General features: G+C 69.1%; 116 protein-coding genes and 1 pseudogene (2 of these 117 running past the window's edge). 65 read left to right on the plus strand and 52 right to left on the minus strand.

Translation table 11 applies throughout. From position 1 onward, the window contains the following. Window positions 1-614, plus strand: partial view of a M16 family metallopeptidase gene (locus tag BN977_RS27655; RefSeq protein WP_036403086.1) — the end only. It extends 730 nt beyond the left edge of the window; 614 of the gene's 1,344 nt are visible here — the last part of the coding sequence; its start codon lies off the left edge, out of view; its stop codon occupies window positions 612-614. A 17-nt stretch (window positions 615-631) separates the two neighbouring features. Beyond that, window positions 632-1,525, plus strand: coding sequence for a class A beta-lactamase (gene bla, locus BN977_RS27660; RefSeq protein ID WP_036403089.1), 894 nt, complete (start codon window positions 632-634; stop codon window positions 1,523-1,525). Window positions 1,526-1,580: 55 nt separating this feature from the next. Here bla and ald read toward each other — a convergent pair whose 3' ends face one another. Beyond that, window positions 1,581-2,696: an alanine dehydrogenase gene (gene ald / locus BN977_RS27665; protein ID WP_036403092.1), complete on the minus strand. Its 1,116-nt coding sequence runs from the start codon at window positions 2,694-2,696 to the stop codon at window positions 1,581-1,583. A gap of 97 nt (window positions 2,697-2,793) precedes the next feature. Here ald and BN977_RS27670 point away from each other — a divergent pair, with 97 nt between their 5' ends. Beyond that, entirely contained in the window at window positions 2,794-3,309 is a 516-nt protein-coding gene (locus tag BN977_RS27670; protein WP_024454051.1) for an HTH-type transcriptional regulator AldR, read from the plus strand. Here BN977_RS27670 and BN977_RS27675 read toward each other — a convergent pair. Both BN977_RS27675 and BN977_RS27680 read right to left on the minus strand, forming a co-directional pair. Next, window positions 3,306-4,208: an NAD-dependent epimerase/dehydratase family protein gene (locus BN977_RS27675; protein WP_036403095.1), complete on the minus strand. Its 903-nt coding sequence runs from the start codon at window positions 4,206-4,208 to the stop codon at window positions 3,306-3,308. The genes BN977_RS27670 and BN977_RS27675 overlap by 4 nt on opposite strands. A 9-nt stretch (window positions 4,209-4,217) precedes the next feature. Next, on the minus strand, window positions 4,218-4,988 hold the full coding sequence (locus tag BN977_RS27680) for an META domain-containing protein (RefSeq protein ID WP_036403098.1): 771 nt from the start codon (window positions 4,986-4,988) through the stop codon (window positions 4,218-4,220). A 36-nt stretch (window positions 4,989-5,024) separates the two neighbouring features. Between BN977_RS27680 and dapB the strand changes: the two genes are divergently transcribed. Genes dapB through BN977_RS27695 form a run of 3 tightly spaced genes read left to right on the plus strand, consistent with a single transcriptional unit; the run spans window position 5,025 to window position 6,696 of the window. Beyond that, the gene (dapB, locus tag BN977_RS27685) at window positions 5,025-5,759 is read left to right on the plus strand and encodes a 4-hydroxy-tetrahydrodipicolinate reductase (RefSeq protein WP_036403101.1); all 735 of its coding nucleotides are present in this window, start codon (window positions 5,025-5,027) and stop codon (window positions 5,757-5,759) included. Then, a complete protein-coding gene (locus BN977_RS27690; RefSeq protein ID WP_036403103.1) occupies window positions 5,759-6,247 on the plus strand; it encodes a membrane protein in 489 nt (162 codons plus the stop codon). Before dapB ends, BN977_RS27690 begins: the two co-directional genes overlap by 1 nt. Continuing rightward, entirely contained in the window at window positions 6,244-6,696 is a 453-nt protein-coding gene (locus tag BN977_RS27695; RefSeq protein ID WP_036403106.1) for a flavodoxin family protein, read from the plus strand. Before BN977_RS27690 ends, BN977_RS27695 begins: the two co-directional genes overlap by 4 nt. Here BN977_RS27695 and BN977_RS27700 read toward each other — a convergent pair. Genes BN977_RS27700 through BN977_RS27710 form a run of 3 tightly spaced genes read right to left on the minus strand, consistent with a single transcriptional unit; the run spans window position 6,678 to window position 10,181 of the window. Then, entirely contained in the window at window positions 6,678-7,583 is a 906-nt protein-coding gene (locus BN977_RS27700) for an NAD-dependent epimerase/dehydratase family protein (protein ID WP_036403109.1), read from the minus strand. The two genes, BN977_RS27695 and BN977_RS27700, sit on opposite strands and share 19 nt — an antisense overlap. After that, on the minus strand, window positions 7,583-8,767 hold the full coding sequence (locus BN977_RS27705; protein WP_036403111.1) for a cytochrome P450: 1,185 nt from the start codon (window positions 8,765-8,767) through the stop codon (window positions 7,583-7,585). Before BN977_RS27705 ends, BN977_RS27700 begins: the two co-directional genes overlap by 1 nt. Beyond that, the gene (locus BN977_RS27710) at window positions 8,754-10,181 is read right to left on the minus strand and encodes an ABC1 kinase family protein (protein ID WP_036403114.1); all 1,428 of its coding nucleotides are present in this window, start codon (window positions 10,179-10,181) and stop codon (window positions 8,754-8,756) included. Before BN977_RS27710 ends, BN977_RS27705 begins: the two co-directional genes overlap by 14 nt. A 103-nt stretch (window positions 10,182-10,284) precedes the next feature. Between BN977_RS27710 and BN977_RS27715 the strand changes: the two genes are divergently transcribed. Both BN977_RS27715 and BN977_RS27720 read left to right on the plus strand, forming a co-directional pair. After that, a complete protein-coding gene (locus tag BN977_RS27715; RefSeq protein ID WP_084172776.1) occupies window positions 10,285-10,845 on the plus strand; it encodes a TetR/AcrR family transcriptional regulator in 561 nt (186 codons plus the stop codon). Window positions 10,846-10,867: 22 nt separating this feature from the next. Continuing rightward, a complete protein-coding gene (locus BN977_RS27720; RefSeq protein WP_036403118.1) occupies window positions 10,868-11,326 on the plus strand; it encodes a hypothetical protein in 459 nt (152 codons plus the stop codon). Window positions 11,327-11,330: 4 nt separating this feature from the next. On the opposite strand, the gene BN977_RS27725 is transcribed toward BN977_RS27720, so the two are convergent. Then, window positions 11,331-12,248: an HpcH/HpaI aldolase/citrate lyase family protein gene (locus BN977_RS27725; RefSeq protein ID WP_036403120.1), complete on the minus strand. Its 918-nt coding sequence runs from the start codon at window positions 12,246-12,248 to the stop codon at window positions 11,331-11,333. A gap of 33 nt (window positions 12,249-12,281) precedes the next feature. Next, window positions 12,282-13,031, minus strand: a complete 750-nt coding sequence (locus BN977_RS27730; protein WP_036403123.1) for a dienelactone hydrolase family protein — start codon at window positions 13,029-13,031, stop codon at window positions 12,282-12,284. Between the two features lie 42 nt (window positions 13,032-13,073). Between BN977_RS27730 and BN977_RS27735 the strand changes: the two genes are divergently transcribed. Genes BN977_RS27735 through BN977_RS27745 form a run of 3 tightly spaced genes read left to right on the plus strand, consistent with a single transcriptional unit; the run spans window position 13,074 to window position 15,590 of the window. Next, the gene (locus BN977_RS27735; protein ID WP_036404600.1) at window positions 13,074-13,874 is read left to right on the plus strand and encodes a thymidylate synthase; all 801 of its coding nucleotides are present in this window, start codon (window positions 13,074-13,076) and stop codon (window positions 13,872-13,874) included. Window positions 13,875-13,896: 22 nt separating this feature from the next. Further along, window positions 13,897-14,358, plus strand: a complete 462-nt coding sequence (locus BN977_RS27740) for a dihydrofolate reductase (protein WP_109790295.1) — start codon at window positions 13,897-13,899, stop codon at window positions 14,356-14,358. A gap of 35 nt (window positions 14,359-14,393) precedes the next feature. After that, window positions 14,394-15,590 carry a winged helix-turn-helix domain-containing protein gene (locus tag BN977_RS27745; protein ID WP_036404606.1) on the plus strand — a complete coding sequence of 399 codons (1,197 nt, stop codon included), beginning with the start codon at window positions 14,394-14,396 and terminating at the stop codon, window positions 15,588-15,590. Between the two features lie 85 nt (window positions 15,591-15,675). On the opposite strand, the gene BN977_RS27750 is transcribed toward BN977_RS27745, so the two are convergent. After that, window positions 15,676-17,067, minus strand: a complete 1,392-nt coding sequence (locus tag BN977_RS27750) for an APC family permease (protein WP_036403126.1) — start codon at window positions 17,065-17,067, stop codon at window positions 15,676-15,678. A 26-nt stretch (window positions 17,068-17,093) separates the two neighbouring features. After that, complete coding sequence (locus tag BN977_RS27755) at window positions 17,094-18,011, minus strand: proline iminopeptidase-family hydrolase (protein WP_036403128.1); 918 nt, start codon at window positions 18,009-18,011, stop codon at window positions 17,094-17,096. Between the two features lie 101 nt (window positions 18,012-18,112). On the opposite strand from BN977_RS27755, the gene BN977_RS27760 reads away from it, so the two are divergent. Continuing rightward, window positions 18,113-18,880 carry a FadR/GntR family transcriptional regulator gene (locus tag BN977_RS27760; RefSeq protein ID WP_036403130.1) on the plus strand — a complete coding sequence of 256 codons (768 nt, stop codon included), beginning with the start codon at window positions 18,113-18,115 and terminating at the stop codon, window positions 18,878-18,880. 64 nt (window positions 18,881-18,944) lie between these two features. After that, window positions 18,945-20,420 carry an HNH endonuclease signature motif containing protein gene (locus BN977_RS27765; protein ID WP_036403133.1) on the plus strand — a complete coding sequence of 492 codons (1,476 nt, stop codon included), beginning with the start codon at window positions 18,945-18,947 and terminating at the stop codon, window positions 20,418-20,420. 14 nt (window positions 20,421-20,434) lie between these two features. Here BN977_RS27765 and BN977_RS27770 read toward each other — a convergent pair whose 3' ends face one another. Next, window positions 20,435-21,013: a tRNA-specific adenosine deaminase gene (locus tag BN977_RS27770; protein WP_109790296.1), complete on the minus strand. Its 579-nt coding sequence runs from the start codon at window positions 21,011-21,013 to the stop codon at window positions 20,435-20,437. Window positions 21,014-21,149: 136 nt separating this feature from the next. Between BN977_RS27770 and dapA the strand changes: the two genes are divergently transcribed. Together dapA and BN977_RS27780 are read left to right on the plus strand one after the other, a co-directional pair. Beyond that, the gene (dapA, locus tag BN977_RS27775) at window positions 21,150-21,995 is read left to right on the plus strand and encodes a 4-hydroxy-tetrahydrodipicolinate synthase (protein ID WP_234709721.1); all 846 of its coding nucleotides are present in this window, start codon (window positions 21,150-21,152) and stop codon (window positions 21,993-21,995) included. Continuing rightward, the gene (locus BN977_RS27780) at window positions 21,995-23,671 is read left to right on the plus strand and encodes a ribonuclease J (RefSeq protein WP_036403141.1); all 1,677 of its coding nucleotides are present in this window, start codon (window positions 21,995-21,997) and stop codon (window positions 23,669-23,671) included. The genes dapA and BN977_RS27780 overlap by 1 nt, the downstream gene beginning before the upstream one ends. Here the strand turns inward: BN977_RS27780 and BN977_RS27785 are convergent. The 3 genes from BN977_RS27785 to BN977_RS27795 are packed head-to-tail and all read right to left on the minus strand — an operon-like array spanning window position 23,668 to window position 25,701. Further along, entirely contained in the window at window positions 23,668-24,549 is an 882-nt protein-coding gene (locus BN977_RS27785) for an SAM-dependent methyltransferase (protein ID WP_036403143.1), read from the minus strand. The two genes, BN977_RS27780 and BN977_RS27785, sit on opposite strands and share 4 nt — an antisense overlap. Window positions 24,550-24,564: 15 nt before the next feature. Beyond that, the gene (locus tag BN977_RS27790; RefSeq protein WP_036403146.1) at window positions 24,565-25,383 is read right to left on the minus strand and encodes a mycofactocin-coupled SDR family oxidoreductase; all 819 of its coding nucleotides are present in this window, start codon (window positions 25,381-25,383) and stop codon (window positions 24,565-24,567) included. 6 nt (window positions 25,384-25,389) lie between these two features. Beyond that, window positions 25,390-25,701, minus strand: coding sequence for a putative quinol monooxygenase (locus tag BN977_RS27795; RefSeq protein WP_036403148.1), 312 nt, complete (start codon window positions 25,699-25,701; stop codon window positions 25,390-25,392). A gap of 148 nt (window positions 25,702-25,849) precedes the next feature. Between BN977_RS27795 and BN977_RS27800 the strand changes: the two genes are divergently transcribed. Further along, window positions 25,850-28,426, plus strand: coding sequence for an FtsK/SpoIIIE family DNA translocase (locus BN977_RS27800; protein ID WP_109790297.1), 2,577 nt, complete (start codon window positions 25,850-25,852; stop codon window positions 28,424-28,426). Between the two features lie 6 nt (window positions 28,427-28,432). On the opposite strand, the gene BN977_RS27805 is transcribed toward BN977_RS27800, so the two are convergent. Continuing rightward, a complete protein-coding gene (locus BN977_RS27805; RefSeq protein ID WP_024455540.1) occupies window positions 28,433-28,915 on the minus strand; it encodes an amino-acid N-acetyltransferase in 483 nt (160 codons plus the stop codon). A gap of 76 nt (window positions 28,916-28,991) precedes the next feature. Here BN977_RS27805 and pgsA point away from each other — a divergent pair, with 76 nt between their 5' ends. From pgsA to pspM, 4 genes are all read left to right on the plus strand, one after another. Beyond that, window positions 28,992-29,585 (plus strand): CDP-diacylglycerol--glycerol-3-phosphate 3-phosphatidyltransferase, encoded by a 594-nt coding sequence (gene pgsA, locus BN977_RS27810; RefSeq protein ID WP_081664603.1) that lies wholly within the window; start codon window positions 28,992-28,994, stop codon window positions 29,583-29,585. 40 nt (window positions 29,586-29,625) lie between these two features. Further along, window positions 29,626-29,961, plus strand: a complete 336-nt coding sequence (gene clgR / locus BN977_RS27815; RefSeq protein ID WP_024455542.1) for a transcriptional regulator ClgR — start codon at window positions 29,626-29,628, stop codon at window positions 29,959-29,961. A gap of 73 nt (window positions 29,962-30,034) precedes the next feature. Continuing rightward, window positions 30,035-30,847: a phage shock protein PspA gene (gene pspA, locus BN977_RS27820; RefSeq protein ID WP_024455543.1), complete on the plus strand. Its 813-nt coding sequence runs from the start codon at window positions 30,035-30,037 to the stop codon at window positions 30,845-30,847. An 8-nt stretch (window positions 30,848-30,855) separates the two neighbouring features. Further along, a complete protein-coding gene (gene pspM / locus BN977_RS27825; protein WP_051561948.1) occupies window positions 30,856-31,656 on the plus strand; it encodes a phage shock envelope stress response protein PspM in 801 nt (266 codons plus the stop codon). Between the two features lies 1 nt (window position 31,657). Here the strand turns inward: pspM and BN977_RS27830 are convergent, their stop codons facing one another. Both BN977_RS27830 and BN977_RS27835 read right to left on the minus strand, forming a co-directional pair. Then, window positions 31,658-32,071 carry a DUF5313 domain-containing protein gene (locus BN977_RS27830; RefSeq protein ID WP_024455545.1) on the minus strand — a complete coding sequence of 138 codons (414 nt, stop codon included), beginning with the start codon at window positions 32,069-32,071 and terminating at the stop codon, window positions 31,658-31,660. Further along, on the minus strand, window positions 32,068-32,511 hold the full coding sequence (locus tag BN977_RS27835) for a limonene-1,2-epoxide hydrolase family protein (RefSeq protein ID WP_024455546.1): 444 nt from the start codon (window positions 32,509-32,511) through the stop codon (window positions 32,068-32,070). Before BN977_RS27835 ends, BN977_RS27830 begins: the two co-directional genes overlap by 4 nt. A 42-nt stretch (window positions 32,512-32,553) precedes the next feature. Between BN977_RS27835 and BN977_RS27840 the strand changes: the two genes are divergently transcribed. From BN977_RS27840 to recX, 4 genes are all read left to right on the plus strand, one after another. After that, window positions 32,554-33,726, plus strand: a complete 1,173-nt coding sequence (locus tag BN977_RS27840) for a glycosyltransferase (RefSeq protein WP_036404612.1) — start codon at window positions 32,554-32,556, stop codon at window positions 33,724-33,726. 10 nt (window positions 33,727-33,736) lie between these two features. Next, window positions 33,737-33,928 carry a DUF3046 domain-containing protein gene (locus BN977_RS27845; RefSeq protein ID WP_024455548.1) on the plus strand — a complete coding sequence of 64 codons (192 nt, stop codon included), beginning with the start codon at window positions 33,737-33,739 and terminating at the stop codon, window positions 33,926-33,928. Window positions 33,929-34,088: 160 nt separating this feature from the next. Then, window positions 34,089-35,132 carry a recombinase RecA gene (recA, locus tag BN977_RS27850; RefSeq protein WP_024455549.1) on the plus strand — a complete coding sequence of 348 codons (1,044 nt, stop codon included), beginning with the start codon at window positions 34,089-34,091 and terminating at the stop codon, window positions 35,130-35,132. After that, entirely contained in the window at window positions 35,101-35,634 is a 534-nt protein-coding gene (gene recX / locus BN977_RS27855; protein ID WP_036403154.1) for a recombination regulator RecX, read from the plus strand. The genes recA and recX overlap by 32 nt, the downstream gene beginning before the upstream one ends. Window positions 35,635-35,648: 14 nt before the next feature. On the opposite strand, the gene BN977_RS27860 is transcribed toward recX, so the two are convergent. Both BN977_RS27860 and BN977_RS27865 read right to left on the minus strand, forming a co-directional pair. Further along, window positions 35,649-36,401: a 3-oxoacyl-ACP reductase family protein gene (locus tag BN977_RS27860; RefSeq protein WP_036403157.1), complete on the minus strand. Its 753-nt coding sequence runs from the start codon at window positions 36,399-36,401 to the stop codon at window positions 35,649-35,651. Between the two features lie 72 nt (window positions 36,402-36,473). Then, window positions 36,474-36,758: a DUF4242 domain-containing protein gene (locus BN977_RS27865; RefSeq protein ID WP_024455552.1), complete on the minus strand. Its 285-nt coding sequence runs from the start codon at window positions 36,756-36,758 to the stop codon at window positions 36,474-36,476. 543 nt (window positions 36,759-37,301) lie between these two features. Between BN977_RS27865 and BN977_RS33540 the strand changes: the two genes are divergently transcribed. Together BN977_RS33540 and BN977_RS27875 are read left to right on the plus strand one after the other, a co-directional pair. After that, the gene (locus BN977_RS33540) at window positions 37,302-38,291 is read left to right on the plus strand and encodes a PGRS repeat-containing protein (protein WP_051561950.1); all 990 of its coding nucleotides are present in this window, start codon (window positions 37,302-37,304) and stop codon (window positions 38,289-38,291) included. 74 nt (window positions 38,292-38,365) lie between these two features. Beyond that, complete coding sequence (locus BN977_RS27875) at window positions 38,366-41,287, plus strand: AfsR/SARP family transcriptional regulator (RefSeq protein ID WP_036403159.1); 2,922 nt, start codon at window positions 38,366-38,368, stop codon at window positions 41,285-41,287. On the opposite strand, the gene BN977_RS27880 is transcribed toward BN977_RS27875, so the two are convergent. Together BN977_RS27880 and BN977_RS27885 are read right to left on the minus strand one after the other, a co-directional pair. Then, the gene (locus tag BN977_RS27880) at window positions 41,284-41,868 is read right to left on the minus strand and encodes a hypothetical protein (RefSeq protein WP_036403161.1); all 585 of its coding nucleotides are present in this window, start codon (window positions 41,866-41,868) and stop codon (window positions 41,284-41,286) included. The two genes, BN977_RS27875 and BN977_RS27880, sit on opposite strands and share 4 nt — an antisense overlap. Window positions 41,869-41,901: 33 nt before the next feature. Further along, on the minus strand, window positions 41,902-42,483 hold the full coding sequence (locus tag BN977_RS27885) for a hypothetical protein (protein WP_036403163.1): 582 nt from the start codon (window positions 42,481-42,483) through the stop codon (window positions 41,902-41,904). Between the two features lie 238 nt (window positions 42,484-42,721). Between BN977_RS27885 and BN977_RS27890 the strand changes: the two genes are divergently transcribed. Next, window positions 42,722-43,597 (plus strand): class I SAM-dependent methyltransferase, encoded by an 876-nt coding sequence (locus BN977_RS27890; protein ID WP_191262570.1) that lies wholly within the window; start codon window positions 42,722-42,724, stop codon window positions 43,595-43,597. Next, the gene (locus tag BN977_RS32730; protein ID WP_131590229.1) at window positions 43,590-43,862 is read left to right on the plus strand and encodes a hypothetical protein; all 273 of its coding nucleotides are present in this window, start codon (window positions 43,590-43,592) and stop codon (window positions 43,860-43,862) included. Before BN977_RS27890 ends, BN977_RS32730 begins: the two co-directional genes overlap by 8 nt. Window positions 43,863-43,896: 34 nt before the next feature. Here the strand turns inward: BN977_RS32730 and BN977_RS27895 are convergent, their stop codons facing one another. The 4 genes from BN977_RS27895 to BN977_RS27910 are packed head-to-tail and all read right to left on the minus strand — an operon-like array spanning window position 43,897 to window position 47,013. Next, entirely contained in the window at window positions 43,897-44,766 is an 870-nt protein-coding gene (locus tag BN977_RS27895) for an amino acid ABC transporter permease (RefSeq protein WP_024455558.1), read from the minus strand. Next, window positions 44,763-45,443, minus strand: a complete 681-nt coding sequence (locus BN977_RS27900) for an amino acid ABC transporter permease (RefSeq protein ID WP_024455559.1) — start codon at window positions 45,441-45,443, stop codon at window positions 44,763-44,765. The genes BN977_RS27895 and BN977_RS27900 overlap by 4 nt, the downstream gene beginning before the upstream one ends. Before the next feature lie 14 nt (window positions 45,444-45,457). Beyond that, a complete protein-coding gene (locus BN977_RS27905) occupies window positions 45,458-46,264 on the minus strand; it encodes a glutamate ABC transporter substrate-binding protein (protein ID WP_024455560.1) in 807 nt (268 codons plus the stop codon). A 20-nt stretch (window positions 46,265-46,284) separates the two neighbouring features. After that, window positions 46,285-47,013 carry an amino acid ABC transporter ATP-binding protein gene (locus tag BN977_RS27910; RefSeq protein ID WP_036404620.1) on the minus strand — a complete coding sequence of 243 codons (729 nt, stop codon included), beginning with the start codon at window positions 47,011-47,013 and terminating at the stop codon, window positions 46,285-46,287. 99 nt (window positions 47,014-47,112) lie between these two features. Here BN977_RS27910 and miaB point away from each other — a divergent pair, with 99 nt between their 5' ends. Together miaB and BN977_RS27920 are read left to right on the plus strand one after the other, a co-directional pair. Then, complete coding sequence (gene miaB / locus BN977_RS27915; RefSeq protein WP_036403167.1) at window positions 47,113-48,633, plus strand: tRNA (N6-isopentenyl adenosine(37)-C2)-methylthiotransferase MiaB; 1,521 nt, start codon at window positions 47,113-47,115, stop codon at window positions 48,631-48,633. Then, window positions 48,630-49,202, plus strand: coding sequence for an Rv2732c family membrane protein (locus tag BN977_RS27920; RefSeq protein ID WP_407661214.1), 573 nt, complete (start codon window positions 48,630-48,632; stop codon window positions 49,200-49,202). Before miaB ends, BN977_RS27920 begins: the two co-directional genes overlap by 4 nt. A 9-nt stretch (window positions 49,203-49,211) precedes the next feature. Here BN977_RS27920 and BN977_RS27925 read toward each other — a convergent pair whose 3' ends face one another. Further along, window positions 49,212-50,552, minus strand: a complete 1,341-nt coding sequence (locus BN977_RS27925; RefSeq protein WP_024449736.1) for a DUF349 domain-containing protein — start codon at window positions 50,550-50,552, stop codon at window positions 49,212-49,214. A 189-nt stretch (window positions 50,553-50,741) separates the two neighbouring features. Between BN977_RS27925 and BN977_RS27930 the strand changes: the two genes are divergently transcribed. The 5 genes from BN977_RS27930 to hflX are packed head-to-tail and all read left to right on the plus strand — an operon-like array spanning window position 50,742 to window position 55,592. Beyond that, entirely contained in the window at window positions 50,742-51,614 is an 873-nt protein-coding gene (locus BN977_RS27930) for a DMT family transporter (protein ID WP_024449737.1), read from the plus strand. A gap of 16 nt (window positions 51,615-51,630) precedes the next feature. Further along, complete coding sequence (locus BN977_RS27935; RefSeq protein ID WP_024449738.1) at window positions 51,631-52,371, plus strand: class III extradiol ring-cleavage dioxygenase family protein; 741 nt, start codon at window positions 51,631-51,633, stop codon at window positions 52,369-52,371. Then, entirely contained in the window at window positions 52,368-53,270 is a 903-nt protein-coding gene (gene miaA, locus BN977_RS27940; protein ID WP_024449739.1) for a tRNA (adenosine(37)-N6)-dimethylallyltransferase MiaA, read from the plus strand. The genes BN977_RS27935 and miaA overlap by 4 nt, the downstream gene beginning before the upstream one ends. Further along, a complete protein-coding gene (gene dapF, locus BN977_RS27945; protein ID WP_024449740.1) occupies window positions 53,267-54,133 on the plus strand; it encodes a diaminopimelate epimerase in 867 nt (288 codons plus the stop codon). Before miaA ends, dapF begins: the two co-directional genes overlap by 4 nt. A 52-nt stretch (window positions 54,134-54,185) precedes the next feature. Next, window positions 54,186-55,592 carry a GTPase HflX gene (gene hflX, locus BN977_RS27950; protein ID WP_024449741.1) on the plus strand — a complete coding sequence of 469 codons (1,407 nt, stop codon included), beginning with the start codon at window positions 54,186-54,188 and terminating at the stop codon, window positions 55,590-55,592. Here hflX and BN977_RS27955 read toward each other — a convergent pair. Then, window positions 55,589-57,223 carry a PE-PPE domain-containing protein gene (locus BN977_RS27955; RefSeq protein ID WP_051561952.1) on the minus strand — a complete coding sequence of 545 codons (1,635 nt, stop codon included), beginning with the start codon at window positions 57,221-57,223 and terminating at the stop codon, window positions 55,589-55,591. The genes hflX and BN977_RS27955 overlap by 4 nt on opposite strands. Before the next feature lie 155 nt (window positions 57,224-57,378). Between BN977_RS27955 and BN977_RS27960 the strand changes: the two genes are divergently transcribed. The 4 genes from BN977_RS27960 to BN977_RS27975 are packed head-to-tail and all read left to right on the plus strand — an operon-like array spanning window position 57,379 to window position 61,844. Then, window positions 57,379-58,584, plus strand: a complete 1,206-nt coding sequence (locus tag BN977_RS27960) for a thiolase family protein (RefSeq protein WP_024449743.1) — start codon at window positions 57,379-57,381, stop codon at window positions 58,582-58,584. Next, window positions 58,585-58,995: a Zn-ribbon domain-containing OB-fold protein gene (locus tag BN977_RS27965; protein WP_024449744.1), complete on the plus strand. Its 411-nt coding sequence runs from the start codon at window positions 58,585-58,587 to the stop codon at window positions 58,993-58,995. A gap of 12 nt (window positions 58,996-59,007) precedes the next feature. Further along, complete coding sequence (locus tag BN977_RS27970) at window positions 59,008-61,233, plus strand: acyl-CoA dehydrogenase family protein (RefSeq protein ID WP_036403170.1); 2,226 nt, start codon at window positions 59,008-59,010, stop codon at window positions 61,231-61,233. Window positions 61,234-61,241: 8 nt separating this feature from the next. Next, window positions 61,242-61,844: a TetR/AcrR family transcriptional regulator gene (locus tag BN977_RS27975; protein WP_036403172.1), complete on the plus strand. Its 603-nt coding sequence runs from the start codon at window positions 61,242-61,244 to the stop codon at window positions 61,842-61,844. On the opposite strand, the gene BN977_RS27980 is transcribed toward BN977_RS27975, so the two are convergent. Beyond that, window positions 61,817-64,099 carry a molybdopterin-dependent oxidoreductase gene (locus BN977_RS27980; protein ID WP_036403174.1) on the minus strand — a complete coding sequence of 761 codons (2,283 nt, stop codon included), beginning with the start codon at window positions 64,097-64,099 and terminating at the stop codon, window positions 61,817-61,819. The two genes, BN977_RS27975 and BN977_RS27980, sit on opposite strands and share 28 nt — an antisense overlap. Window positions 64,100-64,196: 97 nt before the next feature. Between BN977_RS27980 and BN977_RS27985 the strand changes: the two genes are divergently transcribed. Both BN977_RS27985 and BN977_RS27990 read left to right on the plus strand, forming a co-directional pair. After that, window positions 64,197-65,354, plus strand: coding sequence for an acyl-CoA dehydrogenase family protein (locus BN977_RS27985; RefSeq protein WP_024449748.1), 1,158 nt, complete (start codon window positions 64,197-64,199; stop codon window positions 65,352-65,354). A 134-nt stretch (window positions 65,355-65,488) separates the two neighbouring features. Continuing rightward, on the plus strand, window positions 65,489-67,597 hold the full coding sequence (locus BN977_RS27990; RefSeq protein ID WP_036403176.1) for an LGFP repeat-containing protein: 2,109 nt from the start codon (window positions 65,489-65,491) through the stop codon (window positions 67,595-67,597). Window positions 67,598-67,604: 7 nt separating this feature from the next. Here BN977_RS27990 and lexA read toward each other — a convergent pair whose 3' ends face one another. After that, window positions 67,605-68,279 (minus strand): transcriptional repressor LexA, encoded by a 675-nt coding sequence (gene lexA, locus BN977_RS27995; RefSeq protein ID WP_024449750.1) that lies wholly within the window; start codon window positions 68,277-68,279, stop codon window positions 67,605-67,607. A 248-nt stretch (window positions 68,280-68,527) separates the two neighbouring features. Between lexA and BN977_RS28000 the strand changes: the two genes are divergently transcribed. Then, a complete protein-coding gene (locus BN977_RS28000; protein ID WP_234709679.1) occupies window positions 68,528-69,070 on the plus strand; it encodes a LysM peptidoglycan-binding domain-containing protein in 543 nt (180 codons plus the stop codon). Window positions 69,071-69,144: 74 nt separating this feature from the next. Next, window positions 69,145-69,609: a transcriptional regulator NrdR gene (gene nrdR, locus BN977_RS28005; RefSeq protein ID WP_024449752.1), complete on the plus strand. Its 465-nt coding sequence runs from the start codon at window positions 69,145-69,147 to the stop codon at window positions 69,607-69,609. Window positions 69,610-69,625: 16 nt separating this feature from the next. Here nrdR and BN977_RS28010 read toward each other — a convergent pair whose 3' ends face one another. Genes BN977_RS28010 through BN977_RS28020 form a run of 3 tightly spaced genes read right to left on the minus strand, consistent with a single transcriptional unit; the run spans window position 69,626 to window position 72,422 of the window. Next, window positions 69,626-70,327 (minus strand): PhzF family protein, encoded by a 702-nt coding sequence (locus BN977_RS28010; protein ID WP_036403178.1) that lies wholly within the window; start codon window positions 70,325-70,327, stop codon window positions 69,626-69,628. Between the two features lie 27 nt (window positions 70,328-70,354). Further along, window positions 70,355-71,377, minus strand: coding sequence for an alpha/beta fold hydrolase (locus BN977_RS28015; protein ID WP_024449754.1), 1,023 nt, complete (start codon window positions 71,375-71,377; stop codon window positions 70,355-70,357). A gap of 43 nt (window positions 71,378-71,420) precedes the next feature. Then, window positions 71,421-72,422 carry a proteasome assembly chaperone family protein gene (locus BN977_RS28020; protein WP_036404630.1) on the minus strand — a complete coding sequence of 334 codons (1,002 nt, stop codon included), beginning with the start codon at window positions 72,420-72,422 and terminating at the stop codon, window positions 71,421-71,423. A 165-nt stretch (window positions 72,423-72,587) separates the two neighbouring features. Here BN977_RS28020 and BN977_RS28025 point away from each other — a divergent pair, with 165 nt between their 5' ends. Continuing rightward, on the plus strand, window positions 72,588-73,355 hold the full coding sequence (locus BN977_RS28025; RefSeq protein ID WP_036403180.1) for a trypsin-like serine peptidase: 768 nt from the start codon (window positions 72,588-72,590) through the stop codon (window positions 73,353-73,355). On the opposite strand, the gene sthA is transcribed toward BN977_RS28025, so the two are convergent. Beyond that, window positions 73,352-74,767, minus strand: a complete 1,416-nt coding sequence (sthA, locus tag BN977_RS28030; RefSeq protein ID WP_036403183.1) for a Si-specific NAD(P)(+) transhydrogenase — start codon at window positions 74,765-74,767, stop codon at window positions 73,352-73,354. The genes BN977_RS28025 and sthA overlap by 4 nt on opposite strands. Before the next feature lie 162 nt (window positions 74,768-74,929). On the opposite strand from sthA, the gene BN977_RS28035 reads away from it, so the two are divergent. Continuing rightward, entirely contained in the window at window positions 74,930-75,958 is a 1,029-nt protein-coding gene (locus BN977_RS28035; protein WP_036403186.1) for a DUF4192 domain-containing protein, read from the plus strand. A 7-nt stretch (window positions 75,959-75,965) separates the two neighbouring features. Here the strand turns inward: BN977_RS28035 and BN977_RS28040 are convergent, their stop codons facing one another. The 3 genes from BN977_RS28040 to BN977_RS28050 all read right to left on the minus strand — a co-directional run bounded on the left by BN977_RS28040 (window position 75,966) and on the right by BN977_RS28050 (window position 78,330). Next, on the minus strand, window positions 75,966-76,664 hold the full coding sequence (locus tag BN977_RS28040; RefSeq protein WP_024449759.1) for an iron-dependent transcriptional repressor DtxR: 699 nt from the start codon (window positions 76,662-76,664) through the stop codon (window positions 75,966-75,968). A gap of 135 nt (window positions 76,665-76,799) precedes the next feature. Next, a complete protein-coding gene (locus tag BN977_RS28045; RefSeq protein WP_024449760.1) occupies window positions 76,800-77,759 on the minus strand; it encodes a sigma-70 family RNA polymerase sigma factor in 960 nt (319 codons plus the stop codon). A 181-nt stretch (window positions 77,760-77,940) separates the two neighbouring features. Then, a complete protein-coding gene (locus tag BN977_RS28050; RefSeq protein ID WP_024449761.1) occupies window positions 77,941-78,330 on the minus strand; it encodes a DUF3099 domain-containing protein in 390 nt (129 codons plus the stop codon). 55 nt (window positions 78,331-78,385) lie between these two features. On the opposite strand from BN977_RS28050, the gene BN977_RS28055 reads away from it, so the two are divergent. Continuing rightward, window positions 78,386-78,622: a DUF3039 domain-containing protein gene (locus tag BN977_RS28055; RefSeq protein WP_024449762.1), complete on the plus strand. Its 237-nt coding sequence runs from the start codon at window positions 78,386-78,388 to the stop codon at window positions 78,620-78,622. Window position 78,623: 1 nt separating this feature from the next. Here BN977_RS28055 and BN977_RS28060 read toward each other — a convergent pair whose 3' ends face one another. Next, window positions 78,624-79,568 carry a YihY/virulence factor BrkB family protein gene (locus BN977_RS28060; protein WP_024449763.1) on the minus strand — a complete coding sequence of 315 codons (945 nt, stop codon included), beginning with the start codon at window positions 79,566-79,568 and terminating at the stop codon, window positions 78,624-78,626. Between the two features lie 17 nt (window positions 79,569-79,585). Next, entirely contained in the window at window positions 79,586-79,777 is a 192-nt protein-coding gene (locus BN977_RS28065) for a DUF7455 domain-containing protein (protein WP_024449764.1), read from the minus strand. Between the two features lie 135 nt (window positions 79,778-79,912). Between BN977_RS28065 and BN977_RS28070 the strand changes: the two genes are divergently transcribed. Continuing rightward, on the plus strand, window positions 79,913-80,284 hold the full coding sequence (locus tag BN977_RS28070; RefSeq protein ID WP_036403189.1) for a DUF952 domain-containing protein: 372 nt from the start codon (window positions 79,913-79,915) through the stop codon (window positions 80,282-80,284). Here BN977_RS28070 and BN977_RS28075 read toward each other — a convergent pair. Then, window positions 80,269-80,640 carry a RidA family protein gene (locus tag BN977_RS28075; protein WP_024449766.1) on the minus strand — a complete coding sequence of 124 codons (372 nt, stop codon included), beginning with the start codon at window positions 80,638-80,640 and terminating at the stop codon, window positions 80,269-80,271. The two genes, BN977_RS28070 and BN977_RS28075, sit on opposite strands and share 16 nt — an antisense overlap. Window positions 80,641-80,658: 18 nt before the next feature. Between BN977_RS28075 and BN977_RS28080 the strand changes: the two genes are divergently transcribed. The 4 genes from BN977_RS28080 (at window position 80,659) to BN977_RS28095 (ending at window position 86,398) form a co-directional block, all read left to right on the plus strand. Then, window positions 80,659-81,453 carry an SDR family NAD(P)-dependent oxidoreductase gene (locus tag BN977_RS28080; protein ID WP_036403191.1) on the plus strand — a complete coding sequence of 265 codons (795 nt, stop codon included), beginning with the start codon at window positions 80,659-80,661 and terminating at the stop codon, window positions 81,451-81,453. 148 nt (window positions 81,454-81,601) lie between these two features. After that, window positions 81,602-85,054, plus strand: coding sequence for a PecA family PE domain-processing aspartic protease (locus BN977_RS32100; protein WP_084172694.1), 3,453 nt, complete (start codon window positions 81,602-81,604; stop codon window positions 85,052-85,054). A gap of 68 nt (window positions 85,055-85,122) precedes the next feature. Continuing rightward, the gene (locus BN977_RS28090) at window positions 85,123-85,851 is read left to right on the plus strand and encodes a hypothetical protein (RefSeq protein WP_306372274.1); all 729 of its coding nucleotides are present in this window, start codon (window positions 85,123-85,125) and stop codon (window positions 85,849-85,851) included. 154 nt (window positions 85,852-86,005) lie between these two features. Then, entirely contained in the window at window positions 86,006-86,398 is a 393-nt protein-coding gene (locus BN977_RS28095; protein ID WP_024449770.1) for a nuclear transport factor 2 family protein, read from the plus strand. 18 nt (window positions 86,399-86,416) lie between these two features. Here BN977_RS28095 and BN977_RS28100 read toward each other — a convergent pair whose 3' ends face one another. Beyond that, window positions 86,417-87,835 (minus strand): RNA polymerase sigma factor, encoded by a 1,419-nt coding sequence (locus BN977_RS28100; RefSeq protein WP_024449771.1) that lies wholly within the window; start codon window positions 87,833-87,835, stop codon window positions 86,417-86,419. Window positions 87,836-88,041: 206 nt separating this feature from the next. Next, window positions 88,042-88,830 carry a polyphosphate--glucose phosphotransferase gene (gene ppgK, locus BN977_RS28105; protein WP_036403196.1) on the minus strand — a complete coding sequence of 263 codons (789 nt, stop codon included), beginning with the start codon at window positions 88,828-88,830 and terminating at the stop codon, window positions 88,042-88,044. Window positions 88,831-88,911: 81 nt separating this feature from the next. On the opposite strand from ppgK, the gene BN977_RS28110 reads away from it, so the two are divergent. Next, window positions 88,912-89,736, plus strand: a complete 825-nt coding sequence (locus tag BN977_RS28110) for an inositol monophosphatase family protein (RefSeq protein ID WP_024449773.1) — start codon at window positions 88,912-88,914, stop codon at window positions 89,734-89,736. Window positions 89,737-89,746: 10 nt separating this feature from the next. Here the strand turns inward: BN977_RS28110 and cei are convergent, their stop codons facing one another. Further along, the gene (gene cei, locus BN977_RS28115; RefSeq protein ID WP_036403201.1) at window positions 89,747-90,397 is read right to left on the minus strand and encodes an envelope integrity protein Cei; all 651 of its coding nucleotides are present in this window, start codon (window positions 90,395-90,397) and stop codon (window positions 89,747-89,749) included. 160 nt (window positions 90,398-90,557) lie between these two features. Between cei and BN977_RS28120 the strand changes: the two genes are divergently transcribed. Further along, window positions 90,558-90,860, plus strand: coding sequence for a DUF4193 domain-containing protein (locus BN977_RS28120; protein ID WP_024449775.1), 303 nt, complete (start codon window positions 90,558-90,560; stop codon window positions 90,858-90,860). Window positions 90,861-90,867: 7 nt separating this feature from the next. Here BN977_RS28120 and BN977_RS28125 read toward each other — a convergent pair whose 3' ends face one another. Continuing rightward, window positions 90,868-91,344: a DUF3093 domain-containing protein gene (locus BN977_RS28125; protein ID WP_036403203.1), complete on the minus strand. Its 477-nt coding sequence runs from the start codon at window positions 91,342-91,344 to the stop codon at window positions 90,868-90,870. 25 nt (window positions 91,345-91,369) lie between these two features. Here BN977_RS28125 and dut point away from each other — a divergent pair, with 25 nt between their 5' ends. Beyond that, on the plus strand, window positions 91,370-91,834 hold the full coding sequence (dut, locus tag BN977_RS28130) for a dUTP diphosphatase (RefSeq protein ID WP_036403206.1): 465 nt from the start codon (window positions 91,370-91,372) through the stop codon (window positions 91,832-91,834). Further along, a complete protein-coding gene (locus BN977_RS28135; protein WP_051561954.1) occupies window positions 91,834-92,529 on the plus strand; it encodes a DUF3710 domain-containing protein in 696 nt (231 codons plus the stop codon). The genes dut and BN977_RS28135 overlap by 1 nt, the downstream gene beginning before the upstream one ends. Here BN977_RS28135 and BN977_RS28140 read toward each other — a convergent pair whose 3' ends face one another. Then, window positions 92,530-93,237 carry a hypothetical protein gene (locus BN977_RS28140; RefSeq protein ID WP_036403212.1) on the minus strand — a complete coding sequence of 236 codons (708 nt, stop codon included), beginning with the start codon at window positions 93,235-93,237 and terminating at the stop codon, window positions 92,530-92,532. A gap of 124 nt (window positions 93,238-93,361) precedes the next feature. Here BN977_RS28140 and BN977_RS28145 point away from each other — a divergent pair, with 124 nt between their 5' ends. Together BN977_RS28145 and BN977_RS28150 are read left to right on the plus strand one after the other, a co-directional pair. Beyond that, a complete protein-coding gene (locus BN977_RS28145; protein WP_024449780.1) occupies window positions 93,362-93,733 on the plus strand; it encodes an OB-fold nucleic acid binding domain-containing protein in 372 nt (123 codons plus the stop codon). After that, a complete protein-coding gene (locus BN977_RS28150) occupies window positions 93,730-94,446 on the plus strand; it encodes a DUF3159 domain-containing protein (protein WP_051561956.1) in 717 nt (238 codons plus the stop codon). The genes BN977_RS28145 and BN977_RS28150 overlap by 4 nt, the downstream gene beginning before the upstream one ends. On the opposite strand, the gene BN977_RS28155 is transcribed toward BN977_RS28150, so the two are convergent. Together BN977_RS28155 and BN977_RS28160 are read right to left on the minus strand one after the other, a co-directional pair. Beyond that, window positions 94,443-95,108 (minus strand): potassium channel family protein, encoded by a 666-nt coding sequence (locus tag BN977_RS28155; protein ID WP_024449782.1) that lies wholly within the window; start codon window positions 95,106-95,108, stop codon window positions 94,443-94,445. The two genes, BN977_RS28150 and BN977_RS28155, sit on opposite strands and share 4 nt — an antisense overlap. Then, window positions 95,108-95,776, minus strand: coding sequence for a potassium channel family protein (locus BN977_RS28160; protein WP_109790298.1), 669 nt, complete (start codon window positions 95,774-95,776; stop codon window positions 95,108-95,110). The genes BN977_RS28155 and BN977_RS28160 overlap by 1 nt, the downstream gene beginning before the upstream one ends. 111 nt (window positions 95,777-95,887) lie before the next feature. On the opposite strand from BN977_RS28160, the gene BN977_RS28165 reads away from it, so the two are divergent. From BN977_RS28165 to dxs, 4 genes are all read left to right on the plus strand, one after another. Next, the gene (locus BN977_RS28165; RefSeq protein ID WP_036404642.1) at window positions 95,888-97,879 is read left to right on the plus strand and encodes an APC family permease; all 1,992 of its coding nucleotides are present in this window, start codon (window positions 95,888-95,890) and stop codon (window positions 97,877-97,879) included. Continuing rightward, window positions 97,876-99,048, plus strand: coding sequence for a class I SAM-dependent RNA methyltransferase (locus BN977_RS28170; protein WP_036403214.1), 1,173 nt, complete (start codon window positions 97,876-97,878; stop codon window positions 99,046-99,048). The genes BN977_RS28165 and BN977_RS28170 overlap by 4 nt, the downstream gene beginning before the upstream one ends. A 62-nt stretch (window positions 99,049-99,110) precedes the next feature. Beyond that, complete coding sequence (gene nhaA, locus BN977_RS28175; RefSeq protein ID WP_036403216.1) at window positions 99,111-100,379, plus strand: Na+/H+ antiporter NhaA; 1,269 nt, start codon at window positions 99,111-99,113, stop codon at window positions 100,377-100,379. A 27-nt stretch (window positions 100,380-100,406) separates the two neighbouring features. Next, window positions 100,407-102,317: a 1-deoxy-D-xylulose-5-phosphate synthase gene (dxs, locus tag BN977_RS28180; RefSeq protein WP_024449787.1), complete on the plus strand. Its 1,911-nt coding sequence runs from the start codon at window positions 100,407-100,409 to the stop codon at window positions 102,315-102,317. Between the two features lie 135 nt (window positions 102,318-102,452). On the opposite strand, the pseudogene BN977_RS33400 reads toward dxs, so the two are convergent. Continuing rightward, window positions 102,453-102,761: pseudogene (locus BN977_RS33400) on the minus strand (winged helix-turn-helix transcriptional regulator); the annotation flags it as partial. 54 nt (window positions 102,762-102,815) lie between these two features. Here BN977_RS33400 and BN977_RS28190 point away from each other — a divergent pair. After that, a complete protein-coding gene (locus BN977_RS28190) occupies window positions 102,816-103,706 on the plus strand; it encodes an alpha/beta fold hydrolase (RefSeq protein ID WP_036403218.1) in 891 nt (296 codons plus the stop codon). On the opposite strand, the gene BN977_RS28195 is transcribed toward BN977_RS28190, so the two are convergent. Continuing rightward, window positions 103,686-104,942 (minus strand): HRDC domain-containing protein, encoded by a 1,257-nt coding sequence (locus tag BN977_RS28195; RefSeq protein WP_036403221.1) that lies wholly within the window; start codon window positions 104,940-104,942, stop codon window positions 103,686-103,688. The two genes, BN977_RS28190 and BN977_RS28195, sit on opposite strands and share 21 nt — an antisense overlap. Then, the gene (locus BN977_RS28200) at window positions 104,942-105,478 is read right to left on the minus strand and encodes a DUF3000 domain-containing protein (RefSeq protein ID WP_234709723.1); all 537 of its coding nucleotides are present in this window, start codon (window positions 105,476-105,478) and stop codon (window positions 104,942-104,944) included. The genes BN977_RS28195 and BN977_RS28200 overlap by 1 nt, the downstream gene beginning before the upstream one ends. 124 nt (window positions 105,479-105,602) lie before the next feature. Here BN977_RS28200 and hemE point away from each other — a divergent pair, with 124 nt between their 5' ends. The 3 genes from hemE to hemQ are packed head-to-tail and all read left to right on the plus strand — an operon-like array spanning window position 105,603 to window position 108,701. Then, on the plus strand, window positions 105,603-106,652 hold the full coding sequence (gene hemE, locus BN977_RS28205; protein WP_036403224.1) for a uroporphyrinogen decarboxylase: 1,050 nt from the start codon (window positions 105,603-105,605) through the stop codon (window positions 106,650-106,652). After that, window positions 106,649-108,004 (plus strand): protoporphyrinogen oxidase, encoded by a 1,356-nt coding sequence (locus BN977_RS28210; protein WP_036403226.1) that lies wholly within the window; start codon window positions 106,649-106,651, stop codon window positions 108,002-108,004. The genes hemE and BN977_RS28210 overlap by 4 nt, the downstream gene beginning before the upstream one ends. Before the next feature lie 4 nt (window positions 108,005-108,008). Further along, on the plus strand, window positions 108,009-108,701 hold the full coding sequence (gene hemQ, locus BN977_RS28215) for a hydrogen peroxide-dependent heme synthase (RefSeq protein WP_024449794.1): 693 nt from the start codon (window positions 108,009-108,011) through the stop codon (window positions 108,699-108,701). Window positions 108,702-108,718: 17 nt separating this feature from the next. Here the strand turns inward: hemQ and msrB are convergent, their stop codons facing one another. The 3 genes in view from msrB to BN977_RS28230 are tightly spaced (at most 20 nt apart) and all read right to left on the minus strand, a layout consistent with a single transcriptional unit that may run on beyond the window. Further along, a complete protein-coding gene (msrB, locus tag BN977_RS28220; protein WP_109790299.1) occupies window positions 108,719-109,144 on the minus strand; it encodes a peptide-methionine (R)-S-oxide reductase MsrB in 426 nt (141 codons plus the stop codon). After that, window positions 109,141-110,427 carry an arabinofuranan 3-O-arabinosyltransferase gene (gene aftC / locus BN977_RS28225; protein ID WP_036403228.1) on the minus strand — a complete coding sequence of 429 codons (1,287 nt, stop codon included), beginning with the start codon at window positions 110,425-110,427 and terminating at the stop codon, window positions 109,141-109,143. The genes msrB and aftC overlap by 4 nt, the downstream gene beginning before the upstream one ends. A gap of 20 nt (window positions 110,428-110,447) precedes the next feature. After that, window positions 110,448-110,522 carry the final stretch of an alpha/beta hydrolase gene (locus tag BN977_RS28230; protein WP_036403230.1) on the minus strand. The gene runs 1,482 nt beyond the window's last position, so the window shows 75 of its 1,557 coding nt (coding positions 1,483-1,557); the start codon falls outside the window, past its right edge; it ends in the stop codon at window positions 110,448-110,450.

The raw sequence follows: 110,522 nt of genomic DNA on the forward strand, positions 1-110,522 counted from the left end.
CCGGTCGCGTCCCCGGACGGCCGGGTCTGCTGCTGGTCAACCGGGACTCGGAGCAGAGCCACGTGCTGGCCGGTGTGCGTACCCCGGGGCGGTACTGGGAACACCGCTGGGCGTTGTCGGTGCTGAACAACGCGATCGGCGGGGGACTGAGTTCCCGCCTGTTCCAACAGATCCGGGAAACCCGGGGGCTGGCGTACTCGGTGTACTCGACCATCGACATGTTCTCCGACGCCGGTGCGCTGTCGGTGTACGCCGGGTGCCTGCCGGAGCGTTTCGACGAGGTGGTGCGGCTGGCCACCGATGTGCTCGCCGAGGTGGCCCGCGACGGTATCACCGAGGCCGAATGCCGGATCGCCAAGGGCTCGCTGCGCGGCGGATTGGTACTGGGCCTGGAGGATTCGGGCTCACGGATGCACCGGATGGGCCGCAGTGAACTCAACTACGGTGCGCATCGCACCATCGCCCAGACCCTGGCGCAGATCGACGCGGTGACCCTGGACGAGGTCAACGCGGTGGCGCGCAAGCTGCTGACCAAACCGCTGGGTGCCGCGGTGCTGGGTCCGCACAAGTCGAAACGCTCGCTGCCGCAACGTCTCCGGAATATCGCCGGCTGATCGGTAGAGTCGGGGGCATGCGACTGTCGCGACGTAGCGCTCTCATCGGTGGCCTGACCTTCGCCGCGGCCGTGTGCACCAGTGCGCCGGTGCACGCCGACCCCGGAACCCCGCTCGATCAGCGGATCGCGGCGTTGGAGCGTCGCCACGGTGCCAAAATCGGGTTGTCGGCGGTGGATCTGGACGGGCCGGGCGCGGTGTCGCACCGCGCCGACGAGTCCTTCGCCATGTGTTCGACGTTCAAGGCCTACGCGGCCGGCCGGATATTGCGGGGTGTCGAACGCGGTGAATTCCCGCTGGACGCAACCGAATACGTCGATCCGGCCGCGGTGGTCGCGAACTCACCGCGGACCGGGCCGCGAGCGGGCACCGAGATGACGCTTGCCGACCTGTGCCAGGCGGCGCTGCAGGTCAGCGACAACACGGCGGCGAATCTGTTGCTCAAGCGGCTCGGCGGTCCGCCGGCGATCACCGCGTTCGCCCGCAGCATCGGGGATGAGCGTAGCCGGTTGGACCGCTGGGAGACCGAACTCAACTCGGCCGTTCCCGGTGATCCCCGGGACACCAGCACCCCCGCCGCGCTGGCCGGTGGGTACCGCGCGCTGCTCACCGGTGATGCGTTGGCACCGCCGCAGCGGTCGCTGCTGGAACAGTGGATGCGGGCCAACGAGACGTCGAGCATGCGGGCCGGCCTGCCCCAGGGGTGGACCACGGCGGACAAGACCGGCAGCGGCGACTATGGCAGTACCAACGATGTCGGCGTCGCCTACGGGCCCGACGGCCGGCGGGTGCTACTGGCGATCATGACGCGCTCGGCCGCCGACGATCCGAAAGCCGCCGGGCTGCGTCCGCTGATCGGCGAGCTCGTCGGCCTGGTGTTGCCGTACCTGCTGGACCCGAACCACCCGTGAACGCACTCGTCGCCCGGCCGGAAGATCCAGCCGGGCGACGGTAGGGGTGAAAAGGTCAGGCCAGCACGGTCGCCGGATCGGTGAACGGCAGGTCGAGGTCGTGGGCGACGTGCTCGTTGAGCAGTGCGCCCTCGTGGGTGGACAGGCCCTTGGCCAGTGCGGTGTCGGCGGCACAGGCTGCCCGCCAGCCCTTGTCGGCCAGCTTGAGCACGTACGGCATGGTCGCGTTGGTCAGCGCGTAGGTCGACGTGCGCGGCACCGCGCCGGGCATGTTGGCGACACAGTAGAAGACGGTGTCGTGCACGGCGAAGGTGGGGTCGTCGTGCGTGGTGGGCCGCGAATCCTCGAAGCAGCCCCCCTGGTCGATCGCGATGTCGACCAGCACCGCGCCGGACTTCATCTGTGCCACAGTCGCATTGGTGACAAGCTTGGGTGCCTTGGCGCCGGGCACCAGCACCGCACCGATCACCAGGTCGGCCTGCTTGACGGCCTCTTCCAGGTCCAGGCTGGACGAGTAACGGGTCTCGATGGCGCCGCCGTACTCGGCGTCGATCTTGCGCAGGGTGTTGACGTTCAGGTCGAACACCGTGACATGGGCGCCCATGCCCCAGGCGACGGCGGCAGCGTTGTCGCCGGCCATGCCGCCGCCGATGACGACGACCTTGGCCGGGGCGACACCGGGCACGCCGCCCATCAGGACGCCGCGGCCGCCCTGGGTGCGCATCAGATGGTAGGCGCCGACCTGGGCGGACAGCCGGCCCGCGACCTCACTCATCGGGGCCAGCAGCGGCAGTGCTCCCTCGGCGGTCTGCACCGTCTCGTACGCGATCGAGGTGGTGCCCGAGGCGAGCAGTGCATCGGTGCACGGCTTGGACGCGGCCAGGTGCAGGTACGTGAACAGGGTCTGGCCCTTGCGCAGGCGGGCGTATTCGGCCTCGATGGGCTCCTTGACCTTGAGCAGCAGATCGGCCTCGGCCCACACCTGGTCGGCGGTCGCCACGATCTGGGCGCCGACGGCCTTGTAATCGCTGTCCGACAGCGCCGAGCCCTCGCCGGCGCCGGCCTGGATCAGCACGTCGTGACCGCGGCGGGTCAGTTCGGCCACACCCGCGGGGGTGATGGCGACGCGGAACTCGTTGTTCTTGATTTCGGTCGGGATGCCGACGCGCATTTCATGCTCCTGGGTGGACCGGTGATTTCTCGTATCAGTGTGAAGAACCTTCGGCCCTTGGGCAATGACTCTGATGTTAATTCGCTAAGATCGCGGCATGCGTGAACAATCACCGTCGGCGCGCGCGCGTCTGGCTCCCGGGCCGAAGGATGTTCGGCCCGCCGAGCTCGACGACATCGACCGGCGGATGCTGCTGGCCCTGCATGCCGATGCCCGCATCTCCAACAGCGCGCTGGCCGAGATCGTGGGCATCGCCCCCTCCACCTGTCACGGCCGGCTGCGCCGGCTCCAGGAGATCGGGGTGATCCGCGGTTTCTACACCGATATCGACCCGGCCGCGGTGGGGCTGACCATGCAGGCCATGATCTCGGTGAGCCTGCAATCGCACGCACGCGGGCGCATCCGCGACTTCATCGCCCAGATCCGCAAGCGGCCCCAGGTGATGGACGTGTACTTCCTGGCCGGCGGTGACGACTTCATCCTGCACGTCGCCGCTCGCGACACCGAGGACCTGCGGTCGTTCGTGGTGGAGAACCTCAACGCCGACGCCGACGTGGCCGGCACGCAGACCTCGCTGATCTTCGAGCACCTGCGCGGTGCCTCGCCGCTCTAGCGGGACACCAGCTCCGGGTGGAACGCGGCCACCATCCGGCGGATACCGTCGCGCCAGTCCACCGCGGTGGTGCCGACCAGTTCACGCATCAGTGTCGTGTCGGTGGGGCCACCGCGCAGGGCCTGCTCGCTCACGTCGAACACCGGCTCGCTGCCGACCAGTTCGCCGATGAAGGTGCACCACTGCTGCAAACTCACCGTCTGATCACCACACCAGTTGACCGTCGTCGCCGGCACCGACGCGGCGGCGAGCATGCGTGGCAGCATCGCCAGAATGTCGTCCTGGTGGATGGGGTTGTAATAGGCGGGCCCGCCGGGCGGAACCGGGATCGGGATGCCGGTGCGCATCATCTCCATGTGATAGAACGGCCAGCCCCCGTTGTCGCCGTACGGCACATTGAGCCGTGCGATCACCGTCGGCACCCCGAGCGCGCGCGACATGGTCCGCGCCACCACCTCGCCGGCGATCTTGGAGATGGAGTAGGTCGGCAGCATCGACTTGTGGTTGTCGCCGAGCGCGGCCGACTCGGTGCGGGGGTCGTCGTCGGGCGGATCGTAGACCGCGGCCGACGAACAGTGCAGGAACGCCTTCGCATCGGCGCAGTGCGCCATCAGCAGGCCCACCGATTCGGCGTTGGCCGCCAGATCTTTGTCCCAGCGTCCGCTCTTGGCGACCGCCAGATTGAGGACGTAGTCGAAATCCGCGGGCACACCGCTGAAGTCGCCCGCGGCCAGATTCACCGGCACGCAGCGAACCCCGGCCCGCTCCAGGTTCTCCCGGGCCGCGGCGTCGGTGAACCGGGCGATGCCCCACACCTCGTTCTCGGCGGCCAGCGATATCGCCAGCGGTGCGGCGACCTGTCCGGTCGGTCCGGTGATGAGGATCTTCGCGCCACGCATGGCGAGATGCTACTCGGCGCGCAGCACCAATCCGTTGCCTTCGGCGCCGGTCAGGGTCAGGCGGTCGGCGTCGATCGACGCCGTGACCGAACCGGTGAGCACCCGCAGGATCGACCGTTCGATGTCGCCGACCTCACCGGCACACGCCGGGCCGCTGCGGTTCAGTGGCCCGAAGGTCACGGTGTCACCGGTGACGTCGGCCCGGCCGTAGAAGGTGTTGCATCCGGTCCAGCCGGTGACGGTCCCGTCAGGGCGCAGGCTCAGCCCGGGCCTCGCCGCTTCCAGCGCCACCGATGTCATGGCCGCCTGCCCGGTGAGCAGGGTGTCCACCCGCCAACTGGTGTCGATCAGCGGACGGTCCGGGTTCACCACCGACTTGTCCCGCAGCGTCACCGTCGTCGCCGGGCCGTGCAGCGTGAGGGTGTCCCCGGACACCGTCCACGACGGCTGCGCCTGGAACAACCGGTCCACCCAGGCGTCGGCATCGCCGACCGGCGGCGGGCAGGCCATCATCGTGCTGGCCAGCTGGGTGACGATCCGGCCGTCGGCGAGATCGACGGGACCGGACCCGTGATTGCAGCCGGCGAACGTGCGGATCTGCCCGTCGATGAAGGCCACGGTCAACGGCCCGCCACCGGGAATCGGCTCGCCGGCCACGGCCACCGAGACGAAGGTCCGGCCGTCCAGGTCGTCGCCCTGCTCCGCCGCGGCGGTGCCCGAACAGCCGGCCACGGCCAGAGCGGCCACCGTGATGGGCAGGGCGGCGGGGTGCAGGCGCATGATCCCACGGTACGGCCACCGCAGTAGGCTGCCCCCATGCGAGTGGGAGTATTGGGTGCCAAGGGCAAGGTCGGCGCGACCATGGTGGCCGCGGTCCAGGACGCCGCCGACCTGGAACTGTCGGCCGAGGTCGACGCCGGTGACGCCCTGACCACGCTGACCGACACCAACACCGAGGTGGTCATCGACTTCACCCACCCCGATGTGGTGATGGACAATCTGAAGTTCTTGATCGACAACGGTATTCACGCCGTCGTCGGAACCACCGGCTTCACCGACGAGCGCATCGCCCAGGTGCGCGCCTGGCTGGACGCCACACCCGGCGTCTCGGTGCTCATCGCCCCGAACTTCGCCATCGGCGCCGTGCTGACGATGCACTTCGCCAAGCAGGCCGCGCGGCACTTCGAGTCCGTCGAGGTCATCGAACTGCATCACCCGCACAAGGCCGATGCGCCGTCGGGCACCGCCGCGCGCACCGCCAAGCTCATCGCCGAGGCCCGGAAAGGGTTGCCGCCCAACCCCGATGCCACCAGCACCGGACTCGCCGGTGCCCGCGGCGCCGACGTCGACGGCATCCCGGTGCATTCGATCCGGCTGGCCGGGCTGGTCGCCCACCAGGAGGTGCTGTTCGGCACCACCGGTGAGACGCTGACCATCCGGCACGACAGCCTGGATCGCACGTCGTTCGTACCGGGCGTGCTGCTCGGGGTCCGCAAGGTCGCCCAGTTCCCCGGCTTGACCGTCGGCATCGAACCGCTCCTCGATCTCTGATGGCCCACCCGGACAGCCAGGCCGGCCTTCGCAGCCTGCGCATCCAGCTGCTGATCGGCTTCATGTGTGTCGCGATGGTCGTCTACTTCGTGATGCTGGGCCGGATCGCGTTCGCCTTCCTGGCGTCGGGGGAGTGGGCGGCCATCGGGCTGGGTGTCGCGCTGCTGTTGTTGCCGATCGTCGGGGTGTGGGCGCTGGTGAGCACGCTGCGGGCCGGCTTCGCGCATCAGCGGCTGGCCCGGCTGGCCCGGGAGAGCGGCATGGAGCTCGACGTCAGCGCGCTGGCGCGGATGCCGTCCGGCCGGATCGACCGAAGCGCGGCCGACGAACTGTTCGCGACGGTGCGCGACGAACTCGAGGCCGATCGGGACAACTGGGTGCGCTGGTATCGGCTGGCCCGCGCCTACGACTACGCCGGGGACCGCAGCCGCGCGCGCGAGACCATGCGTACGGCCGTCGAGATGGAGCGAGCGGTGCACCGGGCATGAGGCTGCTCGTCGTGCACCACACACCCTCGCCGCACTGCCAGGAGATGTTCGAGGCGGTGCTGGCCGGGGCGACCGACCCGGACATCGAGGGGGTCGAAGTGGTGCGCCGGCCGGCGCTGACGGTGTCGCCGGTGGACATGCTGTCGGCCGACGGCTATCTGCTCGGCAGCCCGGTGAACCTGGGTTATCTCAGTGGCGCGCTCAAGCATGCCTTCGACGAGTCGTACTACCAGATCCTGGATTCCACCCGCGGCCGGCCATTCGGCTTGTGGTTGCACGGCAACGAAGGCACCGAAGGTGCCGAACGCGCCGTCACCGGCATCACCGCCGGGCTGGGCTGGGTGAAAGCGGCCGAGTACGTGGTGGTTTCGGGTAAACCGGGCAAGGCCGATCTGGAGGCGTGCTGGAATCTCGGCGCGACGGTGGCCGCTCAGCTGATGAGCGACTGAGCCATGGCCCGATAACCCTCGCGCACGCTGGGATACCGCGGCGACCACCCGGTGGCCGCCCGGAACCGGGCGTTGCGGACGCGCAGCGAGCGTGTCATCGAGGTGGACCGGTCGCCCAGGAGCAGGGCGGCGCGGCCGGGTCCGTGCAGCCATGGACCGGCGCCGACCGCCGAGGCCATCGCCCGCATGTTGTCGCCGGCGGTGACGGGCTCGTCGTCGACGATGTTGTAGGTGCCGCCGGCACAGTCCAGGGCGGCCACCACGGCGTCGGCCGCGTCGGCGAGCTGGATGGAAGACACGTAGCTCTGCGGCCGGCCAGCCGCGAACCCGATGTGGCGGCGCGCCAAGGACATCAGTTCCTCGCTGTGCGCGGCGCCGGGCCCGTAGAACATCCCGAACCGCAGGATCACCGCACCCGGCCCGAACCGGCGGGCACTGTCCTCGGCGGCATGGTTGCCCTCGGCGATGAAATACCGCTGTGTGGGCCAGCTTTCGTCGATCCACTGGTCACCGCCGTCGCGGTAGATCATCACCACCGACTCCTGGATCACCCGCCCGACGCCGGCGGCAGCCGCGGCGTCGACCACGGCGGCCGATCCGTCCCGCCGGATCCGGTGGCATTGTGTCCACGCCGATTTCAGCAGGAACCGCCGCGTCGACGGCAGCGCGGAGGCCAGGTTCGCCACGGCGTCGTGACCGGTGAAGGCCGCGGTCAGGCCGTCGCGGTCGAACAGTGAGACCCGCACCGGCGTGGCGCCGTGGGCGCGCAGCGCGGCGGCCGTCGCGTCGCTGCGGGCCAGCGCCGACACGGTGTGGCCGGCGGCGATCAGCGCCGGCACCGTGTACGTACCGATGGCGCCGGTCCCACCGGTGACGAAAACCCGCACTAGGTACCGCCGAACACCATCGGCACGGTCAGTGGGCCGCGGATGGCCGGCGTGTCCCGCCAGCTCACCGGGCCGGCCAACGCGGGGCGGCGGGACAGGAGCCTGGGCAGGGCGATGGACAGCTCGAGCTGGGCCAGCGCCGCGCCCAGGCAGTAGTGCGCGCCGTACCCGAACGACAGCGGCGCGGGCGCAACGCGATCCAGCCGGAACCGGCCGGGTTCGTCGAACACCGCGGGGTCGCGATTGGCGGCGGCGACCGCCACGAGCACACTCTGGCCGGCCTCGATGGTGACTCCGTCGAGGTGCTGCCTGCTGGTGGCGGTGCGCACGGTGGACTGCACCGGCGCGTCCAGCCGGATCAGCTCGGCCACCACCGCCGGGTCCGCCGGCTCGATGCGATCGGCGATCCGGGTGCCGTCGGCATCCGGGGTGAGCAGCGTGAGCATGGCCGCGCCGAGCAGATTTGCGGTGGTCTCGTGACCGGCAACGGCGATCAGGATGGCGGTCGTCACCACCTCGTCGAGCGACAGGGTCGGATCCCCGGCGATGAAGCTGAACAGGTCATCACCCGGATGTGCGCGCCGGTCGGCCGCGGTGGGTAGGAACTCCGCCATCAGCGTGGCCGAAGCGGCCGTCCCCGCGGCCATCTCGTCCGGCTCGGCCAGCGTGCCGAGCATCCGGATGATGACGGGGGACACCTCGCGCAGCAGGTGGGCGGCCTCGCTGTCCAGGTCCAGCCAGGCGCTGATGACGGCGATGGGCAGCGGCAGGGCGATCTCGGCCATGAAGTCGAATTCGGTTGCCGCCGGCTGATGTTCGATCAGGCTGTCGGCGATCGACTGCACCCCGGCGCCGAGGTCGGCGACGAAACCGCGGGTGAAGACGTCGCGGACCGATCCGCGCAACCGTCGGTGTACGTCACCGTCGGCGAAAAGCATGGAGGACCGCGCGAATTCGCGGCCGACGACGTCCGCGGACGCCTGCGCCAGAGCGTTGGCGAACGGGTCGCTGGTCCAGCCGGTTCCCCCGAGTACCTGGCGGGCCGCGTCATACCCCAGCACCAGCCAGGCCTGGGCGGTGTCGTCCCACACCACGTTGCCGTGCCGGCGCCGGCTCTCGTAGAACGGGTACGGATCGGCGGCGTCCCAGGGCAGCCGGGCGGAACGAATCTCAGCGCTGGTCATGGTGATCCAATCCGAACGGCAGGCCGCGTTCCCGGACCCAGGCGATGTGCCGGCGGCCCAGGTCGCTGGTGGGTTCGGCCAATCCGTCCATGTCGTCGACGGAGTCGCGGGCGTTGAACGTGGCGTGCAGCGTGGTGAAGATCGCGTTCATCGAGAGGTTGAGCCGGGAGAAGAAGACGAAATCCGGCGGCACCGACATCCGCCGCAGCGGATGGTCGGCGGCGCGGACGTCGACCAGGTATTCGATGGCCCGCGCCGACGCCTGCTCGGTGTAGGTGGCCGGTTGCGGACCGATCAGTTCGTGGATGATCCCGGCGTACCAGGCGTGGGCATCCTCGGCGGTCAGGGTGGAATCCTCGGTGAAGAAGCCACTTTCGACCATCGAGGCGCGTAACTCGTCCTTGCGGCCGGTGATCGCCGCTTGCAGCATCGTGACGATCCTCCGGCGGGTGCGTTCGGTGAGCACCTTCACACAGCCGAAGTCGAGGAAGCCGACGGTGCCGTCGGTGCCGAACCGGTAGTTGCCCGGGTGCGGGTCGGCGTGGAACAGGTTGGCGTGCCGGTAGGAACCGGTGATGAACCGGCTGATCACCTCGGCCCAGGTGTTCTTCAGGTCCTGCGTCGCGTCTTGTGCTGCGGCCCAGTCCAACCCGTCCAGGTAGGTCATGGTCAGCACGCGGTCGCCGGAGGCCTCGGCGATGACGTCGGGCACGCGGATGAACGGGTGTCCGCGGTACAGGTCGGCGAATGCCGTGATGTGGGCGGCCTCCTGCCGATAGTCGAGTTCCTCGGAGATGCGCGCCGAGATCTCGGCGGCGGCCTCGCCGATGTCGGGCAGGGCCGCGCCCAGCGTGCCGGCCGCGCCGGCGGCGAACCGGAACACGGTGGACAGCAGTTCGGTGTTGGACAGATCGTCGCGGATCGCCCGCGCCACCCCCGGGTACTGGATCTTCACCGCGACCCGACGGCCGTCGTGCAGCACCGCGCGGTGTACCTGCCCGATGGAGGCCGCCGCCATGGGTTCGCTGTCGAACTCGGCGAACAGTTCGCCGGCAGGGCGCCCGAGTTCGGTTTCCAGAACACGATGGGCCAGAGCGGAATCCATCGGCGGCGCATCGGCCTGCAGGCGGGTCAGTGCCTTCTGATACGGCGAGAGTTCGCCGGCGCCGATGGCCGCGGCGTCCACCATCGACATCAACTGGCCGGCCTTCATCAGGACGCCCTTGGAGTGGCCGAGCAACTCGACGTATCGCTCGGCGGTGCGTTCGTGGAAACGCTCGACGGCGCCGGCGTCACCCGCCTTCTCCCGTAATGCTGCCACCACGCGTCCGCCCGCGGCGCGGGCGGTGAACCCCGCCACCGGCATCGTGCGACGCACACGTCCGTGCGGGACCGCGCGCTCGCTGCCCGACATCGGGCCTCCTCGGGTTATAGTGATGTCCTACCGAATATATGTACTCACTTATGGACGGTCAAGGGTGCAGGTTTCGACGAAGGAACGACTGGTCAACGAGGCCATGCGGCTGTTCGGCGCGCAGGGCTACCGGGCCACCAGCATCAATCAGATCGAGAAGGCCGCGGGCCTGGTGCCCGGCTGCGGGGCGCTGTACAACCACTTCAAATCCAAGGAAGCCCTGCTCGCCGCGGGGATCGACCGCCAGCTGGACCGGCGCCGCGCCATGCGCGACATCAGCGCCCTGTTCGCCGGACAGGGGGAGTTGCGCACCGAGCTGACTCTGCTGTGCCGCTATCTGCTCAGCGTGCTGGACCGGGAGGCCGAGTTCCTCCGGGTCGCCGCACGTACCCCGGCCACCGAATCACCCCGCGTCCAGGACGCCTATGCCGCCCTGGTCGACGGCCTGTACACCGAACTCACCGACTGGGTCAGCGCATGTGCACCCGATCTGGGTAAGCCGGCCGCGCGTCGCATCGCCACGTTCGGGGTCAACGCCCTGCTGGGCAAGCGCATGACCCGCATCGTGTTCGACGTGCCCGCCGTGGACACCCCCGATGAGGACTATGTCGACGAGTGGACGACCATGCTGGCCGACCGGATCGAGTCCCTGCGTCAAAACTGACGCGGGCGGTAGGCTCCCCGCTATGCCAGGGATCGCTGAACTCGCACTGGGGGCCGCACCGATCGCCGGCGGCGCGCTGCTCGGTATCGCGGCGGGAACCTTCAAGGGCCCGGATGTCCGCGCCTCGATCAAAGCGGACATGGAACTGCTGCAAGGCATTCCGGAAGAGGATGTGGAACGCCGTGCCGCGCTGCAGCGCTCCATCGACACCCGCATCGACGATATCGTCGCCGCGGTGGAGAAGAACCGCGAGATCCGCGCGATCGCGGCCTCCTACACCGGCAACTGGCGCGACATCGTGGTGTTCGTCTGCGCGGTGCTGTTCACCATCGTGTGGTGGAACGTCAGCCACAGCCGCAGCAACTGGCTGGTGATGTTCGTCGTACTGATCCTGCTGTCCATCCTCGCGGCGGTCTACGCCGCGCGCGGGATCATCCGGGCGGTGGCCACGTACGCGCACTCCCGCCGGCGATCTCGGTAGTGGCTCAGTAGTGGAACGTGTCCGACGGCGCCGGCACGTGATCCGGATCGTCGCCGAAGTCGGACTCGTGGATGCCGTAAGCCTTCGCCAGGTCCAGGATCTTGTTGGCGCGCGCGATGCGCGGCAGGTCCGAGCCGTTGCGGATCTCCCCGCCGTCGCGCTGGAACTCCGCGAAAAACTCACGCGCCCAGCTGATCTCCTCCTGTGAGGGGGAGAGACCTTCGTTCACGGTGGGGCATTGCTCGGGGGTCAGGCAGATCTTGCCGGTCATCCCGAACTCCGCGGACACCGCGGTCGCCTCGCTGAGCTTGCGGGCGCTCGACCCGACGGTAGGTCCGTCGATGGCGCTGGGTAGCTGCGCGGCTTTGGCGGCGATGGTGAACCGGGACCGGGCGTAAGCCAGGGTGGCCGGGTTGTCACCGAAGCCGGTGTCGCGGCGGAAGTCGCCGATACCGAAGGCCAGCCGGAAGGTGCCCTTGGCCGACGCGATCTCGGTGATGCGTTCCAGCCCGCGGGCCGTCTCCACCAGCGCGACGATCGGCACGTCCGGCAGGCGGCGGGCCGTCTCGGTGACGTGGTCGACGCCTTCGACCATGGCGAGCATCACCCCACCCACGCCGGTGTTGCTCAGCATCTCCAGGTCATCGGCCCACCACGGGGTGCCGAACCCGTTGATCCGGACCCAATCGGTGTTGCCGTCGGCCAGCCAGCGCACCACGTTCTCGCGGGCGTCCACCTTGTCCTTTGGTGCGACGGCATCCTCGATATCGAGGATCACGATGTCCGCGCGGGACCGGGCGGCCGGTGCGAAACGGTCGTACTGGGCGCCGTTGACCAGCAGCCAGCTGCGCGCGAGTACCGGGTCGATGCGAAATCCGGGTTCGCTGGGATCGGGCTGGAAGGTGCTGGGCTGGTCGTACACGCAGTCAATCGTCGCTTACCGGCTCGGCCGGGGTCAGGCCGGGGCCAGCGCGGCGCCGAACACCCGCTCGGTGGCCTCCCAATGCCGCTGCGCGGCGGCCTCGTCGTACACCGCACGGTGGTCGGGCACCGCGAAACCGTGCGCGGCGGGGTAGAACTCGATGGTGTGCTCGACGGCGGCGCCGGACAGCGCGTCCGCCAGCCGCTTGCCGTCGTCCTCGGTGAAGGAGCCGTCGTTCTCGGCGGCGCCCACATAGACCACGGCCTGGATCTTGTCCGCGAGCAGATGCGGGCTGTCCGGATCGTCGGCGACCGCCAGCCGGCCGCCGTGGAAGGACAGCGCCGCGGCGACCCGGTCGGGCACCCGGGTGGCGACGATGAGCGACGCGCGTCCCCCCATGCAGTAGCCGGTGGTGCCGAACTTGGTGCCGGTCACGTCCGGCCGGGCCTCCAGATAGTCGAAGAACGCCTCGGCGTCGGCGGCGATGATCTCCGGGGTGAGCGTGCCCATCAGCTCGAAGAGTTGCTTGCGCAGTTCCTGGTCGCCGAACACGGTGTTGAGGTCGATCGGTCCCCAGCCCGGGTTGCGGTAGTAGACGTCGGGCACCAGCACGACATAGCCGAAATCGGCCAGCGTGGCCGCCATCTGTTCCATGGTGGGCCGCAGCCCGCCGGCGTCGGGGTACAGGACGACGCCGGGCCAGGGGCCGGTGCCCTCGGGCGTGGCGACGGTGACCGGTGCGGTGCCGTCGGCGGTGGTGATGGTGTCGTGGGTGATCGGCATGGGGTCCGTTTTACTCCTGCGTCCCGGACGTAAGCTATGGGCGTGCCCATCGCCACCCCGTACGAGGATCTGCTGCGTCTGGTGCTGGAGCGTGGCACGCCGAAATCCGACCGGACCGGCACCGGGACCCGCAGCCTGTTCGGGCACCAGATGCGCTATGACCTCACCGCCGGTTTTCCGTTGATCACCACCAAGAAGGTGCACACCAAGTCGATCGTCTACGAGCTGCTGTGGTTCTTGCGCGGCGATTCCAACGTGCGCTGGCTGCAGGAGCGCGGTGTCACGATCTGGGACGAATGGGCTTCCGAGACAGGCGATCTGGGCCCGGTGTACGGCGTGCAGTGGCGGTCCTGGCCGACCCCGTCGGGTGAGCACATCGACCAGATCAGCGCCGCGCTGGAGTTGCTCAAGCGCGACCCCGACAGCCGCCGCAACATCGTCTCGGCCTGGAACGTCGGCGAGATCCCGCAGATGGCGCTGCCGCCGTGCCATGCGTTCTTCCAGTTCTACGTGGCCGACGGCCGGCTGAGCTGCCAGCTGTACCAGCGCAGCGCCGACCTGTTCCTCGGGGTGCCGTTCAACATCGCCAGCTACGCGCTGCTGACCCACATGATGGCGGCCCAGGCCGGCCTGGGCGTGGGGGAGTTCGTCTGGACCGGCGGGGACTGCCACATCTACGACAACCATGTCGAACAGGTCACCCTGCAGCTTTCGCGCGACCCGCGACCGTATCCGGAACTTGTTCTGGCCCAGCGTGATTCGATCTTCGACTACACCTACGAGGATATCGAGATCAAGAACTACGATCCGCATCCCGGGATCAAGGCGCCCGTCGCCGTATGAGGACTGCTCGCAGGTCCGAATCATGAGTCTGAGGCTGATCTGGGCGCAGTCGGTGTCCGGGGTGATCGGGCTGGACAACGGCATCCCGTGGCGGCTGCCCGAGGACCAGGCCCGGTTCAAGGAGCTGACCCTGGGCCAGACCGTGATCATGGGCAGGCTCACCTGGGAGTCGCTGCCGGCGAAGGTGCGCCCCCTGCCCGGCCGTCGCAACGTGGTGGTGACCCGCGATCCGTCGTACCAGGCCGACGGTGCCGAGGTGGTGGGCGAGCTGCCCACCGACCTGCACGGTTGGGTGATCGGCGGCGCCCAGTTGTACGCGCTGACGCTGCCGCTGGCCGACCGCTGCGAGGTCACCGAGATCGACGTCGACGTCGACGGTGATGCCTTCGCGCCCACCCTCGACGATTCCTGGTCGGTGACCCGCGGGGACTGGCTGACCGGTGGTTCGGGGCTGCGCTACCGGTTCTGTTCGTACCACCGCTGAGCGTTGTTGTCGGTGCCATGCGCAACGATGGCCGGGTGCCTTCTCTGACCGTCGCTCAGGCCCGTCGCATCGCCGTCGCCGCGCAGGGTTTCCACGACAGCCGGCCGGCGGGCGCGGTGACGCGTGCACACCTCAAGCGGCTGATCTCCCGGATCCAGGTGCTGCAGCTGGATTCGGTGTCGGTCGCGGTGCGCGCGCACTATGCGCCGGTGTTCAGCCGGCTCGGCGCCTATGACCGGGACGTGCTGGACCGGGCCGCCTGGAGCCACAGCGCGCGGGCGCCGCGCCTGCTGGTCGAGTATTGGGCGCACGAGGCGGCGCTGATGGCCGTCGAGGACTGGCCGCTGCTGCGTTGGCGGATGCGGGAGTACACGCACGGCCGGTGGGGCACCGAGATCGTCCGCAAGAACCAGCGGCTGGCTGAGGACATCATCGCCGCCATCGACGTCTTGGGGCCGTCCACCGCCGGTCAGATCGAGGCGTATCTGGAATCCGAACCGCGGGGCCGCAAGGGCCCCTGGTGGGATCGCAGCGACACCAAGTGGGTGGCCGAGGCGCTGTTCGCGTCGGGCCGGCTCACCACCGCCACCCGGGTCGGCTTCGCGCGGCACTACGACCTGACCGAGAAGGTGCTGCCACCGCACGTGCTGGCCCGCGAGGTCGACGACGAGCAGGCGTTGCGTGAACTGATCCTGCGGGCGGCCGGGGCGCTCGGGGTGGCGACCGAGCCCGATCTGCGGGACTACTTCCGGCTGAGTCCCAAGCAGAGCAAGCCCACGGTGGCGGCGCTGGTCGAGGAGGGCTCGCTGGAAGCCGTCGACATCGACGGGACGCCCGCCTATCTGCGGGCCGGGGTGCGAATCCCGCGGGTGAACCGGGGTACGGCCCTGCTGTGCCCGTTCGACCCGCTGATCTTCTTCCGGCCGCGGGTGGAGCGCCTGTTCAACTTCCGGTACCGCATCGAGATCTACGTGCCCGCGCCCAAACGCCAATTCGGTTACTACGTATGGCCGTTCCTGCTCGACGGTGATTTGGTCGGCCGGGTCGACCTGAAACGCACCGAGGGGGCGCTGCACGTGGTGGGCGCGTTCGCCGAGGACGGCCAGGACCGATCCCGGGTGGCCGGTGCCCTGGCGTCCGAGTTGCAGTCGATGGCCTCGTGGTTGGGCGTCGGTGCGGTGACGGTCGGGGAGCGTGGGGATCTGGTGCGCGAGTTGCGGCGCAGGGTCTAGGCACTCGAGTGTGGAAAGCGATATCGCCGGTGATATCGCTTTCCACGGTCAAGCCCAGGCCGAGCGTCGTCGCCGCGTCAGCCTTCTAGCCCTCTACGGGCAACGGCGCCCGACGGCCTCGTATCACGTTGATGCCGAACACGATTGCGCCGATCGCCAACCACACCAGGCCGCCGATCTTGGCCAGCGGGTCGGCGTTGAACAACACGTAACCGATGATCAGCAGCCCCACCAGCGGCACCACCCCGTGCAACAGGTAGTTCTTCGACTTCTTGCGCACCAGGTAGTACCAGGCCACCGAGATGTGCAGCAGGCAGAACCCGAACAGGGCGCCGAAGTTCACCAGGGACGAGATCAACCCGATCTGACCGACGAAGAACAGCACCAGCACCAGGCTGAGCGCGCTCACCACCAGGACGGCCGCGAACGGGACCTTGCGGGAGCTGATGTTGGACAGGAATGCCGGCAGCTGACGGTCGCGGCTCATCGAGAACAGCAGCCGGCTGGTGGCGGCCTGGGCTGCCATCGCGTTGGCGAAACCGACAGCGAGCACGTTGACCACGAAGAAGGCGTTCATCCAGCCGGTGTTGGAGGCCGCCTGCACCAGCAGGAAGAAGGCGTTACCGACCTCGTCGTCGCTGAACGACGCGCGGCCGCCGGCGAGCAGGCTGGCCAGCCAGGTCTGGGTGATGAACAACCCCGCGACCACGAACAGGGCGATGATCATGGCCCGCCCGGCCGGGTTCTTCTTGCCGGTCGACTCCTCGGCCAGCGTGGAGATGCCGTCGAAACCGAGGAAGCTCAAGACCGCGATCGACAGGGCGGCCGCGATCAGGGGCGCGCTGATGGCCTCGGAATTCCAGATCGGGGTGGTGCTCCATCCGACGTTCGGCAGCGACTGCCCGTTGATGGCGCGCACCGCGATGACCACGAACACCACCAGGAACACCAGCTCGAGCGCCAGGAAGATGCGGTTCACGATCTTCAGTGAGCCCACGCCCAACAGATTGATCGCGGTGTTCACGATCACGAAGACAATCGCCCACAGCCAGCGTGGTGTTCCGGGGAACAGGCCGATCATCGACTCGGCGGCGAACACGTAGAGCAGGGTGGGAATCAGCAGGTAGTCCAGCAGAATGGCCCAACCGGCGAAGAAGCCCAGCCCGGGGTGGATGCCGCGGCCCACATAGGCGAACACCGAGCCCGCCAGCGGGAACGACTTGGCCATCTGTGCGTACGCCAGCGCGGTGAACACCATGGCGATCAGCCCGATGAGGTAAACCAGCGGCACCATGCCGGCGGCGCTGTTGTAGACGGTGCCGAAGATCGTCCACGGCGCGATGGGCACCATGAAGACCAGGCCGTATACGACCAAGTCCAGTGTCGAGATGGACCGGTTGAGTTCCTGTTTGTAGCCGAATGATTCGAGACTTCGCTGCCCCTCACCGGTGGTGAGGTGGGTGGAGGTGGTGGCCATGGGTGTCCTGTCAGGTGGTGGTGGGGTCAGACCCGGGCGGCGGCGGCCAGATCGTGGGAACCGAGAAAATCGGCGATGACCGCACGGAACTCGGCGGGCTTCTCCAGATGCGTGCAGTGACTGGTGTCGGGGAAGACGTGACTGCGGACGTCGGCGATGTTGTCGACATAGGGTTGCCATGTCGCGGGCGTGGCCTCGTCGAACTCGCCGGCGACGACGAGCACCGGTGCGATGATTGCCGGCAATCGCTCGATCACCGTCCAGTCGCGCAGGGTGCCGATGACGTGAAACTCGTTGGGCCCGTTCATGGTGTGGTAGACGGTCGGTTCGGCCTCCATCTGTGCCTCGCTGTCGGCGAAGTCCTTGGGCATCGGCTCGACGCGGCACACATGGCGGCGATAGAACTCGGCGGTTGCCGCGAGGTACTCCGGGTCGGTGACGGTGCCGTCAGCCTCGTGGCGTGCCAGGGCGGCCTGGGTGGCCGCGGGCAGCTGTGCGCGCAGTTCGGCCGCGCCCTCGACCCATAGTTGCATCGAGGCGGGGGAGTTGCAGATGGACAGCGACGCCAGCCCGTCGGGGCGGCGCACCGCGATCTCGGCGCCGAGCATGCCGCCCCAGGACTGCCCGAGCACGTGGTAGCGGTCGATGGCCAGCGCGGTGCGGATGGTGTGGAACTCCTCGACGAACAGGTCCGGGGTCCAGAACTCGGCGGGTGCGTCCGGCAGATGGGTGCTGTTGCCGCAGCCGATCTGGTCGTAGTGGATGACGGTGCGGCCGGTCTCGTCGGCGAGTTCGGCGATGTTGGCCACGTAGTTGTGCGCCATCCCGGGACCGCCGTGCAGGACGAACAGGGGCAGCGTGTCGGGGCGCTCGGATTCCGGCGTGGTGATCTGGACCCAGGTCTGGTAATCGCGGAACGGGATGGTGTGCGTCGTGCGGAGCATGAAGGCAGCATGGGCCCGTAATGGTCTCGCTGCAAGACCATTAATCGAGTTTTAACAATCGGCATCGATACTGTGGTCGGGTGCGGGAGAGGGGCAGGGGTATGACACAGCTGATCGGCGCGGGTGTGCCGGGCTTGCTCGACCGTGAGCTCGAACCCAACACCCGGGTCGACGAGATCACCGACCGGCTGGTCACCGCCATTGCCATCGGCGAATATCTGCCCGGGGCGCGGCTGCCCGCCGAGCGCGAACTCGCCGCGGCCCTGCGGGTCGGCCGGATGACGGTCCGCGCGGCGCTGGCCCGGCTGGTCGAACGCGGGCTGGTGGAAACGCGGCGCGGTCGCGGCGGCGGGTCGTACGTGCTGCAGCAGTGGCCGGACTCGTCCACCGAGACCGTCGGCCGGACGCTGACCATGCGAGTGGCCGAACTGCGCGACCGCTGCGATGCCATCTGCCGGATGCACGGTGCGGTGTGCCGGGCCGCGGCCGAATCCCGCACGCCCGCCGACATCACGCGGCTGCGGTCCGCTCTGGAGGATTACCGCCGAGCCGACAGCGGGCTCGCCGCTCAGCAGGCGGACAGCGCCCTACACCTGGCCATCATGGAGGCCGCGCACAACGCCGTGCTCACCCAGGTGCTGCTCGACCTGGAGGCCTCGGTGAGCATCGGTGCACCCGCCCACCTGTGGGGCGAGCCGGCGACGATGCGCGAGATGGAACTGCGTGCCCTCGACGAGCACGAGACCCTGGTCGACGCCATCGCCGACGGGCGCGCCGACGATGCCGACGCATTGGCCCGCGCGCACGTCGCCATCGACTTCGAGCACATCTCCGCCGCCATGCGACGGGCGGGTGTGCTCAGCGACTGAACAATGCCCCTCGGCGCAGATTTTCGTGCGCGGCGTGTCATACCCGGGTGGCATAATCGAACACGTGTTCGACGTGAATCCGGCGCAGCTCAGTGATGAGGCGTTGATTTCTGCGTTGACGGCGGCGACGCGGGCTGAGGCCAGGGCGGCGGCGTGGCGGTTGGTGTTGGTGGGTGAGGTGACCGCCCGCCAGTGTGAGGACGAGGATGACGAGTTCGCTCATCAGGTGATCGATGGGTGGGCGTGGGCCAAGGCTCAGGTGGGTGCGGCGTGCAATCTGAACCCGTATGCGGCGTCCAAGCAGATGGGGATCGCGGTGGCGTTGCGGGATCGGTTGCCGCGTACGGCGGCGTTGTTTGCGGCCGGGGCGGTGTCGGCGGCGGTGATCGATGCGATCACTTGGCGTACGCGGTTGGTCGAGGATGGCGATGCGTTGGCGTTGATCGATGCCGCGATCGCTGGGGAGGCTCCCGGGTATGGGTTGCGGTCGGAGTCGGGGCTGATCACGGCGGTCGATGTGTGGGTGGAGAAGTTCGATCCGGCGGCGGTGCTGCGGTCCAAGGCGGCGGCCTCGGATATCTATGTGGAGTTCGACGATAAGGACGACCCGAACGGGGTGGCGTCGTTTTGGGGTCGGTTGCGGGTGACCGATAAGCAGGCGTTGCAGCGGCGCCTGGATGCTTTGGCGGCCACGGTGTGCGCCAATGATCCGCGTACGGTGCGCCAGCGCCGCGCCGATGCGCTGGCCACGTTGGGGGTGGTGGGCCCGCAGTTGGAGCGGTTGACCTGTTTGTGCGGGGATCCGGGGTGTGTGGGCAGCGGTAAGGATCCGCGGGCCACAGCGGTGACCATTCATGTGGTGACCGATCACGTCCCGGTGACCGGCGAACAAGCAAACGAGGCCGAGACGGTCGCGGTGGCCCCGGCCGAGGTGCGCCCGCCGGCCGGGCCGGGGGTGCTGCTCGACGGCGCGGTGATCCCGGCGGCGATGCTGGCTGATCTGGTGGCCACCGGGGCGACGGTGAAACCGGTGGCCGATCCCGCCGATCTGGTGGGTGAGCCGCGTCATAATCCGTCGGAGAAGTTGACGGCGGTGGTGCGGGCGCGGCACCTGATGTGTGCGTTCCCGGGTTGCGGCCGGGCCGCTGACCGCTGCGATGTGGACCATGTGGTTGCGTGGCCGGCGGGGGCGACGCATCCGGGCAATCTGCAGCCGCTGTGCCGTGAACATCATCTGCTCAAGACGTTCTGCGGCTGGACCCCGCAGCTGGCACCGGACGGGACGGTCACCTGGACCGCGCCGACCGGGCACACCTACGTCAAGGTCGCCGGCGCGTCGCTGCTGTTCGGCGGCGCGATCACGCCTACCGAGGTCCCGCCGGCGCGGCCGATCACCCGGGCCGCCGGCAATGCCGATCGCGGGCGGATGATGCCGAGGCGGTCACGCACCCGCGCGCAAGAGTGCGCGCAACGCATCAAAGCCGAACGCGCCCGCAACGCAGCAGAACTCGCCGACAGCGGCAGCGACCCGCCCTTCTGACTGGTCCGGTCCGCTCAGCTCAGCGGAATATCGTTGCCGCCCTTGGACTCCTGGTACTGCACCGACAGCACCGCGTACCGGTCGGCGATGAGCTGGCGCCTGGCCAGCAGCTCGGTGCGCAGCGGCTCGTCCTCGTCGTCGATCAGATCCGGGATCGAGTACGCCGTCCAGAACGCATTGGAGCGCCGGTAACCGCCGGGCTCCAGGCCGAACACCTCTTTGAGGATCTTCAGGTCGTGCGGGATGGCGAATTCGTCGCGGGAATCCTCGTGACTGAAGAAGTAGTAGAAGTTGTCGAAGCCGGCCCAGGTGATCGCCGACATGCACATGGTGCACGGTTCGTGGGTCGACAGGAACAGCAGCTCGCTGGTCGGCGGATGCCCCGGCAGCTCGTAGAACTGCTTGAGCGTGTGCACCTCACCGTGCCACAGGGGATTGACCGTCTCGGCGTTGGTGCCGGCCACCACCAGCGACAGATCCGATTTGTGCACGATCGCCGCGCCGAACACCTTGTTCCCGGTGGCGACGCCCCGTTCGGTGAGCGGCAGGATGTCGGCGTCGATGACGGACAGCAGCCGCCCCACAAGTGTCATGGCCGACCCTAACGTCCGATGCGGCACCCCGCAGCTCGCCCGCGCTACTGAACCGCGAGATCGAACGGGTAATCTTGCCCGCGTGACCACCACCGGAATCGACGTCAGCGCACGCCTGGGCACCGTGCTGACTGCCATGGTGACGCCGTTCGGCCCGGACGGCTCGCTTGATCTGGGTGGTGCGAAGAAGGTAGCCAAGCATCTCGTCGACTCCGGGTGTGACGGCCTGGTGATCTCCGGAACCACCGGCGAGTCGCCGACCACCACCGACGACGAGAAGATCGCGTTGCTGGAGGCCGTGCTGGACGAGGTCGGGGACCGGGCGCGGATCATCGCCGGCGCCGGCACCTACGACACCGCCCACAGCGTGCACCTGGCCAAGGCCAGCGCCGCGGCCGGCGCGCACGGTCTGCTCGTCGTGACCCCGTACTACTCACGGCCCACCCAGCGCGGGCTGGTGGCCCACTTCACCGCCGTCGCCGACGCCACCGACCTGCCGGTCGTGCTCTACGACATCCCGCCGCGCTCGGTGGTCCCCATCGAATGGGACACCATCCGCACCCTGTCGGCGCACCCGAACATCGTCGCGGTCAAGGACGCCAAGGGTGACCTGCACGGTGGCGGGCAGATCATCGCGGACACCGGCATCGCCTACTACTCCGGCGACGACGCGCTGAACCTGCCCTGGCTGGCGATGGGCGCCGTCGGATTCATCAGCGTCTGGGGCCATGTCGCCGCCGCCCACCTGCGAGAAATGTTGTCGGCCTTCAACTCCGGCGATATCGCCACCGCGCGCAAGATCAACGCCGGGCTCGGCCCGCTGAGTGCGGCGCAGTCCCGGCTGGGCGGGGTGACCATGTCGAAGGAAGGGCTGCGGCTGCTGGGCATCGACGCCGGTGACCCGCGTCTGCCGCAGGTGCCCGCCGACGCCGCCGAGATCGAGCAGCTGGCCGCCGACCTGCGCGCCGCCGGCGTCTTGTGATGTCGGCTGACCTCGCTCCGCCCGGCCCGCTGGCCCCTGGCGCACTGCGGGTCACCGCGCTCGGCGGTATCAGCGAAATCGGCCGCAACATGACCGTTTTCGAGCACCTCGGCCGGCTGCTGATCATCGATTGCGGGGTGCTGTTCCCCGGTCACGACGAGCCGGGCGTCGACCTGATCCTGCCCGACCTGCGGCACATCGAACACCGCCTCGACGATATCGAGGCCCTGGTGCTCACCCACGCGCACGAGGACCACATCGGCGCGATCCCGCACCTGCTCAAACTGCGCGCCGACATCCCGGTGGTGGGATCGCGGTTCACCCTGGCGCTGGTGGCCGAGAAGTGCCGCGAACACCGCATCAAGCCGAAGTTCGTGCAGGTCGCCGAGGGGCAGCGCAGCACCCACGGCGTGTTCGAATGCCAGTACTTCGCGGTGAACCATTCCATCCCGGACGCCCTGGCGATCGCCGTGCACACCGGTGCGGGCACCGTGCTGCACACCGGCGACATCAAGCTGGACCAGCTCCCGCCGGACGGCAGGCCCACCGACCTGCCCGGCATGTCGCGGCTCGGCGACGCCGGGGTGGACCTGTTCCTCTGTGACTCGACCAATTCCGAGCACCCGGGGGTGAGTCCGTCCGAGAGCGAGGTCGGTCCGACCCTGCACCGGCTGATCCGCGGCGCCGAGGGCCGGGTGATCGTGGCGTGCTTCGCCTCCAACGTCGACCGCGTGCAGCAGATCATCGACGCCGCGGTGGCGCTGGGGCGCAAGGTGTCCTTCGTCGGCCGGTCCATGGTCCGCAACATGGGCATCGCCAAAGAGCTCGGCTTCCTGCGGGTCAACGACGACGACGTGCTCGACATCGCCGCGGCGGAGATGATGCCGGCCGACCGGGTGGTGCTGATCACCACGGGCACCCAGGGTGAGCCGATGGCGGCGCTGTCCCGGATGTCGCGCGGTGAGCACCGCAGCATCACGTTGACCGACGGGGATCTCATCATCCTGTCCTCCTCGCTGATCCCCGGCAACGAGGAGGCGGTGTTCGGCGTCATCGACGAGCTGTCCAAGATCGGTGCCCGCGTCGTCACCAATGCCCAAGCGCGCGTACATGTTTCGGGTCATGCCTACGCCGGTGAGCTGCTGTTCCTGTACAACGGGGTGCGGCCGCGCAATGTCATGCCGGTGCACGGCACCTGGCGGCACCTGCGTGCGAACGCCGCGCTGGCCGTGCGCACCGGGGTGCCGCCGGAGAACATCATGCTCGCCGAGAACGGGGTGAGCGTCGACCTGGTCAACGGGGTCGCGTCCATCGCGGGTGCGGTGCCCGTCGGCAAGATGTTCGTCGACGGGCTGATCACCGGTGATGTCGGCGAATCCACGCTCGGTGAAAGGCTCACGCTGTCTTCGGGATTCGTGGCCGTCACCGTCGTGGTGCGACGCGGCACGGGCAAGCCGGCCGGCCCCGCGCATCTGCATTCCCGGGGCTTCTCCGAGGATCCGAAGGCGCTGGAACCGGTCGCCATCAAGGTCGAGGCGGAGCTGGAACGCCTTGCCGCAGAACAGGTCACCGACACCGCCCGGATCGCTCAGGCGGTGCGGCGCACCGTGGGCAAGTGGGTGGGGGAGACCTACCGGCGGCAGCCGATGATCGTGCCGACGGTCATCGAGATCTAGTCACGCACGCGCTCGGCCACGGCGGACCATTCGATGGGCGACGCGGACAACGCGCGCCCGGTGGGCCGGATGTAGGTGTCGCGGTAGTAACTCGGGCCGGCCTGCTCCAGCAGCCGCCACCCGTAGCCGGTCAGCACCTCCTCGACCCGTTCCGGGACGAAACCCGACTTCCACACCTGCCGGCGCTGGCGGAAACGCCGGTACAGCGACCGCGAGCCGTACAGGTTGGTACCGTCGATGAAGTCCTGACGCACATAGGTGAAGATCAGCCGGCTGCCGGGCGCGACGGCACGCAATTGTTGGAAGGTGGCGTGCAGCGCCGCGGGCGTGAGGTACTGGGTGACCCCCTCCCAGATGAACAGGGTGCGGCCGGTGTCGCGGAACCCGTTGTCCGCCAAGGCGGTCATCACATCGTCGCGCTCGAAGTCGACGCTGACCAGGCGTACCGACGCCGGCACCGCACCGAGGACGCGTTGTACCGTCGCGGTTTTGCGGTCGATGTTGACCTGCTGGTCCACCTCGTAGACCGGCAGGTCGCTGTACCGCGCGATGCGGTAGGGCCGGGTGTCCAAGCCGGAACCGAGGATGACGATGGCGTCGAACTCGGTCACCGGATCGGAAACCCGTTCGTCGATATAGCGTTTCCGGCACACGATGCCCGTCCACATGCCCGGCGCCGACCGGTCGGAGGCGGCCAGCAGCGCGCGGCGCAGCGGCCCGACACTCGTCAGCCGCACGACCGTGCGCAACCCGCCGGGCAGGAACGCCGCGGCCAGGTCGTCGTCGACCAGGCGGCGCTGCGGCGGTTCGTGATGCTCGATGGCCGACAGCACCATCGGTCCGAAAGCCGTCTGTGCCTCCGGATTCGCTGCCCCCATCGGTCCCCCTCACGCCTAGCGTTTGTTCACGTACCCCGCATCCACCGGCAACGCCACCCCGGTGACGTACCGCGCCGCATCGGACACCAACCAGTACACCGCATTGGCGATGTCTTCGGGTTCCAGTGTCTGCACCGGCAGCGCGTTGGTCATATCGGGGCCACGGAAGTCCTGCTGTGCCATGCCGTCCAGCCAGGACCGGGTGAACTCGTTGTCGATCATCGGCGTGTTCACCCCGGCGGGGTGCACCGAGTTGACCCGGATGTTGAACTGCGCCAGGAAGTTGGCGTACACCCGCATCAGGCCCACGATGCCGTGCTTGGCGGCGGCGTAGCCCACCGACCCGCCGATCGGCGAGCCCAGGCCCACCAGCCCGGCCACCGAACTGGTCAGCACCATGGCGCCGCCGTTGCCGAACTTGATCATCGGCTTCATCGCGACGTCGACGGTGTGGTAGACGCCGGTGAGGTTCACGTCGAGCACGTCCTGCCAGGCGTGCTCGTCGGCCATCGGCGCGATGCCGGCGTTGGCGACCACGATGTCGAGCCGGTCACCGAGGGCCTCGGTACCCGCCCGCAGTGCCGTCTTGAGCGCGTCCCGGTCCCGGACATCGGCCGCTACGGCGACGATCCGCTGTCCGGTGTCCTCGACCAGCTTCACCGTGGCCGCCAGGTCGTCGGGGGTGGCCAGCGGGTAGGGCACCGATGCGATCTGGTCGCACAGGTCGACGGCGATGATGTCGGCACCTTCGGCCGCCAGTTTCAGCGCGTGCGCACGGCCCTGGCCGCGCGCCGCTCCGGTGATGAAGGCGACCTTGCCGGTCAGGGATCCCACGGACTGCTACCGCAGCTTGCCCTTGGCGGGGTCACCGGCGACCACCGGGGACAGCATCTTGATGTCGGGTGCGCCGTCGAGGTGCTCGCCGATGGTGCCGAACAGGGCCCCGATCGCCGGTGCGGTGCCGTGCGTCTTGAGCGCCTCCTCGTCGGCCCACTGCTCGACGAAGACGAAGGTGCCGTCGGCCTCGTGCAGCGAGTACAGCTCGCAGCCCGGCTCGGAATGCACGGCCTCGATGGCGGTCTTGCAGGCGTCCCGGACCAGGTCGACGGACTCGGGCTTGGCGGTCAGCGTGGCGACGACGACAACGGGCATGGGCGGGCGGCTCCTCGGTAAATGTGACCGGACAGGTGTCTAGCCTACCTACCTTTGGTGGCGCAGGTCACGGCCCACCGATTGCAACCTTTCTGTGACCTGTGTGGCTGATGGTAAGGATGGGGCTCTTGCGACTAGGCTTGGACCCATGGCCAACAAGACCGCAGCCAGGTCCACGACCCGTTCGACCAGGTCGAAGGCCGGTTCGGCGAGCTCCACCCGCGGTCGTGCCAAGCCGGCGCGGCCCGCCGCACCGCGCAAAAAGCCGGCCAAGCCCGCCCCGCGCCGGACGTCGTCGCCACTGGCCGGCGCCGGCGCGGCCGTCGGGCGTGGCACCCGCGCGGGCTGGATGATGCTGGCCAAGGGCGCCGGTTCCACCGCCCGCTCGGTGGGGCGCGCCCGCGAACTGGAGCCGGGACACCGCCGCGACGGCATCGCCCTGGCATTGCTCGGTGCCGCCGTGATCGTGGCGGCCAGCTCCTGGTTCGACGCGGCCCGGCCGGTCGGTGGCTGGGTGGACTTCGCCGTCCGCGCGGTGATCGGTGCAGCGGTGGTGTTGGTGCCGCTGATCCTCGGTGTCGTCGCCGTGGTGCTGATGCGCACCGAGCCCGACCTGGACGCCCGCCCCCGGCTGATCCTCGGCTCGGCGATGATCGCGCTGCCCGTGCTGGGCCTCTGGCACATCTGGTCGGGCGCCCCGCAGGACCCCGCCGCACGCAGGCAGGCCGCCGGCTTCGTCGGCTTCGCCATCGGCGGACCGCTGTCCGACGGTCTCACCGTGTGGATCGCCACCCCGCTGCTGGTGATTGGCGTGCTGTTCGGCCTGCTGCTGGTGACCGGCACGACCATCCGCGAACTGCCTGACACCTTGCGGGACATGTTCCGCACCAGGGCCTTCGACGATGATTACGACGACGACGAGTACTACGACGACGACGATGCGGCGCCGGCCGACGACCTCGCCGACGACTTCTCGGATGGCTACTACGACGACCCCGCCACCTACGGCGAAGGCGACGTGCAGACCTGGCCCACCGCCGAGCTGCCCCGCCCCGCCGGCACGCCGATGGACAACTACCCGCTCCCGGAACCCATTGAGGCCGAAACGCTGCCCGAGCCGCGCGCCATCGAAGCGCCGAAACCGGCCCGCAAGAAGCCCGAAGCGCCGAAGAAGAAGCCGGACGACACCCTGGTGCTCGACCGCGTCGTCGAGGGCCCCTACGTCCTGCCGTCGATGGACCTGCTGGTGGCCGGCGAGCCGCCCAAGAAACTCACCGTGGCCAACCAGCACATGACCGACGCGATCACCTCGGTGCTGCAGCAGTTCAAGGTCGACGCCGCCGTCACCGGCTGCACCCGCGGCCCGACCGTCACCCGCTACGAGGTCGAACTCGGCCCGGGTGTGAAGGTCGAGAAGATCACCGCGCTGCACCGCAATATCGCCTACGCGGTGGCCACCGAGAGCGTCCGCATGCTGGCCCCCATCCCGGGCAAGTCGGCCGTGGGCATCGAGGTGCCCAACACCGATCGCGAGATGGTGCGCCTGGCCGACGTCCTGACCGCGCCCAGCACCCGTCGGGACCACCACCCGCTGGTGATCGGCCTGGGCAAGGACATCGAGGGCGATTTCATCTCGTGCAACCTGGCCAAGATGCCGCACCTGCTGGTGGCCGGTTCGACCGGTTCCGGTAAGTCCAGCTTCGTCAACTCCATGCTGGTGTCGCTGCTCGCGCGCGCCACGCCGGAGGAGGTCAGGATGATCCTGATCGACCCGAAGATGGTGGAACTGACCCCGTACGAGGGCATCCCGCACCTGATCACCCCGATCATCACCGAGCCGAAGAAGGCCGCGGCCGCGCTGGCCTGGCTCGTCGAGGAGATGGAACAGCGCTACCAGGACATGCAGGCCTCGCGCGTGCGGCACATCGACGTCTTCAACGAGAAGGTGCGGTCCGGCGAGATCAGCGCGCCGCTGGGCAGCGAACGGGTCTACAAGCCCTACCCCTACATCCTGGCGATCGTGGACGAGCTCGCCGACCTGATGATGACCGCGCCGCGCGATGTCGAAGAGGCCATCGTGCGGATCACCCAGAAGGCCCGCGCCGCCGGGATCCACCTGGTGCTGGCCACCCAACGGCCGTCCGTCGACGTCGTCACCGGTCTGATCAAGACCAACGTGCCGTCGCGGCTGGCGTTCGCCACCTCGTCGCTGACCGACTCGCGCGTGATCCTGGACCAGCCGGGTGCCGAGAAGCTGATCGGCATGGGTGACGGCCTGTTCCTGCCGATGGGCGCGAACAAGCCCACCCGCATGCAGGGGGCGTTCATCACCGACGAGGAGATCCACGCCGTCGTCGAGGCCACCAAGTCCCAGGCCGAGCCCGAGTTCGTCGAGGGCGTCACCAAGGTCAAGCCCAGCGGCGGTGACCGTGGCGATGTCGACCCCGACATCGGCGACGACATGGACGTCTTCCTGCAGGCCGTCGAGCTGGTGGTGTCATCGCAATTCGGCTCCACCTCGATGCTGCAGCGCAAGCTGCGGGTGGGTTTCGCCAAGGCCGGGCGGTTGATGGACCTGATGGAGACCCGCAACATCGTCGGGCCGTCCGAGGGATCCAAGGCGCGCGAGGTGCTGGTCAAGCCCGACGAGCTGGCCGGCACGCTGGCGCTGATCCGCGGGGGCGCCGACGCCAACGGGGCCGACGCCGACGACGACGAGTTCTAGCGCGTTCTAGAGGGTGAGCAGCATCCGGGTGTTGCCCAGGATGTTGGGCTTCACGTAGGACAGGTCGAGGAATTCCGCCACGCCGGTGTCGTACGAGCGGCACATCTCCTCGTACACCTCGGCGGTCACCGGGGTGCCCTCGATCTCGGTGAACCCGTGCCGGCCGAAGAACTCGGTCTCGAAGGTCAGCACGAAGATGCGCTGCAGGTGGAGTTCACGCGCCACGTCCAGCAGTTGGGCCACCACCCGGTGTCCGACGCCCTTGCCGCGCACCTTGGGATGCACGGCCACCGTGCGCACCTCGCCCAGGTCGGCCCACAGCACGTGCAGGGCGCCGCAGCCCACGATCTCGCCGTCGAGCTCGCCCACCCAGAACTCCTGGACCGCCTCGTACAGGTTGACCAGGTTCTTCTCCAGCAGGATCTTGCCCGCGTAGATGTCGACGAGCGCCTTGATGGCGGGCACGTCCGAGGTGCGAGCCCTGCGCACAATCAGGGGATCGACCGGCTGAGCAGGCGCCTCATTCACAGCAGCGAGAGTATCGGCATCCGCAACCGATATCCTGATGCCCGTGCCGGGCCAACCAGATACAGATCCCACGGTGCCCCGCGCGTCCGTCGCCAACGTCGCCAACCTGCTCACCGGCATACGCCTGGTGCTGGTCCCGGTGTTCGTCTACGCGCTGTTCATCGGTGACGGACATGAAACAGTGTGGCGCACAGTCGCATTCGTGATCTTCGCGGTGGCGGTCATCACCGACCACTTCGACGGCGCGCTGGCCCGCAGCTACGGCATGGTCACCGAATTCGGCAAGCTGGCCGATCCGATCGCCGACAAACTGCTCATCGGCGCGGCCCTGATCGGGCTGTCGGCGCTCGGCGACCTGCCCTGGTGGATCACCGTTGTCATCCTGGTCCGGGAGATCGGCGTCACGGTGCTGCGGCTGGCGGTGCTGCGTCACGGGGTCATCCCGGCCAGCCGCGGCGGCAAGCTCAAGACCTTGGTGCAGGCGATCGCCATCGGCCTGCTGATCCTGCCGCTGTCGGGGGTGTGGCTGACCACCGCGATGGCCATCATGTGGCTGGCCGTGGTGCTCACCGTGGTGACCGGCGTCGACTACGTGGTGTCGGCGGTCAAGGATTCCCGGATGCGTTCCTGATCTCGGGAACCGACGGCGCACCGGTCGCGTTGACCCAGGTATGACCAACACATTGCTGCGCGAGGTTATCGGCGACGTGCTGCGGCACGCGCGGACCACCCAGGGCCGGACGCTGCGTGACGTGTCCGACTCCGCCCGGGTCAGCCTGGGCTACCTGTCCGAGGTGGAGCGCGGCCGCAAGGAGCCGTCCAGCGAGCTGCTCGCCTCGATCTGCGACGCCCTGGACGTCCCGCTGTCGCGGGTGCTGACCGACGCCGGCGAGCAGATGGCCCGTCAGGAGGCCGGCGCGGCCAACGCCATGGGCCGGATCGACGTGACCACCAAGGTCGTCATTCCACAGGTTGCGGCCCAGGTTCCGTCGATGGCGGTGGCCTGACGTGCGTGTGAACCGTTAGGTTGGCACCAAGCAAAACCGCAGACTCGACAGACACGAAGGCGGAAACGTTCCCATGGCCAATCCGTTCGTCAAGGCGTGGAAGTACCTCATGGCGCTGTTCAACTCGAAGGTCGACGAGTACGCCGACCCGAAGGTGCAGATTCAGCAGGCCATCGAGGAAGCGCAGCGTCAGCACCAGGCGCTCACCCAGCAGGCCGCCCAGGTCATCGGTAACCAGCGGCAGCTGGAGATGCGGCTGAACCGCCAGCTCGCCGATATCGAGAAGCTGCAGGCCAACGTGCGGCAGGCGCTGACGCTGGCCGACCAGGCCACCGCCGCCGGTGACGCCGCCAAGGCCACCGAGTACACCAATGCCGCCGAGGCGTTCGCCGCGCAACTGGTGACCGCCGAGCAGAGCGTCGAGGACCTCAAAGCGCTGCACGATCAGTCGTTGCAGGCCGCCGGCCAGGCCAAGAAGGCCGTCGAACAGAACGCCATGGTGCTGCAGCAGAAGATCGCCGAGCGCACCAAGCTGCTCTCGCAGCTGGAGCAGGCCAAGATGCAGGAGCAGGTCAGCGCCTCCCTGCGGTCGATGAGCGAGATCGCCGCACCCGGCACCACCCCGAACCTGGACGAGGTGCGGGAGAAGATCGAACGCCGCTACGCCAACGCCATGGGCGCCACCGAGCTGGCCCAGAATTCCGTGCAGGGCCGCATGCTGGAGGTGCAGCAGGCCAGCGTGCAGATGGCCGGCCATTCCCGGCTGGAGCAGATCCGGGCCTCGATGCGCGGTGATCAGCTGCCCGCCGGCGGCACCGCCGCCGCGCCGGCCACCCCGGCCGCCAACCCGCCGGCCGCGGCTCCCGAAGACCGGCTGTCCCAGTAGTTTTCGCCATGGTGGGGAACTCTGCACACGGCCGACGGGAAGTGCTCTCCGGGCTGATCCAGCGCGGTGTGGACACCGCGGCGGAGTTCTCCGACGTCCTCTCGCAGAGGCTGGCGACACTCGCCGACCCGCGGGCCAAACTGCTGCGCAAGCGGCGCTGGGCGCGCCGACTCTGCTGGTTCTTCGCGGGCGCCACCGCGTTCTGGGTGGCGGTCACCGGCCTGCTCGCGTCGTGGAGCACCCCCGTGTGGGCGCTCATCGTCACCGGCGCGATCGCGGCGGCCGCCGCGTTCCCGGCGACCCTGTTGTTCCTGCGTTACCGGTGGCTGCGCCGTGAGCCGTTGCCCGAGACCGGCGCGCCCCGGCGGTTACCACCCCGCGGGTCGGCAGCGCGGGCGCCGATGGCGGCGTTGGCATCCGCCGAACGCGGTCTGTTGTCGCTGCTGGGGGTGTTGCAGCGGTCCGGATTGTTGCCCGCCGACGAGTTGCGCGAGATTTCCGCGGTGGCGGCGCAGACGGCGTCGGCGATGGCCGCGACGGCCGGCGAGGTGACGGCCATGGAACGGGCCGCCGCGGCGTCCCCGCAGTCCCGGGCGCACCTGACCCCGACCATCCGCGCGTTCGCCGTCCAGTTGGACTCGGGTGCCCGCCAGTACAACGAAATGGTTACCGCGGCAGCGCAATTGGTGTCATCGGTGGATTCGCAGATGACGGCGCAGCGGCACCGCAACGAACTGACCGGGGCCACCGACCGGTTGCAGGGCTGGGCGCAGGCCTACGGCGAACTGGGCCGGCTGCGCGGCGCCTGAACTACAGGTCGTGGGTGCCAGTCTCGACACCATCGGGGCGCGGCCCGAAACGTTCGATGTACGAGCGGTGCTTGTCGGCGTCCTTCTCCCGCTGGATCTTGTCGATCAGGTGGGGGTCCAGGCCGTGCACCCGCAGCATGTGCTTGCGCCAGATCTTGTTCAGCGCGTGCGAGAAGTAGATGAACGGGATCAGGATCGGGATCGTCATGCTGGCCCGCGTGACGAAGTCGATGGGGACGAACCAGAACGGGATGAGGATCAACACGGCCGGGATGAGCACCCGCAGCATGACCCGTCGGGTGGCGCCCGGGCCGGTGAGGTCGTTGCGGACCCAGTCCAGCATCGAATCCGGCAGTCGCCGGTTGCAGCAGTAGCCGATCAGCTGGAACAGGTTGGGTTTGGTGCGTTCGGTCATGTCAGTCGGGGACGCAGCGCGGGGATCACGGCGCCGACCAGGCCGCGCACGACGGCCTTGGCGAAGTCGAACTGGTCGAAGTAGTCCCGCCACAGCGTGATGCGCCCGTCGTGCACCTCGAAGACGCCGCACACCCAGAACTGCAGCCGCACCGGCCCGAAGATCAGCACATCGGTGCGCTCGTTGAGCACCGACGCACCGTCGGCCGCCGAGCGGTGGATCAACACGTCGAAACCCAGGCTGGGCCGGTCCATGGCGCGGAACAGTTTGATGGTGCGGCGGCGGCCGTACACGGTGGGGAAGCCGACATTCTGGTAGACGAGGTTCTCGTCGAGGAGTTCGGCGGCGGCATCCAGGTCGGGTGCGCGCAGGGAGTTCAGGAACGCCGTGACGGTGGCGATATTGTCGGCCCCGACCGGGACCACCTGCTGCTCGGTCATGTCCCTCAGGGTAGAGGGTGTGGGGTGTGGCAGGGTGGGCGCGTGCGTGTCGCGGTGGTGGCCGGGCCGGATCCCGGGCATGCGTTCCCGGCGATCGCGCTGTGCCTGCGATTCCTGGCCGCCGGCGACGTCCCGACCCTGCTGACGGGTGAGCGGTGGCTGCCCACCGCGCGCGCCGCCGGGGTGGACGCGGTGCCGCTGGCCGGTCTGGATGTTCGCGAGGGCGACGACGACGGTGACGCCGGGGCCAAGATCCACCGGCGTGCGGCCCGCATGGCGCTCGACAATGTGCCCGTAATCCGTTCGCTGGCACCCGATTTGGTGGTCTCCGATGTCATCACCGTGTGTGGTGGGCTGGCCGCCGAACTGCTCGGACTGCCGTGGGTGGAGCTGGATCCGCATCCGTTGTACCGGCCGTCGAAGGGGCTGCCGCCGCTGGGCAGCGGGCTGGCACCCGGTACCGGATTGCGCGGCCGGGTCCGCGACACGGTGCTGCGGGCGCTGACCGCCCGATCGGTGCGCGACGGTGACCGGCAGCGGGCGCAGGCGCGGCTCGGGATCGGGCTGCCCGGGCCGGACCCGGGTCCGCTGCGCATGCTCATCGCCACGCTGCCCGCCCTGGAGGTACCCCGGCCGGATTGGCCCGCCGCGGCGGTGGTGGTGGGACCGCTGCATTTCGAGCCGACCGCCGACGTGCTGGAACCGCCGCCAGGGGCGGGGCCGCTGGTGGCGGTGGCGCCGTCGACGGCCACCACCGGGGCCGGTGGGCTGGCCGAACTGGCGCTCTCGGCACTGACCCCGGGGCGCAGTGTGCCCGCCGGCACCCGGGTGGTGATCTCCCGGCTGGGCGGCGCCGAACTGGACGTCCCGCCGTGGGCGGTGGTCGGCCTGGGCCGCCAGGACGACCTGCTGGCCAAGGCCGATGTGCTGGTGTGCGGTGGTGGGCACGGCATCGTGTCCAAGGCGCTGCTGCACGGCGTGCCGCTGGTGACGGTGCCCGGTGGCGGTGACCAGTGGGAGATCGCCAATCGTGTTGCGCGCCAAGGCAGCGGGCCGTTTGTCCGGCCGCTGACGGCGGAGTCGCTGGCGGCGGCGGTGTCCGAGGTGCTGTCCGGACCGTCCCACCGCGCGGCGGCCCGGCGGGCGGCGGCCGGCCTCGCGGAGGTGGCCGATCCGGTACGGGTGTGCCATGACGCGCTGTCGGCGGCTGGGTAGGTTGGGTGGCGTGCGGCTCACCGAATTCCACGAACGCGTCAGCGCTCAGTTCGGCTCGGCATACGGCGCCTCGGTGCTCGTCGACCACGTGTTGAGCGGGATGGGGCGCACCGCCGCACAGGCCATCGAGGCCGGTGTCGAGCCGCGGGACGTGTGGCGGGCGCTGTGCGCCGACTTCGAGGTGCCGCGCGAACAGTGGTGAGACGGGAGGTGCTTCCCCGGCGTGTCTCACTTGCCTTCGAACACCTGTTCGTTAGGGTGGTGAGCGTTCGACTGAGCTGACTTGTCGGTGGCTGGCCCTAATGTCGCAGTCAACCGACCGGAACACCGGTCAACCGAACGACTACCGGAGAGGTATCACCATGGCACCACAGGCTCCCGACCGCGAAAAAGCGCTCGAACTGGCGATGGCGCAGATCGAGAAGAATTACGGCAAAGGCTCGGTCATGCGCCTCGGCGAGGAGGTGCGCCAGCCCATCTCCGTCATCCCCACCGGATCCATCTCCCTGGACGTGGCGCTGGGTATCGGCGGCCTGCCGCGGGGCCGGGTCATCGAGATCTACGGACCGGAATCCTCCGGTAAGACCACCGTCGCGCTGCACGCGGTGGCCAACGCCCAGGCCGCGGGCGGTATCGCGGCGTTCATCGACGCCGAGCACGCGCTGGACCCGGAATACGCCAAGAAGCTCGGCGTGGACACCGATGCGCTGCTGGTGTCCCAGCCCGACACCGGTGAGCAGGCCCTGGAGATCGCCGACATGCTGGTGCGCTCCGGCGCCCTGGACATCCTGGTCATCGACTCGGTCGCCGCGCTGGTGCCGCGTGCGGAGATCGAGGGCGAGATGGGCGACAGCCACGTCGGTCTGCAGGCCCGCCTGATGAGCCAGGCGCTGCGGAAGATGACGGGTGCGCTGAACAACTCGGGCACCACCGCGATCTTCATCAACCAGCTGCGCGAGAAGATCGGCGTGATGTTCGGCTCGCCCGAGACCACCACCGGTGGTAAGGCGCTGAAGTTCTACGCCTCCGTGCGCCTGGACGTCCGGCGGATCGAGACGCTCAAGGACGGCACCGACGCGGTGGGTAACCGCACCCGGGTGAAGGTCGTCAAGAACAAGGTGTCCCCGCCGTTCAAGCAGGCCGAGTTCGACATCCTGTACGGCCAGGGCATCAGCCGGGAGGGCTCGCTCATCGACATGGGTGTCGAGCACGGCTTCATCCGCAAGTCCGGTTCGTGGTTCACCTACGACGGCGAGCAGCTGGGGCAGGGCAAGGAGAACGCCCGAAAGTTCCTGCTGGAGAACGTCGATGTGGCCAACGAGATCGAGAAGAAGATCAAGGAGAAGCTCGGCATCGGTGCCGTGGTGACCGACGATGACGTTCTGCCCGCCCCGGTCGACTTCTGAGACCGGGCCCGCTGAGGGACCCAAGCGCGAGGAGCAGGCGCGGGACGTGTGTCTGCGCCTGCTCACCGTGCGGGCCCGCACCAGGGCCGAGTTGGTAGCCGCGCTGACCAAGCGCGGCTACCCCGATGACGTCAGTGCCCGGGTGCTGGACCGGCTGGTCGAGGTCGGGTTGGTCGATGACGCCGCATTTGCCGCCGAGTGGGTCCGCAGCCGGCGAACCAATGCCGGAAAAGGCAAGCGCGCCTTGCTCGCCGAGTTGCGCACCAAAGGTGTCGATGCAGACGTCATCGCCGAAACCCTCGACGGCGTCGACGCGGGGGAGTGGCAGGTGCAGGCCGAGCGGCTGGTGGCCACCAAGCTGCGCCGGGAAAACCTCGACGACGAAGCCAAGGTCACCCGACGTCTGGTCGGCATGCTGGCCCGCAGGGGCTACAGCCAGACCATGGCCTTCGACGTGGTCAAAACGCAACTGGCCCAAGAGCAGGCGCGGCGGGCCGTCTAGACGCGAATCGCGTCCTAAATGACGAATCCTCCGTCGATGTTCCACGTGACGCCCGTGACATAGCTGGCCTCCGGTGAGGCGAGATAAGCCACGGCGCTGGCGATGTCGCTGGGCTGACCGTAGCGGCCGACCGCGATGAACGGTCGCACCTGGTCGGAGAACCCGCCTTCTTCGGGGTTCATATCGGTGGCCACCGGGCCGGGCTGAATCGTGTTCACCGTGATGCCGCGCGGCCCGAGTTCCCGGACCAGCCCGCGCGTCAGGCCCGCGACCGCCGCCTTGGTGAGCGCGTACACCGACAGTCCAGCCATGGGCGCTCGATCGGCATTCACGCTGCCGATCGTGATGATCCGGCCGCCCTCGTCCAGGTGTGGAATCGCTCGCTGGATCGCCGCGAATACAGCGCGTACGTTCACCGCGATGAGCCGGTCGAACTCCTCGAGCGGAAATTCCTCGATCGGGCCGGCGGTCGCAATGCCGGCATTGTTGACCAGAATGTCGATGCCACCCAGTCGCGAGACGGTCTGGTCGACGGCCGCATTGACCGCGTCGGCGTCGGCGCTGTCGGCCTGGATGGCCACCACCTTCGCGCCGGTCGCGTCGAGTTCGGCGGCCAGCGCCTCGGCCGGCTCCGGGGAGGAGTTGTACGTGAAAGCGACGGACGCGCCGTCGGCGGCCAACCGCCGGACGATCTCGGCGCCGATGCCGCGCGACCCGCCGGTGACGAGGGCGCGTTTGCCGGACAGTGGTGCAGTTGTGGTGGTCATGACGGAGTCAAGCGGCGCGAGGTCGGGAAGATTCCTTGCTGTGACCGGCGTCACTCGAGCGGCCTGTGGTGCCTATCGCGCCGCGGAATCGGCGGAGTGCGGTCCGAACTCGGTGGTCACCACCGCGACGGTGTCGGCGGGGAAGCCGCCACACCGAGCGTGCTCGCGGATCGCCTCCTCGCTGGGCGCCTCGTGAAGGCAGTAGATCTTGTCGCCGGCGACGTAGCTGGTGATCCACCGGTAGGGCACCCCGAGGGTTTCGACAACACCGTTGGATGTGGCGGCGATCTCTGCCAGTTGCGATTCGGTCAGCTCACTGGCGCCTGGGATCTCCCGCTCGATGATGTAGCGCTTCATTGGTCCTCCATGACTGGGTCGACGGTCCGCGACGGTCGTCGCGTGCCACAAACAATGTCGGCGGCCGTTCTCGGAATGCTGACCAAATCCTGAAATCCGCAGCTCAGAGTCGCATGTGGCGGCGCTTCGCGCCGGTTTCGCGCTGTTCCCGGGCCGTTTCACAACTGCTTCAACTTCAGGCAACGCCATCGGCGCACGGTTGTACCGTCCGGCGGTCGTCGGGCAACGGCCGGATGAGGAACGGAGACGACAATGCTGGTGGAGACGAGGGCGGTCGGGCGCGTGGGCGCGCTCGCGATCGCTTTGGGCGTGGGATGTGCGATCGCGCCGGCGTCGTTGGCGCCACCGGATTCCCAACCACGCACCGCAGGCCACGCTGAGGTTCTGTCCCTCGGCCCCGCGGTGGTGCGACTGGCGTCGGCAGAGACAATTCCGCCGGCCATGCAGCCTGCGTCACCCTGGGTGTTGTCGGCTGTGGAACCGGTTGCAGGACAACAGTTATCGGAAGTTCTCGACGGCCCCGTCGACGCCTCCGCAGCTGGGATGGCCAACGCGCGGGCCCGCGTGGTCGGGCACACCGCGATGGTGTTCGGGCCCGCGACAACCGCCGCGGTGACACCAGGGGCCGGCGCCAACCATGCCGGACGGGCGACGACTGCCTTGCAGCCGACCTTTGGTGGCAGTCACCTCGGCGACATCATCGGCATCTTCATCGGCAACGGTGACGAGCCCGGCGAGAACGGCGGCTTGTTGATCGGTAACGGTGCCGATGGCGGTCCGGGTCAGAACGGGGGACGCGGTGGACTGCTCTTCGGGAACGGCGGCAGGGGCGGTGATGCCACGGCGACCCAGGGGGCCGGAAATGGTGGCAACGCCGGGATGTTCGGGAACGGAGGCGACGGGGGTGCCGGCGCCAACGCGACATCGGCCGATGGCGGTATGGGTCACCCCGGCGGTGCCGGCGGTAATGGCGGCGTCATCGCGGGTAACGGAGGCGACGGCGGGCGCGGCGGCAACGCCACCAACTCCGGGACCGCTGTGGGCGGCTCCGGCGGGCGTGGCGGCAAGGCCGGGACGCTGTTCGGGGTGGGCGGTCGCGGTGGAGACGGTGGCAGCGGCGCGAGCAGCCAAGGGGAGGGCGTCGGCGGTAGCGGCGGGCCAGGCGGCGACGGCGGATTCTCGGGAACCGGGGGCGACGGCGGTAATGGCGGTAGGGGTGCCGGCGTCACCGGCAGCGGCGGCTATGGCGGTTCGGGCGCGAACTCGCGAGTCGGCCAGGGCGGTGCGGGAGGCAAAGGCGGCTCGGCGTCGTCGACCACAGGCGCGGCGAAGGCGGGCGGGGGCGGGCACGGTGGCAACGGAGGCACGTTCAGCACCGGTGGACGGGGCGGTGACGGCGGAAACGCGACAACCACGACCGGTACCGCGAAGGGCGGCGACGGTGGCGACGGCGGCAGGCCGAACGGTACCGGCGGCGCCGGAGGCCAGGGCAACAACGGCAACGGCAACAACGGCGCCGACGGCGACGCCTGATCTTCGGGGGCGCCCGGCAATGATTGCGGCGATTGCCGGGCGCCGAGCCGAAACTTGGGGGACGCTGTACGGCGATGACGGCGGAGTTTCGATTGCTCGGCGAGGTCGAGGTCGTGGTCGATGGCCGGGGCCTCGATGCAGGCCACGCGCGACAGCGGTGCGTGCTGGTGGCGTTGCTCGTCGATGTCAATCGTCCGGTATCGGCCGACACGCTCATCGATCGGGTGTGGTCCGACGAGCCGCCCCAAAAGGCGCGTAATGCGTTGGCTGCTTATATCTCTCGGCTGCGGCAGCTCGTCGCCGGCCACGACGGGGCGCGGATTGTCCGCGGCCCCGGCGGTTACATGCTCCAAGTCGATGCGCAGACCGTGGATCTCCATCGATTTCGGGACATGGTGTCGCAGGCCAGGGCGGCGCGGAACCGAGCCGACGCGGCCGCCATGTTCGACGCGGCGCTGCAGTTGTGGCGCGGTGCGCCGTTCGCCACGCTCGACACCCCGTGGACAAATGAGGTGCGGACTTCACTTGAGGCCGAGCGGCTTTCGGCGGTCCTCGACCGCAATGACGCGGCGCTCGACGCCGGCCGCCACGGTGAGTTGCTCAACGACCTCGCAGCGACGCTGCACGCGCATCCACTCGACGAACGGATCGCCGGTCAGCTCATGTTGGCGCAGTACCGGAGCGGTAGGCAAGCCGCCGCCCTGGACACCTATCGCGGGATGCGCGAACGGCTGGTCCAGGAGCTGGGTGTCGACCCGAGCCCGGCGTTGCAGGCTGTGCAGCAGCAGATCCTGGACGGCGATCCGATGCGTCCGGTCGAGCCGGCCGTACCGCCGGCCACCGCGGATCTCGGCGTCACGCAGTCTGCGGCGGCCGAACCGGTGGTACCTCGCCGGAGGACGCGACTCATCGGCCGAGACGGTGATGTGCTTCGGGTGATTGCCGGGTTGCGCGACGGACCCGTCGTCACCCTCACCGGCGTCGGAGGTGTCGGCAAGACCCGGCTCGCCTTCGAGACGGCAGCCCGCGCGCAGGACAACTTCGTTGACGGCGTCTGGGTCTGCGAGTTGGCGCCGCTGAGCGATGGCTCGGCGATCGGGCGTGCCGTGGCGGCCGCCGTGCGGGTGCGGGCCGGCTACGGCCAGGATGTCGACGATGCCGTGGTCGAACATCTCCGTCCGCTGGACTTACTTCTGGTCGCCGACAACTGCGAGCACGTGCTTGCGCCGGCGGCCGAACTGATCGACCGGATCATCCACGAATGCCCCGGGGTGCGGGTACTGGCCACCAGCAGAGAACCGCTCGGTGTCGAAGGTGAGCGCATCGTGCCGGTGCATCCCTTGTCCGAGGAGCATGCCGCGGAGCTGTTCGTCGATCGGGCCAGGGCCAGCCGGCCGGACTTCAACCCCGACCGAGAACCGGTGGGCGCGGTCGCCGAAATATGCCGACGGCTCGACGGGGTACCGCTGGCCATCGAGTTGGCTGCGGCGCGGGTGCGTGCGATGTCGAGCTTGGATATCGCCCGCCGCCTGGATCGACTCCGCTTGCTCAGCGGCGGCAGTCGGGGTACCCACCCACGTCAGCACAGCGTCGCGGCGACCATCGACTGGTCCTACCGCCTGCTGTCCGACGCCGAACAGAAGATGTTTGCGCGATTGTCGGTGTTCGCCGGCGGGTTCGACCTCGACGCGCTCCATGGCGTGTGCGCCGCTGACGGCATCACCGACGACGACGCCTTCGACATGCTCATGAGCTTGGTCGACAAGTCGATGGTCGTGGTACGCAGTGGCCCTGCCGGTACCCGGTACGACGTCCTCACGACGCTGGGTGCCTACGGACTGCAACGTCTGCGGGACAATGGAACCGTCGATGACGCTGCGTCGCGCCACGCACATTACTTCGTCGAGCTGGTCGAGCGCGCCTCGGTGGGTATGCGTGGGCCCGACGAGGCGGCCTGGGTGCAGCGGCTACTGCCGAGGGCCGGAACGACCTTTGTCGCACCGGATTTCGACAATCTTCGCACTGCATTCGAATTCGCCATGGCGCGTCACGACATCGACCTTGCGCTTCGATTGGTCACGTCACTGCCCGAGATTCACCTTCGTATCGGATATGTCCCGATGGACTGGGTGGAACGGGCAGTCCAGGCCGCCGACCGCGACCACCCCCTCTTCCCGGCAGCTGTCGGCACTGTCGCTCGCGGCTACCAGGTGCTCGGGGACTTCGGCCACGCACGGGCGATCATCTCGCTGGCGGAGGGCCGCGAGCCGGCACCCGGTGTCTCCTACCTCGCTCATCCGGCGGATGTGCTCGCCGATGTCGTGATGAACGAAGGCGACGCGATCACGAGCACCGCCTACTTCGAGGAGCTGTTCCACGAGTCGCAAGAGGACACCGATCCCCTGAGATTGGTCCTGGCGGGGGAGCGAATCACGCTCGGGCATCAGGAGATGGGGACGCTGAGTGCTGCCTTACCGACCGCTGAGGAGGCGATGCGGATCGCTGAGGCCACGGGAAATCCGACGGCGCGGTCACTGGCCGGATCCGCGCTGGGCCGTGCCCTGTCCGAGACGAACCCGGACCGGGCGCTGAAGATCCTGGCCGAAGCCAGAGGCCTGGCAGCCGCGGTCGAGAACAACTGGCTGATCGCCATGGCCATGATGGAGTCGGCCACCATCAACACCGTGCACGGCGACGTGACCGCGGCGGCACGAGACTTCCTCGGCACGCTGGATCTGTTCGTTGTCGGTGGACCGGGTCGGGTGATGCCTCTACAGTGGGAAAACCTGCGACGTGTGACGCGATTTCTTTGCCGAGTGGGTGCCGCCCGGGAAGCGGCGGCGCTACACCGCGCGGTCGTTGCGTCTGGCCGGGCGTCACCGCTGAGCGCCGCCCAGCTGGCCGCCATGAACGGTGCAGACAGCGTCGGGATGAGCGACGACGACATCGTCGACTACACGCGGACGGCGCTCCACCGCATCGTTGAGGCCGACTAGGAGCAACACCCGTCGCAGATGCCGGGCGCCCCGAAGTCCCTGACTATCTCCTGGCTGATCTGAGTTCTCGCCCCGCCGTCAGCATCGACGAATGTCGCGGCGGCATAGATTTCGTCGAAATCCTCGCCGGTGACCCTGTCGGGGTCGTACCACTTGGTTCCGTCGGCGTCGAGTTCATATGCATATACCGACAGCTCACGTTGGTACTCCAGTCCGCCAGGACCCGCCCTGAGAAAGCCACCGGGATCCGAATGCCGGTGCGGGACTTGAAGGTAGGCAATGCTGGTGTCGCCTTCGTGGCCGTTGCCGTCATCGTCTTGGAGGTAGTACTTCATGTGGCCCGGTTTTGCCGGATTGTCATCGATGTGGATGAGGTATCCCTCGGCGTCGGCCTGGGACATCGGGAAGACGCCCCTGATCGTCACGCGGTAGTAGCCGGGCTTCCCGAAATCCGGGCACAAGAAAAGGGTTGCGCCGCTCGGCTTGGGGGCGGCATCCGCCGGTGCCATAACCGGCAGGGCCAGTGCGACAAGGGCGGTGGCGGCTGCGCCGAGCGTCGTCAGTCGGTTGCTCGCGTTCATGGTGGTGTGCTCCTGGTCTGGTGCGGGTTCGAATCAGTTGCAGCAGCCGTCGCAGACGCCTGCGACCTCGAAGCTGCGGGTGATCACCTGTGTGACGGCGCGACGTTCGCCGCCGTCACCGTCGCGGAACGTAGCGACGGCGTAGACCTCGTCGACGTCGTCGTCGGATCCGGGCTGCTTGTGGTCCTCGTTGAAGTTCGGCCGCGGAACCACCATTTCGCGGCGGTACTCCAGGCCTCCCGGACCCGCCTGGAGGTAGCCCTCGCTCGTGGTCTGCGTCGTCGGGTAGAAGCCGTAGCCGATGTCGTGATCAGAATGGTCGCCGGTGTCGTCGGCCTTGAGTTGCACCCGGAGACCACCGGGGCCAGGGCCACCGGGATGATTTCCGTCGTTCATGTGGATGAGGTAACCGGCCGCGTCGGGCTGCTGCATCGGGTAGACACCCTTCACCGTGATCCGGTAGCTGCTGGGGTTCCCGAGATCCTGGCAGACGTACAACATCGCACCGTCGGTCTGCGCCGGCGCGGCGGTGGCGACACCGGCGGTCAAACCGACGGCCGTTGCCAACGCGGCCGCGCCGCCCACCACCGATACGAATTGTTTGATTCCACTCATCGCTGATCCCCTCAGACTGTGGGCATGCGCCCTCGTTGTTGACGGCATGACCCTGCCGGTACGTCGTTGCTCACCGCTGAAGCAGTCGTGAAAGCCGCAGATCATCGGCCCGGACTCACTTCTGGCCACCCGAAACGGTGCCGCCCTGGAATGTCCGGGTCGCGCCAAAATCACGCTGACCTCGATGTTTCACAGTGGTGCAACTTTTCGCTAAGGACATCGGCCCACTGTCGGGTGCATGAGTGCGACAGAACCGATCCCGACCGTTGCCGACGACGACCGGCGGCTCAAGGCCAAGCACCGCGCGTTGTGGGCGTCGGGTGACTACCCGGCGATCGCTGCTGAGCTCATAGCCGAACTGGGACCGCAACTGGTCCATGCCTGCGACATCCGCCCCGGCCATCGTGTGCTCGATGTCGCGGCGGGCACGGGTAACGCAGCCATTCCCGCCGCCGCGGCGGGAGGCATCGTCACCGCGAGCGATCTGACACCGGAGTTGTTCGAGGCCGGGCGCAGGATCGCGACGCTGCGGAATGTCGACCTCGAGTGGGTGGAGGCGGACGCCGAAGCGATGCCGTTCGCGGACAATAGCTTTGACGTGGTCATGTCCTGTGTCGGGGTGATGTTCGCACCGCGCCACCGAGCGGTGGCCGATGAGCTGATCCGGGTGTGCAGGCATGGCGGAACGATCGGGATGATCAACTGGACGCCGGACGGGTTCATCGGTGCGATGCTCTCGACGATCGGACCGTACGCGCCGACGGCGTCGCCGGCCGCGGCCGCGCCCCCGATGTGGGGCGACGAACAGCATGTGCGCAATCTGTTCGGAGACAGGCTCATCGACCTGAAGACACGGCGGCAGGTGGTTCTGATGGACCGGAGCGGTACCCCGCTGGATTTTCGCGAGTACTGGAAGCGCAATTACGGACCGATCATCGCGGCCTATCGGTTCAACCATGACAAACCAGAAAGCGTCGCCGAATTGGACACGCAACTCCTGGATCTGCTCGAGCGGTGGAATCGGAGTTCCGTGTCGGGGCGGGTCGTGTATCCGGCGGAATATCTACTGATCACCGCGGTCAAGCGAGAAGGGAAGGAAGGCAATCATGTCTGATCCGAACAAGGGCGACCGCGGCGAGCGCCGGCCCCGTCCCGGCCGCTGGCTGGGATTCACCCCGTATCAGCAGATGTTGGTGCTCCCGCCGATCCTGTTCCTGGCAGGTACGCTGACCATCCCAGGCGTTCGTCCAGAGCTCTCCGTTGCCGGGGGAGCCCTGTTGCTGGCACTGGTGCTCGTCGGTTTGCTCTGGCCAGGTCCGGCCGGGCGTCGCAAGCGACGGCCGGGCGGGGAAGAACCCGATGACTCCGATCAACGCTGACGCAACCGGATCGGGCCAGACCGTGCCCGGCCGACTAGACCGCCGAGCCGTCCTGTACGAACTCCTTCGGCGTCACCGGCTCCGGGCCCTTCTTGGACCGGCGCAGCCGCGCCTCCAACCAGGTCGCGAACCAGGACAGCCCGAAATTGAGGCTGATCATCAGGACGGCGATCACCATCAGCGCAGGAATCAGGTTGCCGTACGACGTGCCCACGCTGGTGCCCTGCCGCACCATCTCGATGAACGTGATCTGGTACCCGATCGCGGTGTCCTTGAGCACCACCACCATCTGGGACACCAGCACCGGCAGCATCGAGGTGATGGCCTGTGGCAACAGAATCGAACGCATGGTCTGCAACCAGGTCAGGCCCAGCGCCGAGGCGGCCTCGGCCTGACCGCGCGGCAGCGCGTGCACACCGGTGCGCACGATCTCGGCGATCACCGCGCCGTTGTACAACGTCAGGCCCGTCACCACGCCGGCCAACGCCAGTTGCTTGGACGGGAACACGTCGTACTCGGCGAACAACGCATACGCGAACAGCATCATGATGAGCACCGGCACCGCCCGGAAGAACTCGACCACCGTCGCGCACGTCCAGCTGATCCAGCGCACCGGTGACAACCGGCCCACGCCCAGCACGCACCCGAGCACCAACGCCAGCACGATCGACAGGGCCGCCGCCGTCAACGTGCCCTGCACGCCCTCCAGGATGTAGTTCTTCCAGAGGTTGGCCGTCAGGAACGGCTCCCACTTGGCGGCGGTGAACTGATCGGCCGCCGCGAACTTCCAGATCACCCAGCCCAGGATCGCCGCGAACACCAGCACCGTCAGTACGGCGGTGATCATGTTGCGCACCCGGGCCCGCGGCCCCGGTGCGTCGTAGAGGACCGATGCCCCGCTCATCGCAAAACCGCCCAGCGCTTGCCCAACCACCCGAACAGCAACCCCATCGGCAAGGTCAGGATGACGAACCCGGCGGCGAAGATGGAGCCGACCAGCAGCAGCGCCGCGGTGTTCTCGATCATCTCCTTCATCAGCAGCGCCGCCTCGGCCACGCCGATCGCCGAGGCGATCGTGGTGTTCTTGGTCAGCGCGATCAGCACCGAACCCAGCGGGATGATCACCGCGCGAAAAGCCTGCGGCAACAAGATGATCCGCAGGTTCTGCCCGAACGTCAGGCCCAGTGAGCGGGCCGCCTCGGCCTGTCCGATGGGCACCGTGTTCACCCCGGACCGGATGGACTCGCAGACGAAGGACGCCGTGTAGACGGTCAGGCCGAGCACCGCCAGCCGGAACCCGCTGTCGGCGATCGATGTCGGCGACAGCGGATCGGCCAGCGTGATGTGCAAGGTGTTACCCAGCCCCAGTGAGCAGAACACCAGGATCAACGTCAGCGGGGTGTTGCGCACCACGTTGACGTAACCGGTGCCCAGCGCCCGCATCACGGGAACGGGGGACAGCCGCATCGCTGCCAGCAGGGTGCCCAGCACCAGCGCGCCGATGGCCGAGTACACCGTCAGCTGGATCGTCATCCAGAACGCGGCGAAGATCCGGTCCTGGTATTCGGTGAAGATCGCCACGGGCCCTGCGCGGTCTACTTGTCGACGGTCGGCGGCGCGGGTGCGGTGATACCGGCCGGTCCGAGATTCTTGTCGAACGCCGCCTTCCAGGCGCCGTCGGTCTCCATCTTGGTGATGGCGTCGTTGATCTTGGTGCGCAGCTCGGTGTCACCCTTCTTCAGGCCGATGCCGTAGCGCTCCTCGGAGAACGGCTTGCCGACGATCTTGAAGGTGCCGGGGCTCTGGGCCGCGTAGCCGGCCAGGATCACCTCGTCGGTGGTGACCGCGTCGATCGCGCCGGTCTTGAGCGCCTCGACACACGCCGAATAGGTGTCGTACTGCTGCAGTTGCACGCCCGGGTACTTGTCCTTGATGCGCTGCGCCGGCGTGGACCCGCTGACCGAGCACAGCCGCTTGTTGTTCTGCAGCGACTCCGGACCGGTGATGTCGGTGTTGTCGGCCTTCACCAACAGGCTCTGCCCGGTGATCAGGTACGGCCCGGCGAAGTCCACCTTCTCCTTACGCGCATCCGTGATCGAGTAGGTGGCGACGATGTAGTCCACCTGCCCGTTCTGGATCAGGTTCTCGCGCTGGCCCGACGGCGCCTCCTTGAACTCGATGTCCTCCGGCTTGTACCCGAGCTGACCGGCCACATAGGTGGCGACATCGACGTCGAAACCGCTGAACGTGCCGTCCGGGTTCTTCAGCCCCAGCCCGGGCTGGTCGTACTTGATGCCGACGGTCACCTTCTTGCTGTCGTCACCGCCGCCGCAGGCGGCCAGGGCGAACGGCATTGCGGCGGCGACCAGCGCGGCGGTGACCATCCGGAATCGCAGGGACATGGAGCGCTCCTTTTGTTGCATCAGTGGTTCAGGATCTTGCCGAGGAAGTCTTTGGCCCGGTTGGACTGCGGATCGGTGAAGAACCGTTCGGGTTCGGCGTCCTCGACCACGGCGCCGTCGGCCATGAAGACCACGCGCTGGGAGGCCCGCCGGGCGAACCCCATCTCGTGGGTGACCACCAGCATCGTCATGCCCTCGGTGGCCAGGTCGGTCATCACCGCCAGCACCTCTTTGATCATCTCCGGGTCCAACGCGCTGGTCGGCTCGTCGAACAGCATCACCTTCGGGTGCATGGCCAGCGAGCGGGCGATCGCCACCCGCTGCTGCTGCCCGCCGGACAGCTGGGCCGGGTATTTGTCGGCCTGGTTGGCCACCCCGACCCGCTCCAGCAGCGCCAACGCCTCGGTGCGGGCCTTGTCCTTGTCCGTCTTGCGCACCTTGATCGGGGCCAGGGCCACGTTCTCCAGGATTGTCTTGTGCGCGAACAGGTTGAACGACTGGAACACCATGCCCACGTCCGAGCGCAGTTGCGCGAGCTTGCGGCCCTCCTCGGGCAGCACCTGGCCGTCGATGGAGATGGTGCCCGAGTCGATGGGTTCGAGCCGGTTGATGGTGCGGCACAGGGTCGACTTGCCCGATCCCGACGGCCCGAGGATCACCACCACCTGCCCGCGCGGCACGTCGAGGTTGATGTCCTTGAGGACATGCAGATCGCCGAAATGCTTGTCGACGTCCTGTATCGAGATCATCGGGACCGAGGTCGCGGTGGTCATGGGCTCTGACCCTACCCAGGGAACGCTCAGCTTGGGGCGTATCGGCGCGCCCGTAACATGATTGTCGTGACTTCGATGATGGCGCGCGAGGACGAGGCGTCCACCGGCGCCGACGCGCGCCCACGCACCTACCAGGTGCGCACCTACGGCTGCCAGATGAACGTGCACGATTCCGAGCGCCTGGCCGGACTGCTCGACGCCGCCGGGTATGTCCGCGCCGCGGACGGTACCGACGCCGACATCGTGGTGTTCAACACCTGCGCGGTGCGCGAGAACGCCGACAACAAGCTCTACGGCAACCTCAGCCATCTGGCGCCGCGGCGCAGCGCCGACCCGAACATGCAGATCGCCGTCGGCGGGTGCCTGGCGCAGAAGGACCGCGACGCAGTGCTGACCAAGGCGCCCTGGGTGGACGTGGTGTTCGGCACCCACAACATCGGCTCGCTGCCGGTGCTGCTGGAACGCGCCCGCCATCAGCGGGTGGCGCAGGTGGAGATCGCCGAGGCGCTGCAGGAGTTTCCGTCGGCGCTGCCGGCATCACGCGAATCCGCTTACGCGGCATGGGTTTCCATTTCGGTGGGCTGCAACAACACGTGCACGTTCTGCATCGTCCCGTCGCTGCGCGGCAAGGAGGTGGACCGCAGGCCCGGCGACATCCTGGCCGAGGTGCAGACCCTCGTCGACCAGGGTGTGCTCGAGATCACCCTGCTGGGGCAGAACGTCAACGCCTACGGCGTGTCGTTCGCCGACCAGGACATCCCGCGCAACCGCGGTGCCTTCGCCGACCTGCTGCGCGCCTGCGGGCGCATCGACGGGCTGGAACGCGTGCGGTTCACCTCACCGCATCCGGCCGAGTTCACCGACGACGTGATCGAGGCGATGGCGGCCACCCCGAATGTGTGCCCGACGCTGCACATGCCGCTGCAGTCGGGCTCCGACCGGATTCTCAAGGCGATGCGCCGGTCCTATCGGGCCGAGCGTTACCTGGGCATCATCGACCGGGTGCGGGCCGCGATCCCGCACGCCGCGATCACCACCGACATCATCGTCGGCTTCCCGGGGGAGACCGAGGAGGATTTCCAGGCCACCCTGGATGTGGTGCGCCAGGCCCGGTTCGCCGGCGCGTTCACCTTCCAGTACTCCAAACGGCCCGGCACGCCGGCCGCCGAGCTGCCCGATCAGCTGCCGAAAGCCGTTGTCACCGAACGGTATCAACGCCTGATCGCCCTGCAGGAGGAGATCTCCTGGCAGGAGAACAAGGCGCAGATCGGTAGCACCGTCGAGGTCCTGGTGGCCGCCGGCGAGGGCCGCAAGGACGCCGCCACCGCGCGGATGTCCGGGCGCGCCCGCGACGGCCGACTGGTGCACTTCGCCCCGGGGCAGGCCGACATCCGTCCCGGTGACGTCGTCACCACCGTGATCACCGGTGCCGCGCCGCATCACCTGACGGCAGACGGTGCCGTGCGCAGCCACCGCCGCACCCGGGCCGGTGATGCGCATGCCGCCGGGCAGCGCCCGGTGACCGGTGTCGGCCTGGGCATGCCGGGCGTCGGCGCGCCCCCCGCGGCTGCGGCCACGTCGGGATGTGCCCGATGAGCGACAAGGATTTCGAGGCTTACAAGGGCGATATCGAGGCCGCCGAGCGGCGCGTCGCCGCCGAGATCGACCCCGGCGCCCGCGCGGTGGTGGTCGCCGTGCTGGTGTTGGTGGTGGCGCTGTCCTTCGTGCTGCCGCATATGGGCTCCACCCGTGGGCTGGACGTGCTGGTCGGCGACCAGACCGCCATCAGCGACGGCGTCGCCCTGCCGTCGCGGGTGTTCGTCTGGCTCGCACTGGTTTTCGGCGTGGGCTTCTCCATCTTGGCGCTGTTGACCCGGCGCTGGACGCTGGCCTGGATCGCGCTGGCGGGCACCGCGGTGGCCTGCCCGGCCGGCATGTTGGCGGTCTGGTCGCGCCAGACCGCCACCCACGGCCACCCCGGTCCCGGGATCGGGCTGATCATCGGCTGGATCGCGGTGATCCTGCTGGCCTACAACTGGGCGCGGGTGGTGTGGTCACGCACCGCGGTGCAGTTGGCCGCCGAGGAACAGCGCCGTCGCGCCCTCGCCCAGCGCCAGAGCAAGGGCCTGCTCGACGATCTCGGCGACGAAGCGGGCGACGACTAGAGGGCCTGGTCAGCGCTTCTTGCTGACGGCCTCGGCCGCGGTCTCGGCCCACTCGCGCCACTGCGCGGCGCTGGCCCTGGCCTGCTCGGCATCCTTGGTGCGGCCGGCCGCCGCGGCCTTCTCGGCCTGCTTCTCGAACTGCTCGGCACGCTCGCGGAACTGTTCGGCGCGGGCCACCGCCTCGGCATCCACATGGCTCACCGAGCTGGCATCGCGCACCTTCTTCTCGACCGCGCGCAACCGGCGTTCCAGTTCGGCCGCACGTTCCCGCGGCACCTTGCCGATGGCGTCCCACTTGTCGCCGAGCGCCCGGAACGCGGCCCGCGCCGCGTCCGGGTCGCTCACGTCGATGGCCTCGGCCTCGACCAGCAGCGCCTCCTTGGCCGCGGCGTTGGCCCCGAATTCGGCGTCGCGCTCGGCGTTGACGGCGTTGCGCGCGGCGAAGAAGGTGTCCTGGGCGGCCTTGAAACGCGCCCACAGGGCGTCGTCGACGTCCTTGGCGGCTCGGCCCGCCGCCTTCCACTGCGCCAGCAGATCCCGGAAGGTCGCGGCGGTCGCGGCCCACTCGGTGGAATCGCTGAGCGCTTCGGCCTTCTCGCACAGCGCTTCCTTCGCCTGCCGCACGCCCACCCGTTCCCGGTCCAGCTCGGCGAAGTGCGAGCCACGCCGCCGGTTGAAGGCCTCCCGGGCGGCCGAATACCGCTTCCACAGCGCGTCATCGGTCTTGCGGTCCAACCCGGTGATGGTGCGCCACTCGTCGAGGATGTCGCGCAGCCGGTCGCCGGCGGCCTTCCACTGGGTGGAGTTCGCGGCGATCTCCTCGGCCTCGGCGGCCAGCGCTTCCTTGCGCGCGGTCTGGGTGGCCCGGTGTTCGTCACGCCGGGCGCGCTCGGCCGCGGCGGCGTCACCGGCATGCTCGACGATGGCGGTCAGCCGGGCGTGCACCGCGTCCACGTCGCCCAGCACGGCGGCGGTGGGCAACCCCTCCAGCAGGGCGGCGGCGGCGGCCTTGATCTTGCGGGCATCGCCGCTGCCCGACGCCAGGCGCGTCTCCAGCAGGGCGACCTCGGTGTGCAGGTCGTCGTAGCGGCGGCCGAAGTGGGCGTAGGCGGCCTCGGCGTCACCGGCCTGCCAGGACCCGATGACGCGTTCCCCCGCCGAGGTGATCAGCACGACGGTGCCGTCGGGTTCGACGCGGCCGAACCGGTGCGGATCGACGGCCGGGGTGGTGGGCGGTACGACAGCCGGGGCCGCGGCGGCAGCGGCAGCCGGTTTGGGGCCCGGCCGGGGGCCGGGCCGGGGACCTGGGCGCGGTGCGGGCTTGGGAGCGCCTGAATCGCTGGTCGTCATGGGTTTTCTCCACCTCCACGCGGGCTGACCCGCACCTGCCGCGCGACGCGGCGCCAATAGCTTCCGCCCGCTATTGAAGCAGGTCACCGCCCGACGTGCGTACGGCTTCGCCATGGACCGGGTCCCTCGGTTGCGAGATCACCATCCTTGACGGCACGCTCAGCCCAGCTGAGAGGTTTGGAGTCACCGATGCACAAAGCGGATATCGCCGCTCTGTTGGCGCTGGGCGCCGCGTTCTTCATCGCCGTCGGCGACGTCATCCATCAGCGCTCGGCGCAGCAGGTGAGCGACGAATCCGTCGGCCACCTGCGGCTGTTCGCGCGGCTGCTGCGCGATCGCCGGTGGTGGCTGGGCAGCGTGGTGGCCGGCGCCGGCTTCGGACTGCAGGCCGCCGCGCTGGGATTCGGGTCCGTCCTGTTGGTGCAGGCCCTGCTGGTGACCTCGCTGCTGTTCGCGCTGCCGATCAACGCGCGCCTGACGCACCGGCGGGTGACCCGGTTCGAATGGACCTGGGCCGCGCTGCTGGCCGCCTCGGTGGCGGTGATCGTGACCGTCGGCAACCCGACGGCGGGGCACTCCCGGGCGTCGGTGCAGGTGTGGTTGGCCGTCGGGGCCGTGCTCGGGCCGGTGCTGGTGCTGTGCATCATCGGGGCGCGCATCTGGTCGGGGACGGTGGGTGCGATCCTGCTGGCCTGCGTGTCCGGCGCCATGTGGGGACTGTTCGCGGTGCTGACCAAGGGGGTGGTCGACCGCCTGCAACACGGCCCGCTGGCGGTGCTGAGCACCCCGGAGCTGTACGCGTGGGCGCTGGTGGCCGTTGCCGGCACCGGGTGGCAGCAGGCGGCGTTCCGGGCCGGGACCCTCACCGCGTCGCTGCCGGCGATGACGGTCGCCGAACCGGTGGTGGGCTCGATCCTGGGCATCGTGGTGCTCGGCGAGACGCTGCGGCCCGGCGATGCGGGCTGGATCACGTTGATCGCCGCGGTGCTGGTCATGGTGGTCGCGACCGGCGCGCTGGCCCGCGGCGAGGCCGGTTGGGCGCAGGAGCCCGCCCGCCCGTAGCGATAACGTGGTCCGGGTGTTGGCCGCCATCGCCGTGATCCCGTCGGCTCCCGTGCTGGTGCCCGAGCTGTCCGGAGCGGCCCCGGACGTGACCGCCGAACTCGTCGACGCGCGTACCGCCGTCAGGACCGCGGCCGCCGCGTTGCCGTCGCGCTGGATCGTCGTGGGCTCCGGCCGCGCCGACGCGCTCATCGGGCCCGACGCGGTCGGCACGTTCGCCGGCTACGGCGTCGACCTGCGGGTGCAGCTCGCGCCGGGGGCGGCCTGTGCCCTGACCGAGTTGCCGCTGTGCGCGCTGATCGCCGGCTGGGTGCGCGGGTTGGCGGCACCCGGCGCGCGGGCCGAGGTCCGGGTGTACCGCGACGATCTGGACGCCGCGACCGCCGTGGCCACCGGCCGCGCCCTGCGCACCGAGATCGATGCCGCCGCCGACGCGGTCGGGGTGCTGGTGGTCGCCGACGGTGCGAACACCCTGACCCCGTCGGCGCCCGGTGGGCACGACCCGGATTCGGTTGCGCTGCAGGCGATGCTGGACGACGCACTGGCCGCGGGCGACACCGCGGCACTGGCCCGGGTGGGCGCCGGCGTGGTCGGCCGGGTGGCCTATCAGGTGCTGGCCGGGTTGGGCGCGCCCGCCGAGGCCATCGAGCTGTACCGGGGTGCGCCCTACGGCGTCGGCTACTTCGCCGGGGTGTGGCGTCCGGCGGGGTGGACCCCGGCGGTCGGGGAATCTGCGACCGGGGGATCTGCACCGTGACCCGACCGGTGGCCGTGATCGGGCCGACCGGGACCGGCAAGTCGGCGCTCGCGCTGGACATCGCCGAGCGGCTCGGCGGGGAGATCGTCAACGCCGACGCGATGCAGCTGTACCGGGGGATGGACATCGGGACCGCCAAGGTGGCGGTCGAGCAGCGCCGCGGCATCCCGCACCACCAGCTCGACGTCCTCGACGTCACGGTGAACGCGTCGGTCGCCCGCTACCAGGAACGCGCCGCCGCCGATATCGAGGCGATCATGGACCGCGGCGCGGTGCCGGTGATCGTCGGCGGCTCGATGCTCTACATCCAATCGCTGCTGGACCAGTGGTCGTTCCCGGCCACCGACCCCACGGTGCGGGCCCGCTGGGAGGCGCGGCTGGCCGAGGTGGGCGTGGCGGCGCTGCACGACGAGCTGCGCCGCGTCGACCCGCAGGCCGCCGCCTCGATCCTGGCCACCGACGGCCGCCGCATCGTCCGCGCGCTCGAGGTGGTGGAGTTGACGGGCCAGCCGTTCGCCGCGTCGGCGCCACGGATCGGCACGCCGCGCTGGGACACGGTGATCATCGGATTGGATTGGGACACCGAGCTTTTGGACGAGCGGCTGCGGCAGCGCACCGATGCGATGTTCGACGAGGGGCTGGTCGCCGAGGTCACCGGCCTGATCGAGGTGGGCCTGCGCACCGGGGTGACGGCGTCGCGGGCGCTGGGCTATGCGCAGGTGCTGGCCGACCTGGACGCCGGCGGGGACGGCTCGGCCGCTCGTGTTCCCACCTTCATGGGCACCCGCCGCTACGTGCGCAGGCAGCGCTCCTGGTTCCGCCGGGACCACCGGGTGAACTGGCTCGACGGTTCGGCATCGGACCTGGCCGATACCGCGGTCGCTATCCTGGACAGGTGAGGTTTGCGAAAGGGCACGGCACGCAGAACGACTTCGTCGTGCTTCCCGACCTCGACGCCGCCCTGGACCTGACCCCCGAGGCCGTCGCCGCCCTGTGCGACCGGCGCCGCGGGCTCGGTGCCGACGGTGTCCTGCGCGTCACCACCGCCGGCGCCGCCCTGGCCGCCGGGGTTTTCCCGGCGCTGCCCGAAGGGGTGGCCGCGGGTGACTGGTACATGGACTACCGCAACGCCGACGGGTCGATCGCCCAGATGTGCGGTAACGGGGTCCGGGTGTTCACGCACTACCTGCGGGCCGCCGGCCTGGAGCAGCGCGACGAGTTCGTGGTCGGATCGCTGGCCGGGCCGCGCCCGGTGGTGGTGCACCGGCACGACGATGTCGATGCCGAGGTGACCGTCGACATGGGCAAGGCCAACGTGCTGGGCAGCGGATCGGCGGTGGTCGCCGGCCGCGGCTTCGACGGGTTGGCCGTCGACGTCGGCAACCCGCACCTGGCCTGTGTCACGGATCTGAGCACGACGGCGCTGGCGGTGCTCGACGTCGCCGCGCCGGTGTCCTTCGACGCCGAACAGTTCCCCGAGGGCGTCAACGTCGAGGTGCTCACCAAGCCGGTGAACGGCGCCGTCTCGATGCGCGTGCACGAACGCGGTGTCGGCGAAACCCGTTCCTGCGGAACGGGAACCGTCGCCGCCGCGGTCGCCGCCCTGCAACATGCCGGGGAGAGCACGGGCACGCTGCGGGTCCGCATTCCCGGCGGCGAGGTCACCGTCACCGTCACCGAGGCCACCAGCTTTCTGCGCGGCCCGTCCGTACTCGTCGCGACCGGCGAGCTCGCCGACCAGTGGTGGCGCAACCCGGCGTGACGAAATTCGGATGCACCGTCGCGGGCCGGCATGACACCATCGGAAGCCGCCCATGACACGACCTGAGAACTCCGTCCCCAGCACCGGCGATCTCGCCCTGGAAGACCGCACGGCACTACGCCGCGTGGCCGGTCTGTCCACCGAACTCGCCGATATCACCGAGGTCGAATACCGCCAGCTGCGCCTGGAACGCGTCGTGCTGGTCGGGGTGTGGACCGAGGGCAGCGCCGCCGATGCCGAGGCCAGCCTGGCCGAGCTGGCGGCCCTGGCCGAAACCGCCGGATCGGAGGTCCTGGAGGGGCTGATCCAGCGCCGCGACAAACCCGACCCGTCGACCTATATCGGCTCCGGCAAGGCACAGGAACTGCGCGAGACCGTGCTGGCCACCGGCGCCGACACCGTGATCTGCGACGGCGAACTGTCCCCGGCGCAGCTGAACGCGCTGGAGAAGGCGGTCAAGGTCAAGGTGATCGACCGGACCGCGCTGATCCTGGACATCTTCGCCCAGCACGCGACCAGCCGGGAAGGCAAGGCGCAGGTGTCGCTGGCCCAGATGGAGTACATGCTGCCGCGGCTGCGTGGCTGGGGTGAGTCCATGTCGCGGCAGGCCGGCGGCCGGGCCGGCGGTGCGGGCGGCGGGGTGGGCACCCGCGGTCCCGGTGAGACCAAGATCGAGACCGACCGGCGTCGCATCCGTGAGCGAATGTCCAAGCTGCGTCGCGAGATTCGAGAGATGAAGAAGGTGCGCGACACCCAGCGGGGGAAGCGGCGCGCGGCCGACATGCCGTCGGTGGCCATCGTCGGCTACACCAACGCCGGCAAATCCAGCCTGCTCAATGCGCTGACCGGGGCGGGCGTGCTGGTGGAGAACGCCCTGTTCGCCACCCTGGAGCCCACCACGCGGCGCGGACAGCTCGACGACGGCCGCCCGTTCGTGCTCACCGACACCGTCGGATTCGTCCGGCACCTGCCGACCCAGCTGGTCGAGGCGTTCCGCTCCACCCTGGAGGAGGTGGTGGACGCGGACCTGCTGGTGCACGTCGTCGACGGGTCCGATGCCAATCCGATGGCGCAGATCAGCGCGGTGCGCGAGGTGATCCGCGACGTGTACGCCGACCATGGCGGGGCGCCGGCGACGGAACTGTTGGTGATCAACAAGATCGACGCGGCAGGCGATCTGGCGTTGGCGCAGCTGCGCAGGGCCCTGCCCGATGCGGTGTTCGTGTCCGCGCACACCGGCGAGGGGCTCGATCAGCTGCGCCGTCGGATGGCCGCACTGGTCGAGCCGACCGACACCGCGATCGACGTCACCATTCCGTACGACCGCGGCGACCTGGTGGCGCGGGTGCACGCCGACGGCCGCATCGAGAGCACCGAGCACACCGCCGACGGCACCAGGATCATCGGGCGGGTGCCGGTCTCGCTCGCCGCGACCCTGCGCGACTACCCGAGCGGCTAGGCCGCCGCCTTCGTCGTCGCGCCGTCGTCCTTCGCGGGCTGGGAGGCGTCGGATTCGGCGGTGGCCGCGGGCTTTTCGGTCTTGTCCGGTTCGGTCCCGTCGGGTGTGCTCTCCGGCTTGGTCGCGGGTTCGGTGCCGGGCTTGGTGGTGTCGGCGGCCTTGACGCCGTGCTTGCCGGTCAGTGCCTGGCCGAATTGCCGAACCAGCTGGGCCAGCGGGCCTGCCCCGATCGGGCCGCGCACCTTGGGCCGCACCGGCTCCGGTGTGGCCGCGGGTTCGGTCGTCTTGGTGTCGGTGGGTTCGGCTTCCGCACTGGTGTTGTCCGCCACCGTCTTCGGGTTGTCGACCTTCGTGGTATCCGCCTTCGTCGTGTCGATCGCGGTGTCTTCGGTCTTGGCGGTGTCGGCGGTCTTGGCGGCCGTCAGGTTGACGGTCGAGTCCTTGGCCGCCGCCAGGCTGGTGGTCGGGGTGGTGGTGACCGGTTGGGGGGCCTTGGGCACCTTGACACCGATATCGGCCAGGGCGGCCTGCACGCCCTCGCCGAGGGCCTTGATCACGTCGCCGGCTAGCTTGACCGGGTTGATGTTGAGCGGGATCAGCCGGAACGGTGCCGGTACGCCCGGGCTGAGGCTGCGGTCGTAGCCGGTGTCGATGAGCACCCGCAGCACCGGCTCGAGCAGGTCGACGATGGGCTTGATGATGAAGCTGGTGTGGGTGAAGCCACCGAACTCGAGGAACGGGCGCACGAGCGGCAGCGTCCTGGTCGGGATGGTGATGTAGCGGGTGTCGCCGTAGTCGGTCTGGTTGGCCGGGTCGGCGATCTGGGCGGCCAGTTCGGCAGGCGTATAGTCGTCGGGCAGCTCGTCGGGGGTGCTCTTGCCGTCCGGTGACAGATACGTGCCGTGCACGTACCAGAATCCGGCGATGGCGTTCAGCGCCGCGAGCGCGTTGAGCGGATACAGCGGGAAGTCCGAGACGCCGTCGTACTCGAACGCGATGTCGGTGGCGCAGATGTGATCGCAGGTGTCGGTCGGGGCCGGCAGCCCGAAGGTGGCGTCCAGGATCGGGACGTGGCCGAGGAAGGCGAGTCGTTCGAAGAGGCCGCCGTTGGGGCGGTTGGTGTTTCCGATCATCACGAAGGACAGGTAGTGCTGGTCCTTGGGCAGGTAGCCGAGATTGCGCTTCTCGCGGCTGACGATATTGCCGCCCTGTGAGTACCCGAAGATGACGATCGGGGCGTTGGCCGGATTCTGGGCCAGCGTGTTCACGAGCGTGGAATTGAGATTGGACAGTCCGGCCCCGGTCGACACGTCCCACTTGGCACCGTCGAGGCCGCCCCAGCCGGGAAGCGGAATGGGCCAGAACTGGGCCGGATAGTCGATGGGCTTCAGGTTGCAGTTGGCGGTCGTGGTGCATCCGGAGGGCGACCAGGTGTCCGACGGCGCGATGTAGTACTTGAGCGCATTGGTCATGTAGTCCGTCACGTCACCCGCTTTGGGGGTTCCGGTCCCGGGCACGATGAGGGCGGTCGCGGCCAGCGCCACGGCCATGCCCAGCACCGACGCGATGGTCAGGAACACCGCGGTCAGCAGCGCGAATACGGTCAATACGGATCGTCGTGCGATATGCATCTGCCCACCTCGTGATCGGACGGCACGTGCCCCCAGCGATCGTCGCACCGCGGCGGCGTAACGGAGACGTAAATAGCGAATTTGCGCTGCAGGCCGGAATTGAAAGTAGAATCTGATTCTAATATTGTCGATCCGGTCGACGAAGGGAGCGCCGGATGGGACTGCGGGGTGAGGCCGCGATCGTCGGCTTTCACGAACTGCCGGCCACCCGAAAGCCGTCCGGCAAGCCGGAGTTCATCATCGAACAGTGGGCCCGGCTGGCCGCCGCGGCGATCGCCGACGCGGGCCTGTCCGCCGATCAGGTCGACGGGCTGGTCACCTGCGGGGTGATGGAATCCCAGCTGTTCGTCCCGTCCACCGTCGCCGAGTATCTGGGGCTGGCGGTCAACTTCGCCGAGATCGTCGACCTCGGTGGGGCGTCCGGGGCGGCCATGGTGTGGCGCGCTGCGGCGGCCATCGAGTTGGGCATCTGCCGGGCGGTGCTGTGCGCCATTCCGGCCAACTACCTGACCCCGATGTCCGAGCAGCGGCCGTACGACCCGGGCGACGCCCTGTATTTCGGTGCGTCCAGCTTCCGGTACGGTTCGCCCCAGGCCGAATTCGAGATCCCGTACGGCTACCTCGGCCAGAACGGGCCGTACGCCCAGGTCGCCCAGATGTACGCCGCCGCATACGGTTACGACGAGGCGGCGATGGCCAAGATCGTCGTCGATCAGCGGGTCAACGCCAATCACACCCCCGGCGCGGTGTTCAGGGACAAACCGCTGACCATCGCCGACGTGCTGGACAGCCCCGTCATCGCCTCACCGCTGCACATGCTGGAGATCGTCATGCCGTGCATGGGCGGGTCGGCGGTGCTGATCACGAACGCCGAACTGGCTCGCACGAGCCGGAACCGGCCGGTGTGGGTCAAGGGTTTCGGCGAACGCGTGCCCTACAAGTCGCCGGTGTACGCGGCCGACCCGCTGCAGACGCCGATGATCACGGTCGCCGGCTCGGCATTCGGCATGGCCGGGCTGACGCCCGCCGATATGGACATGGTGTCGATCTACGACTGCTACACCATCACCGCGCTGCTCACCCTCGAGGACGCCGGGTTCTGCGAGAAGGGCAAGGGCATGCAGTTCGTCACCGACCACGACCTCACCTTCCGCGGTGACTTCCCGATGAACACCGCCGGCGGCCAACTGGGCTACGGCCAGCCCGGCAATGCCGGTGGGATGCACCACATCTGCGATGCCACCCGCCAGCTCATGGGCCGGGCGGGGGAGACCCAGGTGTCCGATTGTCACCGCGCTTTCGTCTCCGGCAACGGCGGTGTGCTCAGCGAACAGGAAGCACTCGTGCTGGAGGGCGACTAGATGACCACCCCGATGAGCAGACCGCTACCCCTGCCCACCCCGACCTCGGCGCCGTTCTGGGACGGGTTGCGCCGCCACGAGATCTGGATCCAATTCTCGCCGTCGGCCGGGGTGTACGTGTTCTACCCGCGGGTGCTCGCGCCGGGCACGCTGGCCGACGACCTGGAATGGCGCCGGATCTCCGGTGCCGCAACGTTGGTCAGCTTCGCCGTCGCCCAGCGGCCGGTGGCCCCGCAGTTCGCCGACGCGGTGCCGCACCTGCTCGCCGTCGTGCAGTGGCAGGAAGGTCCGCGGCTGGCCACCGAACTGGTCGGCGTCGATGCCGACGGGTTACGGGTGGGCATGCCGGTGGCGCCGGTGTTCACCGACCTGCCCGACGTCACGCTGTTGCACTACACCGCGGCCCGCTAGGAAGGACTTTTCGTGGCCTTGGCCCTGACCGATGAGCAGGTCCAGATCGCCGATACGATGGCGGGTTTCGCCGCCCGGCACGGTGGCCTGGACCTCACCCGGGCGCAATTCGACGATCTGGCCGCCGGCCGCCGGCCCGGCTTCTGGGGCGCACTGGTGGATCAGGGCCTGCACGCGGTGCACCTGCCGGAGCGGATCGGGGGACAGGGCGGTGGGCTGGCCGAGGCCGCCTGCGTCGTCGAGGCGGCCGGGTACGGTCTTCTGCCCGGACCCCTGCTGCCCACCGTCGTCGCCGGTGCGGTCGCCGCGGCCGACCCAGGTCCGGCGGCACGCGCCGTGCTCGACGACATCGTGGCCGGGCGCACCGCGGCGGTGATCCTGCCGCAGGCCGGGCAACTGCGCGCCACCGCGGCCGGCGACGGCTGGCGGGTGTCCGGCACGACCGGTCCGGAGATCGGGGTGTGCGGGGCCGAGCGCATCCTGGTCAGCGCCGCCACCGAAGCCGGTGAGGTGCTCTGGATTACCGTGCACCCCACCATGTCCGGGGTGCGGGTGCACCAACAGACGCCCACCGACCTGACCCGCGATGTCGGCGTGCTGCACGTCGACGACGTACCGGTGTCCGACGGTGACGTGCTGCGCGGTGTCGACGCGGTGCGGGCCCGTTGCCTGGCGGTGAGCATGCTGGCGGCCGAGGCGGCCGGTATCGCGCGCTGGTGCGTGGACAACGTGGTGGCCTACCTGAAGGTGCGCGAACAGTTCGGCAGGCCGATCGGGTCGTTCCAGGCGTTGCAGCACAAGGCCGCCCTGCTGTTCATCAACAGCGAGCTGGCCGCGGCCGCGGCATGGGACGCGGTGCGGGCCGCCGACCAGTCCGTCCCGCAGCACCAGATCGCGGTCGCCGGTGCGGCCATCGTGGCGGTGGGCCGGCTGCCCGAGCTGGTGGTCGACGCGCTCACCATGTTCGGCGCCATCGGCTACACCTGGGAACACGATCTGCACCTCTATTGGAAACGCGCGATCAGCCTGGCGGCGGCCGGGTCGGGCACCGAATGGGCGCACACCCTGGGCGATCCGGTGGCGCCGGGCCGCGACTTCACCATCGAGATCGCCGATGTCGAACCGGATTTCCGGGCCACCGTCGCCGCGGCGCTGGACCGGGCGGCGCTGCTGCGCAACGACACCCCCGGCCGGCAGAACCCCGACCACGCGGAGTTCTGGACGGGACCGCAGCGCACCGCTCTGGCCGGCGCCGGCCTGATCGCGCCGCACCTGCCCGGGCCGTGGGGGCTGGATGCCACCCCGGCCCGGCAACTGATCATCGACGAGGAATTCGAGAAGCGTCCGCATCTGGTGCGGCCGTCACTGGGCATCGCGGAGTGGATCCTGCCCACCGTGTTGGCCGCCGGAACCGAGGCGCAGCGCGCGCAATTCGCCGCACCGACGTTGCGCGGCGAGCTCGGCTGGTGCCAGTTGTTCTCCGAGCCGGGGGCCGGTTCGGACCTCGCGTCGCTGTCCACCAGGGCGACCAAGGTCGACGGTGGCTGGTTGGTGAACGGCCAGAAGGTGTGGACCTCGTCGGCGCAACGCGCCGACTGGGGTGCACTGTTGGCGCGCACCGATCCGGATGCCAAGAAACACAGGGGAATCGGCTACTTTCTCGTCGACATGAGCACCCCCGGTATCCGGGTGCGGCCGTTGCGCACCGCCAGCGGGGACGAGCACTTCAACGAGGTGTTCTTCGACGACGTGTTCGTCCCGGACGCCATGCTGGTGGGCGAGCCGACCGACGGCTGGTCGCACGCGCTGTCCACCATGGCGAACGAAAGAGTGGCCATCGGCGCCTATATCAAGCTGGACAAGGAGAGTGAGCTGCGCGCGCTGGCGAGTCGCGCCGGCGAGGCGGCAGAGGTGACCATGGTCCGCCGGGCGCTCGGTGAGGTCAGGGCGGCCTCGAATGCGATTGCCGCCCTTGCGGTCCGGGACACGCTCAACCGGCTGGCCGGCCACGGTCCGGGGCCGGCCTCCAGCGTCGGCAAGGTGGCCACCGCGCAGATCGTGCGCCGGGTCACCGCCGACGCGCTGGCCTTCAGCGGCCGCGCGGCGATGGTGGGGGGTGCCGAACAGTCGGCCGTCGCGCACAGCCTGATGATGCCCGCCGAGGTGATCGGGGGTGGCACCGTCGAGATCCAGCTGAATATCATCGCGACGATGATCCTGGGACTGCCGAGGAATTGAGTCTGGAGATGACCGTGAGCACGGACCTGCCGGGCTACAAACAGGCGCGCCGGTCGCAGATCGTGGCCGCGGCGACGGCGGCGCTCAAGGAGCACGAGTACGAGCAGATCCAGATGCGCGACGTGGCCGAGAAGGCCGACGTGGCGCTGGGCACGCTGTACCGCTATTTCAGCTCCAAGGAGCATGTCTACGCCGCCGTGCTGATGGAGTGGGCACAGCCGGTGTTCGCCGACGCGACCGAGGACACCCGCCCGGCCGAACGCCGGGTGCGTGAGAAGGTGCGCGGCATCATCACCAGTTTCGAGCGCTGGCCGGCCTTCTTCAAGGTGTGCATGCTGTTGCAGCACACCACCGATGCCAACGCCGCGCCCCTGATGCGGCAGTTCGCCGAGACCGCGCAGCGCACCCTGGCCGCCGACTTCGCCGCGCTGGGGCACCAGGAGTCCGTCGACACCGCGATCATGATGTGGGGCATCATCAGCACGATGCTGTCCGGCGCGATCCACAACGGGTACCCGATCGGGGACGCTTACCGGGTGGCCGACGCGTTCATCGACCTGGTGGCGTCGCGCCTGCCCGCGGATCAGCGCTCGGCGAACACCGGAGGCTGATGAGCCCGCACCGGCGGCAGCGGCCCGGTGAACTTCTCCACCTGCACCAGCACATGTGCCCCGGTGCAGCCCCGGGCCAGCGCCGAGGTGCCGACATCGTCGGTCAACACGTTCGGATTGCCGTGCACGCACAGGGAATCCGGGTCGGCGGGGTCCAGCGGATCGAACCAGGCGCCCGTCGACAGCTGCACCACCTTGGCGCGCAGGCCGGCATCGGTCACCACCCCGGCCAGGCAGGCGCCGCGGTCGTTGAACACCCGCACCACGTCCCCGTCGGCCAGCCCGCGTTCGGCGGCGTCGTCCGGGTGCATCCGGATCGGTTCGCGGCCGGCCACTTTCGACTGCTGGCTGAGCGCACCGGTGTCGAGCTGGCTGTGCAGCCGCGACGCCGGCTGGTTGGCCAGCAGATGCAGGGGGAAGGCGGCCGCCCGCGGGCCGCCGAGCCATTCGGCCGGCTCGAACCAGGCCGGGTGGCCGATGCAGTCGGCGTAGCCGAAACCGTCGATATCGGCCGAGAAGATCTCGATGCGTCCGCTCGGGGTGTTGAGCCGGTGTGTGTGCGGGTCGGCCCGGAAGTCCGACAGCAGGGTCAGGCCCGGCTCGGTGGGCAGGCGCAGCGAGCCGTCGGCCCAGAACTGGTCGAACGACGGTACCGCGAAATCCAGTCCGGCCGCCCACTTTTCGTACAGGTGCACCAGCCATTGGCGGGCCGTGCGGCCCTCGGTGAAGGCGTCGCCGATACCGAGCCGGCCGGCCACCGCGGCGAAGGTGGCGTAGTCGTCGCGGGACTGGGCGTGCGGGCGGGCCAGGGCGGGCATCGCCACCAGCAGCGGGTCGTTGCGCGAGCCCGAGAAGTCGTCGCGCTCGTAGGCCGTGGTCGAGGGCACCACGATGTCGGCGTGTTTGGCCATCGCGGTCCAGTACGGGTCGTGCACGACGATGGTGTCCGGCCGGGCCAGGGCTCGGCGCAGCCGCGGGATGTTCTGGTGGTGGTGGAACGGATTGCCGCCGGCCCAGTACACCAACCGGATGTCGGGGTAGGTCAGTCGCAGCCCGTTGTAGTCGTAGTCTTCGCCGGGGTGCAGCAGCATATCGCTGATCGCTGCGACCGGGATGAACGTCGACACCGGGTTGTGGCCCTGCGGCAGCGCGGGCAGCCGCACCCGCAGTGGGGCCAGGCCGGGTTCGTTCATCGACCCGTATCCGTGCCCGAATCCGCCTCCGGGCAGCCCGATTTGGCCCAGCATCGCGGCCAGGGTCAGCCCCATCCAGGGCGCCTGCTCGCCGTGCCGGATGCGCTGCAGCGACCAGCTGACGGTGACCAGGGTGCGACTGGCGGCCATCCGGCGGGCCAGCGCGGTGATGTCCTGCGCGGCGATACCGCTGATGGCCGACGCCCACGCCGGTGACTTCGGCACGCCGTCGTCGGTGCCCAACAGATAGCGCTCGAACCGGTCGTAGCCGACGCAGTGGGTGTCCAGGAAGCCGCGGTCGGCCAGGCCCTCGGTGGCCAGCACATGGGCCAGCGCCAGCATGATCGCCACATCGGTGCCGGGTACCGGTGCGTGCCAGACGCACTCGCCCTCGATGTCGTCGCGCAGCGGTGAGAACGACACGATGCGCCCGCCGCGGGCCCGGAACCGGTGTAGGGCGTCGCGCGCCGGGTGTGCCGTGGTGCCGCCGTGGTTGATGCCGGTGTTCTTCAGCGCGATCCCGCCGAAGCACACCAGCAGATCGGTGTGTTCGACGATGACGTCCCAGTGGGTGGAGCGCTTGAACAGGTCGTCATGGGTGCCGACCACCCGGGGCATGATGGCGCCGGTGGCGCCCAGGCTGTACGAGTGCCGCGACGAGGTGTAGCCGCCGAGCAGTTTGAGGAATCGGTGCACCTGGCTCTGGGCGTGGTGGAACCGCCCGGCGCTGGCCCAGCCGTAGGACCCGCCGTAGATCGCTTCGTTGCCGTGGCTGTCGATGACCCGGCGCAGTTCGGCGGCCAGCAGCTCGGTGAGCTCGGCCCAGGACACCGCGACGAACTCGTCGGCGCCGCGCGTGGTGCTGGGACCGGGTCCGTCGCGCAACCAGCCACGGCGCACGGCCGGTCCGGTGATGCGCGCCCGGTGCCGCAGCGAGCCCGGCAGGTTGGCCAGCAGCGGTGACGGGTCGGCGTCACCGGCGCGCGGTGTCACGGCGGTGATATCGCCGTCGCTCACCACTGCGGTGAAGGCACCCCAGTGGGCGAGGCTGGCGCGGGACACGCACCAATCCTAGGGGGATGCCCTGACCGGTCGACCAACCATCTGGTTGGTATATGTTGGGCGCCACACCGCACATCCCAGTACCGGAGGTCACACCATGGGCGTCATCAAGTTCGAGCGCACGCTGTTCGAACCGGAGCACGACCTGTTCCGCGAGTCCTACCGCGCGTTCCTCGAGCGGCATGCCACGCCGTTCCAGGAGGAGTGGGAGAAGGCCAAGATCGTCGACCGGGAGGTCTGGCGCGAGGCCGGTAAGCAGGGCTTTCTCGGGATGGCCGTGCCCGAGGAGTACGGCGGTGGCGGCAACCCCGACTTCCGCTACAACGTCGTCGTCACCGAGGAGACGACCGCGGGACGGCACAGCGGCCTTGGCTTCACCCTGCAGAACGACGTCATCGCGCCGTACCTGCTGGAGCTGGCGACCGACGAGCAGAAGAAGCGCTGGTTGCCCGGATTCTGCAGCGGGGAATTGATCGCGGCGATCGCAATGACCGAACCCGGCACCGGCAGCGACCTGCAGGGCATCAAGACCCGCGCGGTGAAGCAGGGCGACCACTACGTCCTCAACGGATCGAAGACGTTCATCACCAACGGGATCCACGCCGATCTGGTGATCGTGGTGGCATGCACCGACCCGGACAAGGGTGCCCAGGGGTTCAGCCTGCTGGTCGTCGAGCGCGGCATGGCCGGCTTCGAGCGGGGCCGGCATCTGGACAAGATCGGACTGGAGGCGCAGGACACCGCCGAGCTGTCGTTCACCGATGTGGTGGTGCCCGCCGAGAACCTACTCGGCCAGGAGGGGATGGGCTTCATCTACCTGATGCAGAACCTGCCCCAGGAGCGGATCAGTATCGCGGTGATGGCCGCCGCGGCGATGGAGTCGACGCTGGAAGCCACGCTGCAGTACACCAAGGAGCGCAAGGCGTTCGGCAAGCCGATCGGCAGCTTCCAGAACAGCCGCTTCGTGCTGGCCGAGCTGGCCACCGAGGCCACCGCGGTGCGGATCATGGTCGACGAGTTCATCCGGCTGCATCTGGACCGCAAGTTGACCGTGGACCAGGCGGCGATGGCCAAGTGGTACTCCACCGAGGCGCAGGTGCGCCTGGTCGACCGCTGCCTGCAGCTGCACGGGGGCTACGGGTACATGCGCGAGTACCCCATCGCCAAGGCCTTCCTGGACTCCCGCATCCAGACCATCTACGGCGGCACCACCGAAATCATGAAAGAGATCATCGGCCGGGGCCTGGGCGTTTGACGGCCCCCGGGCGGCGCGCGGCCGTCCGACACGCTTCCGGTACAGGTCGCGATATCCCACGAGATGGCGTCCCGCTGACGCAGAGTTGACGAAAGCGATACTTTCGTGGGGTTTGCACGAGATCGGGAGGACTGATGACCAGGCAGCGAACCCGGCTGCGCACCGCCGCCGGGCGTGCGTTGCTGGGGTTGGCGGGGCCGGTGCTGGTGGCAGCCATGGTGCTGTACGCGGCACCCGCTTTCGCCACACCCGAGAGTGACGCGGATGCGGCGATCAGCGCAGCGTGGGACGGCGCCGGTGGTGACACCGGTCCGCTGGGCGCCAAGGATGGCGGCGTCTACGCGGTCGGCGCGGGCTTCGGGCAGAACTTTGCCGGCGGCAAGATCTTCTTCACCCCGGAGACGGGTGCGCACATCATGACGGGCGCGATCCTGGACAAGTACCAGTCCCTCGGCGGGCCGGCCGACAGCGATCTGGGTTTCCCGACCATCGACGAGGGACCCGGCCGCGCACCCGACAGCCGCAACTCCACGTTCAGCGCGGCGGACAACCCGGTCATCTTCTGGACCCCGGACAACGGGGCGCGGGTGGTGCGCGGGCCGATCAACGCCGCATGGGACAAGCTCGGCGGTTCGGCCGCGGTGCTCGGGGTGCCGTCCGGGGACGAGACCTCGCGCGGCGACGTGATCTCCCAGCAGTTCACCGGTGGCGAGGTGTCGTGGAACCGGAAGACCAAGCAGTTCACCACCACCCCGCCCGAGCTGGCCGACCAGCTGGCCGGGCTGGAGGTGCCCTCGGACGCCACCTCGGAGATCGCCGCGGCGCGCCGCGCGGCCGGTGGTGCGCTCGGCCCGCTGGGTGCCCCGGACGGCGGGCAGTACGCGATCGGCTCCGACGGCGTCGGCCAGAACTTCGCCGGCGGCAAGATCTTCTACAGCCCGGCCACCGGTGCCAATGTGGTGACCGGGCAGGTGCTGGCCAAATACGAGAGCGTCGGTGGCCCGACCGGCGACCTGGGATTCCCGACGGCCAGCGAGGCCGACGGGGGACTGGCGCCGGCCAGCCGTTTCGTGCCCTTCGCCGCCGCGGACCAACCCGTCATCTTCTGGACGCCCGACTTCGGTGCGGTGATCGTGCGCGGGGCGATGAACGCCGCCTGGCAGAAACTCGGCGGGGCGACCGGCGAATTGGGCGCCCCCAAGAGCGACCAAACCGAGAACGGTGACGTCATCAGCCAGCAGTTCAGCGGCGGCAGCATCTCCTGGAATCGGGCGACGCACACCTTCACCACCGAACCCGCGAACCTGCAGTCGCAGCTGGCCGGACTCGAGGTGCCCGGCGCGGATGCGCCGAAGGCACCGGCCGCCGAGCCCACCGGTGACAACGGCAACAAGTGGTACACGTGGAGCTGGTGGTGGCTGCTGGGCCTGATCCCGCTGCTGGCGTTGATCGGCCTGATCGTGGTGGCGGTGCTGCGCAATCGGCGTTCCCGCGCCGACCAGTTCGCCGGCGAGCACTACGACGAGTACGAGTCCGGTTACCACGAGGGTTACGAGCACGCCGGTTATGACGGTGCCGGATATGACCAGGCCGATTTCGACAGGGCCGGTCGCGACCCGGCCGGATTCGATGAGGCCGGGTTCGATGAGGCTGGGTTCGATGAGGCCGGCTACGACTCGCACGAGCCCGACGACTACGAGAGCGGCCCGGCCGGCTTCGGCCAGGAACCCGGTGGATATTCGCCGCAGAGCCCGTGGGCGCTGTCGGTGCCCCGAGCCGGAGACGCCCCCGACGCCCCCGACACCGACGACGATGGCGATGACGCCGACTTCGTCGACACGGCGCCGACGCGTATCGAATCCGACGTCCCGGCCGAGGCCCCGGAGGAAGCCGCCGCAGAACCCACCGCAGAACCGGCGGCCGACACCGACAGCGAACCGCCGACGACGGGAGTGAGCCTGGTGGGGGGTCTGCCGCCCATTCCGCGCTCCACCTATGAACCCGATTTCCCCAGCGGGCGGCACGCGGCCATCCAGATCGAGGAGCCGGACCCGGCGCGCACCTCGGTGCGGCCGGCCGGCAGTGATCCGTTCCGCGCACCCGACGGCTACCTGGTCAAGGCCGATACCGGCACCGGCCTGTACTGGACTCCGGGAACGCCCGGTTACGACCAGACGCCGGCCGAGATCTGGTTCGCCAGTGAGGAATTCGCCGTGACGAACGGATTCGTCCGGGCCGACTGAGGGCCCGTCAGATCTTGCGGATGACGGTCACAACCTTGCCCAGCACGACCGCGTCGTTGCCGGGGATGGGGTCGAACGCCGGGTTGTGCGGCATCAGCCAGACCTGACCGCGCGTCCGCTTGAAGGTCTTGACGGTGGCCTCACCGTCGATCATGGCTGCGACGATATCGCCGTTGTCGGCGACGTTCTGTTGCCGGACCACCACCCAGTCGCCGTCGCAGATGGCGGCGTCCACCATCGACTCGCCGACCACCTTCAGCAGGAACAGCGAGCCCTCGCCGACCAGTTCGCGCGGCAGCGGGAAGACATCCTCGACGGCCTCCTCGGCCAGGATCGGCCCGCCGGCCGCGATCCGGCCCAACACCGGCACGAAGGTGGGCTCGGGCAGGGCATCGGAACCGGCGACATCGGTGGCAACGATCGGGGTCACCGCGTCGTCGGCGCCGCGGACGTCCACCGCGCGCGGGCGGTTGGGATCGCGGCGCAGGTAGCCCTTGCGTTCCAGGGTGCGCAGCTGGTGTGCCACCGATGACGTGGACGTCAGACCGACCGCGTCCCCGATCTCGCGGATGCTGGGCGGATACCCGCGACTGGTGACCGACGCGCGGATGACCTCGAGGATCGTGCGCTGCCGCTCGGTGAGGCCCGACCGCGGTTCAGGGGTGTCGGTGTGCTCGCTCATGGCGCCGAATCTAGTCGCACCGCCTACATTAATCAAACATGTGTTCGAGGCGTGTCGGCATCGGCGCCGGTCTGTGGCCCTTGTTGCTGAAGTGACCTGTGCGACCTGTGTGACATCTCAGACTTGTCGGTGGGTGCCTTTATCGTTTGCAACAGTTCGATCACATGTTCTACCGATCGAACACCTGATCGACTATCTTCGAACACAAGAGCGAACGACCGGCAGGAAACCCCAGGAAAGGCGAAACGATGACCGTCATGGACACCCGATTCGGCACCGAATTCGATGATGCGTTCGATCCCCGCTTCGATTCTGCGTTCGAGGACCGTGAGTTCGGCCGGGCCCGGGTGGCGGTCCGCCGGCCCGCCCCAGCCGAGGTGTGGCCGCTGCCGCGTGACGTCGTCGTGCGCCGCCGCCGGCCCCAGGTGCGTCGGCCGGCAGGGGCGGCGTTCGGTTACCGGGGCACCGGCGTGCTGATGTCGCGGGCGTCGCGCCGCCGACGCCCGATCACCCCGGTCACCACGGTGGTGCTGGCATTGATCGCCGCGGCGATCACGGTATGGCTGGGTCTGGTCGCCCAGGTGGGTGGCGGCGTCGGCGACACCGCGGTGCAGGTGCCCACCCGGCTCTCGGTCGTCCAGGTCGAGGCAGGGGAGACGCTGCAGCACGTCGCGCAGCGGGTGGCGCCCGACGCGCCGGTGAACTCCGTGGTGGACCGCATCAAGGAGCTCAACAAGCTGGACTCGAGCTCGGTGCTGGCCGGCCAGACCCTCATTGCGCCGATCGGCTGAGCTGCCCGAGCGTGGTGCAGGTAGGCTCGGAGGCGTTCGATCTGGTCGACATGCGGCACGGCGAAGGAGCGGTGATGCACTGTCCGTTCTGCCGCCACCCGGATTCCCGTGTCGTCGATTCCCGTGAGACCGACGAGGGCCAGGCCATCCGCCGCCGGCGTTCGTGCCCGGAATGCGGCCGCCGCTTCACCACCGTGGAGACCGCCGTGCTGGCCGTGGTGAAACGCAGCGGGGTCACCGAACCGTTCAGCCGCGAGAAGGTCATCAAGGGCGTGCGCCGCGCCTGCCAGGGCCGCCAGGTCGACGACGACGCACTCAATCTGCTGGCCCAACAGGTGGAGGACGCCGTCCGGGCCGCGGGCTCACCCGAAATTCCCAGCCACGAGGTCGGACTGGCCATCCTCGGACCGCTACGCGAGCTCGACGAGGTGGCCTACCTGAGGTTCGCCTCGGTATACCGGTCGTTCAGCTCGGCCGAAGACTTCGAGCGCGAGATCGCCGAACTGCGCGCTCACCGCCGGGTGAGCAGCCCCGGCTGACCATCCACCTGTTCCGTCAGTCCAGCAGCGTATTGCCGTCGTGCACGACGCGCCCGCCGACCTTCACCCAGCCCTGCGGATCCCACCAGGTGTCGATCAGTGACCCCTTGCCCTGGATGATGTGCAGATCCCGGCTGAGATAGTCGGTCATGCGGACCGCCGCCGCGCCGGTCGCCTCATCCTCGACGATGCCCAGATTCGGGGCGAACATCCGCGACCGCAGCTCGCCGGGCGCGGCGTCGGTCCACGCCCAGATGTAGTGCTCGGCATCGCCGGTGTAGTCGGCCGGGTCGGCCGCCAGCACGTCGTCGACCGACGCCAGGTCGTAGATCGCGAACTCGGGCGCCCATTCGGCCCGCGCGCTGATCACGGTGAGGTCCGCGCCGGCGTCGTCGGTGCGGTACTCGACCTGCACCAGCCCGGCCGGCACCTGCAGGGTCCGGACCGGGATGCCGCGTGCGCGCAGCCACCACGCCGCGCCGACGGTCGGATGCCCGGCGAACGGGAGTTCGACGGCGGGGGTGAAGATGTGCGCGCTCGCCGTCGTCGCGCCCGGGGCGGGCACGTCGATGAAAATTGTTTCGCTGTAGCCCAATTCGGTGGCCACCCGCTGCCGGTCGGCCGGGTCGACGGCCGCGGCGTCGACCACGCCGAGCGGATTGCCGAACTCGCCTTCGGGATTGGTGAACACTCGCAGCACGCTCACGTCGACCGCCATGCACCCGATCGTAGGCGTGATCGCGCGTCAGGTGGCGCTTCGCTCGTCCCCGCCGATCGCGTCGAGCACCGCCACCCGGGTGTCCAGCGGCCCGCTGATCGCCTTCTCGCTGATGCCCGAACGCAACAATTCGCGCAGCAAGTCCTGGTCATAGCGGGCCGGCTGGGTCGAGTCGATGAAGCGCTCGACGATCGCGACGAACCGGTCGGGATCGTCGTGGAACGGAAAATGCCCGGACCCGTCGAAGATGTCCAACTGTGATCCGGGCATGGCCGAATGGGCCAGGTGGGCATGGCTGACCGGGATCACCGAATCGTGCTTGCCCCAAACGAGCTGAACCGGAACCGATTCGGTCAAATAACATCGATCCAGCATGGTGACCACCTGGCCGCGCCAGTCCACCACCGCCCGCAAGGTCCGCGCGAACGCCGACGACGCGGTGGGCTCGGGCAGGTCGTTGAGCACCCGCAACACATCCGGTAGGTCGCGTCCCACCCCGGTCGAACCGAACAGCGTCCCGCCGATCCGCCCGGCCGCCTGCAGGGCGGGCAACACCAACGGCAACCGCAACAGGGCCAAGGCCTCGCTGCCCATCGGCAGCGACGCGATCCGAAGGGCGATGTTCACGTCCTTGGTGACCCCGCCGGAGCCCACCAGCACCAGCCGGTCGACCAACTGCGGGAACTGGTAGGCGAACTGCATCGCCACGCCGCCGCCCAGCGAGTGACCCACCACCGTGACGCGGTCGACATCGAGCACCGACAACAGATCGCGCATCCCGTTGGCGTACGCGGCAACCGAGTAATCCGCCCGCGGCTTGTCGGACTGACCGTGGCCCAGCAGATCCGGCGCGATCACGGTGAACCGCTGCGCGAGGGCGGCCTGCACGGTGTGCCAGGTCGTCGAGTTGTCACCGATGCCGTGGATCAGCAGGATCGCCGGTCCGGACCCGCAGATCCGGAACGCGCGGCGGTAACCGTGGATGGTGCGGAACTGCAGGGTGGGCGTGGTCTCCCGCACCGGCCGAAGCTTGGTTTTCCGTTCGGTCATCTCCGCCATGTCCTTCCCGACCTCGATGCCGAACCGGTATCGGCTAGCTGTCGTCCTGATTGTCAGGGAACCCGTCGGAGAAGCCTTCTCTGAACTTGTCGTTCGCCTGCTGTGCCAGGAACCGCTCGAACTCCGCACCCAACTCGTCGCCGCTGGGCAGATCCTCGTCGCGGGCTAACAACGACCGGTTTTCCTGAGCGGCGACGAATGCATCGTACTGGCGCTCCAATGCCGTCACCACCTGAGCGACCTCGGCGCTCGCGGCCACCTGCTCGTTGATCTTGGTGTGCACCTCAGCGGCGGCTTCGCCGAGCGCATCGAGGGGGATCTGCAGTCCGGCGCAGCGGGCGACCTCGGTCAGCAGGGTCTCCGCGGCCGGCGGATAGGGAGTTTGCGCCAGGTAGTGCGGCACATGCACGGTGAAGCCCAGCGCGTCGTGGCCGTGCTGGCCCATCCGGAACTCCAGCAGGTTCGACACGCTCGCCGGCACCTGGACCTCGCCGACCCACGGGGTGTACTCGCTGATGAGTTCCTTGTTGGTCGAATGCGCGGTGAGCGTCACCGGCCGGGTGTGCGGCACCGCCATCGGGATGGTGCCCAGCCCGATCACCTGACGGACGCCGAGCCGTTCGGCCAACAGCCGCACCGCCGTGATGAAGCGTTCCCAGCGCAGGTCCGGCTCCAACCCGGCCAACAGCAGAAACGGGGTGCCGGTGCTGTCGCGAAGCGCGTACAGGTTCAGTTCGGGCTGGTCGTAGCTGGTGAAGTGATCGGTCTTGAAGGTCATCAGCGGTCGCCGCGACCGGTAGTCGAGCAGTTCGTCGATCGCGAACGAAGCCACCAGTTCGGTGTCGAGCGTGTCCTTCAGGTGCTGGGCGGCCAGCCGGACGGCGTGCCCCGCGTCCGAGAACCCCTCCAGCGCATGGATCAGCACCGGACCGCGCCCGTCCGACGCGGACAGTTGCGGGGCCGGGAACTCCAGCTCGTACATGCCCGTCTGGTCGGGTTGATAGTGCGGTTCCGGGTGACCTGATTGATCGACCATGTGCTTCACCTCCTCTTCACCAGATTGTCTCGTATTTTGTCCTTCAAACAGCGTGCGGCCCCCGGCTATGCCCCCTCGACGCCCTCTCGATGCCCTCTCGATGCCCCCGCCGGATGTTCTCCCAGCGCTTTCACCAGGTTTGTCGGGCAGGATCATGACGTGCGAATGACGATGTGGGTAACGGCGGTGGCGCTGGCCGGTGCGCTGGTCGCCGGCTGCGCGGCCGCGCCGCAGGCCCGTCGCTTCGCCACCGTCGAGGCCAGCACGCCCGAGGCCGTCCCGGTCGTTCCCGACCGCCGGATCGGCGCCCTCTTCGTCGGGGGCGGTGATCTGCACGCCTGCACCGCGGCGGTGCTGGACTCGCCGGCCGGTGACCTGATCCTGACGGCGGCGCACTGCCTGGACGGGGGCCCGGACGCGACGTTCGCGGCCGGGTTCGCCGGCACCACCGACCCGGACCAGCTGTGGCACCTCGACACCATCTATCTGGACCCACGGTGGAGCGCGAACCAGAACCCCCGCGCCGACTTCGCCGTCGCGCGGGTCAGCCGGGACGGCGGCGGGTCGGTGGCGGCCGCGGTCGGAGGTGGCTTCCGGCTGGGGACGGCACCGGCCCCGGGCACCGATGTCGCGGTCACCGGTTATCCGATGGGCGTGGGCGGCGGGCCGATCGGCTGTCACGCCCCCACCAGCACCACCAAGGCGGGCTACCCGTTGTTGCGGTGCGGTGGTCTGGTGGACGGCACCAGCGGCTCGCCGTGGCTGGTCGGTTCCACCATCACCGGTTTGACGGGCGGGCTCGACGGGGGCGGGTGCGCCGAAAACCTGTCCTATTCACCGCCGTTCGATCACACCGCCGAAGAACTGTTGCTCCGCGCGGAGGGACAGGGCCCCGGCGACCAGGCCCCGGACTCCTCGGCGCTGGACTGCTAACGCTTGAACTGGCTCAGCGCGCGCAGCTTGTTCATCACGTCCAGCGCCGCCACCTTGTAGGCCTCGGAGAACGTCGGATAGTTGAACACGGCGTCGACCAGGTATTCGACGGTGCCGCCGCAGCCCATCACGGCCTGCCCGATGTGCACCATCTCGGTGGCGTTGGTGCCGAAGATGTGCACCCCGAGCAGGCGCAGATCCTCGGTGGACACCAACAGTTTCAACATGCCGTAGGAGTCGCCGGCGATCTGACCGCGGGCCAGCTCGCGGTACCGCGACACACCGACCTCGTAGGGGATGGCGTCCTTGGTCAGATCCACCTCGGTGGCACCGACATAGGACACCTCCGGGATCGAGTAGATGCCGATCGGCTGCAGGTCCATCATGCCCTTGGTGGGCTCACCGAAGGCGTGGTAGGCGGCCAGGCGGCCCTGCTCCATCGAGGTGGCGGCCAGCGCGGGGAACCCGATCACGTCGCCGACGGCGTAGATGTGCTCGACCTTGGTGGCGAAGTTGTCGTCGACGAAGATGCGGCCCCGGTTGTCGGCCTCCAGACCGGCGTTGGCCAGGTCCAGGTGATCGGTCTGCCCCTGCCGCCCGGCGGAGTACATCACCGTCTCGGCGGGGATCTGCTTACCGCTGGCCAGCGTGGTCACGGTGCCGGCCGACCCGACATCGACCGCGGTCACCTCCTCGCCGAACCGGAAGGTGACGGCCAGGTCGCGCAGGTGGAACCGCAGCGCCTCGACGATCTCCGGATCGCAGAATTCCAGCATCGACTCGCGCTTCTCCACCACCGTCACCTTGGTGCCCAGCGCGGCGAACATGGATGCGTACTCGATGCCGATCACCCCGGCGCCGACCACCACCATCGATGTCGGGATGGCCTTGAGGTCGAGGATGCCGTCGGAGTCGAGCACCCGGTTCTCGTCGAACTCGACACCGCTGGGCCGGGCCGGTTTGGTTCCGGTGGCGATGACGATGTTGGCGCCGCGGATGGTGATCCGCTCGGCTCGGCTGGGGTCGTCGACCAGCAGGGTGTGGTCGTCCACGAACCGGCCGTGCCCGACGTAGAGCTCGACCCGGTTGCGCATCAGCTGCGAGCGCACCACGTCGATCTCCTTGCCGATCACGTGCTGGGTGCGGGCCAACAGGTCGGCCGGGGTGATCTTCTCCTTCACCCGGTAGCTGGCGCCGTAGAGCTCACGCTGGCTCATCCCGGTGAGGTAGACGACGGCCTCACGCAGCGTCTTGGACGGGATCGTGCCGGTGTTGACGCAGACGCCGCCGAGCATCATGCCGCGCTCGATGACCGCCACCGATTTCCCCAGTTTGGCGGCGGCGATGGCCGCACGCTGACCGCCCGGACCGGAACCGATGACGACCAGGTCGTACTCCTGCATGGAACCCATGTGTGCAGTCCTACGCCGGTTGCACCGATCTCGCACGCCGACGACGCCGAATTGCGGGTTAACAACTCGCGATCGATGCACAGTTGCGGATTCATCCACAATCCACGGCGCCGGGCGGCCGCAGCGACGCCGGCTGACGGTGCCGGCTGTGACGGTGGGGTCATGACATCTCAACCCCGCCTTTTCGATCTCGACCGCCCGGCCGCGCTGATCGCGGCGCTGCCCGCGGTGCTCGGCTTCGTTCCCGAGCACTCGCTGGTCCTGGTCACCGTGGACCGCGGTGACATCGGCCCCGTCCTGCGTGTGGATCTCAGTGCCGCACTGGTGACCGGCACCGCGCACCTCGCCCAGGTGGTCGCGGCGTCCACTCCGGACGCCGTGATCGCCGTCATCGTCGACGAGGACGGGACCGACGGCGATGCCTGCGGTGTCGACCACCTCGATCTCGCCGACCGGCTGGCGGAGTCGCTGGACGAGTACGCCATCCTGCTGCTGGCCGTCCTGGTCGTCGATCGGGTGACACCGGGCGGGCGGTGGTCCTGCGCGGACGGCTGCGGCGCCGGCGGGCTGATCGACGATCCGGACGCCTCACCGCTGGCGGCGGCCGCGGTGCTCGAGGGGCGCAGGCTCTACCGGCGGCGCCAGGATCTGGAACAGGTCGTCGGGGTGGTCGACGAGGCCCGCCGAGACCGGTTGCGGGACAGGCTTGCCCGGTGCCAACAGCCGAGTGGGCCGGCCGCTGCGGCGGACGCGGTGCGGCGGGCGCTCACGATGGCCGCGCAGGCCGGCGACCCCCAGGACGCGGAGGTGGTCGCGCTGGCCTGCGCGCTGACCGACCCGATGGTGCGCGACACCCTGTATGCGCTGGCGGTCGGGGAGCGGGCCGCCGACGCGGAAGCGCTGTGGACGGTGTTGGCCCGCACCCTGCCCGATCCGTGGCGGGTCGAGGCGTTGGTGCTGTTGGCGTTTTCCGCCTACGCCCGCGGCGACGGTCCGCTGGCCGGGATCGCGCTGGAAGCGGCGCTCGACGAGCTGCCCGCGCACCGGATGGCCGGCATGCTCGACCAGGCGTTGCAGTCGGGGATGCACCCACGGCAGATCCGCGAGCTGGCACTCACCGGTTACCGGACGGCCGCCCAGCTGGGGGTGCGCCTGCCGCCGCGCCGCGCGTTCGGGCAGCGCGCCGGGTGATGCGGGGTCAGGCCTTCTCGACCTTGACGGCGTGCGCCATGTGATGCGGCAGTTCGACCTCCTGATGTCCCGGGATCAGGATCAGCACACCGCCGCCGGGTTCGTCGCTGACCTGGACGGTGACCCTGGCATTGGGCACCACGCCGGCATCCTTGAGCCGGCCGATCAGTTCGACATCGCCCTGGACGTGCTCGGTCAGTTGACGCACCACCACCGCGACCGGCGAGCCGGACGGTAATTCGGTGAGCCGCACCAGGTTCGCGTCCTCACTGGCGCCGGTTTCGCCGTAGCCCAGCTCGGACAGCCCGGGGATGGGGTTGCCGAACGGCGAGGTGGTCGGGTTGTTGAGCACCTGCAGCAGCCGGCGCTCCACGTCCTCGCTCATCACGTGCTCCCACCGGCAGGCCTCGGCGTGCACTTCCTCCCACGGCAGGCCGATCACGTCGACCAGCAACCGTTCGGCCAGGCGGTGTTTGCGCATGACGGAGATGGCCAGATAGCGGCCCTTCTCGGTGAGTTCCAGGTGGCGATCGCCCGCCACGTGCAGCAGGCCGTCGCGCTCCATCCGGGACACGGTCTGGCTGACGGTGGGCCCACTCTGCTCGAGACGTTCCGCGATCCGGGCACGCAGCGGCACCACGCCCTCTTCCTCGAGGTCGTAGATGGTCCGCAGGTACATCTCGGTGGTGTCGATCAGATCGTTCATGCGCTACCTTCCAGGCCCTCCGTCGATTGTCGAGTCTACCGGTCTGGGCGCTTGAACAGGGCTGCAACATCCTCCCGGCGCAATGTGATGCCCGCCGCGCGAAGGCGCGACGGGCATCACCGGGAAGGGGTTTCGCTAGCTGGCGTAGGACCGCAGCCGTTCGGCGCGTTCGCCGTTGCGCAGCTTGGCCATCACCTCGCGCTCGATCTGGCGGACCCGTTCGCGGGACAGCCCGAACAGCTTGCCGATCTGGTCCAGGGTGCGCGGCTGGCCGTCGTCCAGGCCGAACCGCAGCCGGATGACCTGCTGCTCGCGTTCGTCCAGCGTGGTCAGCACGTACCGGATATCGGTGTGCAGCAGCTCGGAGATCACCGCGTTCTCCGCCGACATCGCCTCGGCGTCCTCGATGAAGTCACCCAGCGGGGCCTCCTCGTCGGTGCCGACCGGCATGTCCAGGCTCACCGGGTCGCGGCTGTGCTCCAGCAGATCGTTGATCTTCTCCACCGGGATGCCCGACTCTTCGGCCAGTTCCTCGTCGGTGGCTTCCCGGCCGAGGTTCTGGTGCATCTCGCGCTTGATCCGGGCCAGCTTGTTGACCTGCTCGACCAGATGCACGGGCAGCCGGATGGTGCGGCTCTGGTCGGCCATGCCGCGGGTGATGGCCTGACGGATCCACCAGGTGGCGTAGGTCGAGAACTTGAAGCCCTTGGTGTAGTCGAACTTCTCCATGGCCCGGATGAGTCCCAGGTTGCCCTCCTGGATCAGGTCCAGCAGCGGCATGCCGCGGCCGGTGTAGCGCTTGGCCAGCGACACCACCAGGCGCAGGTTGGCTTCCAGCAGGTGCCGGCGGGCGGAGTCACCGTCGCGCACCACGGCCGCGAGGTCCTTCTTCCGGGCCTCGCCGAGACGCTTGCGGGTCTCCAGCAGATGCTGGGCGTACAGCCCGGCCTCGATGCGCTTGGCCAACTCGACCTCGTCCGCGGCGGTCAGCAGCGCGGTCTTACCGATGCCGTTGAGATACACACGGACAAGATCGGCGGCTGGGCTCTGAGCGTCCAGATCGCTGTCGACACGGCTTGCGTTGGCGATCGCCATTTACGGCCTCCTGATCGGCTGGAACTGTCACTGCGTTCAACGTCCGTACAGGGCTCAGAGTTCCCACTGGTTCCCGATGTCACACCTACTGACCTGCGGTTTTTTCGCGACGACCTGAGATTCTCCTGAGAAGTGCTAAAGAACCGCACTCAGGTGGGAACGCGGGTGGGAAACGCGGCGGTCAGGATGCGTCGGTCCCGGCGCCCGGGTCGACGGGGCGCGCGGGTTCGAGCGCCGGGCGCTCGGCGGTGGGGAACAGGGGTGTGCGGCGCGGGCCGGCCGAGTCGTACCGGCGCGGCTCGGTGGCCTTGCGCGGCGGGCGGTCGTTGGCGATCAGGACGGCCATCCACGGCAGCGGGATGGACAGCACGATGATGCCCAGCGAGATGAGTCCGTTCTGCCAGATGCCGTAGGCGACCGCCGCCAGCACCAGGGCCGGGATGCGGAACGCCATCAAGGTGAAGTACTTGCGCATCCGGGCGCGGTGTTGTTCTTCGTAGGGCAGGGCGGCGCGGGTGATCAGGATCGGTCGACCGTCGTCGTCGAAACTCAGCTCCGGGCCGTGTTTCATAATCTCCACTGTCCCACATCTTCGGACCGGCGCGCGGGCCGGGCACAATAGGGGGATGCAGACCCAGACGATCGAACGCCCGGACACCGACGAACGCGTCGACGACGGGACCGATGACGATGCCCCCAAGGTCTTCCACTACGTCAAGAAGGACAAGATCGCCGAAAGTGCCGTGATGGGTACGCATGTCGTGGCCCTGTGCGGTGAGGTGTTCCCGGTGACCAAGGCCGCCAAGCCCGGCTCGCCGGTGTGCCCGGACTGCAAGCGGATCTACGAACAGCTCAAGAAGTAGCTCAAGAAGTAGTGCCGTCGGCGCCGTTGCGGGTGTCGGTGCGTTCCTCGATCCACTCCCGCAGCCGGCGCGCGTGCGTGTCCGGCGCGGGCCACTCCTCCTGCACGGCCGCGTTCAACTCGGCGCCGATCATGATGGCGAAGCCGAGCAGGAAGGCGAACAACAGGAACGCGATCGGGGTGGCCAGCGCACCGTAGGTGTAGCCGGTTGCGGTGATCCAGGTGAGGTAGATGCGCAAGCCCACCGTCGCGATGAGGAAGACCGCGGTCGCCAGCACCGCGCCCACCAGCAACCGATGGGTGGGCAGCGGCGCCGGCAACGACACCCGATACAGCACGGTCACCGCCAGCACGAGCACGATCACCAGCACCGGGTAGTACCCGTACTGCAGCACGTTGTCCCAGCTCTCCGGGATGGATTCGGAGATCTTGCGCGGCCCCAACGCGATGAACGGCGCGGTCAGCACCGCGCACACGAGCATCACCACGTACAGACCCAGCGCGTAGAACCGCTGCCGCACCGGATGGCGCAGCGGCGTCTGGTCGTGCGCCTCGACCACCGAGTCGACGAACGCCGAGATCGCCGAGGAGCCGGCCCACAACGAGATGACGAAGCCGAGCGACACCACCTCGCCGCGGGCACCGCGGACGATGTCGTAGATCGTCGGCGCGATGATCTCGTTGACGACGTTCTGCGAGAAGAACCGGCCCGACGTCCCGATCAGCTGTTCCTCGATCGCCGGCAGGGTGTCCGGTCCGAACAGTGGGGCCAGGTACGCCAGGCTGCCCAGCATGCCCAGGAGCAACGGCGGTAGGGACAACGCGCACCAGAAGGCGGCTTGCGCGGCCTCGGAGAAAATCGAGTCGTCCCACGCCTTGGACAGCGTGCGCTTGGTGATGGGCCAGATGTGGTGGCGGGTGGGTCTTGCGGGGGGCTGGTCGCTCATGACCAGTCCAGCATTCCCTACGCGTCGACCGGCTTGACCTCCAGCACCGCGGCCAGTTCGATCAGCTTGGCTTCGTGCTCGTTGGCGTGGTGCTGGCAGAACAGGAGTTCGGCGCCCGACGGGAGGGTGGCCCGCACTTGCGCAGCCGCACCGCAGCGGTCGCAGCGATCGGCCCGGGTCAGTTCCGGACTGGTCAGGATTGCGTTCACGGCACGTCCTCCGTTCAGCTTGATGCGTGCTTCTACTGTGTCAGACGTATGAGGTTCCGGCCTTGTTCCCCCACGGTTCACCGGTGTGTCGTGTCTCACGGGGCGCTCCCGTTGCGGGGCGGGCACGCTGGGCGCATGATCCGCGACTCCGAGGTCCTCGTTCACCTGTGCTCGTCCCAGGAATGGCTCGCCGCCCAACGGGCGGGCGAACACCGCCCGGCCTCGCTCGCCGACGTCGGCTTCGTCCACCTTTCGGCCCCTGAACAGGTCCATCTGCCCGCCAACCGGCTGTACGCCGGGCGCACCGACCTGGTGTTGCTGGCCGTCGATCCGGGCAAGCTGACCGACCCGGTGCGCTGGGAGCCCGGGGTGCCGACCGATCCGGAATCGATGCTGTTCCCGCACCTTTACGGGCCGTTGCCCGCGGCGGCTGTGACAAGTGTCACGAGCTACCTGCCCGGCCCCGACGGGCGGTTTGCCCAGTGCGGCGCTCAGCCGCCCAGGTAGGCGTCGGCCTCGATCTCCACGAGCAGTTCGGGCGCGATGAGCGCGGCGACCTCGACCATGGTGGTCACCGGCCGGACGTCGCCGAAGAACTCGCGGTGCACGGCGCCGATCTCCCGCCATCGGGAGATGTCGGTGACGAACATCCGGGTCCGCACCACGTCCGACAGGGCGGCACCGGCCTCGCCGAGGGCCGCCTCGATGCGCCGCAGCGCCGCGCGGGTCTGCTCGGCGGGCGAATCCCCGGGTGCGGTGGTCCCGGACACCGCCACGTGATCGCCGATCCGCACGGCGCGCGAATAGCCAACCGTGGCTTCGAATTCCGATCCGGAGGCGATATTGATCCGCGAGTCTGGCACGGCGTCTAGGTTAGGGGAGTGCGGGTCGCGGTGGTCACGGGTGCCAGCAGGGGCGCCGGTCTCGGTATCGCCGGCGCGCTGAGCGCCCGCGGCTGGCGGGTTTACGCGACCGGTCGGACCATCGCCGAAGCGCCGCCCGGGGGTGTCGCGGTGCGGCTGGACCACGCCGACGACGACGCCGTGGCCGCGTTGTTCGCCCGCATCGACGCCGACGAGGGCGGGCTGGACCTGCTGGTGAACAACGCCGCCGTCGTGCACGACCAGCTCACCGGTTCGAAGCCGTTCTGGGAGAAGCCGATCGGGCTCGGTGACGTGCTCGACGTCGGGCTGCGTTCGGCGTATGTGGCGTCCTGGCATGCCGCGCCGCTGCTGCTGCGCCGGCCGCGCGGGCTGATCGCGTTCACCTCGTCGCCCGGCTCGGTGTGCTACATGCACGGTCCTGCATATGGGGCGCAGAAGGCCGGGATCGACAAGATGGCCGCCGATATGGCCGTCGACTTCCGCGGCACATCCGTGGCGTGTGTGTCGATCTGGATGGGCATCCTGCTCACCGAGCGGTTGCGTGCCGCGTTCGCCGGGCATCCCGACGCGCTGGCCGAGACCGCGCGGCATGCCGAGACACCGGAGTTCACCGGTCACCTGATCGATGCGCTGTTCGACGATCCGGAGCTGGCCGGGCGCAGTGGGCACACCGTGATCGGCGCCGAGTTGGCGGCGCGGTACGGCATCACCGACGAAGGGGGCCGTCAGCCGCCATCGCACCGCGAAATGTTGGGTGCCCCACGGGAACCGAGTTCGGTGGTGGTGCGTTGACCCGAGCCGAGCCCGCCCGAAGCTGTCAGTTTGCTGGCAGTCGGCGCCGCGATGCCGTTGTCGGCCGCGGTCTACGGTCATAATTCTGCGAGCCACCACCGCAGATTTGGGTTCTCCTCCCAAGTCGATTCAGCTTGAGGAGGAGTCGATGACGCGTCGAGCACGCCACCGCGAGCCGTTCGCCTGGCTCGGCGCCGGCGCCGTCACGCTGGGGATGGGCGCGGCGCTGGCCGGCGGTCCGGCCCTTGCCCATGCCGACGAGACGACCGCATCGTCGACGACCTCCAGTGCGGGCACGAAGTCGGGTTCGACCCCGGCGGCAACCACGCTCGCCCACATGTGGCATCTGCCCGTCCTGAGTCTCCCGAAAAACCTGAGCCTGCCGAGCCCGCCGAAGAAACCCCACCGGCCTGCCCACCCGGATGGAGACACGCACGACTCGTCCGTGCCCCGGAAACCGGCAACGGGGACCGCAGAGTCGGAGAAGCGGCCGGTACCGCCCGTGCATAGGACCGAGGCCGCCGACCCGGGCGCCGGCACATCGCCGCGACCCGTCCCGGCCGCAGCCCCCACGGAAGCTCCGGTGCGGCAGGTGGATTCGTTCGCGCCGCAAGTAGTCGCCAATGTCACCCGGGCCATCGGCGCCGTCGTGCGGGCGCTGGTGTCGCCGTGGTCGGCCAGCGGTACGGGAGGTGGCGGGCCGGTGGACACACCGGTGCAGTGGGTGCTCGCGGCGGTGGCGCGCCGTCAGCTCGGCACGGTCCACAGGCCAGCCGCCGCCACCACCGTCAGCGCGCCGGCCGTCGTCGACGCGGCCCCGGTGTTCACCGCGCCGACGGTGATCACGGCCAGCAGCGCCACCGGGGTGGTCACCGGCTCGGCGATCGCCACTGACGCCGACAACGACAAACTCACCTACAGTGCCACCGCGACCAAGGGCACCGTGACCGTCAATACCGGCACCGGCGCGTTCAGCTACACCCCGTCGGCGGCCGCCCGCCACGCCGCTGCGTCCGACACCGCCACCGATGCCGACCGGTCCGCCACCGTCACAGTCAGCGTCACCGATGGCCACGGCGGCACGGCGGCCACCGTCGTCGACGTGCCGGTGGCCCCGAAGAACAGTGCGCCGGCGGTGACGGTCAGCGTGGGCAGCCCGAACGCGACGACAGGTGTGGTCGCCGGCAGGATCACCGCCACCGACGCCGACCGCGACGCCCTGGCCTACAGCGTGACGACGACGGCCGCGAAGGGAACGCTCACCGTCGATGCGAGCACCGGCGCCTACAGCTACACCCCGACCGTGGACGCGCGTCTGGCCGCGGCGGCCAAGGGTGCCACCACCGCCGACAAGCACGACACGTTCACCGTGGCCGTCGACGACGGCCACGGTGGCGTCACCGCCGAGACCGTCACCGTGTCGGTGGCCCCGCTGGGGGACCGGCCGGTCGCGGCGACCCCGACCGTGAACGCCGCGGACGCCACCGGAACCGTCGACGGCGCAGTCGAATTCATCGAGCCGTATGCCCAACTGCCGCTGACCTACACGGTGACCAAGGCCACGGCCAAGGGTACGGTCACCGTCGACGCGGCCACCGGTGAGTTCGTCTACACCCCGTCCGCGGCGGCCCGCCTGGCGGCCGGTGTCTCGACCAAACCGGTGACCGACAAATTCACCGTCACCGCGGCCAACTCGATCACCTCGACCACCGAGACGGTCACCGTCACCGTGGCGCCCGCCGTGCTCGCGGTCACCGGTTCGGTCGACCCGGCCGGTGCGCCGCGTGCCCTCACCGGCGCGGTGAGCCCCGACGGCAAGACCGTCTACGTCTCCGACGCGACCGCCGGCACGGTGTCGGCGATCAGCGGGGCGCTCACCACCACGATTCCCGTCGGCGGCGCACCGGGCGCCGAGGCGATGAACCCCAGCGGCAGCAAGGTCTATGTCGCGGACAGGGCCTCCGACGTGGTGTCGGTCATCGATACCACGACCGATACCGTCACGGGAACCATCACTGTCGGACGTAATCCCTCGGCGCTGTTGGTCAGTTCCGACGGCGCCACCCTGTATGTCGCCAACGCCGGTTCCAATACCGTGTCCGTGGTCAACACCGCCACCGGGGCGGTGACCAAGACCATCCGAGTCGGCAGCACGCCGTCGGGGCTGGCGCTCAAACTCGACGGCAGCCGGCTCTATGTCGCCAACGCGGGTTCCGGCACGGTCACGAAGATCAACACCGCCACCCGGGCCGTCACCATGACGCTGAAGGTCGGCAGCGCGCCGGTCGGGCTGACCGTGAGTCCCGACGGCAGTGCCCTCTATGTCGCCGACACTGGCGCCGACGCCATCTCGATGATCTCGACCAGCAACAATTCGGTGATCACCACCAAACTCCAAGTCGTGGTCGACGCGCTGGCGACCGGACCTGATGGCGGCCTCTACGCTTCCGACGGCGCCGACGCGGTATCGGTGGTGTCGGTCCGCAGCGGGGTCGACACCCCGGTGCTGACGAATATGACGGTCGGTTCGCCCGATGCCAGGACGGGTGTGGTCACCGGGTCCGTCACCTTCCTCGACCCGTCGGGGAAAGCGTTGACCTACAAGGTGATCACCGCGCCGGCCGACGGCACGGTGACGGCCACCTCGGCGGGTGTGTTCACCTACACCCCGACCGCCACGGCACGGCTGGCCGCCGCAGCGACCGATACCACCGACACCTTCACCATCGTCGCCACCAACGGGTTGGCCACGACGTCGCAAACCGTGACGGTACCCGTCGCCGGCCAAGTCAACGCGTCTGTCGCGCTGAAGATGGTGTACGGGACCGAGCCGGTGGTCTACGTGTCCGTCAACGGCGGGGCCCGGGTTCCCGTGCTGGTCGACACCGGATCGGTGGGGCTGGTGATCACATCGAAATACGTTGGAACACAACAAAATCTCGGCGTCTCCACCGGATCTGGCGCCAGCGGATACTCGGGCGGTCTGAGCTACACCTTCGACACCTACATGACCACAGTCGATTTCGGCAACGGAATCGTGTCTGGACCCACCTCGGTCGATATCGTCAGCTCCGCCTCACAGTCGGCCTTCGCATCCTTCGCCGCCAGGGACGGTGTCGTGGGGATCCTGGGCATCGGGCCGAATTCGTATGGCCCCGGGCCGAGTTCGGTGATTTCGGCACTCTCGGGTGACCTGAACTATGGCGTGCTCATCGACGAACAAAATGGCCTGCTGGAATTCGGCCCCAACCCGTTGGCCGCGCTGGTGACGCTGACCGGCTCGCCATGGACCTCGGTGCGGGTGCAGGTCGGCAGCGGCACCATCCGGCAGGTGACGACGGTGCTCGACTCCGGTGGGGTCTACGGCACCGTCCCGTCCTGGTTGGTCGGCGGGGTATCGACGGTCCCGGTCGGCACGATCATCAGCGTGTACACGAGCGACGGACGAACGCTGCTGTACTCCTACACGACGACCGCATCGAATAGTCCCACCGTGACCTCGGATACCTATATGAACTCCGGCTACCTGCCTTTCGCCATGGGGCCGATCTACGTTTCCTACATCGGCGGGGGCGGCGGGCAGACCATCTTCGATGTCTGACCCGTCGTCGCGCCCAGCACGGTCGTGTTACGTTGAGGCGTCATTCTGTAAAGTGCTCCAACGTGGCCATGTTGTCGGGTTTCTCGCCGTGGATCGTCTACTGGCTGCTGGTCGGACACGTCGCACCTTGGATTGCCGCGGGGCTCGCCCTGGTCGTCGCGCTCTCCGCGGTGGTCATCGCCCGGGTCCGGGGCGCGGCGGTGCGGCTGTTCGAGGCCGCGGCCGTCCTGACGTTCGCGGTGCTGGTGTTGTTGAGCCTCACCGTCGGCCGGGGTCTCCTGGACCGCTGGGCGCCGGCGCTGAGCTGTGCCGGCCTGCTGATCATGGCCGTTGCCGGCGTGCTGGTCGGTAGGCCGTTCGTCCGCGAGATCGCCACGGCCGAGTTGGCTCCCGAGGTGCTCAAGAACGATCTGTTCGCGCCGGTCACCGCGACCATCACCTGGATCTGGGCCGGCGCGTTTGCGGCCATGACGGTGTCCGCGGCGATCCCGGCGACCCGGTGGGTGCTGCCGTGGGCGGTGCTGGCCGTCGCGGTTCTGGCCGCGCGGGTGCTGACCGAACGTCTGGTCGCGGAGGCGACCAGTCCGCACACGGTGCGCAAGACCACGTTCGTGGCCTTCAAGGAGCTGGAGATCGACCAGTTGTACTACCTGGCGCGGGAGAAGGCCGACCGGGAAGCCGGCGCGGACATGGAGGCCTACGACGTGAAGCTGGGTGCGCAGGGCGTGCCGCTGACCGGAGACGACTCCCGCGAATCGTGGCCGGCGTCCTACAAACTGCGCCCTCGCAAACACTGATGCGCTGCTCTTTAGCAGAAGCTCCTTAACTTGGCAACCAGTACGGGTTTGCCGCCTGTACTTTCCCAGGTCAGCGGCTTACAGTCGGTTCGGCGCGTGAATGGTCTGACCCATCCGAGAGCCGACTTCGCGCGCGTGCGGGAAGGAATAGCAAATGTCACAGGAACAGGACAACATCGATCTCGTCACCCGGGGCTACCAGGCCTTCACCCAGGGCGACATGGATACCGTGATGGCGTTGTTCGACGACAACATCGAGTGGGTGCAGCCCGGCAACAGCACCATCAGCGGCACCTACCACGGCAAGGGCGAACTCGGGCAGTACCTGGCGCGGCTGGCCGAGAAGAACGTGTCGGTGACGCTGAACCGGCTGCTGGCCGACGGTGACACCGTCGTCGCGCTCACCGAAGTCGCCGTGGGAGACGAAAAGGGGAGCGACGCCGACGTTTTCACGATCCGCGACGGCAAGACCGCTCGGGTCCAGGTGCACACCGACACCGCGTTGATGGAGCGCATCTACGGTTCCAAGCAGCACGCCACGCACTAGCGCGACCCCGGCGATGACCTAGTCGAGGTAGTCGCGCAGCACCTGCGAGCGGCTGGGGTGGCGCAGCTTGCTCATGGTCTTCGACTCGATCTGGCGGATGCGTTCCCGCGTGACGCCGTAGACCTGCCCGATCTCGTCGAGGGTGCGCGGCTGCCCGTCGGTCAGGCCGAAGCGCAGCCGGACCACGCCGGCCTCGCGCTCGGACAGCGTCTCCAGCACCGACTGCAGCTGATCCTGCAGCAGCGTGAAGGAGACGGCGTCGACGGCCACCACCGCTTCACTGTCCTCGATGAAGTCGCCGAGCTGGCTGTCGCCCTCGTCGCCGATGGTCTGGTCCAGCGAGATGGGCTCACGCGCGTACTGCTGGATCTCCAGCACCTTCTCCGGCGTGATGTCCATTTCCTTGGCCAGCTCTTCGGGCGTGGGTTCGCGGCCCAGGTCCTGCAGCAGCTCGCGCTGGATCCGGCCCAGCTTGTTGATCACCTCGACCATGTGCACCGGGATACGGATGGTGCGGGCCTGGTCGGCCATGGCGCGGGTGATGGCCTGCCGGATCCACCAGGTGGCATAGGTGGAGAACTTGTAACCCTTGGTGTAGTCGAACTTCTCCACCGCGCGGATCAGTCCCAGGTTGCCCTCCTGGATCAGGTCCAGGAACGCCATGCCACGACCGGTGTAGCGCTTGGCCAGCGACACCACCAGGCGCAGGTTGGCCTCCAGCAGGTGGTTCTTGGCCCGGTCACCGTCGCGGCAGATCCACTGGTAATCGCGGCGCTGGGCGGTGGTCAGCTTCTCGCCCTTCTCGGCGAGTTCGAGCATCAGCTGGGTGCAGTACAGGCCGGCCTCGATGCGCTTGGCGAGCTCGACCTCCTCCTCGGCGTTCAGCAGGGCGACCTTGCCGATCTGCTTGAGGTACGCGCGGACCGAGTCGGCCGATGCGGTGAGTTCGGCGTCCTTGCGGGCCTGGCGCAGGGCCTCGGACTCTTCCTCGTCCCAGACGAAGTCGCCGGACGCCTTGTCCTTCTCGGACGGTTCCGGGTGCTCCTCGTCGGCCTCGGCGGCCTTGGCGGCGGGCTTGGCGTCGGCTGCCTCCTCGGCGACCTCGCCCTCCTCGTCATCCGCCTCGGTGTCGTCGCCCTCCTCCTCGGCGTCGGCCTCCAGGTCGTCATCGAGGACGACGTCGTCGACCTCGAGATCGTCACCGGGCTCCACGTCGAGGTCGTCGGCCTCCAGGTCGTCCCCGAGGTCTACGGCATCGGGATCGATATCGGCCTGGCCGGCCGCCTTCGCGGCGGCCTTCTTGGCGGGGGCCTTGGCGGCCCGCTTCGCCGGCGCCTTGGCGGCTGCGGCCTTGGCCGGGGCCTTCTTCGCAGGAGTCTTGGCGGCGGTGCGCTTCACCGGCTCGTCGGTTGCCGGGCTTGCTTTTGTCGCTGCCACGTACACCCTTTCGGTCTTGCGGATCCCGGTGCGCACGCATGCACCACCGGAAAGCGTCGGCTGTGTCGAATATTGGCGATGATCTCTGCTCGGAAACCCGCCGCTATCTCGGTAGGCGGCCGCCGTTGACCATTGTAACGACAGTGTGAGATAAGGCTGTGCCGTGCGGCAAATTCGGCCTGTTCGCGCGCGTCGCGGGGGGCCGATCAGGCGGTGGCGTGGGCCCCGTCGCTGTGGGACGAGGCGGCCATCGCCGCCCCCACGATGCCCGCCTCGTTGAGCAGCGTGGCGGCCACCACCGGCGTGCGGTTCTTCAGCAGGGGGATCCACTTGTCGGCCTTGCGGCTGATTCCGCCGCCGGCGATGAACAGGTCCGGCCAGATCGCGTTCTCGATGGCCACCAGCACCTTGGTGACCTCCTGCGTCCAGCGCTCGTAGCTCCATTCCTTGCGCTCTTTGACCGACGACGCCGCCCGGTGCTCGGCCTCCTTGCCGCCCACCTCCAGATGCCCGAATTCGGTGTTGGGCAGCAGCACGCCGTTGTGGATCACCGCCGAGCCGATACCGGTCCCGAAGGTCAGCAGCACGATCACGCCGGACTTGTCCTTGCCGGCGCCGAACCGCTCCTCGGCGAGCCCGGCGGCGTCGGCGTCGTTGAGCACAGTGACGGCCGCGCCGCCCAGTTCGGTGCTGATGATCTCGACGGCGTTGGTACCGATCCAGCCCTTGTCGACATTCGCCGCGGTGCGCACGATCCCGTTGGTCACCACCCCCGGATAGGTGACCCCGAGCGGGCCGGTCCAGCCGAACTCGCGGACCACCGCGGCCACCGTCTTGGCGACGGCCTCCGGGGTGGACGGCTGCGGCGTCGGAAGCTTGAAACGTTCGCCGATGAGCGTGCCGGTGTCCAGATCGACGATGCCGCCCTTGATGCCGCTGCCGCCGACGTCGACGCCGAATCCGCGGCGCTGGGTGCTGGACTCGGTGTCGGTCATGGGCGCTCCTGACGGGGGACGGCGGATGCGACGCGTCACACACATTAGTGCCCCGCGACGGCCTGTGTTGCGATGGTAAGTGTGCAAACCAACAACTGTGATCCGCTGACGTTGCGGTCCGTGGCCGAGCAACTGGCCACCGAGGCTGCCGATTTCGTGTCCCGCCGCCGCGGTGAGGTGTTCGCGAGCGCGGCCACCGCGGCCCGGTCGGTGCGTTCCAAGAGCACGCCGACCGACCCGGTGACTGTGGTGGACACCGAGACCGAGCGACTCATCCGGGACCGGCTGGCCCAGCTGCGGCCCGGTGATCAGGTGCTCGGCGAGGAGGAGGGCGGCTCGGCGGAGGCCGAACCGGGGCGTCCGGTCTGGGTGATCGACCCCATCGACGGCACGGTGAACTTCGTCTACGGCATCGCCGACTACGCCGTGTCGGTGGGCGTGCAGATCGACGGCACGTCGGTCGCGGGTGCGGTGGTCAACGTGGCCACCGGCGAGCTGTACTCGGCGGCGCTCGGCCACGGGGCCACCGTCACCCGGAACGGGCAGTCAACGACATTGCGCTGCAACGACATCGACGATCTGGGTCTGGCGCTGGTGGGTACCGGCTTCTCGTACGACGCGCAGCGCAGGGCGCGTCAGGCGCAGGTGCTGGCGCAGTTGCTGCCCGAGGTGCGCGACATCCGCCGGATCGGTTCGTGTGCGCTGGATCTGTGCATGGTCGCCGCCGGGCAGATGGACGCCTACTTCGAGGACGACGTGCACGTCTGGGACTGGGCGGCCGGGGTGCTCATCGCGACCGAGGCGGGGGCCGTCGTGCACGTGCCGGACCCGGACATGCTCTACGCCGCCGCGCCCGGGGTGGCTGCCGCGCTCGGTGCCGCGCTGGACGGTCTCGGCGCCCACTGAACACGGCGGCTCAGCAGGCGGCGCTGTGGATCTTGCGCAGCAGCGCGGGATCCGGCGGCTGGGTGGCGTCGGGGCGCAGGCTGGCCAGCATGGCGTCGATATCGTCGTTGTGGCTGAACTCGGTGAATTCGGTGCCCACCGCGAGGTCGACGGAGTCGTCGGCGCGCTGGTCCTGGAACAGTTCGGTGCACGGCGCCACCAGCCACACCGCCGCGGCGGCGGCCTGGCCGGCCGGGCCGAACCGGATCTGGCCCTGGCATTCCAGCCGGGTCCCGGCGTAGATGGCGTCATTGGATGCGGTGGGCTGGGCGAATCCCAGGTCCCGCAGCGCGCCGGACACCTCGGCGGCCTGGCCGCCCTGGCCGCTGGCGTTGAGCACCTTGATCTTGGTGTCGGCCAGCTTGGCCGGCATCACGTCGGTCATGGTGTCCCGGGACACCTGCTGGCCCAGCTTGGGCGTGTTCGGGTCGGTGGCGGGCGGGGGCGCGTTGCAGACCGCCGCCTCGTGCACGTCGGCCGGCCGGTTCAGCGCGATCACCCACACCACGCCGGTGGCTACGGCCAGCGCCAGGAACAGGCACAGGATGGGCACATGGTTCCGTCTGCGGAACGGGCGACCGTGCTTGTCGAACGCCGTGCCGTCGGTGATGAGAGCGACCACCCCTGCACCTTAGAGGCACCGGCCGGCGCCGTCGCCCTGCCGGCAACCGGTGCTGTGATGTAAATCACACCCATTCGAGGTGCATTCGGGGCACGAATCATTTGGTGTAGGCGTTCGACGCTGGTACAAAGCTCTGCTGCAAGGTAACGGAGGGGATGAGATGGCTACCGACTACGACGCGCCGCGGCGTTCAGAGACCGACGACGTGTCAGAGGATTCGCTGGAGGAGCTCAAGGCCCGGCGTAACGAGGCTCAATCGGCCGTCGTGGACGTCGACGAGTCCGAGTCCGCGGAATCGTTCGAGCTGCCCGGCGCCGACCTGTCGGGCGAAGAACTCTCGGTGCGCGTCATTCCGAAGCAGGCCGACGAATTCACGTGCTCAAGCTGCTTCCTGGTGCACCACCGCAGCCGTCTCGCCAGCGAGAAGAACGGCGTGATGATCTGCACGGACTGCGCCGCGTAGCGGGCAGTCAGGAGCGCAGGGCTGCCAGCACCCGGTCCGGGTGCCGGCAGCTCACCAACCAGTACGGGGTGGGGTCGTCGGGATCGTCGAGGACGACCAGCACCATGGGCCCCACCCAAGCCCGATGCAACACATAGGCGGCGGGGTCGAGCTGGCGACCCAGCGCCGCCGATTTGGCCGATTTCGGCACCTCCGCCGAGCGGGAGACGACACTGACCGGCAGGTGTGCCGGGCCGGCCCACAACTCCGCCCCGCCCGGCCCGTCGACCACCCGCACCTCCATCCGGCTCATCCAGACCAGCACGGCCGCGGCCACCGGGAGCAGCACCGCGAACGGCACCCAGTCGGGCAGGCTCTGCACGCCCATGTTCACCTCGGTCGCGATCAGGGCGGCCAACCCCAGCGCGGGCGGCCAGAACCACCACGGCACCGTCAGCCGTTCCCGATAACGCACCGATTGGGTGGTTGCGCGCGTGTCAGACACGTGGTCAAGGGTAATCTCTCGCGTCGTGCCCACTTCTCTGGCGGTCGTGCGTCTGGACCGCGAACTACCGATGCCCAGCCGGGCCCACGACGGCGATGCGGGTGTGGACCTGTTCAGCGCCGTCGACCTGGAACTGGCTCCCGGCCACCGCGCCCTGGTGCCGACCGGGATCGCCGTCGCCATCCCGCACGGGATGGTCGGATTGGTGCATCCCCGTTCGGGTTTGGCTACGCGCGTGGGCCTTTCGATCGTGAACAGTCCCGGCACGGTCGATGCCGGGTACCGTGGGGAGATCAAGGTGACGCTCATCAATCTCGACCCGGAGCAGCCGATCGTGATCCGGCGCGGTGACCGCATCGCCCAACTGCTGGTGCAGCGGGTCGAACTTCCCGAGCTGGTCGAGGTGTCGTCGTTCGACGAGGCCGGGCTGGCTGACACCTCTCGTGGCGATGGTGGCCACGGTTCTTCCGGCGGACATGCGAGTTTGTGATGGCAGATAACGACGAGGATTTCGACGGCCCGTTCGACATCGAGGATTTCGACGACCCGGAGGCGGCCACGGTGGCCCGCCTCGATCTCGGGTCGGTGCTCATCCCGATGCCCGAGGCCGGCCAGGTGCAGGTGGAGCTCACCGATCAGGGCGTGCCCAGCTCGGTGTGGGTGGTGACGCCCAACGGTCGCTTCACCATCGCGGCATACGCGGCACCCAAATCGGCCGGGCTGTGGCGTGAGGTGGCCGGCGAGCTGGCCGACTCGCTGCGCAAGGACGGCGCGAAGGTGCGGATCGAGGACGGCCGCTGGGGCCGCGAGGTGGTCGGTGTCGGTACCGCAGCCGCGCAGGGGCAGACGCCCGGCGTGGTGCGCTTCATCGGTATCGACGGCTACCGCTGGATGATCCGCTGTGTGGTCAACGGTGCACCCGAGACGGTCGACGCGCTTGCCGCCGAGGCGCGAGAAGCGTTGGCCGACACGGTGGTTCGCCGGGGTGACACGCCGCTGCCGGTGCGCACGCCGCTGACCGTGCAGCTGCCCGCCCCGATGGCCGAGCAACTGCGGGCCGCCGCGGCCCAAGCGCAAGCTCAGGCGCAGGCGCAGGCCGAGCAGCAGGCACCGCCGGATGGGGACGCCCGCCGCACCGCCATGTCGGCGATGCAGCAGCTGCGCAGCACCATCACCGGCGGTTAGTCAGACCTCCAGCAGCGCCCCGACGCAGGCCGCGCCGAGGGCGCCCGGATCGGCGCCCATCGCGTCCAGGGTGACGGTGCGCAGCGCCGCGTACGGTGCCGCCGCCACCCACTCCAGCGCCACGTCGACCGGGTGGATCGGATCGTCGGTCGCCGCTGCCACACCCATCGGGACCGCCAGCGTGGCCAGTTCGGCGCTCGTCGGCGAGACGTGCCGGGCCGCCTCGTCCATGGCGTCGGGCAACTCGGGCCACTGCGCCAGCCAGGACCGGGTGAGTTCGTCGCCCAACCAGGCCGGGCTGGACGCCCGCATCGTGGCCACCGTGGCGGCCAGGCCGTCGGTGCGCAGCAGCGCCGCGGTGTGCCGCGCGGACAGCGCGGCCGGGGCGTTGGCGGGCTGGCCCGTCCACGCCGGCAAAGCGGCCAGCACGGCGACGGTGTGCGACGGGTGCGCCACCGCCCAGGCGGCCGCCACCGCCGCGCCGATCGACACGCCGCCCACTGCGATGGTGTTGTGTTCGTCACCACGGGCCGCGTCGTCGAGGGCGGCCAGATAGCCGGCGATCAGCTGCCGCGGCTGCGGTGGCGGCGTCACCAGTACCGCCCCCACCTCGTGTAATGCACCCGAAAAGGCCCGGTACACATAGTCGTCGTCGGACCCGGTCCCGGCCAGCAGGACCGTCGTGACCCCATGCAGATTCACCGCCATGACTCGATGTTGCACCCATCGGGGCGACGCGCCCGACACGACGTGGCGATTCGCACCCAACAGGTCTACGGTGGCGAGGGTTAGGGAAGTGAATCCACGACGGATTCGCGGCAAGGGAGAGGCCATGGCTACGGCCGAAGGGTATCTGCGCCGGCTCACCCGGCGGCTCACAGAAGACCCCGAGACGCTCGATGTCGAGGAGCTCAGCGACGAGGCGGCCAGTACCGGCGCCCAGCGTGCGATCGACTGTCGACGCGGGCAGGAAGTCACGATGGTCGGAACCCTGCGTTGTGTCGAGACCAACGCCAAGGGTTGCGCCAGCGGCGTTCGCGCCGAATTGTTCGACGGCACCGACTCGGTCCAGCTGGTCTGGCTGGGACAGCGCCGCATCCCCGGCATCGAATCCGGCCGGACGCTGCGGGTGCACGGGCGGCTGGGCACGCTGGAGAACGGATCCAAGGCGATCTACAACCCGCACTACGAGATTCAGAAGTGACCCACCCCGACCAGGGGACAGCGGACGAGGTCGAGGACGGCGAGAAGCCGGGTAATACCGGCGCGCGGGCGATTCTCGACCAGATGGGCGGCATCAGCGGCCTGATCTACTCATCGCTCCCGGTCGTGGTGTTCGTCCCGGTATCGACCACCGCGGGCCTGCTGCCCGCGATCTTCGCCGCCCTGGGTGTGGCGGCCCTGGTGCTGTTCTGGCGGCTGTTCCGCCGCGAATCGCTGCAGCCGGCGCTGTCCGGGTTCATGGGCGTCGGTATCAGCGCCCTCATCGCCTACCTGGTCGGAGCCTCGAAAGGCTATTTCCTGCTGGGCATTTGGTCCTCGCTGATCTGGGCCGCGGTGTTCGCGCTGTCGGTGCTGATCCGCCGGCCCATCGTCGGCTACGTGTGGGGCTGGATCAACGACCACGGCCGCGGCTGGCGCCAGGTGCGCCGCGCCGTGCTGGCCTTCGACATCGCCACCCTGGTGTGGGTCGCGGTGTTCGCCTCCCGGTTCGTGGTCCAGCACCGCCTGTACGACGCCGACCAGACCGGCTGGCTCGGCGTGGCCCGGATCGCGATGGGCTGGCCGCTCACGGGTGTCGCGGCGATCGTCACCTACTTCGCCATCCGGTACGCCCAGCGCGCCGTGCACGCGCAACATGCCGCCGCGGCGCACCGCGACGGGCACGGCGACCAGCGGGACGCCGGACAGGATTAGGACTTCGCGGGGTGCAGCAGCAACTCCCGCAGTTCCTCCTCGACCTCGGCGACGGCCACGAAGATCAGCTCGTCGCCACCCTCCAGCGGTTCGTCGCTCTCGGGCACGATCACCCGCGGCCCGCGCAGAATCGTCACCAGTGAGGCGTCACGGGGCAACTGGAGCCGTTTGACGGCCTTGCCGCCCCACGGGGTGTCGTCGGGCAGCGTGATCTCGACCAGGTTCGCCTGGCCCTTGCGGAAACTCATCAGCCGCACCAGATCGCCCACGGCGACCGCCTCTTCGACCAGTGAGGCCAGCATCCGCGGGGTGGACACCGCGACGTCTACGCCCCAGCTCTCGTCGAACAGCCACTCGTTGCGGGGATCGTTGACCCGGGCCACCACGCGCGGCACCGCGAACTCGGTCTTGGCCAGCAGGCTGACCACCACATTGGCCTTGTCGTCGCCGGTGGCGGCGATCACGACGTCGAACTCCTCCAGCTTCACCGACTCCAGCAGGCTCAGCTCGCAGGCATCGCCGAGGCGCCACTGGGCGGCGGGGATGGCGTCCACGTCGATGTGTTGCGGGTCGCGCTCCAGCAGCGTGACGTCGTGGCTGTCGACGAGTTCGCGGGCGATGGACCGGCCGACGGCGCCGGCCCCGGCGATGGCAACCTTCATCAGTTCTCGTCCTCGCTCGGCGGCAGTGCGGAGATCGCCATGGCCTCCGCGATGTGGCCGGAGATGGCAGCCATGTAGACGTGGTCACCGGCCTGGATGACGGTCTTGGCGTCGGGCAGCAGTCCGGTTCCCAGCCGGAGCAGGAATGCCACCCGGCCGCCGGTGGCGGCCTCCAGTTCGGTGATGGGGCGGCCGGCCCATTCCTCGTGCAGCGGCAGCTCGGCCACCCCGACGTTGCCGGACGGGTCGCGCCACTTGGTGGTTTCGGTTTCCCGGGTCAGCACGTTGAGCAGCCGGTCGGTGGTCCACGGCACGGTCGCCACCGTGGGGATGCCGAGGCGTTCGTAGACGGCGGCGCGCTTGGCGTCGTAGATGCGCGCCACCACCCGCTCCACCCGGAAGGTCTCCCTGGCGACCCGGGCCGAGATGATGTTGGAGTTGTCACCGGAGGACACCGCGGCGAACGCGCCGGCCTCCTCGATGCCGGCCCGCAACAGCACATCGCGGTCGAAGCCCATCCCGAGCACCCGCTCGCCGGTGAACTCGGGGGACAGCCGGTTGAACGCCGTGCCGTCACGGTCGATCACGGCCACTTCATGGCCGATCCGGGACAACCCGTCCGCCAACGACGCGCCCACTCGGCCGCATCCCATCACCACTACCCGCACCCTGGGTCCTCTCGCCCGTCTGCCAGGAACTGCGCCCTATCCGACATGCCATTCAACCGTGCGCACCCGGAACGCTACAGCCAATCGGCGGTGGGCTTAGTCTTGGCACTCGTGTCCAAGCTTTCGACCGCCGCGCGCCGGCTGGTCCTGGGAAGGCCGTTCCGCAGCGACAAGCTCGCGCACACGCTGCTGCCCAAGCGGATCGCGCTGCCGGTGTTCGCCTCCGACGCCCTGTCGTCCGTCGCCTACGCCCCGGAGGAAATCTTCCTGGTGCTGTCGGTCGCCGGGCTGACCTCCTACTCGGTGGCCCCCTGGGTCGGGTTGGCGGTGGCCGCGGTCATGATGGTGGTGATCGCCAGCTACCGGCAGAACGTGCACGCCTACCCCTCCGGCGGTGGTGACTACGAGGTGGTCACCACCAACCTGGGGCACACCGCCGGTCTGACGGTGGCCAGTGCGCTGCTGGTCGACTATGTCCTCACGGTGGCGGTGTCGATGGCCTCGGCGATGTCGAACATCGGCTCGGCGGTGCCGTTCATCGCCCAGCACAAGGTGTTGTTCGCGGTGGTGGCGATCCTGGTGCTGGCCTCGCTGAACCTGCGCGGTATCCGGGAATCCGGCACCGCCTTCGCCATCCCCACCTACGCGTTCATGATCGGCATGTACCTGATGCTGGGCTGGGGCTTCTTCCAGATCTTCGTGCTGGGGCACGAGCTGCGGGCCGAGTCCGCCGGCTTCGAGATGCACTCCGAGCACGGCGACGTGTTGGGTCTGGCCATGGTGTTCCTGGTGGCCCGGGCCTTCTCGTCCGGGTGCGCGGCGCTGACCGGTGTGGAAGCCATCAGCAACGGGGTGCCGGCCTTCCAGAAACCCAAGTCGCGCAACGCCGCAACCACCCTGCTGCTGCTGGGCGGGATCGCCACGACGCTGTTCCTCGGCATCATCATGCTGGCCAAGGAGACCGGCGCGAAGATGGCCGAGAACACCGATCAGCTCGTCGGGGCGCCCCCTGGATACCACCAGAAGACCCTGGTGGCGCAGTTGGCCGACGCGGTGTTCCACGATTTCCCGATCGGGCTCTACGCCATCGCGGGCGTCACCGCACTGATCCTGGTACTGGCCGCGAACACGGCCTTCAACGGTTTCCCGGTGCTCGGTTCGATCCTGGCGCAGGACCGCTACCTGCCCCGGCAGCTGCACACCCGCGGCGACCGGCTGGCCTTCTCCAACGGCATCCTGTTCCTGGCGTTCGCCGCCATCGCGTTCGTGGTGGCGTTCCGCGCCGAGGTGACCGCGCTGATCCAGCTCTACATCGTCGGCGTCTTCGTCTCGTTCACCCTCAGCCAGATCGGCATGGTCCGGCACTGGACCCGGCTGCTGCGCATCGAGACCGACCCGGCGGTGCGCCGGCACATGATGCGGTCCCGGGTGATCAACAGCGTCGGGTGCGTGTGCACCGGCACGGTGCTCGTCATCGTCATCCTGACGAAATTCCTCGCCGGGGCGTGGATCGCCATCCTGGCGATGTCCTCGCTGTTCGTCATCATGAAGCTCATCCACAAGCACTACGCCACGGTGTCACGGGAGCTGGAGGAGCAGGAGGAATCGGCGGGTGACATGGTGCTGCCCAGCCGCAACCACGCCGTGGTGCTGGTGTCCAAACTGCACCTGCCGACCCGGCGCGCGCTGGCCTACGCCAGGGCCACCCGCCCGGACGTGCTGGAGGCCATCACCGTCAGCGTCGACGACGCCGAGACCCGCCAGCTGGTGCACGAATGGGAGGAAAGCGACGTCTCCGTCCCGCTCAAGGTGATCGCCTCGCCCTATCGCGAAATCACCAGGCCCGTACTGGATTACGTCAAGCGGGTCACCAAGGAGTCACCGCGCACGGTGGTGACCGTGTTCATCCCCGAATACGTGGTGGGGCACTGGTGGGAGCAGGTGCTGCACAACCAGAGCGCGCTGCGGCTCAAGGGCAGGTTGCTGTTCGAGCCGAACGTGATGGTGACCTCGGTGCCGTGGCAGCTGAACTCGTCGGAACGGCTCAAGAAGCTGGCGCCGCAGTCCGCGCCCGGCGACGCGCGCAGAGGTTTCCTGGATTGAGCGAGCTGACGCTGACCACCGGGCCGGCGGCCAACGGTGGCAGCTGCGTGGCCCGCCACGACGGCCGGGTGGTGTTCGTCCGCTACGCCCTGCCGGGGGAGACGGTGCGCGTGCGGGTGCGCGCCGAGCGCGGATCCTATTGGCACGCAGACGTTCTGGAGGTGCTGGAGGCGTCCCCGGACCGGATCGAGCCGTTGTGCCCGATCGCCGGTGTGCACGGTTCGGGCTGTTGCGACCTGGCCTTCGCTGAGCCCTCGGCCGTCCGCCGGCTCAAGGGCGAGGTGGTGGCCAATCAGCTGGCCCGCCTGGGCGGCTTCCAGTGGAGCGGGGTGGCCGAAGAGGTCGGTACGACCGGCGCCACCGGTTGGCGCACCCGGGTGCGCCTGGATGTCTCGGAGTCCGGCCACGCCGGGTTTCACCGCTATCACAGCAACGAGCTGCACCCCGAGCTGAACTGCGGGCAGCTGCGGCCCGGGCTGCTGGACGGGGTGGCCGGATCCCGCTGGCCGCCGGGGGCGCAACTGCACATCGCCGTCGACGACGACGGGGTGCGGCACATCGTGCAGACGGGCCCGGGCCGCAAGGCGCAGACGCAGGCCGTCGAGGGCACCTACGAGGCGGTGCAGCGCATCGGCGACCGGCAGTGGCGGGTGCCGGTGACGGCGTTCTGGCAGGCCCACCGGGATGCCCCCGCGCTCTACAGCGCCCTGATCCGCGATGCGGCCCGGCTGCGGCCCGGCATGACGGCGTGGGATCTCTACGGTGGCGCAGGGGTTTTCGCGGCGGCGCTGGCCGCCGAAGTCGGTGCGTCGGGGCACGTGCTGACGGTCGACACGTCACGAGGATCGGCGCGCGCCGCGCGTGCGGCGCTGGCCGACATGCCGTGGGTGTCGGTGGTGACGGACTCGGTGCGCCGTGCGCTGTCGGGGCAGCGACGCCCGGCGGCGGATGTCGCGGTGCTCGACCCGCCGCGCACCGGGGCCGGCCGCGAGGTGATCGACATGATCGCCGGGGTACCTCGAGTGATCCACATCGGTTGTGAGACGGCGTCATTCGCCCGCGACGTGGGGGAGTACCTGCGCAACGGGTACACCGTCGAACAGCTGCGGGTGTTCGACGCGTTCCCGCTGACGCACCACGTCGAGTGCGTGGCGGTGCTGGCGCGATAACCTGAACCCAGGTGTGCCGGGAAGTCTGGTCGGCGTCGCTGACCGCTACCCGGAGGAGACCGATGATCAGGCGCCGACTGCTGAGCCGGGGCTCCTGGCCCGAGACCAAGCGGCTGAGCGAGATCCTGCGCAGCGAAACCGTCGGCGGCATGCTGCTGCTCGTCGCGGCGGGCGCCGCCCTGATCTGGGCCAACTCGCCGTGGGCGAACGACTACCGCAGGCTCTCCGATTTCGCTCTCGGCCCGGAACGGCTGCACCTGCATCTGACCATCAGCGCCTGGGCCGCCGACGGCCTGCTGGCCATCTTCTTCTTCGTCGTCGGCGTCGAACTCAAACGCGAGTTCGTCGCCGGTGACCTGCGTGACCCGGCGCGCGCGGCGCTGCCCATCGCGGCGGCCGTCGGCGGCATGGTCGCGCCGGCGGCCATCTTCGTCGCCGTGAACGCCGGCCACCGTGAGAACCTCGGCGGCTGGGCCGTCCCCATCGCCACCGACATCGCGTTCGCGCTGGCCGTGCTGGCCGTCCTGTCCACCCACCTGCCGACCGCGCTGCGAACCTTCCTGCTCACCCTGGCCGTCGTGGACGACCTGCTGGCGATCACGGTCATCGCCGCGTTCTACACCGACCACCTCGCGCCCGGGCCACTGCTGGCCGCACTCGTCCCGATCGGGCTGTTCGGCCTGGCGGTGCAGAAGGGGTGGCGACATCCGCTGCTGCTCATCCCGCTGGCCGTCACCGCCTGGGCGCTGGTGCACGCCAGCGGGGTGCACGCCACGGTGGCGGGGGTGCTGCTCGGTTTCACCGTCCCGGTGTTGGGGCGCCACGCCGCCGCCGAGTCCGTCGAACACCGCATGCGGCCACTGTCGGCCGGGGTGGCCGTGCCGGTGTTCGCGTTCTTCGCCGCCGGTGTCACCGTGGGCGGGTTCAGCGGCCTGGGCGACTCGCTGCTGCATCCGGTGACCATCGGCGTCATCGCCGGGCTGGTGCTCGGCAAACCGATCGGTGTGTTCTGCACCACATGGCTGCTGGCCCGGTTCACCGGGGCCAGCCTGGACGACGAGCTGGCCTGGCGCGATGTGCTCGGGGTGGCGCTGCTGGCCGGGATCGGGTTCACCGTCTCACTGCTGATCGGGGAGCTGGCCTTCGCCGACGGCAGCGTGGCCTACACCGACGTCAAGATCGCGGTGCTGTGCGGATCGGTGCTGGCCGGCGCACTGGCCGCGGTCGTGCTGGTCAGCCGCAATGCCGCCTACCGGCGCATCCACGCGCTGGAGACCGCCGACGCCGACCACGACGGCGTGCCCGACATCTATCAGGCTCGACGGGACTGACCGGTGTTGCGTGCGTAAACTGACGGGATGCTTGAACAGATCCGCGGACCCGCAGATCTGCAGCACCTTTCCCAGTCGCAGCTCAACGATCTGGCCTGTGAAATCCGTGAATTCCTGATTCACAAGGTTGCTGCAACCGGCGGTCATCTCGGCCCGAACCTGGGCGTGGTCGAACTGACCCTGGCGCTGCACCGGGTTTTCGACTCGCCGCACGACCCGATCATCTTCGACACCGGCCATCAGGCCTACGTGCACAAGATGCTCACCGGCCGCTGCGCAGAATTCGCCAACCTGCGGATGAAGGGCGGCCTGTCCGGCTACCCGTCGCGGGCCGAGAGCGAGCACGACTGGGTGGAATCCAGCCACGCCAGCACCGCGCTGTCCTACGCCGACGGGCTGGCCAAGGCGTTCGAGTTGTCCGGGCATCGCAACCGGCACGTCGTCGCCGTCGTGGGTGACGGGGCGCTGACCGGCGGCATGTGCTGGGAGGCGCTGAACAACATCGCCGCCGCGCACCGGCCGATCGTCATCGTCGTCAACGACAACGGACGCAGCTACGCGCCGACCATCGGCGGGCTCGCCGACCACCTGGCCGGGCTGCGTCTGCAGCCGGGCTACGAGAAGGTGCTGGAAAAGGGCCGCGACACGGTGCGCGGGGTGCCGCTGATCGGTGAGTTCTGCTATCAGTGCATGCACAGCGTCAAGGCCGGGATCAAGGACGCGCTGTCGCCGCAGGTCATGTTCACCGACCTGGGCCTGAAGTACGTCGGGCCGATCGACGGCCACGACGAGCGCGCCGTCGAGGCGGCGCTGCGCAGCGCCCGTGGTTTCAACGCGCCGGTGATCGTGCACGTCGTGACCCGCAAGGGCATGGGCTATTCGTTCGCCGAGAACGACGAAGCCGAGCAGATGCACTCGACGGGCGTCATCGACCCGCACACCGGGCGCTCGACCGCCGCCTCCCCGCCGGGGTGGACGTCGGTCTTCTCCGACGAGCTGATCCAGAAGGCGGCCCGCCGCCGCGATATCGTCGCGATCACCGCGGCCATGCCCGGCCCGACCGGGCTGAGTGCCTTCCGCCAGCACTATCCGGACCGCTTCTTCGACGTCGGCATCGCCGAGCAGCACGCCATGACGTCGGCGGCCGGGTTGGCGATGGGCGGCATGCATCCCGTGGTGGCCATCTACTCGACGTTCCTGAACCGGGCGTTCGATCAGGTGATGATGGATGTCGCGCTGCACAAGCTGCCGGTCACCATGGTGCTGGACCGCGCCGGGGTCACCGGCAACGACGGCGCCAGCCACAACGGCATGTGGGACCTGTCGATGCTGGGCATCGTGCCCGGAATGCGGGTGGCCGCCCCGCGTGACGCGACCCGGCTGCGCGAGGAGTTCGGCGAGGCGCTCGACGTGAAGGACGGGCCGACGGCCATCAGATTCCCGAAAGGTGCTGTGGGAGAAGACATCCCGGCACTAGAGCGGCGTGACGGGGTGGATGTCCTGGCGGTGCCGGCCGACGGCCTGTCCGGTGACGTCCTGCTCGTCGCCGTCGGACCGTTCGCGGTGATGGCACTGGCGGTGGCGCAGCGCCTGCAACGACAGGGCATCGGTGTCACCGTCGTCGACCCGCGCTGGGTGCTGCCGGTGCCGCGTGCGCTGCACGCGCTGGCGTCGGCGCACAAGCTGGTGGTCACCGTCGAGGACAACGGCGTGCACGGCGGGATCGGCTCGGCGGTGTCGGCGGCGTTGCGCGCCGACGATATCGACGTGCCGTGCCGCGACGTCGGGATACCTCAGCAATTCCAGGAGCACGCGTCACGCTCGGAGATCCTCACCGAGATCGGGCTCACCGATCAGCACATCGCCCGCCAGATCACCGGCTGGGTGGCGGCGCTGGGCAGCCCGGTGGGCGTCGACGTCAGCGAGCAGGTCGACTGAACCCGGCCCCGGATCGGGTGTGACATCGCGCGCGGTGACCTCGTCACCGCAGGTGTCACAACACAGCCGGACCCCCACCTGGCCGCCGCATCCGGTGTGCCGGTAGTGGACGAACGGGCCGTCGGGTGCCAGATACTTGTCGCCCCATGCCCGCAACGCCATCAGGACCGGGTACAGGTCCAGTCCTTTCTCGGTGAGCCGGTACTCGTAGCGCGTGCGGCGCGCATCGCGGTAGGCGCTGCGGGACAGCACCCCGGCGTCCACCAGCCGGGTCAACCGCTGCGCGAGCATGGAACGGCTGACACCCAGGCTGGACTGGAAGTGCTCGAAGCGGCGGACGCCCGCGAACGCCTGGCGCAGCAGCACCAGTGTCCACCGGTCACCGAGCAGGGCCAGCGGCCGCAGGATCGAGCACGGTTCCTCGTGCAAGGCGTCGAAGCGCACGGGGTGAGCATATCGCTATTGCGTTCTTTTTTCGAACCCAGCTAGGCTCGGCCCATGGACGCCGAGCTTGCGCAATGGAAGGCCGCGGGAAAGTCGTTCGACTACCTGGGCTTCGACATCTTCTACCGGCATGAGGGCACCGGCCCGAATCTCCTTCTCATCCACGGGTATCCGTTCAACTCCTGGGACTGGGCCCTGATCTGGCCGGAACTGACCTCCCGCTTCACCGTGATCGCCCCCGACATGATCGGCATGGGTTTCTCCGACAAACCCCAGCGGTACGGCTACTCGGTGCCCGACCACGCCGACATGCACGAAGCGCTGCTGGCACACCTGGGGGTGGGTAGGGCCCATATCCTGGCCCACGACCTCGGGGTGTCCGTGGGCCAGGAACTGCTGGCCCGCCACGAGCGGGCCGAGCAGGTCTACGGCTCGTTGCACATCGACTCGATCACCTGGCTCAACGGCGGGCTGTTCGTCGAGGCCTACGAGCCCCGGTTGGTGCAGAAGCTGCTGTCGCGAACCCCGTTGGGCGACATCATCAGTCCCCTGCAAGGCAGCCCGCTGTCCCGCCGGCTGTTCGACCCCACCATCAACGAGATGTTCGGGGTCAACACCAAACCGACGCCGCACATGATGAACCAGTTCCACGAGATCCTGGACTACCACGACGGCAAGCGGGTCACCCACAAACTCGGTCGGTTCGTCACCGACCGGTACACCTACCGCAACCGCTGGGTGCGTGCCATGCGCGAGACCGCGGTGCCGATGCGCTTCATCAACGGGCCGTCCGATCCGAACTCGGGAAGGAATATGGCGCAACGCTATTCGGAGATCATCCCGAATCCCGATGTGCACCTGCTCGCCGACGACATCGCGCACTGGCCCCAGATCGAGGCCCCGGACGCGGTGCTGGAGGCGTTCCTAGCCCACGTCGGGCGATAACGCCGCGGTCAGCACCGGGCCGGTCAACTCGCGCTGCCACGGCCGCGCCCCGGCCTGCGCCAGGAACTCGTCGACGGCGGCCCCGACATCGGGCACCGGCTGCCAGTCCCAACACAGCCGGCGCAGGGTGTCCGGGGTCAGCAGGTTCTCCACCGGCACCGAAACCCGTTCGGACAGTTCGGCAAGCCCGGCCCGCGCCTTCTCCAGCCGTTCGGCGGCCTCGGGTTTTCGCCGCGACCACCGAGACGTCGGCGGCGGGCCGTTCACCGGTTCGGCGGCCGTCGGCGGATCGGGATCGCGGCGCGCCCTGGCCAGCGCGTCCAGCCACACCTGGGCGCTGCGCCGCTGCCGGCTGCCACCGAAAATCGGTAGTTCCGTGAGCTTTTCGACGGTATCGGGGTCGGCGACGGCGGCGCTGATGATCGCCGAGTCGGGCAGGATCCGGCCGGGCGCGATATCCCGGCGCGCGGCGATCTGGTCCCGGGTGGTCCACAACTCGCGCACCGCGGCCAGCGCCCGCGGGTTGCGCACCTTGTGGATACCGGAGGTGCGGCGCCACCGGTCGCGCCGGGTCGGGGTCGGTTCGACGCTGCGCAGATACTCGAATTCCTGTGCGGCCCACTCGGTCTTGCCCTGCTCCTCCAGCACGGCGGCGACCGCGTGCCGCAACTCCACCAGCACCTCCACGTCCAGCGCGGCGTAGTTCAGCCACTCCGGGGGCAGCGGCCGTTTGGACCAGTCCGCCGCACCGTGGCCCTTCACCAGGCCGAGCCCCAGCAGCCGGCGCACCTCCTCGGCGAGGTTGACCCGTTCGAAACCGGCCAGCCGCCCGCCCAGCTCGGTGTCATACAGGCTCGGCGGTGTCATCCCGAGCTCGGCCAGGCACGGCAGGTCCTGGTCGGCGGCGTGCAGCACCCACTCGTCGGTGGCCAGCACCTGCGCCACCGGCGCCATCACCTGCAGCGGGTCGCCGCCGTGGTTGACGGGGTCGATGAGCACCGTGCCCGCGCCGGCGCGCCGGATCTGCACCAGGTAGGCCCGGTTCGAATACCGGAAGCCGGACGCCCGCTCGGCGTCGATCGCGAACGGACCGGTGCCACCGGCCAGCCTCTCGGCGGCCCTGGCGATATCGCTGGGATAGGCCGACAGCTCGGGCACCCCCTCGGCGGGTGCCAGCAGCGGGGTGGCCTCGGGTTCCGGGGAATCGGTTTCGGACTCCGGCGCCGGACCGGTCATCAGGCGCGCGTGCGGGAGCCCAGGCTGGTGACTCCCGCCGGCGGAAGGCCGGCCGCATGTTCGAGGACCTCACAAAACGCCTGCACGTGCGGTCCGAGCTCGAGGTCGGTGGCGGTCCAGGACGCCCGCAGCTCCAACTGGTGGGCGCGCGGGGGTCCGGAGATGTCGCCGTAGCGCACTGACGTGGTCGCCGTGACGGTGCCGCCCAGCGCCGTCACCGCCTCCGCATGCGATCCCAGCGCGTCGACCAGCCAGCTCCACGCCACCTCGGGTAGCAGCGGGTCGACGGCCTCGGTGGAGTCCAGGTCGGCCTGGATATAGGCGACCAGCCGCATGGTGCCGTCCCAGGCCTCGGCACCGTCGGGATCGTGCAGCAGGATCAACCGGCCGAACGCGTCGCCCTCGGACCGCTCCGGCACGACGGCCGTCTCGGGGTGGCGGACCTCAGCACCCAGCGCGTAGCTGTACGGGGCCAGCCGCTGCGGGGGCCTGATCGGGCCCAGCTCGATCTCCGGCCGCACCGTCGCGGCATTCATCGCCGCGACCGCGGTACGGAACTGAGCCGGTTCGGCGGACGTCACACCGAATGACGCTAGACCCAACCGGCCCGACGGGTGCGCAGGCGCGCCGGATTTGTCCCTCGTGGCAACATGGTGGCCGATGAATACCCGCCGTGACCTGCCCGAGTCGCCCTTTCTCGCCGCCGCTGCCGGGCGTACGCCCTCGCGTATACCAGTGTGGTTCATGCGCCAGGCGGGTCGTTCGCTGCCCGAGTACCGCGAACTGCGGGCCAACCACAAGATGCTGGAGGCCTGTTTCGACCCGGAACTGGTTTGCGAGATCACCCTGCAGCCGGTGCGCCGGCACGGCGTGGACGCGGCCATCCTGTTCTCCGACATCGTGGTGCCGCTGAAGGCCGCCGGGGTGGCGCTGGACATCGTGCCCGACGTCGGGCCCGTCATCGACCATCCGATCCGGACCCGCGCCGACGTCGACACCCTCAAACCCCTTGAACCCCAACAGGTGGCCCCGGTCGCGCAGGCGGTGTCGCTGTTGGTGTCCGAGCTGGGCGACGTGCCGCTCATCGGGTTCGCCGGGGCGCCGTTCACGCTGGCGTCCTACCTGGTGGAGGGCGGACCCAGCCGCAACCACGAGAAGACCAAGGCCATGATGCTGGGCGAGCCGGACACCTGGCACGCCCTGATGACGGCGCTCACCGACCTGACCATCGCCTTCCTGACCGAACAGCTCGCCGCCGGGGTGGACGCCATCCAGCTCTTCGATTCCTGGGCCGGGACCCTGTCGCTGGCCGACTACCGGGCCGCGGTGCTCCCGCACAGCGCGCGGGTGTTCGACGCGCTCAAGGGCGAGGGAGTCCCGATGACGCACTTCGGGGTGGGAACCGCCGAACTGCTCGGTGCCATGGGCGAGGCCGGGGCGACGGTGGTGGGGGTGGACTGGCGCACCTCGCTGGCCGATGCCGCCACCCGCGTGCCGCCCGGCACGACGCTGCAGGGCAACCTCGACCCCGTCGTGCTGCTGGCCGGCCGGTCGGTGGTGGAGCGCGCGGCGCGTGCCGTCGTGGAGGACGGACGGCGGGCCCAGGCCGCCGGCGCCGCCGGGCACATCTTCAACCTGGGGCACGGCGTGCTGCCGGCCACCGACCCCGATGTGATCACCGATCTGGTGGAGCTGGTGCATTCATTGTGAAATCGGCGTATTGCGTTGTCGGCGGCGGTGTCTCGGGTTTGACCGCCGCGTACCGACTGCGCGTCGCGGCCGGCCCGGACGTGTCGATCACGCTGTTCGACCCGGCGGACCGGCTGGGCGGTGTGCTGCGCACCGAACAGGTCGGCGGGGTACCGGTGGACCTGGGTGCCGAGGCGTTCATCGCTCGCCGGCCCGAGGTGCCCGCACTGCTCGCCGAACTCGGCCTGACCGGCCGCCAGGTCGCCAGCACCGGGGCGCGTCCCTTGCTCTACAGCCAGGGCCGGTTGCACCCCGTCCCCACCGGGACGTTGCAGGGCATCCCGGCCCAGGCCGCCGCGGTGGCCGGGCTGGTGGACGACGCCACCCTGGCCCGCATCGCGGCCGAGCCGGGCCGGCCGCTGCGCTGGCGCGCCGGTGCGGATCCGTCCGTCGCCGAGCTGGTCGGTGACCGGTTCGGCGAACAGGTGGTCACCCGGTCGGTGGAGCCGCTGCTCACCGGCGTGTACGCCGGCTCGGCGGCCACCATCGGGATCCGGTCGGCGGTCCCCACCCTGGCCGCGGCCCTGGACCGGGGCGCGGCCAGCCTGAGCGCCGCGGTGCGCGAGGCGCTGCCGCCACCGCGGGACGGGGCGTTGTTCGGCGCCGTCGCGGGCGGCTACGGCGTGCTGGTCGACGAACTGGCCCGGCGGGCCGGGGTGCGCTGGGTGCAGGCCGGCATCGAGCGGGTGATGCGGTCGGCGCGCGGCTGGGACCTGGTCGACGACGAAGGCGGACACTGGAGTGCTGACGGTGTCGTGCTGGCGGTGCCGGCCCCGCGACTGAGCCGGCTTATCGAGCACGTGGCGCCGCGCAGCGCGGCGGCGGCGCGGCGGGTGCAGGTGGCCTCGTCCGCGTTGGTGGCCCTGGCGCTGCCCGGCGGGACACCGCTGCCCAACCAGTCCGGGGTGCTCGTCGCCGCCGGAGAAACGTTGCACACCAAGGCCATCACGCTGACCACGCAGAAGTGGGGCCGGCGCGGCAACGTCGAACTGGTGCGGTTCTCGTTCGGCCGGTTCGGTGACCAGCTGGCCCGCAGCGTGGGTGATGACGTGCTGCTGAACTGGTCGCTGGAAGACCTGAACCGGCTGTTCGGCATCGTCACCGAGCCGGTGGACTGCCGGGTGCAGCGCTGGATCGACGCGATGCCGCAGTACGGTCCCGGGCACGCCGATCTGGTCGCCGAGATCCGCGGCGGACTGCCCGCGACGCTGGCCGTCGCGGGCGGCTACCTGGACGGTATCGGGGTGCCCGCATGCGTGGCGGCGGCCACCCGGGCGGCCGAGAAACTGACCGGCCCGGGCGTGGCACGATAGCGGTATGGCCAAGCTCGATTACGACGCGCTCAACTCCATGACCCGGTACATGATGATCTCGGTGTTCTCCGTGCAGCCCGAGGCGCTGGACGCCGACCGTACCGCGGTGATCGACGAGACCGCCACCTTCCTCAAACAGCAGGAGGAACGCGGCGTCGTGGTGCGCGGGCTCTACGACGTCGCCGGGTTCCGCGCCGACGCCGACTTCATGATCTGGACCCACGCCGAGCGGGTCGAGGACCTGCAGGCGACCTACACCGCATTCCGGCGGACCACCCTGGGCCTGGCCAGCGATCCGGTGTGGAGTGTCGTCGCGCTGCACCGGCCCGCCGAGTTCAACAAGAGCCATGTGCCGGCCTTCATCGCCGGTGAGGCGCCGGGCGACTACATCTGCGTCTACCCGTTCGTGCGGTCGCTGGACTGGTACCTGCTGCCCGACGACGAGCGCCGCAAGATGCTCGTCGAGCACGGGATGGCCGGCCGCGAGTACCCCGATGTGCGGGCCAACACGGTGCCGGCCTTCGCGCTGGGCGACTACGAATGGATCCTGGCCTTCGAGGGGCCGGATCTGGCGCGCATCGTCGAGCTGATGTGGAAGCTGCGCTACACCGACGCCCGCCGCCACGTCCGGGAGGAGACGCCGTTCTTCACCGGTCCGCGGGTCGCGGTGGAGGACCTGCTGGCCCGCCTGCCCTGACCCGCTGATCGGAGGGCTCAGGCGCCGGCGGGCACCAGGCGCAGCGACACCGAGTTGATGCAGTACCGCTGGTCGGTCGGGGTGGGGTAGCCCTCACCCTCGAAGACGTGGCCGAGGTGGCTGTGGCAGTTGGCGCACAGCACCTCCACGCGGGTCATCCCCAGTGAGTCGTCGCGGCGCAGGATCACCGCGTCGGAATTGGCCGGATCGAAGAAAGACGGCCAGCCGCAATGGGATTCGAACTTCTCGGTGCTGCGGAACAGCTCGGCCCCGCACGCCCGGCACTCGTAGACGCCGGGGGTCTTGGTATCGGTGTACTCACCGGTGAACGGGCGCTCGGTACCCGCGCGGCGCAGCACCGCGAACTCGGCGGCGGTGAGCTTGTCCCGCCACTCGTCATCGGTCAGCTGGATGCGGGGTGCCGGCAGTCCTGCGTCGCTCATGTCGCCACGCTAGCGCGTGGCCGGTCCTCCGTCATCCAGGGCGGGTCGATGCCCGCGTCCAGCCGGTTCTCGGCCTTGGCGTCGGCGTAGCGGTAGTAGAGCACGCAGAACACCACCACCAGCAGCAGCGACCAGCCGTAGGTGATCTTCATGTACTCCAGGAACCGTCCCGTGGTCGGCCAGCGCCACAGCAGCCAGCGGTCCATGGTGAGGAAGCCGTACACGCCCAGCCAGGCCGGCCAGTTGCGCACCACCGAGTTGGGCAGCACCACCGTCATCAAGAACGGGAACAGCATCATCGAGTAGTAACCCTGTGCCAGGGACAGCACCAGCCACGACGCGATGAGCAGCACGCCCGAGGACGTCAGCATCCAGAACAGCGGATCGCGCACCCGGTAGTACCGGTACAGCAGCCACAGGCTGACGACGGCCAGGATCACCGCGACCACCCGCAGCACCAGGATCAGCCACATCGGCAGGCCGTAGTAGATGCCGTTGCCCAGGATCGACGAGTTGAAGTAGTCGCGGGTCTCGAGGATGTAGGGCACGGTGTTGCGCACGAAGCCCATCGGGTCGGCCGACAGCGGCCAGGCCACCGCGTTGAACACCAGCGGCACGGCGAACGCCGTCACCAGCGCGCGCCACTGCCGGTTCAGTACCGGCAGCAGCAGCAACGGCAGCAGCAGCGGTTTGACCACCAGCGTCAATCCGATCGCGGCGCCGGCCCACCACTGGTGGCCCACTTTCCCGGACAGCAGCCAGTAGAAGAACAGCACCTCGGCCAGCAGCAGGCAGCCGTTGATGTTGGTGAACACCAGTGTGTTGGTGACCGATTCGGTGCAGTACATGGCCAGCAGCAGGGCCGGCAGCGCCACCGAGGTCAGCGAGAACTTGAACAGCCGTACCAGAATGCAGGCCGCGATGATGACCGCCACCGAGTTGAACGCGACGAACCAGAACCGCGACGCGAACTCCGGTAGAAACCCGAAGGGCGCCAACAGCAGCGTGCCGCCGGGCGGATACAGGTAGTGCGGATCGACGTAGTTGAAGTGCTCGTTGTAAATGTCCCAGTGCCGCCGGAAGTTGGACACCGCCCGGTACACCGGCCCGAAATCGTCGGTGATGTAGCCGTTCGTGGACAGCACGTAGCTGCGGTGGATGATCGACATGACCGCGATCGGCCAGAGGGCCGCCCGGACCACATTGGCGGTGGTGGGAGCGGACGTGCGAGGCCGAAAGACGCTCAGGATGATATCGGTTGGCGCCACCTGCGCACCGTACACTGCAGCGCGCCGGGCTCCGTTCAGGCGGGGCAGAACGTGTCGGTCTCGGGCAGCTTGCCGGTATCCAGATAGCCGAGCACCGGCGGCAACGCGCA

It is taken from the genome of Mycolicibacterium cosmeticum (assembly GCF_000613185.1).
Lineage (GTDB): Bacteria > Actinomycetota > Actinomycetes > Mycobacteriales > Mycobacteriaceae > Mycobacterium > Mycobacterium cosmeticum.

Bases quoted from the DNA above. Each gene is read 5' to 3' on its own strand.
- pspM (WP_051561948.1), top strand. From the start codon at position 30,856: ATGGTGGGGAACTCTGCACACGGCCGACGGGAAGTGCTCTCCGGGCTG.
- BN977_RS27760 (WP_036403130.1), top strand. From the start codon at position 18,113: ATGACACAGCTGATCGGCGCGGGTGTGCCGGGCTTGCTCGACCGTGAG.
- BN977_RS27705 (WP_036403111.1), bottom strand. From the start codon at position 8,767: ATGACCAGCGCTGAGATTCGTTCCGCCCGGCTGCCCTGGGACGCCGCC.
- msrB (WP_109790299.1), bottom strand. From the start codon at position 109,144: ATGAGCGACGCAGGACTGCCGGCACCCCGCATCCAGCTGACCGATGAC.
- pspA (WP_024455543.1), top strand. From the start codon at position 30,035: ATGGCCAATCCGTTCGTCAAGGCGTGGAAGTACCTCATGGCGCTGTTC.
- BN977_RS27910 (WP_036404620.1), bottom strand. From the start codon at position 47,013: ATGATCTCGATACAGGACGTCGACAAGCATTTCGGCGATCTGCATGTC.
- BN977_RS28055 (WP_024449762.1), top strand. From the start codon at position 78,386: ATGCAGACCCAGACGATCGAACGCCCGGACACCGACGAACGCGTCGAC.
- BN977_RS28120 (WP_024449775.1), top strand. From the start codon at position 90,558: ATGGCTACCGACTACGACGCGCCGCGGCGTTCAGAGACCGACGACGTG.
- BN977_RS27715 (WP_084172776.1), top strand. From the start codon at position 10,285: ATGCGGCTGTTCGGCGCGCAGGGCTACCGGGCCACCAGCATCAATCAG.
- BN977_RS28070 (WP_036403189.1), top strand. From the start codon at position 79,913: ATGATCCGCGACTCCGAGGTCCTCGTTCACCTGTGCTCGTCCCAGGAA.
- BN977_RS27955 (WP_051561952.1), bottom strand. From the start codon at position 57,223: ATGCATATCGCACGACGATCCGTATTGACCGTATTCGCGCTGCTGACC.
- BN977_RS27860 (WP_036403157.1), bottom strand. From the start codon at position 36,401: ATGACCACCACAACTGCACCACTGTCCGGCAAACGCGCCCTCGTCACC.
- BN977_RS28000 (WP_234709679.1), top strand. From the start codon at position 68,528: ATGACCGTCATGGACACCCGATTCGGCACCGAATTCGATGATGCGTTC.
- BN977_RS27975 (WP_036403172.1), top strand. From the start codon at position 61,242: ATGACCGTGAGCACGGACCTGCCGGGCTACAAACAGGCGCGCCGGTCG.
- BN977_RS28010 (WP_036403178.1), bottom strand. From the start codon at position 70,327: ATGGCGGTCGACGTGAGCGTGCTGCGAGTGTTCACCAATCCCGAAGGC.
- BN977_RS27730 (WP_036403123.1), bottom strand. From the start codon at position 13,031: ATGCCGATCACCCACGACACCATCACCACCGCCGACGGCACCGCACCG.
- nhaA (WP_036403216.1), top strand. From the start codon at position 99,111: ATGATCAGGCGCCGACTGCTGAGCCGGGGCTCCTGGCCCGAGACCAAG.
- BN977_RS27985 (WP_024449748.1), top strand. From the start codon at position 64,197: ATGGGCGTCATCAAGTTCGAGCGCACGCTGTTCGAACCGGAGCACGAC.
- BN977_RS27885 (WP_036403163.1), bottom strand. From the start codon at position 42,483: ATGAGTGGAATCAAACAATTCGTATCGGTGGTGGGCGGCGCGGCCGCG.
- BN977_RS32730 (WP_131590229.1), top strand. From the start codon at position 43,590: ATGTCTGATCCGAACAAGGGCGACCGCGGCGAGCGCCGGCCCCGTCCC.
- BN977_RS27960 (WP_024449743.1), top strand. From the start codon at position 57,379: ATGGGACTGCGGGGTGAGGCCGCGATCGTCGGCTTTCACGAACTGCCG.
- hemQ (WP_024449794.1), top strand. From the start codon at position 108,009: ATGGCCAAGCTCGATTACGACGCGCTCAACTCCATGACCCGGTACATG.
- recA (WP_024455549.1), top strand. From the start codon at position 34,089: ATGGCACCACAGGCTCCCGACCGCGAAAAAGCGCTCGAACTGGCGATG.
- lexA (WP_024449750.1), bottom strand. From the start codon at position 68,279: ATGAGCGAGCACACCGACACCCCTGAACCGCGGTCGGGCCTCACCGAG.
- dapB (WP_036403101.1), top strand. From the start codon at position 5,025: ATGCGAGTGGGAGTATTGGGTGCCAAGGGCAAGGTCGGCGCGACCATG.
- BN977_RS27865 (WP_024455552.1), bottom strand. From the start codon at position 36,758: ATGAAGCGCTACATCATCGAGCGGGAGATCCCAGGCGCCAGTGAGCTG.
- BN977_RS27680 (WP_036403098.1), bottom strand. From the start codon at position 4,988: ATGCGCCTGCACCCCGCCGCCCTGCCCATCACGGTGGCCGCTCTGGCC.
- BN977_RS28060 (WP_024449763.1), bottom strand. From the start codon at position 79,568: ATGAGCGACCAGCCCCCCGCAAGACCCACCCGCCACCACATCTGGCCC.
- bla (WP_036403089.1), top strand. From the start codon at position 632: ATGCGACTGTCGCGACGTAGCGCTCTCATCGGTGGCCTGACCTTCGCC.
- nrdR (WP_024449752.1), top strand. From the start codon at position 69,145: ATGCACTGTCCGTTCTGCCGCCACCCGGATTCCCGTGTCGTCGATTCC.
- BN977_RS27720 (WP_036403118.1), top strand. From the start codon at position 10,868: ATGCCAGGGATCGCTGAACTCGCACTGGGGGCCGCACCGATCGCCGGC.
- BN977_RS27895 (WP_024455558.1), bottom strand. From the start codon at position 44,766: ATGAGCGGGGCATCGGTCCTCTACGACGCACCGGGGCCGCGGGCCCGG.
- BN977_RS28090 (WP_306372274.1), top strand. From the start codon at position 85,123: ATGTTGTCGGGTTTCTCGCCGTGGATCGTCTACTGGCTGCTGGTCGGA.
- BN977_RS28190 (WP_036403218.1), top strand. From the start codon at position 102,816: ATGGACGCCGAGCTTGCGCAATGGAAGGCCGCGGGAAAGTCGTTCGAC.
- BN977_RS28040 (WP_024449759.1), bottom strand. From the start codon at position 76,664: ATGAACGATCTGATCGACACCACCGAGATGTACCTGCGGACCATCTAC.
- clgR (WP_024455542.1), top strand. From the start codon at position 29,626: ATGACCAACACATTGCTGCGCGAGGTTATCGGCGACGTGCTGCGGCAC.
- BN977_RS27800 (WP_109790297.1), top strand. From the start codon at position 25,850: ATGGCCAACAAGACCGCAGCCAGGTCCACGACCCGTTCGACCAGGTCG.
- BN977_RS28155 (WP_024449782.1), bottom strand. From the start codon at position 95,108: ATGAAGGTTGCCATCGCCGGGGCCGGCGCCGTCGGCCGGTCCATCGCC.
- BN977_RS28035 (WP_036403186.1), top strand. From the start codon at position 74,930: ATGACATCTCAACCCCGCCTTTTCGATCTCGACCGCCCGGCCGCGCTG.
- BN977_RS27710 (WP_036403114.1), bottom strand. From the start codon at position 10,181: ATGTCGGGCAGCGAGCGCGCGGTCCCGCACGGACGTGTGCGTCGCACG.
- dapA (WP_234709721.1), top strand. From the start codon at position 21,150: ATGGTGACGCCGTTCGGCCCGGACGGCTCGCTTGATCTGGGTGGTGCG.
- BN977_RS27925 (WP_024449736.1), bottom strand. From the start codon at position 50,552: ATGACGACCAGCGATTCAGGCGCTCCCAAGCCCGCACCGCGCCCAGGT.
- BN977_RS28145 (WP_024449780.1), top strand. From the start codon at position 93,362: ATGGCTACGGCCGAAGGGTATCTGCGCCGGCTCACCCGGCGGCTCACA.
- BN977_RS27890 (WP_191262570.1), top strand. From the start codon at position 42,722: ATGAGTGCGACAGAACCGATCCCGACCGTTGCCGACGACGACCGGCGG.
- BN977_RS28140 (WP_036403212.1), bottom strand. From the start codon at position 93,237: ATGGCGGTGAATCTGCATGGGGTCACGACGGTCCTGCTGGCCGGGACC.
- BN977_RS27875 (WP_036403159.1), top strand. From the start codon at position 38,366: ATGACGGCGGAGTTTCGATTGCTCGGCGAGGTCGAGGTCGTGGTCGAT.
- BN977_RS33540 (WP_051561950.1), top strand. From the start codon at position 37,302: ATGGCCAACGCGCGGGCCCGCGTGGTCGGGCACACCGCGATGGTGTTC.
- BN977_RS27905 (WP_024455560.1), bottom strand. From the start codon at position 46,264: ATGTCCCTGCGATTCCGGATGGTCACCGCCGCGCTGGTCGCCGCCGCA.
- BN977_RS28095 (WP_024449770.1), top strand. From the start codon at position 86,006: ATGTCACAGGAACAGGACAACATCGATCTCGTCACCCGGGGCTACCAG.
- BN977_RS27780 (WP_036403141.1), top strand. From the start codon at position 21,995: ATGTCGGCTGACCTCGCTCCGCCCGGCCCGCTGGCCCCTGGCGCACTG.
- BN977_RS28020 (WP_036404630.1), bottom strand. From the start codon at position 72,422: ATGGTCGATCAATCAGGTCACCCGGAACCGCACTATCAACCCGACCAG.
- BN977_RS27675 (WP_036403095.1), bottom strand. From the start codon at position 4,208: ATGCGTGGCGCGAAGATCCTCATCACCGGACCGACCGGACAGGTCGCC.
- dxs (WP_024449787.1), top strand. From the start codon at position 100,407: ATGCTTGAACAGATCCGCGGACCCGCAGATCTGCAGCACCTTTCCCAG.
- BN977_RS27740 (WP_109790295.1), top strand. From the start codon at position 13,897: ATGAGTCTGAGGCTGATCTGGGCGCAGTCGGTGTCCGGGGTGATCGGG.
- recX (WP_036403154.1), top strand. From the start codon at position 35,101: ATGACGTTCTGCCCGCCCCGGTCGACTTCTGAGACCGGGCCCGCTGAG.
- BN977_RS28200 (WP_234709723.1), bottom strand. From the start codon at position 105,478: ATGAATGCCGCGACGGTGCGGCCGGAGATCGAGCTGGGCCCGATCAGG.
- BN977_RS27750 (WP_036403126.1), bottom strand. From the start codon at position 17,067: ATGGCCACCACCTCCACCCACCTCACCACCGGTGAGGGGCAGCGAAGT.
- BN977_RS28195 (WP_036403221.1), bottom strand. From the start codon at position 104,942: ATGACCGGTCCGGCGCCGGAGTCCGAAACCGATTCCCCGGAACCCGAG.
- hemE (WP_036403224.1), top strand. From the start codon at position 105,603: ATGAATACCCGCCGTGACCTGCCCGAGTCGCCCTTTCTCGCCGCCGCT.
- miaB (WP_036403167.1), top strand. From the start codon at position 47,113: ATGATGGCGCGCGAGGACGAGGCGTCCACCGGCGCCGACGCGCGCCCA.
- BN977_RS27835 (WP_024455546.1), bottom strand. From the start codon at position 32,511: ATGACCGAGCAGCAGGTGGTCCCGGTCGGGGCCGACAATATCGCCACC.
- BN977_RS28015 (WP_024449754.1), bottom strand. From the start codon at position 71,377: ATGACCGAACGGAAAACCAAGCTTCGGCCGGTGCGGGAGACCACGCCC.
- pgsA (WP_081664603.1), top strand. From the start codon at position 28,992: ATGCCCGTGCCGGGCCAACCAGATACAGATCCCACGGTGCCCCGCGCG.
- hflX (WP_024449741.1), top strand. From the start codon at position 54,186: ATGACACGACCTGAGAACTCCGTCCCCAGCACCGGCGATCTCGCCCTG.
- BN977_RS27795 (WP_036403148.1), bottom strand. From the start codon at position 25,701: ATGCCCGTTGTCGTCGTCGCCACGCTGACCGCCAAGCCCGAGTCCGTC.
- BN977_RS27695 (WP_036403106.1), top strand. From the start codon at position 6,244: ATGAGGCTGCTCGTCGTGCACCACACACCCTCGCCGCACTGCCAGGAG.
- BN977_RS28050 (WP_024449761.1), bottom strand. From the start codon at position 78,330: ATGAAACACGGCCCGGAGCTGAGTTTCGACGACGACGGTCGACCGATC.
- BN977_RS27770 (WP_109790296.1), bottom strand. From the start codon at position 21,013: ATGACACTTGTGGGGCGGCTGCTGTCCGTCATCGACGCCGACATCCTG.
- BN977_RS27785 (WP_036403143.1), bottom strand. From the start codon at position 24,549: ATGGGGGCAGCGAATCCGGAGGCACAGACGGCTTTCGGACCGATGGTG.
- BN977_RS27965 (WP_024449744.1), top strand. From the start codon at position 58,585: ATGACCACCCCGATGAGCAGACCGCTACCCCTGCCCACCCCGACCTCG.
- BN977_RS27670 (WP_024454051.1), top strand. From the start codon at position 2,794: ATGCGTGAACAATCACCGTCGGCGCGCGCGCGTCTGGCTCCCGGGCCG.
- ppgK (WP_036403196.1), bottom strand. From the start codon at position 88,830: ATGACCGACACCGAGTCCAGCACCCAGCGCCGCGGATTCGGCGTCGAC.
- BN977_RS28135 (WP_051561954.1), top strand. From the start codon at position 91,834: ATGGCAGATAACGACGAGGATTTCGACGGCCCGTTCGACATCGAGGAT.
- BN977_RS27930 (WP_024449737.1), top strand. From the start codon at position 50,742: ATGCACAAAGCGGATATCGCCGCTCTGTTGGCGCTGGGCGCCGCGTTC.
- BN977_RS27920 (WP_407661214.1), top strand. From the start codon at position 48,630: ATGAGCGACAAGGATTTCGAGGCTTACAAGGGCGATATCGAGGCCGCC.
- BN977_RS27830 (WP_024455545.1), bottom strand. From the start codon at position 32,071: ATGACCGAACGCACCAAACCCAACCTGTTCCAGCTGATCGGCTACTGC.
- BN977_RS27755 (WP_036403128.1), bottom strand. From the start codon at position 18,011: ATGCTCCGCACGACGCACACCATCCCGTTCCGCGATTACCAGACCTGG.
- BN977_RS27880 (WP_036403161.1), bottom strand. From the start codon at position 41,868: ATGAACGCGAGCAACCGACTGACGACGCTCGGCGCAGCCGCCACCGCC.
- BN977_RS28045 (WP_024449760.1), bottom strand. From the start codon at position 77,759: ATGGCGATCGCCAACGCAAGCCGTGTCGACAGCGATCTGGACGCTCAG.
- sthA (WP_036403183.1), bottom strand. From the start codon at position 74,767: ATGGGTTCCATGCAGGAGTACGACCTGGTCGTCATCGGTTCCGGTCCG.
- BN977_RS27990 (WP_036403176.1), top strand. From the start codon at position 65,489: ATGACCAGGCAGCGAACCCGGCTGCGCACCGCCGCCGGGCGTGCGTTG.
- BN977_RS28025 (WP_036403180.1), top strand. From the start codon at position 72,588: ATGACGATGTGGGTAACGGCGGTGGCGCTGGCCGGTGCGCTGGTCGCC.
- BN977_RS27690 (WP_036403103.1), top strand. From the start codon at position 5,759: ATGGCCCACCCGGACAGCCAGGCCGGCCTTCGCAGCCTGCGCATCCAG.
- BN977_RS32100 (WP_084172694.1), top strand. From the start codon at position 81,602: ATGACGCGTCGAGCACGCCACCGCGAGCCGTTCGCCTGGCTCGGCGCC.
- ald (WP_036403092.1), bottom strand. From the start codon at position 2,696: ATGCGCGTCGGCATCCCGACCGAAATCAAGAACAACGAGTTCCGCGTC.